Raw genomic sequence first — 114,034 nt, 5'->3', positions numbered from 1 at the left:
GGACGGACTGGTGGGGGGCATCACCGCGGTGAGCGATCTGCCGCTGTGGGAGAACGGCGGCTACTTCGTGCTCCGCCAGGAGATCTTCGACCACATACCGGAGAACGGTGACCTGGTGGCCGACGGATGCGGCCAACTCGCCAAGCGCGGGCGGCTGGTGGCGCACCAGCACCGCGGCTTCTGGAAGCCGACCGACACCGTGAAGGAGCGGGCCGCGCTCGACGACGCCTACACCCGGGGCGACCGCCCATGGGCTGTGTGGGAGCAGGACAGCGCCGGGGTGAGAGCGTGATCCGGCTCGGGGCCGGGCGCCTCGACCGGATCGTCGCGGTGGGCGCGCACTGCGACGACATCGCCATCGGCGCCGGCGGCACACTGCTGACGATGTGCCTCGCGCACCCCGGCACCCGCGTCGACGCGCTGGTGCTCTCCGGCGGCGGCGGCGAGCGGGAGCAGGAGGAGCAGGCCGCGCTCGCCGCCTTCTGCCCGGGCGCCGACCTGCGGCTGACCGTGCTCAAGCTGCCGGACGGCCGGATACCCGTGCACTGGGAAGAGGCCAAGGCAGCGGTCGAGGACCTGCGCGGGCGGACCGAGCCGGACCTGGTCCTCGCCCCGCGCACCGACGACGCCCACCAGGATCACCGCGGTCTGGCGCAGCTGGTACCCACCGCGTTCCGCGACCACCTCGTGCTCGGCTACGAGATCGTCAAGTGGGACGGCGATCTCGGCCGTATGGCGGCGTACCAGCCACTGTCGCCGGAGGTCGCCGAACAGAAGGTACGGCTGCTGCAGGAGCACTACCCCTCGCAGCGTCACCGGCCCTGGTACGACCGCGAGGCCTTCCTCGGCCTGGCCCGGATCCGCGGCATCGAATGCCACGAGCGATACGCCGAGGCGTTCGCCGCCACCAAACTCACGCTCAACCTGGGGGACTGAACCTTGCGCGTACTACTGACCGGACACCAGGGATACCTGGGCACCGTCATGGCCCCTGTACTCACCGCCGCCGGGCACGACGTCGTCGGCCTCGACGCCGGCCTGTTCGCCGACAGCGTGCTGGGCGAGCCGCCCGCGGACCCGCCGGGGCACCGCGTGGACCTGCGCGACGTCACAGCCGACCACGTGGCCGGAGTGGACGCCGTGATCCACCTGGCCGCGCTGTCCAACGACCCGCTCGGATCGCTCGCGCCCGAGCTCACCTACGACATCAACCACCACGCGTCCGTACGCCTGGCCCGGCTGGCCCGCGACGCCGGCGTGCGACGCTTCCTGTACGCGTCGACCTGCTCGGTGTACGGCGCCGCCGGCGGCGACGACCTGGTGGGAGAGGACGCCCCGCTGCGCCCGGTGACGCCGTACGCGGAGTCCAAGGTGCGGGTCGAGGACGACCTGCACGCGCTGGCCGACGGCGACTTCACCCCGGTGTTCATGCGCAACGCCACCGCCTTCGGCTACTCGCCCCGGCTGCGCGCCGACATCGTGCTGAACAACCTGGTGGGCCACGCGCTCCTGTCCGGCGAGGTCCTGGTGCTCTCCGACGGCACCCCGTGGCGCCCGCTCGTGCATGCCGCCGACATCGCCCGGGCCTTCACGGCCGCGCTGACCGCGCCGCGCGAAGCGGTGCACGACCGGGCGTTCAACATCGGCAGCGAGACCAACAACGTCACGGTCGCCGAGATCGCCGAGCAGGTCGCCGAGGCGGTGCCCGGCTCCAAGGTGAGGATCACCGGGGAGAACGGGGCCGACCCGCGCTCCTACCGGGTGGACTTCTCCCGGTTCCGCGCCGCCATCCCCGGCTTCGACATCGAGTGGTCGGTCAAGCGCGGCGCACTCGAACTCGCCGACGCCTACCAGAAGTTCGGGCTGACCAAGGAGGACTTCGACCAGCGCTTCACCCGGCTCGCCGTGCTGCGCGCGGCCTCCGACGCCGGCACCGTCGACGACACCCTGCGGTGGCGCCGATGACCACACCCGGCGAGGAGATGTACGCCCTGGTGGAGCGGCTGTACCCGCTGTGCCGGAGCATCACGGGGGACGGCGTGCGCGCCACCCTGGACATCGTCGGCGAGTACATCCCGCTGCAGGTGCACGAGGTGCCGACCGGGACGCAGGTGCTCGACTGGACGGTGCCGCAGGAGTGGAACATCCGGGACGCGTACATCGCCGACACCTCGGGCAACCGGGTCGTCGACTTCGCCGCGTCCAGCCTGCACGTGCTCGGCTACAGCGTGCCGGTGTCGGCGACCATGCCGCTGGCCGAACTGCGCGAACACCTGCACACCCTGCCGGACCACCCGGCCTGGGTGCCGTACCGCACCAGCTACTACAAGCCGGAGTGGGGGTTCTGCCTGGCCCAGGAGACCCTGGACGCGATGCCGGACGGCGAGTACGAGGTGCGCATCGACTCCACCCTCGCCGACGGCCACCTCACCTACGCCGAGCATGTCGTCCCCGGGCAGGTCGCCGACGAGGTGATCGTCTCCTGCCACGTCTGCCACCCGTCGCTGGCCAACGACAACCTGGCCGGCATCGCGGTGGCGACCTTCCTGGCCCGGGCGCTGGCGGAGCAGAACCCGTACTACACCTACCGGTTCATCTTCGCGCCCGGCACCATCGGGGCGATCACCTGGCTGGCGCGCAACGCGGAGCGGGTGGAGCGGGTCAAGCACGGCCTGGTGCTGGCCTGCGCCGGCGACCCGGGCCGGCTGACGTACAAGCAGAGCAGACGCGGCGACGCGGAGATCGACCGGGTGCTGCGGCATGTGCTGGCCGCCTCCGAACGCCCGCACCACATCACCGAGTTCACTCCGTACGGCTACGACGAGCGGCAGTTCTGCTCGCCCGGGTTCAACCTCGGGGTGGGCTCGCTCACCCGGACCCCGTACGCCGGCTACCCCGAGTACCACACCTCCGCGGACAACCTGGACTTCGTCTCCCCGGAGGCGATGGCGGACACCCTTGCCGTCTGCCGTGAGGCGTCCGCCGTCCTCGACCGCAACCGGCGGTACCTCAACCTCAGCCCATACGGCGAACCACAGCTGGGCCGGCGCGGTCTGTACGACGCGCTCGGTGGCCGCAGCGACACCAAGCAGGCGCAGATGGCCATGCTCTGGGTGCTCAACCTCTCCGACGGCGAGCACAGTCTGCTGGACGTCGCCGAGCGGTCCGGGCTGCCGTTCGACACCGTGGCCGCCGCTGCCGACGCCTTGCAGGGCGCCGGACTGATCAAGGCATGACACAGATGACCATTGAGGGGGAGAAGACGACGGCAGGAGCGGCCCGGCGCCGGCACGCCCGGCCGAACGGCAGGCGGGCCCTGGCCGGCCGACTGTCCTGGGGGCTGGCCGACCAGGCGGCCTCCAGCGCGTCCAACTTCCTGGTGGGCATGTACGTGGCACGTTCGCTGGGGCTGGAGGCCTTCGGCGTGTTCACCCTGGCCTGGGTGACCTACGGCGTGGTGCTCAACGTCTCTCGCGGGCTGTCCTCCGATCCGCTCGTGGTGCGCTTCAGCGGTGTGTCGGACGCATCCTGGCGCGCGGCGGCGGCCCGGGCGTCGGGTACCGCGCTCGGCGTGGGCGGTGTCATCGGTGTGGTCAGCCTGGTGGTCGGACTGGGTCTCGGTGGCCGGGTGGGACCCGCGTTCGTCGGCCTCGGCGTGGTTCTGCCAGGGCTGCTGCTGCAGGACGCCTGGCGGTTCGTGTTCTTCGCCGCGGGGGCCGGGCGGAAGGCGTTCTTCAACGACGTCGTGTGGGGCATCGCCCTCATTCCTGCCTTGGTGGTGGCGGCACGCGTGGGCAGCGTGGAAGGTTTTGTACTCGCCTGGGGCGGAACCGCCGCGGTGGCCGCGGGGTACGGCTGCTTCCAGTGCGGCATCCTGCCCCGGCCGACCCGGGCGCGCGCGTGGCTGCGCGAGCAGCGCGACCTCGGCTACCGGTATCTGGCCGAGAACGTCAGTCTCAGCGGGGCGAGCCAGCTGCGTGCGTACGGGCTCGGCGCGATCGCCGGGGTCAGCGCGGTGGGTGCGGTCCGCGGTGCCGAACTCCTGCTCGGCCCCTTCCTCGCCGTGCTGATGGGTCTTTCGCTGGTCACCGTCCCGGAGGCGGCACGGGTGCTGCGAGAGGCCCCGCACCGGCTGGGCACATTCTGTCTCCTGCTCGCGGGCGGGCTGGCCGGCTCCGCGCTGCTCTGGGGCGCCGCACTGCTCCTGGTGCCGGACTGGGCCGGCGAGCACGTGCTCGGCGAAGTCTGGCACTCCGCCTCCCAGCTCATCATGCCGGTCACGGTCGGCGTCGCGGGCGCCGGCGTCGGAGTCGGCGCGGCGGCCGGGCTGCGCGCGCTCGCGGCGGCTCGACGCAGCCTGCGCTGCCAGCTGTTCGCCTCCGTGGGTTACGCCGGCGGCGGGCTCGGCGGGGCGGCCTTGGCCGGCACCGTCGGCTCGGCCTGGGGCGTCGCCGCCGCAAATGTCGCCGCCTCGGCGTTGTGGTGGCTGCAGTTGCGGGCCGCCCTGCGCGAGCGCCACCAGAACACCATCAGTGAAGTGAGGATGTCATGACCGCCCATCCCCGATTGAGCATCGGCCTGCCCGTGTACAACGGCGAGCAGTACCTCGCCGAGTCGCTCGACGCCTTGCTCGGCCAGACCTACGAGGACTTCGAGCTGGTCATCTCCGACAACGCCTCGACCGACGGGACTCAGGCCATCTGCCATGAATACGCCGCGCGGGACGCACGCATCCGGTACATACGGCTTCCCCGGAACATCGGTGCATCGCCGAACCACAATTATGTATTCACCGAATGCCACGGCGAACTGTTCAAGTGGGCCTCGCACGACGACCTTTACGCCCGGGACCTGCTGCGGCGCTGTGTGGAGGCCCTGGACGAGCGGCCGGACGTGATCCTCGCGCACGCCGAGCAGGCGGTCATCGACGGCGACGGCCGGATAAAGGTTCCGTACGAGTACCAGCTCGCCACTGACTCGCCGCACCCGCCGGAGCGCTTCCGCAGTCTGCTGATGGAGCCGGGCGGCGACGACTTCTACGGGGTGATGCGCGCCGACATGCTGCGCCGGGTGAAGCCGCTCGACAGCTACCACCACGCGGACCGCACGTTCGTTGCCGAGATCACCCTGCACGGGCCCTTCCACCAGGTGCCGGAACTGCTGTACTTCCGCCGGGACCACCCCACCCGTGCCGAGCGGGCGAACCCGTCCAAGCGCTCCCGGTGCGTCAACCTGGATCCGCGCCGGGCGGGCCCGCTGCACCCGACGCCCCGGCTGCTCGCCGAGTATCTGTGGGGCTTCAACGCGGCGATCCGGCGGGCGCCCTTGTCCCCGGCCGACCGGCGTGCGTGCTATCGCCATCTGGCCGCGTGGATGGCCAGCCGGACCCGGCCGGGCGCCGGCGAGCGGGTCGAGGACCGGACCTCGGTCGACCCGGGCGGGCTCACGATCTCCGTCGACGCTCTCGTCGCCGGCCGCGAAGGAAGGCAGGCATGACCGCCACGCAAAAAACGCAGGTACGTGTCGGGCTGTTCGGCCTGTTCGGCGCCGGCAACTCCGGCAATGACGCGTCACTCGAGGCCATCCTCGGGTACCTGCGCACTCAGCACCCGGAGGCGGTCGTGGACGCGCTGTGCGGCGGGCCCGAGGTCATCACGGCCCGGTACGGGATCCCCGCCGCGCGGATGAACTGGAACCGTGGTGAGTACCGGACCGCCTCGAGCGTCGCCGCCGTCGCGACGAAGGGTCTGGGCAAGCTCGTCGACGCCGTCCGCACCGCCGCCTGGGTGCGCCGGCACGACGTGGTGATCGTGCCGGGCACGGGCGTTCTGGAGACCACGCTGCCCCTGAGGCCATGGGGCTTCCCGTACTCGCTGTTCCTGCTCTGCGCGAGCGGCCGACTGCTGCGCACGCGGGTCGCGCTGGTCAGCGTCGGCGCCTCCGAGATCGGCCACCGGGCGACCCGGACCCTGGTGCGCTGGTCGGCACGGCTGGCCGCGTACCGGTCGTTCCGGGGCGCCCACTCCCGCGACGCGATAGGGGCGATGGGCGTGGCCACCGCGCGCGACGAGGTCTATCCGGACCTCGCCTTTTCGCTGCCTGCGCCGCGGGCGAGCACGCCCTCGGGGCCGCCGGGCCCGGTCTGCGTCGGCGTCATGGCCTGGCACGGCAGCAACGACGAGCGCACCCAGGCCGAGGAGATCCACCGGCGCTACCTCGACGGGACGATCCGCTTCGTCCGCACCTTGGTCGAGGACGGCAGGACGGTCCGGCTGCTCACCGGGGACGAGCTCGACCGGCCGGTGGCCGCCGCGATCCTCGACGCGGTGGACTCGCCGCTGGTCACCGCCGCCGAGGCGGCCTCACTCGGCGACCTGATGAAGGAGGCGGCGGCTGCCGACACCGTGGTGGCGGCCCGCTACCACAACCTGGTCTGCGCGCTGAAGGTCGGCACGCCGACACTCGCCGTCTGCTATTCGGAGAAGAGCGACGATCTCATGGCTCTGATGGGACTGGGCGCGTACTGCCATTCCGCTCGCGAGGTCGACGCCGACCGGTTGCTCGAGCAGTTCCGGGAGCTGGAGCAGCGTGCGCCGGAGCTGCGACGGACCCTCCCCGAGCGGAACCGGGACGCCGCCCGGCGGGTCGAGGACCAGTTCACCGCCTTGACCGCGGCCCTCTTCCCGCCGACCGGTCGCACCCGCACCACGAGGGAGCCCTCATGAAGGTGACCGAAGTCCCGGAGATCGCCGGCGCGTACCTGTTCGAGCCGACGCCGTACGCCGACGAACGCGGCTTCTTCTGCCGCACCTTCGACACCGACGTGGTCCGCTCGGTGGGCCTCGATCCGCACGCATTCGTTCAGGACAGCCTGTCCCGCTCGGTCCGGGGCGTGCTGCGCGGCCTGCACCTGCGCTCCGGCGCCGGCGAGGCCAAGCTGGTGCGGTGCTCGTACGGGAGGATCTTCGACGTCGTCGTGGACCTGCGCCCGGACTCGCCGACGTACCGTAATTGGGCCTCCTTCGAGCTGTCCGGCGAGACGCAGGTGACCCTGTACATCCCGGCGGGCTGCGCGCACGGCTTCCAGGCGCTGACCGAAACCGCCGACACCTCGTACCGGATCGACCGCCCGCATGATCCAACCGAGGACGTGACGATCGCCTTCGACGACCCGGAGCTCGCCATTCCCTGGCCGCTGCCGGCCACCTCCATGTCCAAGCGGGACCGGGAGGCGCCGAGCCTCGCCGATGCCCTCCAGCAGAAAGAGAGTTGAGGTCGGGATGGCCACCGAAGACTGTGTAGAAACCGAAGGGTTACAACTGCCCCGGTCGCGGATGGCGAACGAGCGGATGCACGCCCTGATCCCCGGGGGCGCGCACACCTATGCCAAGGGCGACGACCAGTACCCCGAGAACCTGGCTCCGGTCATCAGCCACGGCCGCGGTGCCCACGTGTGGGACATCGACGACAACCGCTACATCGAGTACGGATCCGGCCTGCGGTCGGTCAGCCTCGGCCACGCCCACCCACGCGTGATCGAGGCGGTGCGGCGGGAACTCGACCGTGGCAGCAACTTCGTCCGGCCGTCCATCGTGGAGGTCGAGGCCGCGGAACGCTTCCTGGCCACGGTGCCGACCGCCGAGATGGTGAAGTTCGCGAAGAACGGCTCCGACGCCACCACCGCCGCGGTGCGCCTCGCCCGCGCCGTCACCGGTCGCCCGCGGGTGGCCATCTGCGGCGACCATCCGTTCTTCTCCGTCGACGACTGGTTCATCGGCACCACGCCGATGTCCGCCGGCATTCCGGCGGCGACCACCGAGCTCACCGTGGCGTTCCCCTACGGAGACCTGGCCGCCACGGAGGCGCTGCTGACCCGGTATCAGGACGAGGTCGCCTGCCTGATCCTGGAACCCGCCGGCCACAGTGAGCCGCCGCCCGGATACCTCGCCGGCCTGCGCGAGCTGGCTGACCGGCACGGCTGCGTACTGATCTTCGATGAGATGATCACCGGCTTCCGCTGGTCGGAGGCGGGCGCCCAGGGCCTGTACGGGGTGGTCCCCGACCTTTCCACCTTCGGCAAGGCGCTGGGCAACGGGTTCGCCGTCTCGGCGCTGGCCGGGCGGCGCGAAGTGATGGAACCGGGCGGACTGCGTCACTCGGGCGACCGGGTGTTCCTGCTGTCGACCACGCACGGCGCGGAGACACACTCCCTGGCAGCCGCGATGGCCGTGCAGGCCACCTATGTCGAGGAGGGCGTCACCGCGCGGTTGCACGCCCTCGGCGAGCGGTTGGCCGCCGGTGTCCGTGACGCGGCGGCCGGCATGGGCGTCGGCGATCACATCGTCGTCCGGGGCCGGGCCAGCAACCTGGTCTTCGCCACCCTCGACGAGAACCTGCAGCCTTCGCAGGAGTACCGCACGCTGTTCCTGCGCCGGCTCCTCGCGGGCGGGGTGCTGGCTCCGTCGTTCGTGGTGAGCAGCGCGCTCAGCGACGCCGACATCGACCGCACCGTCGAGGTGGTGGCACAGGCATGCGCGGTGTACCGGAAGGCGCTGGACGCCGCCGACCCCACGCCCTGGCTGGCCGGGCGACCGGTGAAGCCCGTGTTCCGCCGCCTGGCGTGAACGGACGTCAGCGGCGCGCCCGCTGACCGGCGTCGGCCAACCGGTCGGCGATCCGGTCGACCAGCCAGGCGGTCGCCGGTACCACCGCCAGCGCGGTGCACCAGCCGCCGAGAGCGTCGGTCGGGTAGTGCGCGCCCAGGGCGACCTCCGCCCATCCCATCGCGGCGCCGGCGACCAGCGCCGCGGCGAGCACGAGTGACGTTCCGGCCGTACGGCCGAGGCCGAGCCGGTCGGTCGCGAGCAGCGCGGCGACGACGGCGAGCGCGGTGAGAAAGGTTGTGTGTCCGCTCGGGTAGGACAGGTTGTCGGCGCCGTGGATGGTACGTCCCACCAGGTGCTTGAGCAGCGTCGCCGTGCCCACGGCGAGGCCGGCGCCGGCAACCATGAGAACGGCCGCGCGAGGACGCCGAAGCAGCAGGCAGCCCGTCACGGCGGCCGCGACCACCATGGCCGATCCCGCGGGTTCCCCCAGGAAGTCCAGGGTCAGGGCGACGCGACGCCATGGTGGCCGCACGCTGTCCTCCGTCGGCTTGATGAGCCACCTGTCCACCCTGCCGGGCTGGCCGTGGCCGGCGTAGAGGACCGCGAGCACGACGACCACCAGCGCGGCGAGGGCCGCGACCAGCGCGAGCCGCGCGCGCAGCGACGGGGGCAGTATCGCGGGCGCCGGCCGGCCGCTCACACGCCCACCCGACCGTGTCGGCGGAGCGAGTGACCGCGCGCTCGCTGCAGGCGCGGTTCCTGCCGGTCCTCGGCCGTGATCATGAGCGCCACGCTATCGGACGCCGCAGGCAGCCGTGGCCGGTCGGTTACATCGGCGGCACCGCCACCGCGGAGGCCGTCGTCAGGCGTCATGCGCGCTCGACGAGATGGCCGTCCTTCTCGTCGTACAGCGCACCGGACTCCGGGCACTGCCAGCCGCCCGGCTCGCCGTCCCGCCCGACCAGCCGGACGCCGGCCCGGCCGACCCAGCCGATCCGGCGCGCGGGAACGCCGGCCACCAACGCGAAGTCCGGTACGTCCTCGGTCACCACGGCGCCCGCCGCGACCAGCGCCCACCGGCCGACGCGGACCGGTGCCACACACACCGAACGGGCCCCCAGCGACGCTCCCTCAGCCACCTCCACCGCCACGGCCTGCCAGTCGCCGCCGCGCTTCAGCCGGCCCGTCGGGTCCACCGAACGGGGGAAGCAGTCGTTGGTGAGGACGGCCGCCGGGCCCACGAACACCCCGTCACCGAGGACCGCGGGTTCATAGACCAGCGCGTAGTTCTGGAGCTTCACGTTGTCGCCGATCCGCACCCCCGGGCCGACATAGGCCCCCCGGCCCACGATGCACCCGCTGCCCAGCCGGGCGTCCTCCCGGACCTGGGCCAGATCCCAGACCGTCGTCCCGTCACCGATGGTGGCCGTCTCGTCGACCTGGGAGGTCGGCTGCATCCTGAAGTTCACGGGCTGAACCCTTCTCGCGGTGTCAGAGATGGACAGATGGGATCCGCCCCCGTTGTCTGCCCGGAAAACGCTTGGACTCCGTGGGGGCCGTCGCGGGACACTCCCCTTCCCTGGCCTGCACGAACCCGCGACCCCAGGATCGGGATGGGATCAACCGAAGCACGCGTGGCCACGCCGCGCAGGGGCTCCGTGCTCCTCGCGCTTCGCTACTACGGAGGGGAGCTGGCCCGGCTCCGTCGTCTCACCGCGCCCGCAGTTCTGCTGCCGGCGCTGGGCAACATCGGTCTGAACTACATCGCGCCGCTGCTCGTCGCCAAGCTCGTCGGCCGTATCTCCGCCGACCCCGGCATCGGCGTCGGCACGACGCTGCCGTACGTCCTCGGCTTCGCCGGCGTCATGCTGCTGGCGGAGGGCGTCTGGCGTATCGGGCTGCACTGTCTCAACCGTGTCGACGCGCTCGGCATCGAGCACCTGTACGTGATCGGCATGGACGAACTGTTCGCCAAGGACGCCGCGTTCTTCCACGACAACTTCGCCGGAGCGCTGACCAAACGGGTGCTGAGCTTCGCCTCCCGCTTCGAGGAGTTCGCCGACACCCTCACCTTCAACATCGTGGGCAGCCTCGTACCGCTGCTGTTCGGTGCCGTGGTGCTGTGGCACTACGAACCGCTGCTCGTCGTCGGGCTGTTGGCGATGATCGCGCTCACGGCGCTGTGCGCCGCGCCGCTCATCCGGCGCCGCCAGGCGCTCGTCGACCGGCGGGAGGAGGCGATCGCACGGGTGTCCGGGCATGTCGCAGACAGCCTGATGAACATGGAAACGGTCCGGGCGTTCGCCGCCGAGCGGCGCGAGGCCGCCGAGCACCGCAGGCGCGTCGCCCACTCGCGCCGGCTCACGCTGAAGTCGTGGGACTACGGCAACCTGCGCATCGACACGCTGGTCGCGCCGATGTGGGCGCTGACCAACGTTTTGGGGTTGCTGCTCGCGGTAGCGCTCGGCGGGGGCAGGCACGGGGTGGAGGAGGTGGTGGTCGCCTTCACGTACTACACCAACGCGACGAAGATCATGTTCGAGTTCAACCAGATCTACCGTCGTCTGGAGAGCTCGATGACGGAGGCCGCCCAGTTCACCGAACTGCTGCTGGTTCCGCCGACCGTGCTCGACCCGGTGTCGCCCCAGCCGGTGCTGCCGGGGCCGGCCGACGTCCGTTTCGAGCAGGTGACCTTCACCCACGGGGGAGGGAAACCGCTTTTCGAGGGCCTTGACCTGGCCGTCTCCAGCGGGACGAAGATCGGTCTCGTCGGCCGGTCCGGCGGCGGCAAGACCACGCTGACGCGGCTGCTGCTGCGGATGATGGACATCGACGCGGGCCGGATCCTGGTCGGCGGTCAGGACATCAGCCGGATGCGCCAGGCCGACCTGCGCGGTCTGATCGCCTATGTGCCGCAGGACCCGGCGATGTTCCACCGCACCCTGCGGGAGAACATCGCCTTCGCCCGGCCGGACGCCACGGACGCCGAGATCCGCCGTGCGGCCCGGGCGGCGCACGTCACGGAGTTCGCCGACGCCCTGCCGGACGGCTTCGACACCATGGTCGGCGAACGCGGCGTCAAGCTCTCCGGCGGCCAGCGTCAACGCGTCGCGCTGGCCCGGGCGATCCTTCGTGACGCACCGATCCTGCTGCTCGACGAGGCGACCAGCGCGCTGGACTCCGAGAGCGAGATCCTCGTCCAGGAAGCCCTGTGGCGGCTGATGGAGGGACGCACCGCGCTCGTGGTCGCGCACCGGCTGAGCACGGTCGCCGGCATGGACCGGCTCGTCGTCCTGGACCGTGGCCGGATCGTGGAGCAGGGCACCCACCAGGAACTCCTCGCCTCGGACGGCGCCTACGCCAAGTTGTGGCAGCACCAGTCGGGAGGCTTCCTCACCGAAGACACCGAAGACACCGAAGACACCGAAGACACCGACGACCGCCCGGCCGGGGTCGAACTGCGCTGAAGCACGCTGCTCGGCCGCCGAATCGACATCTCCCGGCATCGAACGACCAAACAACGGCGACGTCCCGCCGCCGAACACGCGATATCCGTCGACTCCTCTCAAGACCCGAAGACCCGGGCAACCCGCCGATAGCTTCCTCGTGTTGTCACACCGGTGATCGTCACCGTGTGACGCCGGGGAAGCCGTGCGGAGGTGCGTGAATGGATCCGGGGACACTGGTGGCGCAGGCTCTGACCGCGGGGGTGGGCGCCGGTCTGAGCGGTGCCGCCTCGTCCGCGGTGTCCGACTGCTACGCCGCGCTGAAGCAGGCCCTCGTCCGGCGGCTCGCGGGCAGGCCCGGGGCCCTGGAGCGCATCGAACTGCTGGAACGCCGGCCGAGCGGGTCGGCCGAAGGGCTCGCCCACGATCTCGTCATGGCCGGCGCCGTCGACGCCGAGGTGGTGGAGCACGCCCAGCGTTTGTTGGCCCTGATCGACCCGAACGCGGGCCCGCTCGCGAGGTACCGGGTCGATCTGCGGGAGGCCCGAGGCGTGCAGGTCGGCGACGGCAACACCCAGCACAACACGTTCGGTTAGGCGCCCGACCGACACTCACGGGCCGCAGAAAGCACCACGATGATGAGGAACAGCCGGACCAACGGCGTCCAGGCCGGCGACGGCAACACGCAGCACAACACCTACCTGCCGCCGCAGAAGCCCACGCACCGCCGTTCACGTGACTACGCGCCCACGGCGACCGTGACCGCGGGCGACCACTCCACGGTGACGCAGAAGAACACCCATCTGAAGTTCTCGGTCCCCGTGATCGGACCGATGATCGGCATGGCCTCCGCGCATCCCGTGATCGCCGGCGTGGCGGCGGTGACGATCATCGGGGGAGGCGGTCTCGCGACCAACGCCGCGCTGTCCGGCCCGCAGCCCTCCGTCTCGACGACGCTGGTCCGCGGGTTCCGCATGACGGACACCGGGGAAACGCCGACCGGTTACGACTTCACCCGCACACCGCCCGTGCCGGCGGGCTCGACCACCGACGCCATCTACGTCTCGGGCGGCTACCTGGTCGCGAGCAACGGCAAGCTGGCCTCCTGGAGTTCGGACAAGCTCCCCACCGGGGCCGACTGCCGCCGGGCGGTGACCGAACATCCCGTGCGACAGACCGTGGTCGGAGCCCACTACCTCACCTGCTACGTCGACCGCAACGGCAACCCCGGCTACATCCTGGTGACCGCCACGGCCACCGGATACACGACCGTCGACACCGCTCATCTCCGCTGACTCACCGGAAAGGTCCATCGCGGCGTCCGCGATGCGGGACGGCCCTCTTGACGTGCTTCCCGGTCCGATCGACACTCACTGAGGGAATCCTAGTGAACAGGTAGGGAAACATGAGGCGCCTTGAACCGGTCACCGTCCGAGTGGTCCGTTCGCCTCTTCTGACCTCCCGGCGCCACATCGATCTGCTGCGTGTCTGCAGCGCGATCGGGCCCCAGGGCTGAGCCGCCACCCTTCCCGCGCCGACAGTGCCCCTCGTGCCGCGCCCCGTCCGGCGCGCACGGGTGAGCCCTGACCCCAGAGCCCTGCCGCCGCCCCATTCCGCCTGCTCGACGTCGCTTCCGCCGCGCGTACGTCCGCGCCCGCTCCCGGGGAGAGTCATGACCGTCACACCGCTGGCCGCCCACACGACCCACCGACCCGCACCCGCCTTCCGGGGCCGGATCGGCCAGGACGCACGCAGTGGGCACTACGCCGTGCCGCGCCGCTACCGGTTGCACCTGGCCGCCGCCTGCGCGGACGGTCTGCGCATCGCCGTCGTGCACAGCCTGCTCGGCCTCGACGACATCTGTCCCGTGATCCTCCTGGACCCGGTCCCCGACTGTCCCGACGGGGGGCATTCCGCGCTGCGTCCGCTGTACGAGGCCAGCGCGCACCGATACACCGGCGCGGCCGTCGCGCCGGTGCTCAGCGACGACTGGTCGGGGCGGATCGTCAGCACCCACGCCACCGACATCACCCGCGACCTGGCCCGGCACTTCGGCGGCGGACGTCCGGCACTGTACCCGTGCGGAGCGGAGTTGGAGACCGAGGCCGTCGAGCGGATGAGCAGGGGAATCGCGCAGTTCGCGCAGCAGGCCGGGTCGACGGGCGGTGACGACGAGGACCGTGACGCCGCCCTGGAGCAACTGCTGGACTCCCTGGGCTCGTTGGAGCGCTGGCTCGTCGACCGCGAATTCCTGATCCGAGATCACATCACCGCCGCCGATGTCGAGTTGTGGGTCTCGCTGGTGCAACTCGACACCGTGCACCGCCACCACCTCGACGCCGCCGCGGTGCAGCGCATCGCCGACCACCCCACGCTGTGGGCCTACGCCCGCCGCCTGACCGCCCACCCGGCCTTCGGCACCCACCTCGACCTCGACGGCATCGCCCGCCGGCACCACGCCCACTGCCAGGGCCTGGAGGCCGCCGGCGCCGCCGTACAGATTCTGGACTGGGCGTCGTACGCCGCCCGCACGTCCTGAGGGTTCCACCTGATGGACCAGGATTGACATTCGTTCGGGCAATTGTCTTAACTACGGCCCAGAACGGTCATGAGTGTCAGCGACAAGCCCTGGCTTGCTGACCGGCAACCCTCGCTCCGCGGTGGGGTGCCCCAGGTGACGACCGGACCGGATGACGTTTCGGTAAGCGCGAGGGGCCCCAGGGGCCGGAAGAGCACGGTGACGGACATGTACGCAGCCTCCAGGACGGCCACGCGCCGCTCCCCGAGCTGCGTACAGCCGTACACGAACGTGCTCGTGGCCGACCGGAGCGTCGATCTGCTCCGCGTGAGCAGCGCACTGTGTACCGCACCGGGCCGTGCCCGCTGTCGGGGCTGACTCTCCTTCCCAGCCCCCGCGTTCCTGACGAACGCCGCGTTCGCGGTGTGCCGTCGTCCGCCCAGCCCCCGGTGCCCGAGCGTCACGTACTGCCGCCGTAGTACGCCGTGTTCGCAGTGCCCCAGGGGAAACCCGACTCCGCCGGAGCCCCCTCATGAGTGAACCCCCAGGCGCCGCCGTGTCCGTCACCGAGGCACCGCCGCAGCCCGACGCCCCGTCAAAACCACTCGCAGCGCAGCGAGTTCTGCCGCTGAGGCGACCGGGCCGCTGGATCGCCACCGCCGTCGTCCTGGTTCTGACGGCCCAGTTCGTCCACGGCCTGGTGACCAATCCGTTCTACCAGTGGGACCGGTTCGGCTACTGGTTCCTGCGGCCGACCGTCCTCGACGGGCTTGTGATCACCCTGGAAGTCACCGCCTACAGCGCGGTGCTGGGACTCCTCGGCGGCATCCTGCTCGCCCTGGCCCGGCTCTCGAAGAGCCCGGTACTGCGGGCGGTGAGCTGGACCTATGTCTGGGCTCTGCGCTCCATTCCACTGATCGTCCTCCTGCTGTTCCTCTACAACTTCAGCGCCCTGTACAAGACGCTGAGCGTCGGCGTCCCCTTCGGGCCGGCCTTCTTCTCCTTCGACGAGTCCCGGCTCGCCACCGACATGGTCATCGCGGTGATCGGCCTCAGCCTCAACGAGGCCGCCTACGCCGCGGAGGTCGTCCGCGGCGGCATCCTCTCCGTCGACCAGGGCCAGCACGAGGCGGCCTCGGCACTCGGTCTGCCCAGGGGCTACCAGTTCCGGAAGATCGTCCTTCCGCAGGCGCTGCGCTCGATCACCCCGAACTACGTCAACCAGCTCATCGGCCTCATCAAGAGCACCTCGCTGGTCTTCTACGTCTCCCTGCTCGACCTGTTCGGCACCGTGCAGTCCATGGGCTCCACCTACCCCGGAGACATCGTGCCGCTGCTCCTGGTCGCCACCGTCTGGTACCTGATCCTCACCAGCGCCGTGTCCGTCGTTCAGTTCTATGTCGAGCGGTACTACGCCCGGGGCGCCACCCGCTCCCTGCCGCCGACCCCGCTCCAGAAACTGCGCGCCGGTCTCACCGACCTGCGGGCCCGCATACGCAGGGAGGCCGCCGTATGACCGCCGCGACAGCCGTCGAGGTGCACGGTGTGCACAAGTGGTACGGCGCCCACCGCGTCCTGGACGGGGTCGACCTGACCGTGCGCCCCGGCGAGGTCACCGTCATCCTCGGCCCCTCGGGGTCCGGGAAGTCCACGCTCCTCAGGGTCATCAACCACCTGGAGAAACCGGAGATCGGCCACGTCAGCGTCAACGGCGAACCGATCGGCGTCCGCCGACAGGGCGACCGGCTGAAGGAGCTGAGCGAGCGCGCCATCCTCACCCAGCGCAGCCGCATCGGGTTCGTCTTCCAGAACTTCAACCTCTTCCCGCACCTGACCGTCCTCGACAACGTGGCCGCCGCCCCGGTGGCGACCGGGAAGCTCACCAGGACGGAGGCCAAGGAGCTCGCCCGTGAACTCCTCGGCCGGGTCGGCCTGGCCGACAGGACCGGTGCCTATCCACGGCAGTTGTCGGGAGGCCAGCAGCAGCGCGTGGCCATCGCCCGCGCCCTCGCCCTGCGTCCGGGAGTCATCCTCTTCGACGAACCGACCTCCGCCCTCGACCCCGAACTCGTCGGTGAAGTCCTGGCCGTCATCAAGGATCTGGCGACCGGCGGCACCACTCTCGTGATCGTCACCCACGAGATCGGCTTCGCCCGCGAGATCGCCGACCGGGTCGTCTTCATCGACGGCGGCCGCATCGTCGAGCAGGGCCCGCCCTCCGAGGTCCTGGACCGGCCGCGGCACGAGCGGACCCGGGACTTCCTGAGCAAGGTCCTCTGAACCGCCTTTCCCCCACTCCTGACCCCCTTTCTCCCAACTCCTAAGGACAGCCATGCCCATTCACCCCTCCCGACGCAGCCTGATACGCGGCATCACCGCGGCGACCACCGTCGCCACCCTCGCCGGCGGGCTCGCGGCCTGCGGCGGTGACAGCGACGCCGCCACCAGGACGACCGACAGCGCCGGCACGGTGACCGTGGGCCGGTTGTCCAACGGCGCCGCCAAGGAGACCGCGCTCAAGGTCGCCGAGGTGAAGTCCATCAGCGCCGAACTGCCCGCCGCCGTGAAGAAGAGCGGCAAGCTGGTCATCGGTTCCGGCACCCTGCCCTCCGGATCCCCGCCCCTGGGCTTCGTGGGCAGCGACCAGAAGACCCTCACCGGCTCCGAGACCGACCTGGCCCGCCTGGTCGCCGCCGTCCTCGGCCTGGAACCCGAGGTCAAGCGGTTCACGTGGGAGAACCTCTTCGTCGGCATCGACAGCGGCAAGGTGAACGTCGGGTTCTCGAACATCACCGACACCGAGGAGCGCAAGCAGAAGTACGAGTTCGCCTCCTACCGCAAGGACGACCTCGCCTTCGAGACGCTCAAGACCTCGAAGTGGACCTTCGACGGCGACTACGAGGCCCTCGCGGGCAAGACGGTCTCGGTCGGCGCCGGCACCAACCAGGAGCGGATCCTGCTGGAGTGGCAGGCCAAGCTGAAGAAGGAGGGCAAGAAGCTCACCATCAAGTACTTCCAGGACAGCCCCAGCATCTACCTGGCCCTCGCCAGCGGCAAGATCGACGCCTACCTGGGCCCCAGCCCCAACTCCTCCTACCACGTCACCCAGACCGCGAGCACGCCCAACGCGACCCGCATCGCGGGCCAGTACTCCGGTGCCGGCGAGACGCTCCAGGGCCTGATCGCCGCGACCGCCAAGAAGGGCAGCGGCCTCGCCAAGCCCCTCGCCGACGCGATCAACCACCTGATCGACAACGGCCAGTACGCCAAGTGGCTGGCCGCGTGGAACCTCTCCCACGACGCCGTCTCCAAGGCGGAGGTCAACCCGCCCGGGCTGCCGCTCGACAACTCCTGACCCGTCCTCGGCGAACCCGGTAGGAAAGGACTCCGCCTCCGTGGCCCAGCAGACCGACATCCGCGCAGGCGGAGCCTCCCTGAGACCCAACGCGCACGACACCTCCGTCCTCGACAACGCCGTATGGGCCGCCCTCGACGGCCCGCACGCCCACCTCGCCGAACGCGTCGGCCGCGCCGCCCGCTACCCGGACGACGTGTACGCCTTCGCCGCCCTGGCCGATCCCCGCGCCCCGGCCGCCTGGGCCGACCTGCGTACGCTCGTCGGCCCCGGAACCACCGTACGGATCAAGCCCGTTGAGACGGTCCCCGAAGGCTGGGAGATCGTCGGCGGGGGTGGGGGTACCTCCCATGCCCTTAAGGCTATGGGGGAGGGCGTCCAACTCGTCGACACCGCGCTGCGCGCCGAACCGGCCCCCGAGGCGGTACGGCTGGGCCCCGACGACGTACCCGAGATCCTGGACCTGGTCGCCCGCACCAAGCCGGGACCCTTCCTCAAGCGGACCATCGAACTCGGTACCTACCTCGGCATCCGCGACCACGAGCGCCTGATCGCCCTGGCCGGCGAGCGGCTCCGGCCGCCCGGCTGGACCGAGATCAGCGCGGTCTGCACCGACCCCGCGTACCGGGGCCGGGGCCTCGCCACCCGCCTGGTCCGCGCGGTCGCCGCCGGCATCCGGGAGCGCGGCGACACTCCGTTCCTGCACGCGGCGGCGAACAACACCAAGGCGATCCGGCTCTACGAGTCGATCGGATTCACCCTGCGCCGCCGCTCGCCCATCCTCCTCGTCCGCAGTCCAGGAACATCCCACCAGGGCCCGGTGTTGTGACTCACGACGAGATCCGCCGGGCGCCGTCGCGCGCCCAGAAGGAGGAGGTGACGGGCGTGACCAGCACCCTCCGCTCCGCCCACCTCCACTCCCGGCCCCACATCGATCTCCAGCGCGTGTCCACCGCGCTCTGTTGTTCCTGACCCGTCAGACGCCCCAGCCGCCGTGCCCCGCGCATCCGCGGGCCGGCCCTCTCGTACGGACCTCCAGGAAGGCACCCGCCCGTGTCCCCCTCATCTTCCTCTTCTTCGGCTCTCTCCTCACTGCATCTCGCCGTCGCTCTGGACGGCACCGGCTGGCACCCCGCCTCCTGGCGCGAGCCAGAGGCCCGGCCCCGCGACCTGCTCACCGCCGGATACTGGGCCGACCTGGTCGCCGAGGCAGAGCGCGGCCTGCTCGACTTCGTCACCATCGAGGACGGCCTCGGCCCGCAGTCCTCCCATTTCCTCGACCCCGACGAGCGCACCGACCAGGTACGCGGCCGGCTCGACGCCGTCCTGATCGCCTCGCGCATCGCCCCGCTCACCCGACACATAGGCCTGGTCCCCACCGTGGTGGCCACCCACACAGAGCCCTTCCACATCTCCAAGGCCGTCGCGACCCTCGACTACGTCAGCACGGGCCGGGCAGGCCTCCGTGTCCAGATCACCGCGCGCCCCAACGAGGCCGCACACTTCGGCCGCCGTTCGATCCCCCCGATCGAGGGATACGACAGCCCCGTGGTCACCGACCTCTTCGACGAGGCCGCCGACTACGTGGAGGCCGTGCGCCGGCTCTGGGACAGCTGGGAGGACGACGCCGAGATCCGCGACGCCGCCACCGGCCGTTTCATCGACCGGGACAAGCTGCACTACATCGACTTCGAGGGGAAGCACTTCAGCGTCAAGGGCCCCTCCATCACGCCACGACCGCCGCAGGGCCAGCCGCTCGTCACCGCCCTCGGTCACCAGACCGTCCCCTATCGGCTCATCGCCCGCCAGGCCGACGTCGGCTACGTCACCCCGCACGACACCGACCAGGCCCGCGCGATCGTCGCCGAGATCCGCGCCGAGCAGGAGACCGCCGGGCGGAGCGACGAACTCCTCCATGTCTTCGGCGACTTGGTCGTCTTCCTCGACGACGACCCCGCCGAGGCCGCCGCCCGCCGGGACCGTCTCGATGCGCTCGCGGGCGAGCCGTACCAGAGCGACGCCCGCATCTTCACCGGCAGCCCTTCCCAACTCGCGGATCTGCTCCGTGAGTTCCAGGCAGCCGGCCTCACCGGCTTCCGGTTGCGGCCCGCCGTCCTCGGCCACGACCTCCCGGCGATCACCCGCGGCCTGGTCCCCGAACTCCAGCGCCGGGGCGCCTTCCGCACCGCCTACGAGGCCGACACCCTGCGGGGCCTGCTCGGCCTCGGCCGCCCCGCCAACCGCTACGCCGCCGCCTGAGCCTTTGAGCCGGAAGGACCGCACGTCATGAGCAAGCCGCTGAAGCAGATCCACCTGGCCGCGCATTTCCCGGGCGTCAACAACACCACCGTGTGGAGCGACCCCGAGGCCGGCAGCCACATCGAGTTCAGCTCCTTCGCGCACTTCGCGAAGACCGCCGAACGCGCCAAGTTCGACTTCCTGTTCCTCGCCGAGGGCCTGCGTCTGCGGGAACAGGGCGGGAAGATCTACGACCTGGACGTCGTCGGCCGCCCCGACACCTTCACGGTCCTCGCCGCGCTGGCCGCCGTCACCGAGCACCTCGGCCTGACCGGCACCATCAACTCCACGTTCAACGAGCCCTACGAGGTGGCCCGCCAGTTCGCCAGCCTCGACCACCTCTCCGGCGGCCGCTCCGCATGGAACGTCGTCACCTCCTGGGACGCCTTCACCGGCGAGAACTTCCGCCGCGGCGGCTTCCTGCCCCAGGAGGAGCGCTACTCCCGCGCCAAGGAGTTCCTCGCCACCACCCAGGAGCTCTTCGACTCCTGGCACGGCGACGAGATCCTCGCCGATCAGGAGTCAGGGGTGTTCCTGCGGGACGCGAAGGCCGGCTCCTTCGTGCACACCGGTCAGCACTTCGACATCCACGGCCGGTTCAACGTCCCGCGCTCCCCGCAGGGCCGCCCGGTCGTCTTCCAGGCCGGCGACTCCGAGGAGGGCCGGGAGTTCGCCGCGTCCGGTGCCGACGCGATCTTCAGCCGGTACGCCACCCTCAAGGAGGGCCAGGCCTTCTACACGGACGTCAAGAACCGCCTTGCCAAGTACGGCCGCCGCCACGACCAGTTGCTGATCCTGCCCGCCGCCTCCTTCGCCCTCGCGGACACCGACGCCGAGGCCGAGGAACTGGCGCGGATCGTCAGGCGCCAGCAGGTCAGCGGAGCCACCGCGCTGAAGCACCTGGAGTTCGTCTGGAACCGGGACCTGTCGTCGTACGACCCCGAAGGACCGCTTCCCGACATCGACCCGGATGTCAGCGACAACCACATCTCCAAGGGGCGTGCCCAGGTCCGCATGTACCGCGACCCGCTGGCCACCGCCCGCGAATGGCGCGAACTGGCCGCCGCCAACAACTGGTCCATCCGCGACCTGGTCATCCACACCGGCAACCGGCAGAACTTCATCGGCTCGCCGGAGACGATCGCCCGCACGATCAACGAGTATGTGCAGGCCGACGCGAGCGACGGCTTCATCCTCGTCCCGCACATCACCCCGACCGGCCTCGACGCCTTCGCCGACAAGGTCGTCCCGCTCCTCCAGGAACAGGGCGTCTTCCGCACCGAGTACGAGGGCCCGACCCTCCGCCACCACCTCGGCCTGGCCCACCCGGACGACGTCCAGGACGAGCAGCGGGTCGCGTCGTGAAGCGAGGTCACTCCTCCCAGTCGAGCTGATGCCCCGGCGTCCCCACCGACCGCCCGTACGCCACCGCTTCGGCGCGGCCCGCCTCGTCGCCGCGCCGATAGCGGAACACCTTCCCCGCGAAGACGACCACGCGCTCGTCCCCGGCGGTGAAATCGGCGTACCAGCCGAGCTCCGGCCCCAACGCCTCGGCGAGCGCCTCCGCCAGGGCACCGACGTCGTCGCCGTCGGTCTCCCACTCGACGAGCGTCCACACCGGTGGCTGCGCGTCGCTCGCCCCGCCGATCTCGACTCTGCCGACCTTCCGCAACCGCAGTCCGCGCGGCTCGAACACCGCGCCGGGCCGAAGGCTCTCGCCGATGACGTATCCGGTGATCATGTGCTGTCTCCCTGCTGATCGGGGGCTTCGCGGATGACGCTACGGCCGTATGGCTGACATCCTTTGTCAGCCATACGGCCGTCAGTCCTACGTCGATGAGGTGATCGCCCGATGCGCGCGGACCGGCTGCTGTCCCTCCTGCTCTGCCTTCAGTCCCGTGGACAGATGACGGCCCGTCACCTCGCGGCGGAGCTGGAGGTCTCGGTCCGTACCGTTTACCGGGACCTGGAGGCGCTGAGTGCGGCGGGCATACCGGTGGTGGCGAGCGGCGGCCCCGGCGGCGGCTGCCGTCTCATGGAGGGCTGGCGCAGTCCGCTGCTCGGTATCAGCGCGGAGGAGGCGACGGCCCTGCTGGCGGTCGCCTCCGGGGGCGGCCCGCTGGAACGGATCGCGCTGGGCGACGCGCTGGCCCAGGCGCGCCTGAAACTGCTGTCCGCCCTGCCGGCGGCGGGCCGCGATCAGGTGAGCCTGACGGCGAGCCGCTTCCACATCGACACCCAGGCCTGGTTCAAGCCACCGGAACCGGTCGCGCACCTCGCCGTGCTGGTCGACGCCGTACGCCGGGACAGGCGTCTGCGTCTGCGGCACGTGCAGCGTGACGCCCGGTCCGACGTGGACCCGCTGGGCCTGGTCGTGAAGGCGGGCGTCTGGTACCTGGTCGTGCGGTCCGACCGGGGCATCCGCGCGCACCGGGCGTCGAGAATCACGGAGGCGGAACTCCTGCCCGAGACCTTCGCCCGCCCCGCCGACTTCGACCTGCCGGCCCATTGGGCCCGCTGGACGGCCGAGTTCGAGGCGAGCCTCGACCAACTCCCGGTCACCGTAAGCCTGTCGACCGCAGGACTCGCCGCACTTCCGCAGGTACTCGGCGACACGGAGTCGGCGCCACGGGCGGTCCCCGATCCCGAGGAACCCGGCCGGTACCGCCTGGTCCTGCACTTCGACGACCGGCGCTCCGCCTGCCGCCGTCTGCTCGGCTTCGGCCCCGACGCCGAGGTCCTCGAACCGGCGGACGTCCGCAGGGAGTTGGCGGAGACCGCGCGCCGCACGGCCGCCCGTTACCGGGACGCGTCCGACGTCGTGCCATGATCGACGCCATGGCCGTCCGAATCGACCTCGCCGATGTCAGCGATCTCCACCAGGTCCTGGCGGACCACGCCCGCTACTGGGGTGAGCGCGACCTCCGCGCGCTCCATCTCACGGCGCTGGTGCAGGAGTTCGGCACCACCTGTCTGGTCGCCCGGGCAGAGGACGGCATCCGCGGCTACCTCTTCGGATTCGTCACCCCCGACCACACCGGCTACGTCCACATGATCGCCACCCGCGACGACACCCGCGGCACGGGCCTCGGCCGTACCCTCTACGAGGCGTTCACCGAGGCCGCCCGCGGGCAGGGAGCGGTCCGCCTCAAAGCGATCACCTCGGTCACCAACGAGGGCTCCATCGCCTTCCACCGCAGCCTCGGCTTCGACGTCCGCGTGGTGGAGGACTACGACGGCCCCGGCCGCCCCCGCGTCGTCTTCACCCGGGACCTGCGGTGAGGATCGCATCGAGCAGCGGGCCCAGCGCATCCCCGGGCTCCTGACCCGCGGTGTCGACCACGAGGCGGTCCCGATGCCACGGCTCGTACTCCCGATCGGCGATCTGCTGCCAGGTGGGCAGCGGCAGGTCCGGGATGTCCACCGAGCGCGAGTCCACGCGGCGCCGGTACTCGTCCGGATCGGAGCAGACGACCTCCACCTCGACCACGGGCACCCCGGCCCTCGTCGCGGCGGCGCACCAGGCATCGCGCGTGATCGCCAGCGGGTTGACGGACTCCGCGATCACCGTGAGCCCCTGCCGCAGCTGCTCCTCGGCGAGGGCGTACCCCACGACATAGCCCACCGGCCCCACGGGATGCCGGGCCAGTCCGGAGCGGACGACCGCCTGCTCGATGGTGTCGACCCGCAGATGGACCGCGCCCGTCCGGGAGGCCAGGAGCCGCGCGAGAGTGGTCTTGCCGGTGGCAGGCAGGCCGCCGATGACGATCAGCATGCCCCCACCCTGTCACCCGGCCCTTGCACCGTGAACGCCCACGCCGTGTGGCCGGCGCACGTCTCCCTCCCCCGAAGGTGACGTGCGCCGGCCATTCCCCCGGCGCCGGACAGCGGTCCAGCCTCGCCCGTGCGGCCCGTCTGTGCTGTCACCAGCACATGACCGCGGTTTCCCCCGAACCCCACGCGGAGTACAGGCGCACACGGACGAAGTAGCGGCGGCCCTTCACGAGACGGGCCCTGATCATGGCGTGGTGCGGAGTGCCTCCGTCGTCCCGGCCGGTGAGATAGCGGGGTTCCCCGTCCCGCTCCTCGAAGACCACGACGACGGTGTCGCTGTCGCCGAAGGTGCCCACGGTGTACTCGCGGGTCTCCGGCGGTTCCACGGTGAAGTCGGCCTGCTCGCCCGGTCCCAGCCCGAGCGGCGCGGACCGGAAGGGCACCAGCGCCGGCGGCCGGGTCGGCCCGGTCGGCGGGTACCGGCGCAGGACGTACTCCTTGTCGGCGGCCGACAGGGTGCCGGGCGGGTCGAGGCCCGCGCGGAACTGCTCCGGCTCCAGGATCAGCCCCGCCTCGAAGGCGTACTCCATGATCGACTGCGGGTCCCAGACGGTGCCGTTCACCTCGTCCGGGTCGAGCTTGCGCAGGATGTTGTAGAACGTCCGGTCCCGGCTCCAGAAGTTCGGCGGGCCCGCCAGATCGGCGTAGACGGCCTCGTCGTCCCAGTGGATCCCGGCGAACGGACTCTGGTGCTCGTGCAGCATGCCGAGCGCGTGCCCGATCTCGTGCAGGGCCGTCCCGCGCTCCCCGGGCGCGGTCAGGTCCCAGCCGAAGTTCATGGTGCGCTCGTTCAGACCGACCTGGAGCGCGTCCCTGCCCACCGTCGACCAGGAGCCGTCGCCGAGCTGGAACCCGATGCGCAGTTCGGCCTCCGAGCGGTCGGCGACCTCGGTGATCGTGACGCCGATCCCGAGGTCCTGCCACTCCTGGAAGCACTCGCGCACCACGTCCCGCTGCTCCTTGGCGCCGACCCACGACACCCGACGGGACTGCCCCGTCCCCGGAACCGGAATGACCGACCCGTCGGTGTCGCCGTCGAAGAAGCAGTAGTGCAAAACCGTGCTGTTGACCCACACTCGGCTGCCGCCGATGAGCGCACTCAGCCGCTCGGCGGCCAGCCCCGGTGCGAACGCCGGAGCCGACTGCTGCGCGAGTGAGCAGTAGCGTGCGGTCATGGGGTTCAGCGTGCCGTGAGGCGTCCCGGGGCGCCTGAGTCGGGGGCTACTCAAGTCCCCCTGTATCAGGACTGAGTAGCGATGCTCTTGCTTCCGTGATGACATTCGAACGGGACGCGAAGACCCTGGAGCTGCCCTGGCCGTTCACCGGGCGGGAGGACGAACTCGAGCTGGTCCGCAGGTCCGTCGCCGGGGGACGGCACGGCATCGTGGTCACCGGTCCGGCGGGCCGGGGCAAGACCCGGCTCGTCACGGAGGCCGTGCCCGGCACCGACTGCGCCAGGGTGGCGGGCACGCCCGAGACCCGCGGGCTCCCGTTCGCCGCCTTCGCGCACCTTGTTCCGGAGACCGCGTCCCTGCACCGCGCGGTGCAACGCCTGTCAGGCGTACGACTGTTGCTCGTCGACGACGCCCATCTGCTGGACGACGCCTCGGCGGCCCTGGTCCACCAGCTCGCCGTGCACGGCCGCACCCGTCTCCTGGTCGTCGCCACGGACGGGGCCCGCGCGCCGGGCGCGATCTCCCGCCTGTGGACCGGAGAGCTCCTGCCGCGCCTCGCCCTGGAGCCGTTGCCCCGCGAGGAGACCGCGCAGCTGCTCGCGGCCGGCGTCGGCGGCCTCGAAGCCCTCACCGTCAACCGGCTGTACCGCATGTGCCGGGGCGATCTGCGCCTGCTGCGCGAGTTGGTGGACGCGGTGCGCGAACAGGGGCTGGCCGCCCGGGCCCCGGACTCGGCCGAGTGGGTGTGGCGCGGCCCGGTGCCGGTCACCGCGACCGTGCGCGAGCGCACCGCGCACCTCCTCGACCGCACGGGCCCCGGCGAGCGCGAGACCCTGGACCGTCTGGCCTTCGGTGAGCCGCTCCCCGTGGCCGCCGGAACGCTCGACCTGGACGCCCTGGAACGCCTGGAGGCCGACGGTCTCGTCCACGTCGACGAGCACGGCACCGCCCGTCTCGCCCACCCGCTCCACGCCCCGGTGCTGCGAGCCGCCGCCGGACGCCTGAAGACTCTGCGCCTGGCCCGCACCCCGGCCGACTGCGCGGCGGCCCTGGAGACCGAGACGGCCGCACTGGCCCGGGCGATCGGCGAGAGGGACGTACGGGCCGTCTCCGCGCCGGTGGGGGAGTGGCTCCGTGACGAGGGCACCGGCGTCCCGGCCCGGCACGCCGCGGTACGGGCCCGCTTCGCGCGCCTGCGGGGGGAACTGCGGGAGGCCGCGGCCTGGGCGAGGGAGGGACTGCGGGCCGCTGCCGATGACCCGGCCTGCCGTCTCGAACTCGCCCTGGCCGCGGCACAGTCGGGGCACCCGGAACTCGCGGCACCGCCGGCCGGCCCGGACGCCGACCGATCCCCTGAGCCCTCGACCGGGTCCGACGACGACGGGCCCGCCGTCAACCCGACCGGGTCCACCGCACCGCAATCCGTCGAGTCCCGAGGCCGGTCCAGTGACAGTCGATCCGCCGGCCCCCTCCAGTCTTCGGCGGCCGTCGTCGGCTCCGACTCCCTCCAGCCTTCCGCGGCCGTCACCGATGCCGCCACCTTCCAGCCTCCCGCGGCCCTCGTCGAATCCCGCACCCCCCGACCCACCGCGACCCCAACCGGCTCAAGCGGCACAAGCGGCGCAGCCGACTCGCGGGAGGCCGCGGCCGGTTCGGCGGTCACCACCTGGTGGGCCGCCGCCCGCGGCGATCTCGACGCGGCGCTCGGCACGGTCGGCGAGGATCCGTACGACGCCGTCCGGCTCGGCGCGCCCGAGCGGGCCGTCGGCCGGCTGACCGGTGTCTTCGCCGCACACGCCGAGGCGCTCGCCCAGGACGACGGTCCCGCACTCGACCGGGCGGCGCAGGCGCTGGAGGAGCGCGGTTTCCTGCTCTTCGCCGCCGAGGCGTACGCCCAGGCCGCACGGTCGCACCGCGACCCGGGTGCCGCCCGCACCTCACGCACCCGGGCCGTCGCCCTGGCCCGGCGCTGCCAGGGCGCCCGCACCCCGGCCCTGTCCGGCCTCGTCCTCGGCGAACTCACCGCCCGCCAGCGGCAGATCGTCACCCTCGCGGCCGCCGGGCTGAGCAACCGCCAGATCGCGGAGAAGCTCACCCTGTCGATCCGTACGGTCGGCAACCACCTCTACAGCGCGTACGTCCGCCTCGGTGCGAGCGACCGCGACGCGCTGCCGTGCCTGGTCGAGCTGCCGGAGGCACAGCCGGCCTGAGCCGTACACCGGACCGGGGCGGTCTGACCCCCAGTATTCGGGGGAGGGGTCAGGCCGCCCCACACATCACGCACCCCTGGGGTATCACGCCGCCCCGAACGCCGAGAACGCCCACCCCGTCGCCTGGTGCACCGCGTCCCCCGGCAGCGAGGCCCGCGCGTCGCGCAACGCCTCCGCCATCGACGCCCCCGCACCGAGCCCCTTGTGCAGCGTGAGCATCAACGGCACCACCGCCTCGTCGTTGACCGGCGCGCTGCACGCCACCACTCCCGCCGTGCCCAGCGGCAGCAGCGCGGTGACCAGGCCGAGCAGCTCGTCCGCGCCCACCGAGGCGAACCGGGCGGTGTCGCAGCAGGACAGGATGATCCGGTACGGGCTGCGGTCCAGGCGCTCGAAGTCGTGGACGATGAGCGGTCCGTCGGCCATCCGCAACGCCGAGAACAACGGGCTGTCCGCACGGAACGTGCCGTGCGCGGCGATGTGCGCCAAAGCCGCCCCGTCCAGTTCCTTCAACACCCGCGGCACGCGCGCCTCGTCGTACTCCAGGACGGTCGCGGCGCCGTGGCGTCCGGCCAGTTCGGGCACCTCCGCGCCCCCGGTCGCGAGGCCCGGCCCGCGAACGAGCACCTGACGCCCGCCCGGGGGCGGCACGGTCTCCCTCGCCCGCAGCCAGCTGCTCGCCGACGGCGACACACTGAACACCCGTTCCCGCAGGGAGGGCAGCAGCGCCCACGGCACCCGGTGCAGCCGCCCCGGCGGCACCACCACGACCGGTCCGGAGCCGAGCCGCGCCGCGGCCGGCCCGAGCAGCAGCTCCTCCAGCCGCCGTCCCGCCGCCTCCACCACCGGAAGCCGCGCCTCCGCCCCCGGATGGGCAAGTCGCCTGAGCCCCGCCTGGACGTGTTCCGCCTCGCGCTCCGCGTCGGCCAGCAACCCGCCCTCGAACCGCCGCACCCGCCCCTGCGCGCACAGCAGCACCTGAACCCGCCCGTCCAGCACGGCCAGTTCGACCAGCCGTACGTCGTCACCGAGCCGTTCCAGCAGCCGCCGGGGATCGAACCGGTAGCCGTCACCGGGCGCGTCTCCCCGCATATGGAGGGTCCGGGAGCGGACCTCCCGCTCCAGGCGCCGCTGTTCACGCTCCAGCGTCGGCACCGGCCGGCCCTCCATCCGGGCCGCCTCCGCCCGGGCCGCGATCTCCCGGAACGCGGTCAGGCCACTGAGCAGTTCCGGATCGGCCGGCGGGCGGGTCGGCGGCGCGGACAACACCGTGGCCCGCCAGCGCTCACTCCACACCAGCAGCCGCCGCGGCCCGCCCGAGGTGAGCGAGGCCCGCGCGGCGAGCCCGGCCAGCTCGGCGCCCTGAGCGGTGGCCCGCGCCCGGAGTTCCGAGGCGCCGAGCGTCGTACGGTGGTCGTCGAGCACGTCCAGACCCCGGCGACAGGCCTCGAGCACCCGCCGGTCGGAGCCCACGGCCCGCGCCCACAGCGCCTGCGCCGCCCACCCCGTCATCCGCGCCAGCGGCGGCCCGCTGTGCCGGCTGCGCGCCGCCACCTCCAGATGCCGCTGAGCGTCCTCCCGCCACCCCAGGCCGAGCGCGATCCGGCCCGCGAGCAGCGAGGCCTCCGGGGCGGCGGGGGCGCCGAAGGAGGCCAGCCGGTCGGCGACCGCCGCCGCGTCCGCGACCAGCCGTCCCGAGCCGCGCCCGGCGGCGACCCGCGCCTCGATCAACACCAGCCGCGCATGCGTCTCCCACCAGGTGCGCCGCTGTCCCGCGAACAGCCGTACGGCCAGGTCGGCGCGCGCGATCGCGGTGTGGGCGTCCCCCGCGAGCCGGGCCGCCCGCGCCGCGGCGAGCAGCAGCTCCGCCTTGCGGGTGGACTGCCCGCCGATCCCGTCCAGCACCCCGATCGCCGCGTCCGCCTCCGCGAGCGCCTCCGGGGCGAGCCCCGCCGCCATCAGGACCTCGCAGCGCCTGATGTTGAGCATGAACATCGGCGTGCCGAGCTTGGCGTACCGCTCCTGGGCGTCGTCGAGCAGCCGCAGCGCGGCGGGTATGTTCCCCGACCGGTACGCGGCCAGCCCCCGGCTCTCCACCACGTCGGCCTTGTCGTGCTCCTGGCCCGTGGTGTCCCACAGCGCCTCCGCCGCCGTGAAGTCGGCGTCCGCCCGCTCCACCGCCCCGAGCGCCAGATGCACGGTGGCCCGCAGGGTCAGTGCCCGCGCCGTCCAGATCACGTCGTCGGCCTGCCGCAGCACCGGAACCGCCCGCCGTACGTCCTCCAGCGCCGCCCGGTGATGCCCGAGGACCCAGGACGCGTAGGCACGCCGGAACAGGACACGCGCGCGGGTGTGCCCGCTGCCGACCTCGACCCCCCGCTCCAGGGCCGCCAGACCCTGCCGGGTCCGCCCCGCGTGGACCAGCGCCACACCGAGCGCGGCCAACACGTCCGCCTCCCGGTCGGCCGACTCCGCGCGCGCCGCGAGATCGCGGGCCCGGCGCAGATGGTCCAGGGCGATCCGCATGTCGCCCCAGTCCCGCTGCCAGATGCCGATCACCTGATGGGCGACGGAGGCGTGCAGCGGTGAGGGATCCGAGCCGAGTACTTCCTCTGCCCTCGCCAGCGCCTGGTGGGGCGCGGCGAACACCATCGGCAGCAATTCGAGAACCGAGTCGCTTCCCGCTGTCACTCCATGGATGGTAGTGGCCCAGGTGGCAGGCCACACCGGTTTGGCGCTGTATCAATCACCGGCCCCGCGGCTCTGACTGACGACCGCCGCCCCAGTGGGAGGAAACGCCATGGCACCTCAGCGATTCCACGAGCAGTTCGACCAGATCCAGCGCTCCATGCCCGACGTCCCGCTGGCACTGGGACCCGACGACGCCTCGGAGTTCATCTACGAGAAGGGTGTCGTGCTCGCCCGCGACGGACGCGACGCGGCGCTCGTCGAGGAGACCGTCCGCACCCACTTCACCGAGGCGACCGGTCTGACCGGCGATTACGTGCGCCGGGACAGCCCCGAGACCAACCGCTCGGGCATCACCCGGATCAAGGTCGGCGACCCGGGCCACGGCGACCGGCGCGGCGACCGTGCCGTCACGCACGCGCTGCGCGCCATGAGCGAACGCGAGGGACGCGCCGGGCACCGGCTGATCAGCCGCAACCACGTGGTGTCGATCGCGGTCAACTCCTGCCCCGGCGACGAGCCCGTGCCCGCCGCACTCAGCCAGGGCACCAACCCGGCCCCCGCGGAAGCCGGTCACGACCCCGACACCGCCGTGGGCGTCCTCGTCGTCGACAACGGACTCACCCACGACCACGGCCTCGTCCCGCTGCTGGCCCATGTCGACGGCGACCTGCACGGCACCGAGACCGACGGGGCCGGCAACCTCCTCCAGTACGTCGGCCACGGCACGTTCATCGCCGGTGTTCTCGCCGCCGTAGCGCCCAATACCGACATCACCGTCCGCAACACCCTCAACGACGCGGGCGCCATCCTGGAGTCCGAGCTCGGCGAGAAACTCTTCGAGGCCGTCGCCGACGGCTGGCCCGACCTCATCAGCCTCTCCGCGGGCACCTCCAACGGCCGCAGCGACGGACTGCTCGGCATGGACGCCTTCATGCAGGAACTGCGCGCCCACGGCACCCTGTTGGTCGCCGCGGCCGGCAACAACGCCAGCGCCAGCCCCTTCTGGCCCGCCGCCTACGCCGACCTGCCCGAGTACCAGGACGTCGTCCTGTCGGTCGGCGCGCTGCGCGGCGACGGCGAGTTCGGCGCCTGCTTCAGCAACCACGGCCCCTGGGTGAAGGTGTACGCCCCGGGCGAGCGGCTCACCAGCGCCCTCACCGGCTTCGACGCGCCCGTGCCGTACCTCTACCAGCACTCCACGTACGAGGCCTGCAGGTTCGGCTTCACCTACGTGTGCACCTGCCAGTCCCCTTCCCACATCGGCGTGTTGAGCGAGGACGGCACCCCGGCCAAGCCGGACCAGGTGATGTTCGAGGGGTACGCGCACTGGAGCGGCACGTCCTTCGCGACCCCGGTCGTGGCAGGCCTGGTCGCCGCCCACATGACCGCGAACAAGGAGAAGGACCCGCGCGCCGCCCGGCAGCAGCTGCTCGCCACGAACACACAGTTCGCCGAAGTGCGCGGGGCGCACGTACCGGCGCTGAGGCCGGCCGGCTGGCGCCCGGTGCCGGTCGTGCAGCGCCCTGTGGGCGCATGACGGCCGGAGTGGTCCCTTCCACGGCGTACGATGACTTGCCGTACACGAGGGGTGGGACCGTGGACCGAGCAGATGTCGGTGCGCTGGTCCAGTCCGCCGTCGACGGTGACGCGGCGGCCTGGAAGGCGCTCGTGGAAGGGCTGAGCCCACTGGTGTGGTCCGTCGTGCGCGCGCACCGGCTCTCCGACGCGGACGCGCACGAGGTGTACCAGACCGTGTGGTTCCGCTTCGCCCAGCACCTCGGGCGGATCCGCGAACCCGACAAGGCCAAGTCCTGGCTGGCGAGCACCGCGCGCCACGAGTGCCTGAAGGTGCTCAAGAGCTTAAGGCGGCTGACCGTCACGGACGATCCCCAGCTCCTGGACCGGATCAGCGAGGACCGTACGCCCGAGCAGTCGTTCATCGACTCCGAGGAGGCCGCCGCCCAGAGCGAGCGCGTCCGGTACCTGTGGCAGGAGTTCGAGGAACTCGGTGAGCGCTGCCGGCAGTTGCTGCGCATCCTGATGGCCTCGCCGAAGCCGGGCTACCAGGAGGTGTCCGCCGCCCTGGGGATCGCGGTGGGCAGCATCGGACCACTGCGCCAGCGCTGCCTGCGGCGGCTGCGGGCGCGGCTCGAAGCCCGGGGGGCGGTATGAGCGACATGAACGACGATCAGAACGATCAGGACGCGGACTTCGACGAAGAGGCGTCGCCGGACGAGGAGTTCGCCCTCGAACTGCTGGAGGAGGAGCTCCGGCAGGCGACGGCCATCCTGGACCCCGTACCGCCCGCCCTGCGGCAGATCGCCGTCGAGGCGTTCGCGCTGCACGACCTGGACAGCCGGATCGCCGAACTCGCCTTCGACTCCGTGGTGGACGCGCTTCCGGTGAGGGGAGCGACGGAGGCGCCGCGGATGCTGACCTTCCATGCGGGCGAGGTGACGGTCGACGTCGAACTCACCCCGCAGGGCCTCATGGGGCAGGTGCTGCCGCCCCAGTCGGCCCGGATCGAAGTGCTCAGCGGTCCCCAGGCCGGCGCGCCGCTCACCACCGACGACATGGGGCGCTTCATCCACGAGGCGTCGCCCGCCGGTCCCTTCGCCCTGCGGCTGCGGACCGGCGAAGGAGTGATCGTCACCGACTGGCTCACCGTCTGAACCGCGCGTCGGGAGACTCCAGCGCGTCCACGAGAGTCGCGAGTGCCTGCGCGAGCCGGAGCAGCCCCGGCCCGGCGGGCCCGCCCGGTTCCGTCATGTACGTGTCCCGCCGAATCTCCACCATCAGGGCGCTCACCCGGGGCTCGCGGCCGTAGAACTCCAGCGGCACGTACGTCCCACCGAACGGACTGTCCAGCCCGACGTCCCCGAACGTCTCCCGGGCCGCGGTGAGCAGCTCGGGCGGCGTGTGGAAGGAATCGGTACCGAGGCAGACCGGCGGCCGTGGCCCCTCGCCGTGCAGCTCGTAGGGGAGCGGCGCGCTGGGATAGGAGTGCACGTCGATGACGACGGCCCGCCCGGTGACGGCCAGCCGCTGGGCCACGGCGTCGGTCATCGCCCGGGCGTACGGCCGGAAGTAGCGCGCCAGGAGAGGCTCGGGGTCGGTGTCCGCGGGCCGCAGGTCCTGCCCGTGCGTGGTCCGCGTGTACACGGCCCCCATCCCCACGGCGAGCATCTCCTCCCGCTCGTCCGGAAACCGTTCGGGATCGACGACCAGCCGCGAGAGCCGGTTCACGAACCGCCACGGCATCAGGCGGGCCTGATGAGCCGCCTCCTCGGCGAGCCGAGCCGTGTGCGCGTCGACGATGTGATCGAGCTCCCGCTCCAGCGCGACGTCGTCCAGCACGATCCCGGCCCGCACCTCGGCCGGTATCTCCCGCCCCGAGTGCGGCACATGGAGGATCACCGGCGACCGCTCGGCACCGGGCAACAGGTCGAACGACGGCATACGGCTGCTCCGGGGGCGTTGTCAGTGGCGTGGTGCACCATCTCAGCATGAACATCAGCAACCAGCGGGTGACCGCCCACCCGTTCCTCAAGGCTCTCTACCGGGACGGCTACTACCCCGACCGCGCGGTGGACCGGGGCAAGGAGATCCTGCTGCGGCTGTGCGAGCGGATCGAGGCGGACCGGCCCGCCGACCTGGCCGCTCTGTACGTGCTGACCCAAGCGGCCACCGATGAGTTCAACGACCTGCAGGACGACGACTTCGACATCGAGACCGTGGCCCGCGAGGAGATAGCCGAGAACTTCTGGTTCGTGGCCGACGCCTACGGCTTCGCGGGCGCCGACGTCGAGGAGCTCATCGCGACCCGGGACTGGTGAGCGCGAGAGATCCTCGCCGCAGACCCGCGGCCTCCCCACGGCGGAGACGGCCCCGCCCCGGCCGGGCAGCTGCCGGTCGGGGCGGGGGCACGCAGCGAGCCCGGGTCAGCTCAGGGACGCCAGCGTCTCGTTCCACGTCGTCGACGGGCGCATGACCTTCGCGGCCTTGGCCGGGTCGGGCTGGTAGTAGCCGCCGATGTCGGCCGGCTTGCCCTGGACGGCGTTCAGCTCTTCGACGATCTTCTGCTCGTTCGCGGCGAGCGTCTCGGCGAGCGGGGCGAAGGCCTTCGCCAGGTCCGCGTCGTCGGTCTGCGCGGCCAGCTCCTGGGCCCAGTACAGGGACAGGTAGAAGTGGCTGCCGCGGTTGTCGATGCCGCCGACGCGACGGGTCGGGGACTTGTCCTCGTTGAGGAAGGTCGCCGTGGCGCGGTCGAGGGTGTCGGCGAGGACCTTCGCGCGGGAGTTGCCCGTGAAGTCGGCGTACTGCTCCAGGGACGGGACCAGCGCGAAGAACTCACCGAGGGAGTCCCAGCGCAGGTAGTCCTCCTTGACCAGCTGCTGGACGTGCTTCGGCGCGGAGCCGCCGGCGCCCGTCTCGAACAGGCCGCCGCCCGCCATCAGCGGGACGACCGACAGCATCTTGGCGCTGGTGCCCAGCTCCAGGATCGGGAACAGGTCGGTGAGGTAGTCACGCAGCACGTTGCCGGTGACGGAGATGGTGTCCTCGCCGCGGCGGATGCGCTCCACCGACAGCTTGGTCGCCTCGACCGGGTTCAGGACGCGGATGTCCAGGCCCTCGGTGTCGTGCTCGGTCAGGTACTGCTCGACCTTGGCGATCAGGTTGGCATCGTGGGCGCGGGTCTCGTCCAGCCAGAACACCGCCGGGTTGCCGGTCGCGCGGGCGCGGGTGACGGCCAGCTTCACCCAGTCGCGGATCGGGGCGTCCTTGGTCTGGCAGGCGCGGAAGATGTCGCCGGCGGAGACCGTCTGCTCGATGACGGCGTTGCCGTTCTGGTCGACGAGGCGGACCGTACCGGTGGTCTGGATCTCGAAGGTCTTGTCGTGGGAGCCGTACTCCTCGGCCTTCTGCGCCATGAGACCGACGTTCGGGACGGAGCCCATGGTCGACGGGTCATAGGCGCCGTTGGCACGGCAGTCCTCGATCACGGCCTGGTAGACACCGGCGTACGACGAGTCCGGCAGGACAGCGAGGGTGTCGGCCTCCTGGCCGTCCGGGCCCCACATGTGGCCCGAGGTGCGGATCATGGCCGGCATCGAGGCGTCCACGATCACGTCGGACGGCACGTGCAGGTTGGTGATGCCCTTGTCGGAGTCGACCATCGCGAGAGCCGGGCCCTCGGCGAGCTCGGCGTCGAAGGACGCCTTGATCGCGGCGCCCTCGGGCAGGGACTCCAGGCCCTTGTAGATGCCGCCCAGACCGTCGTTCGGGGTCAGGCCGGCCGCGGCGAGCGTCTGGCCGTACTGCGCGAAGGTCTTCGGGAAGAACGCGCGCACCACGTGGCCGAAGATGATCGGGTCGGAGACCTTCATCATCGTGGCCTTCAGGTGCACGGAGAACAGCACGTCCTCGGCCTTGGCGCGGGCGATCTGCGCGGTGAGGAACTCCCGCAGGGGGGCCACGTGCAGCACCGAGGCGTCGACGACCTCGCCCTCGAGAACCGGTACGGACTCGCGCAGCACGGTGGTGGAGCCGTCGTCGCCGACCAGCTCGATCCGCAGCGAGCCGGCCTCGGAGATCACGACGGACTTCTCGGTGGAGCGGAAGTCGTCCACGCCCATCGTCGCCACGTTGGTCTTGGACTCCGACGACCAGGCGCCCATGCGGTGCGGGTGGTTCTTGGCGTAGTTCTTGACCGAGGCGGGGGCGCGGCGGTCGGAGTTGCCCTCACGCAGGACCGGGTTCACGGCGGAACCCTTGACCTTGTCGTAACGGGCCTGGATGTCCCGCTCCTCGTCGGTCTTCGGGTCGTCCGGGTAGTCCGGCAGCGCGTAGCCCTGGGCCTGAAGCTCGGCGACGGCGGTCTTGAGCTGCGGGATCGACGCCGAGATGTTCGGCAGCTTGATGATGTTGGCCTCGGGCGTCTTCGCCAGCTCGCCCAGCTCGTGCAGGGCGTCCGGGATCCGCTGGTCCTCGGTCAGGTACTCCGGGAACACGGCGATGATGCGCCCGGCCAGCGAGATGTCCCGCGTCTCCACGGAGACACCCGCCTGCGAGGCGTACGCCTGGACCACCGGCAGGAAGGAATACGTCGCCAGGGCCGGGGCCTCGTCAGTGTGCGTATAGATGATGGTCGAGTCAGTCACCGGGTGCTCCGCTCCACGTCTGCAACATTGCTCGACATCAAGATATCTCGTGATCCCGCCGGTCTCGACAGCGGTCCTCGCCTACTTCCGAAGATCCTGCACATCCCCCGAGGCAACCGAAGCGTCTGATCTTGTGGTCATGCACGTTGATCGCAGTCATCCGACGGCCGGACCCGACCACCCGGCCGCCCGAGGGAAAGCAGACCATGAGATATCGCACGAGAGTGACGGCCCCGGCAGCTCTGCTCGGCACCGTGGCGGCCCTGTCCGTGGCCGCCCCGGCGCACGCTGACCCGGAGACCGGCGCCCCTGGCCCGGAGACCCTCGGGGATCCCGTCTTCCCGAGCCTCGGCAATGACGGCTACCGCGTCCTGGCCTATCACCTCGACCTCGCGTACGACGCCACGACCCGGCTCGTCGACGCGACGGCGACCCTGACGCTCACCACCACCCAGGAGCTGAGCCGCCTCTCCCTGGACGCGCTGGGCCTCGACGTCCACGAGGTCCTGCTCGACGGCGTCCCGGCCGCCCGGGAGCAGGCCGGCGAGAAGCTGCGGATCACCCCGGCCGTCCCGCTGGCCGCGCGGACCACGGCGACCGTGACCGTGACGTACACGGCGGACCCGCGAGCCGCCCTGGCCCACACCGCCTGGGTGCCCACCCCGGACGGCTTCGCCATCTGCCCCCAGCCCAATACGGCGCACACCGTCTTCCCGTGCAACGACCACCCCTCGGACAAGGCGGACTTCACCTTCCGCATCACCGTTCCGGCCGGACTCAAGGGCGTCGCGAGCGGCCGGCTGGTGAGCACCGAGGACCTCGGCGACGGCCGGACCGCGTACTGCTACCGGTCCCGGGAGCCGATCGCCACCGAGATCGTGCAGATCACGGTCGGCGACTACGTGATCAAGGACCGGCAGGGGCCGCACGGACTCCCGCTCAGGGACGTCGTCCCGACCGCCCGGGCCACCGCCCTGGAGCCCGCGCTCGCCCTCACCCCGAACCTGGTGAGCTGGATCGAGCAGCGGCTCGGGGCCTTCCCGTTCGAGACGTACGGCCTGCTGCCGTGCAACAACGACGCCTCGAACGCCTTCGACTTCACGGGTCTGGAGACCCAGACGCTCACCCTGTACAAGCCGAACTTCCTGCTCCAGGCGGAGAAGAGCATCGGCTCGCACATGATGCACGAGCTGGTCCACTCCTACTTCGGCAACAGCGTGAGCCCGGCGGCCTGGTCCGACCTGTGGCTCAACGAGGGCCACGCCGACTTCTACGGGCTGCTCTACCGCTACGAGCGAGGCTGGGCCGACTCCCTCGGTCTCACCACGATGGAAGCCCGCATGAAGGACACCTACGCGCGCGGTGACCAGTGGCGCAAGTCCTCGGGCCCGGTCGCCGCCCCGAACGAGGCCAACCTCTTCGACAGCCAGCGCTACCTGGGCGGCGTCCTCGTCCTGTACGCACTGCGCCAGCAGGTCGGCGAGAGCGTCTTCGGCGCGATCGAGTCCACCTTCCTGGAGCGCTTCCGCAACGCCTCGGCGTCGACCGCCGACTACATCGCCGTCGCCTCCGAGGTCTCCGGCGCCGACCAGTCCGGCTTCCTGAGGGACTGGCTGTACGGCACCAAGACCCCGAGGATGCCCGGTCACCCGGACTGGACGGTGACGCCGGTCAGCTCCGCGCTGCGGCAGCCGCAGAACCGGACGGACGGCCACTGGCACGACAACTCGGCGACCCTCTAGCGGACTCAGTCGAGCCGGGCGGAGGACACCTCGCCCGGCTCGATCCCGATCTGGGCGCCGCGCTGCTGCGGAATCGACACCGACCCCTGCTGGAGGGCAACGGTCCGCGCGGGCGCCGGGATCCGGATGCCCTCCGCGCGGTAGCGCTTGTGCAGCTGCTTGATGAACTCGTGCTTGATGCGGAACTGGTCGCTGAACTCGCCGACGCCCAGGATGACCGTGAAGCCGATGCGGGAGTCGCCGAACGTGTGGAAGCGCACCAGTGGTTCGTGCTCCGGGACCGCGCCCTCGATCTCCGTCATGACCTGGGTGACGACCTCGCAGGTGACCCGCTCGACGTGGTCGAGATCGCTGTCGTAGGCCACCCCGACCTGCACCAGGATCGTCAACTGCTGCTCGGGACGCATGAAGTTGGTCATGTTCGTCTTGGCGAGCTCGCCGTTGGGCACCACGATCAGGTTGTTGGAGAGCGCGCGGACCGTCGTCTGACGCCAGTTGATGTCCTCGACGTAGCCCTCCTCGCCGCTGGCCAGCCGGATGTAGTCGCCGGGCTGGACGGTCTTCGAGGCCAGGATGTGGATGCCCGCGAAGAGGTTGGCGAGGGTGTCCTGGAGGGCGAGCGCGACCGCGAGGCCGCCGACGCCGAGGGCGGTGAGCATCGGCGCTATGGAGATGCCGAGCGTCTGCAGGACGACCAGGAAACCGATCGCCAGGACCAGCACCCTCGTGATGTTGACGAAGATCGTGGCCGAACCGGCCACCCCGGAGCGGGACGTGGTGACCGTCCGCACGAGCCCCGCGACCAGCCGGGCCGCCGCCACCGTGACGACGAAGATCAGCAGCACGGTCAGGACCTGGTTGACGGTGTGCTGGACCGCCTTGGTCAACGGCATCGCCGCCGCGGCGGCGGCGATGCCGCCCGCGATCGCCGCCGAGGGCACCACGGTCCGCAGCGCGGCCACGAGGACGTCGTCGCCGCCCCACTTGGTGCGGTCCGCGTGCTTGCCCAGCCACTTGAGCAGCATGCGCAGCAGGAAAGCCGCCACCAGGCCCGCCACCACGGCGATGCCGGCGCCGACCATGTCGTCCATGGTGAGATCCCGTTGAAATGCCGTCACGTTGCCACCTGTTCGAAATTGCGGGATGTGCGATCGCGTCGCCCGTGTGAAGCTTTCGTGCCCGACGCGACCGCTCATCCTGCCGTATCCGGCACGGGAGTTCGTACCTGGCCTCGTGCCCGACGGCGGGGTTTCGGACGATGCCCTCGGCGAGTTCGGCGTGCTCCCGCTCGGAGTACGCGGCGGTCGTGGGCTTTCCGTGCGACCGCCGGGCCACGAACCACCACACCGTGGCGAGAAGCAGGACGACGGCCAGGGTGACGGAGGCGCAGCTCATCGCGTCCACCGTCACGCAGGCCACCCACACCACAGCCGTCCCTCCGACGGGCTTGTCGCACCGCCCCAGGATCCATGGACCCGGCTGAAAACGGCTCCCCCGCGCGCAGCCGCCGCAGTACGGGGACGGCGTACGCGGGCGTGATGGCGATGACGTTGATCGCGGTCACCGCGCCGTAGGCGGTCGCCGAGTCAGTGGGGGCCGGGCGAGCACACCGGCGCTGTCCTTCCGCCAGAGCGCCGAACCCGGCGGGGCCTCGTCCCGGCTGAACGCGGACACCATCCGGCTGGCCGCGGCCACCTCGGCGTCGCCGCCGAACAGCTGCGCCACGATCACCACGACCGGGCGCGCGCTGCGTCCGTACCGAGGCCGTCGAGCAGGAGCGGGCCCGGCGGCACCCCGGTCTCGGCCCGCGTGGCGCCGTGGTCCCGGATCGCGAAGGTGAGCCCAGCGAGCAGCACGGGCCCGGCGATCCACGACACCCAGCCGGAACGCACGGTGCCCTTCGCCGCCGACATCGACGCGTTGGAGGTCTCCTGGCCGCACCGCGCACCGCGCACGCCTGCGTACGGCGGTCCCGAACCGGACCATCACGCTGACCGTCCGCTGGACTCACCAGGCCGACCCGGAGGCCGGCCCGGTGCGCGTGCGGCTCACCGGTCGGTGAACACCCTGGTGAGCGATGCCCGGGTCAGATCACCTTCAGCCGCACCAGCGCACCCAGCGTCAGCGCCCCTGGTACCAGCGGCACCCAGACCGTGATGATCCGGTAGGCGAGCACCACCGCCGTGGCTACGGCCACCGGGCCGCCGGCCGCCACCAGTGCCACCACCAGAGCCGCCTCCACCGAGCCGACCCCGCCCGGTGTGGGCACCAGCGCCACCGCGCAGGTCGCCGCCAGATACGCCACGGCCATGTGCGCCGGCGGCACCGACAGCCCCAGGGCCTGCCCCACCGAGGCCAGCCCGGCCGCCTGCAGCGCCGGGAAGGCGAGCGAACCGCCCCACAGCGCGAGCGCCCGCGACGGGCGGGTGTGCACCGAGCGGGCCTCGCCCAGCGCGGTCCGCAGGAAGGAACCCACGGCCGTCCGCACCCGGCGGACACCCGCGAGCACGCTCACGGCCACCACGAGCACCGCGCCCAGGCCCAGCAGCAGCGGACCCACCGCGGTGTCGGGCAGCAGCCCGTCGAGGCGCAGCGCGTCCGGGAAGGCGACGAACAGCACGGCCAGCAGGGTGAGCCGGCCGATCGACTCCGCCAGCAGATACAGGGCGAGCGCGGCCGAGGAGCGGGCGAGCGAGACACCGCACACGGTCATGAAGCGCAGATTGACCGCCCCCGCGCCGAGGCCCGTCGGCAACAGGTGGTTCGCCGCGCCCGCCGCGAACTGGGTCGCCAGCAGTCGCCGCCGGGGCAGCCGCTCCACCACCGCGCCCTGCCGGGTGAAGGAGGCGGCCACCCAGGTCAGAGAGGTGGTACCGGCCGCGGCGAGGAGCCACGGCCACTCGGCGTGCCGCAGATGGCCGAAGCCCTCGGCGAGCACGGACCGGTGCCGCACCGCCACAAGGGTGACCAGCAGGAGCGGGACCAGACACAGGATCTGGCGGATACGGCGGACGGGGAGGCGCTGGGGAGGGCGTCCCTGGGGGAGTTCTACCGCTGTCACACCGGGAGAGGTTTTCCTCGCCGCGCCAACGGCGGGTTGCGGAGGCGGGGCCAGGGTCTTACGTGCGGTCATCGAGTCCTTCGGTCGGGCGGTTGGTGTGCGGACGTTGACCTCAATAACGCTCGAGGTTCTAAGTTCTCTCCCATGAGCATGGAGACCACAGCCTGGACACAGCTGCACAGTGTCATGAACGCCGAGCAGGAGCGCCGCCCGTTCGCCCGAGTGACGCTGCGCCGCATCGGCTCGTTCGCCCGCCCGCACCGTACCCGTATCGCCCGTTTCGTCGTACTCGGGGTGGCGACCGCGCTGCTCGCCGTCGCCACGCCCGTACTGGCCGGACACATCGTCGACGCGATCGTGTCGGGCGACGACGAGGGCAAGGTCGTACGCCTGGCCCTGCTCATCGCCCTCATCGCGGTCGCGGAGGCCGCCCTCGGCGTCCTCGGCAGACGACTGTCGGCCGCGCTCGGGGAGGGACTCATCCTCGATCTGCGGACGGCTGTGTTCGATCATGTGCAGCGCATGCCGGTCGCGTTCTTCACACGCACTCGTACGGGAGCGCTGGTCTCCCGTCTCAACAACGACGTCATCGGCGCGCAGCGCGCCTTCAGCAACACCCTGTCGGGCGTGGTCAGCAACCTGGTCACGCTGCTGCTGACCCTTGTGGTGATGCTCACCCTGTCCTGGCAGATCACCCTGCTCGCGCTCGCGCTGCTCCCGGTGTTCGTGATCCCGGCCCGCCGGATGGGCAGCCGGATGGCCCGGATGCAGCGGGAGGCGGCCGCGCTGAACGCGGCCATGGGCACGAGGATGACCGAGCGGTTCTCGGCGCCCGGCGCCACTTTGGTCAAGCTCTTCGGCCGCCCGGAGCAGGAGTCCGAGGAGTTCGCGGCCCGGGCCCGCCGCGTGGCCGACATCGGCGTCCGCACCGCCACCGCCCAGTCGGTGTTCATCACCGCCCTGACCCTGGTCTCCGCACTGGCTCTCGCCCTGGTCTACGGCCTCGGCGGCTGGTTCGCGCTGCGCGGCACCCTGGAACCGGGCGCCGTGGTCTCCCTCGCGCTGCTCCTGACCCGCATGTACGCCCCGCTCACCGCCCTCGCCGGCGCCCGCGTCGAGGTCATGAGCGCGCTGGTCAGCTTCGAGCGGGTCTTCGAGGTACTCGACCTGAAGCCGCTGATCGAGGACAAACCGGACGCCCGTGAGGTCCCCGAAGGGCCGGTCGCCGTCGAGTTCTCGGACGTCCGCTTCGGCTACCCCTCCGCCGACAAGGTCTCCCTGGCCTCCCTGGAGGAGGTCGCCTCCCTCGACACCCGCGGCGGCGCCGAGGTCCTGCACGGGGTCTCCTTCCGCGCCGAACCCGGCCAGACCGTCGCCCTCGTCGGCTCCTCCGGCGCCGGCAAGTCGACCGTCGCGCAACTGCTGCCGCGGCTCTACGACGTGGACGAGGGCGCCGTACGCATCGGCGGCGTCGACGTCCGCGACCTGACCGCCGGGTCCCTGCGGGCCACCCTCGGCATGGTCACCCAGGACGGCCATCTCTTCCACGACACGGTCCGCGCGAACCTGCTGCTGGCCCGGCCGGAGGCGACCGAGGCCGAACTGTGGGACGCCCTGGGCCGCTCCCGCCTGGACGATCTCGTACGGTCCCTGCCGGACGGTCTCGACACCGTGGTCGGCGAGCGCGGCTACCGGCTCTCCGGCGGCGAGCGTCAGCGCATGACCATCGCGCGTCTCCTGCTGGCCCGCCAGCGGGTGGTCATCCTCGACGAGGCCACCGCCCATCTGGACAACACCTCGGAGGCCGCCGTCCAGGAGGCGCTCGCCGAGGCGCTGGAGGGCAGGACGGCGATCGTCATCGCCCACCGGCTGTCCACGGTCCGCGCGGCCGACCAGATCCTGGTGGTCGAGGACGGGCGGATCGCGGAACGGGGGACGCACGAGGAACTGCTCACGCTCGACGGCCGGTACGCGGAGCTGTACCGGACCCAGTTCGCCTCGCACGACGACGGGGTGACCGAGGCCGCCGTGGCGTAGCCCGTCAGGCGATCTCGGGAGTCAGGGGACGAGCCGGTGCTGGTGGCCGGCGCGCCATTCGGGTCAGCAGGACGGAGGCGTCGTCGTCCAGGCGGCCGCAGTGGTGGTCGAGGACGGCGTGCATCAGCCGGCGCAGGGTCTCGTGCAGGGGCTGGCGGCCGGAGTGGTGGCGGACGACGAAGTCGACGAACCGCTCACGGCCGAACCGCCGCCCCTCGGCGTCGCGGGCGTCGACGATCCCGTCGGTGTACAGCAGCAGCCGGTCGTCCGGCTCCAGCTGCTCACGGCTGACGACGACCGGCAGCCCCAGGCCCGCGCCCATCGGTCCGGCAGGCGGGCAGACCAGCTCGACGGTCCAGCGATTGTCGCGGACGACGAGCGGCAGCGGGTGACCGCGGTTGATCCAGGTCGGATGCCCCGTGTCGAGATCGAGGTCGGCGAGGACGCCGGTGACGTAGCGGCTGGTCCCGAAGTGGGCCACCAGCACTCCTCGACGGAGTGGCTCGTCTCGGTGAGCGAGGCCCCCTGGCGGCGGGCGTGGCGGCAGGCGGCCACCGCCACGCCCGCGGTGATCCCCGCGGTGGTGTCGTGACCCATCGCGTCGAACACCGACAGATGCAGGACGTTGCCGCTCAGGGCGTAGTCGAAGGCGTCACCGCCCCTCTCGTAGGCGGGCTCGCTCGCCGCGCCCAGGGTCACGTCACGGCCGGTGAAGGCGGCGGGCGGCATCAGCTTCCACTGCAGCTCCGCCGCCACGTTCGTCGGTTCCGTACGCACCAGCCGGTCCTGCCGGATGCCAATCCTGCCGGTTTTGGATGCTTTGGCGCACCGGTTCGGACGGGGGTGGTCAGGCCGTGTGTCCTCAGTCCGGCTTCAGAGCCACCGTGGTCGTGACCCGGGTCAGCGCGGGTCTGCTCGGCACGGACCCGAATCCGAAGCGCACCGGCGGAAGGACGGGTGCCATCGCACCGAGGTCGTCTCCCTCGTAGGCCGCCGACACCGCGTGGATCGGCCGCAGGTCCCGGGCGCCGTACCACTCCCGGCGGCCCGATCGCGCACTGCCGCGGGTGTGTACGCCGGGCAGCAGCACGCGCGCGGGAAACGACATGAGCGTGCACCAGCCCGGTCGTCCGGCGAGCACGCCGGGTACCGCGCGCAGCAGCAGCCCGAGGAGCCGTCTGCGACCCGTCACGAAACGCAGGTCGAGCGGCCCCGCGGTGACGCTCCAGGTCCTGTCCGCGACGCGCACGCGGACCGGGACGACGCGTACGGTGTCGAAGACGTAGGTGGCGGCGACGAATTCCGCCGTCTGCCGGGTGGGGGCGAGCAGCACCCGTTCTCCGTCGGGCCGCTCCAGCATCACGTCGCTGAACGGCCCGAACGGCGACCGTGGCCAGTGCCCCAGCACGATGCGGGTCCCGGAGGCAGTTCCCAGGCCGGCGATCCAGCCGTCGAAGCGCAGCCGTCCGCCGCGCACGGCCCCGCTGTGCGGCCCCCTCACGTGAAAAGGGGCCGGGAGGGCCCCAGCCGGACGTGCGGGGTCGGCAGGCCCGCCGCGGTGGTCGGTGTCTCCTCCAGGACGTCGACGGACGCGCAGGTCAGCGGCCAGGGTTCGCGTTCCACGGGCATCTCCCAGAGACGGCCCGGCCAACGGGTGTACGTACGCCGGCGCGAGGTCGGCCACACGTGCTGTGCCGACGGCTGGACGCCCGCGCGGCGCACGTCCGCCATCACGAACGGCGTGAGACCCACCCACGCCACCCCGTCGTCCGCTCCGTACGTCACCACGACCACCGGGTCCCCGCCCGGGAACCGCGGAAACGCCCAGGTCGTGGGGGCGGCGTAGGGCACCGACTCGTGGCCGTGCCATGGCAGGCAAAGGCCCGGCGAACCCGAGTGGGTTCGCCGGGCCTTGTCACACAGCGCGATCAGACGGGACGGATGTTCTCCGCCTGCGGGCCCTTCTGGCCCTGGGTCACGTCGAACTCGACCTTCTGGCCTTCCTGCAGCTCGCGGAATCCCTGGGCGGCGATGTTGGAGTAGTGGGCGAAGACGTCAGGGCCGCCACCCTCCTGCTCGATGAAGCCGAAGCCCTTCTCGCTGTTGAACCACTTGACAGTGCCCTTGGCCACGACAGTCTCCTTCGAGGGAAACCGGGCCCGCACCCTGCGTGCCCGGAGGTGATCGCCCTGGTCCGGAGAGGCGCTGGAACGCAAGAACGCCCGTGATGGCGATCACGGGCGAACGGGACTTCGGAACCACGACTGCTGGGTCACGACGCTACACCCGGGGAGCGGCGGCCGCCATCAGGACGGGGCCGGTGTCGGGTACTTCCTGGACCTGTTTTTTCGACCAGGCAGGTCGGCCACGCGGGGTGACGTTGCGGAGATGCGGGGAAGAAGATGCGACAGCCGATGGGAGGTTGCTGTGGAGGGTGGAGATCTGGAACTGGGCGAGTTGCTGGCCGCTGCGGAAGCGGCCCCGCCCAGCGAGTCCGTAGACGTGGTGGCCCGCGACCTGCAGAAGCGGTTCGGTGCGCAGCGGGTGTCCTTCCTGTTCGTCGACCTCATCGGTCAGCGGCTGGTACGGCTCGCCGCGGCCGACGACGAGGTCCCGGACCCGGCCGAACCTATCGACCTGCGGGGCAGTGTCTACGACAGCGTGCTGCGGAGCCAGCGCCAGCATGTGGAGCCGGCGGGCCAGGACGGACGGCGCGTCATCACGCCGGTCACCAACCGCGGCGACTGCATCGGCGTCCTGGAGGTGACCCTGCAGTCCGTGGACGACACCGTGCTGCGGCAGGTCCGCGACGCGGCACACACGCTGGCCTACATCATCGTCACGGACGGGCGCTTCACCGACCTCTACCACCTGGGCCGGCGCACCACCGAGACCAGCCTGGCCGCGGAGATCCAGCACCAGTTGCTTCCCTCGGCCCCCTGCTGCGAGGCGGCCCAGTTCACCCTCGCCGCCGGGCTGGTCCCCGCCGACGACATCGGTGGCGACACGTACGACTACAGCCTCGACCGCGACACCCTGCACCTGTCCATCACCGACGCGATGGGCCACGACACGAACTCCGCACTGCTGGCCACCTTGTTGGTCGGCGCGCTGCGGCGGGCACGCCGCAGCGGTTGTGACGCCCTCAAACAGGCCCACCACGCCCATCAGGCCCTGTTGAGCCACAGCCGCGGGCTGGCCACCGGACAGTTGCTGTGCGTCGACCTCGAAACCGGCCTGTGCGAACTGGTCAACGCCGGCCACCCCTGGCCGCTGCGGCTGCGTGACGGCATCGTCGAAGAGGTCAAGCTCGCCGTCAACCTGCCGTTCGGTGTGGCGGCACCCGCCTCCTACCGCGTCCAGGAACTGCAACTGCGTCCCCGGGACCGCCTGATCCTTCTCACCGACGGCATGCAGGAGCGCGGTGCCGCGGCGGCCGACCTGACGTCCGTCATTCACGACACCCGCGCGCTGCACCCGCGCGAAGTCGTCCGAGCCTTGACCGGCGCGGTCCTCGATGCCTGCCACGGCAGCCTCAAGGACGACGCCACGGTCCTGGTCCTGGACTGGCACGGCGATCGCCGCCGACCGGTCGGGACCGGCCCTGGGGAGAGACCGGAAAGACTTGGAGGCTTGTAGGGACGCTCCGCCGTCCTTCGGCACGCTGTCGTCGCCTACTCTCCACCGGAAGGAGATACTGGGGAGCAGGACGGCGGGCGACCAGGGGTGACTGCGTGGAGAGTTCCAGGGAGGCGGACGCGCCGACGGCATCGTCGGGCCCGCCCGGGAGCGTTCTGCGCATGCTCCCGCTGAGGGACCGGCCCGGCTGGAGAGCGGCAGGCGAGATCAGTCTGCTCACCCGCCCGGCCTGGGAACGGACGCTGGACCGCCTTGCCCGGAGCGACGAAGAGACGTGCCACTTGGAGCTTTCAGCGGTCACCTTCGTCGACGTCGCCGGTGTCTCCGCTTTGGCGATGACCGCCCAGGGCCTGCCGCAGGGGCGACGCATCGTACTCGAGGAGCCGCCCGCCACCCTGCGGCGCGTTCTGGACATGTTCTGGCCGGACTTGCTTTCTGTCGAGGTGATGGGGCGATGACGGCTCCCAGCGTCGAACCGTTCGTTCACCCCGCCTTGTTCTACCGAGGCGAGGAGGAGTATCTGCACGGCACGGTGCCCTTCATCCGGGACGGCCTGAAGGCCGGCGAGCCGGTGGCGGTGGCCGTGCCGGGGCCGAACCTCGCCATGCTCAAGGCGGCTCTGGACGAGGACGTCGCACACGTGAAGTTCCTCGACATGACCGAGGCGGGGCGCAATCCGGGTCGGATCATCCCCAGGGTGCTGCGTGCCTTCGCGGACGCCCATCGCGGGACGCGGGTACGGATCATCGGGGAGCCGATCTGGGCCGGCCGCAGCACCGTGGAGTACCCGGCGTGCGTCCAGCACGAGGCGCTGATCAACCCGGCGTTCCAAGGCCGGGAAGTCACCATCCTGTGCCCGTACGACGCCGACCGCCTCGACGAGCAGGTACTCACCGACGCGTACGCGACCCATCCCCTGGTCATCTCCGGCGGCACGGAACGGCCCAGCACCGCCTACGCCCCCGAGCAGGTGGTCGCACGCTACAACCAGCACCTGGAGCAGCCGGCGGAGGCCGACGAACTCGTCTTCCATGCCGATCAGTTGCCGAGCGCCCGGCACTTCGCGGTCGAACGGGCCGCGCGGTTCGGTCTTTCCGGCGTCCGTCTGGAGGACGTGGCCCTGATCGTGGCCGAGCTGACCACCAACAGCGTCGTGCACGGCGGGGGTTCCGGCATCCTGCGGGTGTGGGCCGACGGGGGCCAAGTGGTGTGCGAGGTGCGCGACCAGGGGGACCTGAACGATCCGCTCGCCGGCCGTCGCCCACCCGCACGGGACAAGCTCGGCGGCCGGGGCCTGCTGCTCGTGCACTCCCTCGCCGACCTCGTACGCATCCACACCGGCCCCGACGGAACGGCCGTTCGCTGCTACCTCGGTCAGCTCGCGTAGGTCGCCGCGCTGTCCTTGGCCCGTGCGATGAGTTCGAGGAGGCGCTGTAGATCTGGCTGGGCTGTAGATCTGGCTGAGCACCGGCGGCAGCCCCGACTCGGTGTCCCGCGTCGTGGGGTCGGGGCTGCCGACGTTCCTCGGCATTCTCGGCGGCGCAGTGCGGCACTCGTCGCAGCCGCGGAGGCGTTCAGGCCGCGGTGACACGGGAGTTGACCCGCCGCATCCAGTCCCGGTCGGTGTGCCACATGGGGTGGTGCGGGGCCGCGTTGGAGGTCAGGACGACGCCCTGGAAACCCGCGGCGAGGCAGCGGTCGACGACGAACTCGGCGATGTCCTTGCCGACGGCGTCCTCCTCGAAGCGCGTCAGCAGCGGGGTGTAGCCCACGACACCTTCGCCGAGGACGGCGGGGACGGCACGGCGACGGGCGAACTCCGCGACGGAGTCGACCCACCCGGCCAGCGTGTCCCGCATCGCCTGCCGGTGCGCCGGATAGTTCTCGTAGAGCCACAGGTCCCAGCGGTCGGGGTCGACCCAGTCGTGTGCGTAGAACAGTTCACGCGGGATCCCGGTCGCGGCCAGCCGCCAGGGCTCGTCGGGCTGGTAGTCGGCGAACGGCGGTGCGTCGGGGCGCAGCATGGCGGCCAGTTCGGGGGTGGGCCAGGTGGCCGTCTCGGGCGCCGCTTCGGTGCCGTGCCCGAGTCCGACAGCCTCGTACAGCGCGCCGAGCACGCCGTAGACGTAGAAGTGGAAGTGCGCGATCTGCGCCTGTTCCGGCAGGTCGTCGAGTTCGCCGGGCCAGGGCTCGCCCAGCGAGTAGGTGACGGGGACGGCGGGGTGGCGTGCCTGGAGCAGCTTCACCGCGCGTTCGAGGGGGCCGCGCAGCCGGGCGTAGTGACCGGGGGTGCCGTCCGCCGGTACCAGGTCGCAGTTGTCGACCTCGTTGTGCACTTCGACGTAGGCGACGTGGTCGGCCAGCCCGCGCTCGGTGAGGAAGTCGAGGAGTCCGGCGAGGGCTTCGGCCACCGCCTCGGCGCGATCCGGGCCGGGGACCGCGGCCAGGGCGCGGTGCCAGGCGTCGGTGTCGGCGAAGCTGGGGGACTGCTGGTACTCCCAGGAGGACACGATCACCTTGCAGTCGTGGCGGGCGGCGGCCTCGAACAGCTCGACGAGCCGTCGGCGGCCGTCCAGCGGGTAGCCGCCGCGCACGTCGTACCAGCGGGTGCGCTGTCCGAACTGCTCGCCCAGGCCGCGGACCTGGAGGGACTCCGGGTCCGCGACGCGTCCGGAGAACAGCAGGAAGGGCATGGCGCAGATGCGCACCGTGTTGAAGCCGCGGTCCACCGTCTCGGCGAACGCGCGGTCGAGGTCGGCGAAGGGCTCGCCGGGCCCTGCCTGTGTGTACCAGCTGAAGTCCCACAAGGTGATGGCGAGTCGGCCCGTGTTCTCGCTGGTGGTGGATTGCTGTCGTGCGGTGGTCATGAGGTCACCCGTCGTTCGTGTGCGGTGGGACGTCGTCGGTGGCTCGACGGCACCACGCTAGCTCAATTCATTATTTATGAATAATCCTTGACGAGGGTGACGGGGTTGTCCAGGCTGTGGGGCGGACGAACACGTATGTGCCTCGAGGAGCCGCCTGTCATGACCGAATCCATCCACTTGTCCCGGCGCACCGTCGTCACGGCACTAGGGGCGGCCACCGTCGTCGCCCTGCCGGCCTGGCCGCAGACGGCACGAGCGGCGGACGGCACGGCCACGGCCGCCGCGAACGGCCCGGTTCTCGACTCCCACCCCGCCACCGAGCCGTCCGGCACCCATGTGCGCGACGTCGGCGGCACCAACGTCGTCTTCCAGTACGGCACGGTGCTTCCGGCCTTCGACGGCTGGCGCACCCACGAGCCCACCCGCGACTACCTGTCCCTGGACAAGCGGTGGCGCTTCCGCTTCGACCCCGCCGACCAGGGACTCGGCGAGACCTGGCAGTCCCCGCACCACGACGACCGGGCCTGGGACCTCATCGACGTCCCGGCGGCCTGGGACCTGCTGAACACCCCCGGATTCGGCTCGCAGACCGCCCCCTTCGGTCAGGGCACGGCGTTCAGCGACGGCTACGCCTGGTACCGCACGATCGTCGACGTGCCCGCCTCTTGGCGTGCCCGGCACGTACGCATCGCCTTCCTCGCCGCCGGCTACAGCGCCGAGGTCTGGCTCGACGGCAAGCACCTCGGCAAGCACGAGGGCGCCAACTCGCCCTTCGCGCTTCCGGTGGCGGGGGCGCTGCGGCCGGGAACCCGCCAGACGATCGCCGTGCGCGTCTTTCGCCGGGCGAGCTACACCGACTACACGGCCTCGACTCCGCAGCCCGTCACCGACGACCACGAACTGCCCTACAAGCCCGTCGACCACTGGCCCTACGCGGGTCTGACCCGGTCGGCCTGGATCGAGGCGGTCCCGCAGGTCACCGTCGCCAAACTGCTCGTGGCCGCGTCGGACGGGCGCCTTACGGCACACGCGGTCGTCGAGAATCACGGCGACTCGGACTTCGACGGCCGGATCACCCTGGACCCCGGCCGGGGGAGCGGCGGCCGGCCCACGGTGGTCGCGGCCCGGATCGCCGCCCGGTCGGCGGGAGTCGTACGCGTCGTGGTCCGCATACCCGGCGCGCCCCGCTGGAGCCCGGCCGCGCCGCACACGCTCACCGCCCGGGCCACCCTGACCGCCGGAAGGTCCTCGGGCCCACGGGTGGACACGCTGACCACCGTGTACGGCGTACGCGAACTGAGCATCGACGACGCCCGGTTGCGCCTGAACGACAAGCCGCTGTTCCTCAAGGGCCTCAACTGGCACGAGGAGACGGCGGCACACGGCAGGGCGATGACGCCGACCGAGTACGACCGGGAACTGGGCCACCTCACGACACTGGGCGCCAACTTCATCCGCAACTGCGTCTACAACCGCCACCCCTACGTCTACGACTGGGCCGACGCGCACGGCGTGCTGGTGATGGACGACATCGACACCATGTGGCTCAACACCGCCCAGGAGAAGCTCCAGACCGAGCGCTACGGCCTCGCCCGCGCCCTGGCCCTGACCATGGCGTGGAACCAGCACAACCACCCCTCGGTGATCCTGTGGGGGCTGCAGAACGAGTCGGAGATCGACGCGGACGGCGCGCCCGTCTACCGGGCCTGGCTCGCTGACCTGAAGGCGGCCGTCAAGGCGGTCGACCTCACCGCCCGCCCGGTGACCTGGGCCTCCAACACGAGCAACGACCCCGCGTTCGACCTCGCCGACGTGATCGGGTTCAACGAGTACTTCGGCTACTTCTACGGCAAGGACACCGACCTCGGTCCCACGCTGGACGCCGTGCACGCGAAGTATCCCGACAAGCCGATCCTGATCACCGAGAACGGCACCTGGTCCGTGGCCGGCACCCACGGCCCCGACACCACGCAGGGTACGGAGGAGTGGCAGGCGGCGAGTTTCACCGCGCACTGGGCGCAGGTGACCGCGCGCGGCGCGTTCGTGGCCGGGTTCACCTACTGGGTGCTCAAGGACTACAAGGAGCGGGCCGGGTACAACCAGGACTACAACGGGATCTCCGTGATGGGCCTGCTGACGTTCGCGGAGGAGCGGCCCAAGCTGGTCTACGACGCCTTCCGGAAGGCGGCCGTGCCGGGCGGCGAGTGAGCGTCGAACAACTGAAGGGGGAGGGGCGGTCAGCCCCTCCCCCTTCCTGCCATCGAGCTCTCAGCCCTTTACGCTGCCCTCGGTCAGACCGCTGCGCCAGAAGCGCTGCAGGACGACCATGGCGATCATCAGAGGGACGACGGAGACGAAGGCACCTCCGACGGTCAGCTGGTAGAGCTGAGGCTGGCGGTCGGCGAAGGACTGCCACGACGTCAGACCCAGGGTGATCGGGTACAGCTTGGAGTCGGACAGCATGACCAGCGGCAGGAAGTAGTTGTTCCAGATGCCGACGAACTGGAAGAGGAAGATCGTCACCAGGGCGGGGGTCATGATGCGCAGCGCGACGACCGTGAAGATGCGGATCTCGCCCGCGCCGTCGATGCGCGCGGCCTCCAACAGCTCGTCCGGTATGGATGCCGCGGCGTAGATCCGGCACAGGTACACGCCGAAGGGGCTGACGAAGCTCGGCAGCAGGACGGCCCAGTAGGTGTTGGCCAGGCCTGCTTGGCTGAACAGCAGGTACATGGGCAGTGCCAGCGCCGTGGCGGGGATCAGGACGCCACCCAGCACGATGTTGAAGAGCGTGTCGCGGCCGGCGAAGGAGAACTTGGCCAGCGCGTAGCCGGACATCGCGGCCAAAAGCGTCGCCACGACCGCGCCGACGCCCGCGTACAGCAGGCTGTTGGCGGCCCAGCGCAGGTAGATCGCATGGTCGTAGGTGACCACCTGGCGCAGGTTGCTCAGGAACTGGGGATGGGAGAACCACAACCCGAAGCTGCCGAACAGGTTGCCGGTGGACTTGGTGGACGCCACGGCCAGCCAGTACACCGGGAGCAGGAAGTATCCGGCGGCCGCCACGAGCAGGCCGGTGACCAGGATACGACTGCGCGTGGTGACCTCGGTGATGCCGCTGCCCGGCTTCGTGCCGTCGTCGGAGGCCGGCGTCTCGCCCCGCGGCGGGACCTCGCGGGCCGGTGTCTGGAGACTCACGCGTCCCCGCCTCTCTTGTTGATCAGCCGCAGGAAACCGAAGGAGAGCACGAACGCGGCGAGGGCGAGCAGCACTGCCTCGGCAGCGGCGAGGTGGTAGTTGTCGTTGGTGAACGCCTCGTTGTAGGCGCTGAGGTTGGGGGTGTAGGCGCTGTCGATACTCGATGAGACGGGCTTGAGCACCAGCGGTTCTGCGAACAGTTGCAACGTGCCGATGATGGTGAAGACCGTGGTGAGGATCAGCGCCGGGCGCAGCAGCGGCAGTTTGACGTGCCGGACCGTCATCCACGCACTGGCGCCGTCGATGCGGGCGGCCTCGTACAGCTCCGCGGGGATGGTGCGCAACTGGGCGACGAGAACCAGAACGTTGTAGCCGGCGAACTCCCACGTGACGATGTTCGCGATGGACCACAGAACGTTGTTTCCGCCCAGCAGGTCGACCGACACCCCCAGGTGGCTCATGCCGTCCACGAGAGGGCTGACTCCCGGAACGTACAAGAAGCCCCACAGGATGGACGCGATGACCCCCGGAACGCCGTAGGGCAGGAAGAAGGCGGCGCGGAAGAACCGCACGCCTCTGGCCGAGGCGCTGTCCAGCAGCAGCGCGAGCCCGGCGGACAACGCGACCATCACCGGTACCTGGACGGCCGCGAACAGCAGTACGCGACCGATGCTGCGCACAAAGGCGTGATCGGACAACGCGTCGGAGTAGTTGCCGAGCCCTACGAAGACGGTATGGCTGCCGCCGAGCCCCAGGGCTCCGGTGTGCTCGACATCCATGACGCTCTGGTAGACGGCGTAGCCGATGGGGAGGGCGAAGGTCAGGAGGAACAGCAGGAGGAACGGCGCGACGAAGACGACGGGCGCCAGATTTCTGCGGCGACGGGGCGCTCGGGTGGGCATCAGGGTTCTTTCTGGAGTCCGGAGGGCAGAACGGCGGCGGCCGTGTCGCGCCCTCCGGAGGTGGTCACTGGCCGGTGGAAACCTTCAGACCCTTCCTCTTCAGGTCCTCGACGGTCTGCTTCTGCGCCTGCTGGACCGCGGAGACGAACGTGCCCTTGCCGGCCAGGGCGGCCTGGAAGCCGTCGTTGAGGTGCTGGTAGGTGGCGTCGATCGTGGGTATCCACTTCCACGAGTTGTCGATGCTCTTGTCCGCCTCCGCGAAGACCTCGTTGTACTTCTGGCCTCCGAAGAACGATGACGGCTTGTCCAGCGAGGAGCCCTTGTACCCGTCGGCCGCCGCGGGCCAGCCGTATCCGCCCTGCAGCAGCAGGTCGACGCTCGTGGGGTCGGTGTTGAGCCATTCGGCGAACTTCAGGGCCTCGGGGATGTGCCCCGCGCCCTTGAGGACAGCCGTGGAGGATCCGCCCCAGTTCGCGGACACGTTCGAGCCCCTTGTCCACTGCGGCATGGGTGCGACCGCCCATTTGCCGGCGGTCTGAGGAGCGTTGCCGCTGATGATGGCGTCGCCCCACTGGGCACTGACCCACGAGGTGATGGCACCGCTCTGCAGGTCCTTGTACCAGCCGTTGGCGAAGTCGGGTTCGGTCTTGATCACCTTCTTGCTGCGCAGGTCGTCCCAGAAGGCGGCGACCTTGAGGGTCTGCGGCGAGTTGATGTTCACCGTCCAGGTGTCGCCGTTCACGCCGAACCACTTGGCGCCGGCCTGCCATGCGAGGGCGGTGAACCAGGCGGAGTTGCCGGCCGGGAAGGTGCTGATGTAGGCCTTCGGGTCGGCATCGTGGATCTTCTGCGCGGCCTGGGCGAACTCTTCCCAGGTGGCGGGCGGCTTGATGCCCCACTTCTTGTACAGGTCGGAGCGGTAGAACAGGCCCATCGGACCGGATGCCTGGGGGATCGCGTAGACGGCCTTGTCGAAGACTCCCTGCTGCCACTGCCAGTCCACGAACTTCGACCGGTCCTTGTCCGCGCCGTACTGGGACAGGTTCACCAGGCCGTTCTCCAGGAGGAACGAGGGGATCTCCTGGTACTCCACCTGTGCCAGGTCGGGCGCGTTGCCGCTCTTGAGCGCGGCGCGCATCTTGGCGTAGCCGCCGCTGCTGCCCGCCGGGATCTTCTCCAGTTTGACGTGGATGTCCGGGTGGGTGGCGTTCCACTTGTCGACAGCCTTGTCGACACCGGGGACCCACGACCAGAAGCGCAGGTCGACCTTCTGGCCGGGCTTGACAGGTTTCTGGACCGCGGGGTCCTTCGAACCGGTCGAACCCCCGCAGGCGGAGATCAGCAGGGAGGCTGCGGCAAGGGTCACTGCGAGTGCGCCCCGGCTTCGGCGGCGGGGTGTGGTGCGGCTCATGGGGAGGAGGTCCTTCCTAGCTTCGTACTGAAGGTGCCTGTTGCATGCCGGTCAGTTTCGGAGCGGTATCGCCACCCCGTCAAGATATATTCATAATTAATTGAAACAGCTATGGTGGGCACGTAGGCAGGAGCGAGGGGAGAGCACGTGATGACGGAATGCCGCAGGATGACCGGGCGCGTGGCGGTGATCACCGGTGCCGCGCACGGCATTGGCGCGGCCACGGCACGCAGGCTCGCGGCCGAAGGAGCGGTGGTCGTGGTCACGGACGTGGACGACACAGCCGGCAAGGCGGTCGCGGCAGGCATCACCAACAGCGGTGGACGCGCGGAGTACGTGCGCTGCGACGTGACCTCGGCCGGCGACTGGGAGAACCTGGCCCGCCATGTCGCCGAGCATCACGGGCGGCTGGACGTGCTGCACAGCAACGCCTTCGCCCAGCTCAACAAGCCCGCCGACGAACTGAGCGAGGCCGAGTGGGACGGTCAGATGGCCGTGCTCCTCAAGCCCGCCTGGCGGGCGATGAAGACCTTCGCGGCCATGCTGCGGGAAGCCCGGGGCTCCGTCGTGCTGACCTCCTCGGTGCACGCCGTCATCGGGCTGCCGGGCCATGCCGCCTACGCCGCCGCGAAGGGCGCACTGTGCTCCCTGGGACGGCAGTTGGCCGTCGAGTACGGTCCTGACATCCGGGTCAACACCGTGTTGCCCGGACCCATCCTCACCGCCGCCTGGGACGGCATCCCCGAGCCGGACCGGGAACGCAGCGTGGCGGCCACCGCGGCCCGGAGGTTCGGGCAGCCGGAGGAGGTGGCGGCCGCCGTCGCCTTCCTGGCATCGGCGGACGCCTCCTATGTGACCGGAGCCGGCCTGGTGGTCGATGGAGGATGGAGCGTCATGAAGGAGTCCTCGTGAGCAGTGCGCACAGCACGTCAGGACCGATACGGAAACGGAGCACGTGGTGACCCATCCCCCGAAGGGGCTGCACGGCCAGGCCGTGGAGGAGCTGGGCCGACGCATCATCCGCGGCGACTACCCCCCGGGCTCCGTGGTGGACCCGACCGGGTTCGAGACGGAACTCGGCGTCAGCAAGACCGTGGTCCGCGAGGCCATGCGCGTACTGGCCTCCAAGGGCCTGCTCGAGTCGAAGCAGAAGCGCGGTACGACCATCCGCCCCCGCGCCGACTGGAACCTGCTCGACAGCGACCTGCTGCGCTGGCAGGGCAGCAGCGCTCCGACCGACGGCTTCCTGGAGGACCTCGCCGAGGTCCGCGCGATCGTCGAACCCGCCGGAGCCCGCCTCGCCGCGACCCGACGCACCTCCTCCGACCTGGACGCGATGCGGCAGGCGCTCGAGGCCATGGCCGCGGCCGGCGCGGACGCGGACGCGATGGTCGAGGCGGACCTGGCATTCCACCGTGCCCTGCTGGAGTCCGCGCACAACGAACTGCTCAGCCGGATGGAGGTCGTCATCGAGGCCGGCCTGCGCATCCGTGACCGGATCGTGCACGGCGCCCGGCACTTCTCCGACTCCATCCCCGTGCACCAGGAACTGCTGGACGCGGTCGAAGCAGGCGATCCGGACGCCGCCGTGGCCGCCGTCGAGTCCCTCCTGGCCCAGGCCTCCGACGACCTGGCGGCCGTACGGGCCCGCGACGATCACGACGACGTGGCGACGAATACGCTGCCGAAGGAACTTCCTTGAAGATAACCGGACTTGAGACGTTCCTGGTGGCTCCGCGCTGGCTGTTCCTGCGCGTCGCCACCGACGAGGGTGTCACCGGCTGGGGCGAACCCGTCATCGAGGGCCGCGCCGAGACCGTACGCGCCGCCGTGCACGAACTGGCCGACTACCTCGTCGGCCGGGACCCGCTGCGCATCGAGGACCACTGGCAGGTGCTCACCAAGGGCGGCTTCTACCGGGGCGGCCCCATCCTCTCCAGCGCCGTCGCCGGCATCGACCAGGCCCTGTGGGACATCGCCGGCAAGACCTACGGCGTCCCGGTGCACCGCCTGCTCGGCGGCCCCGTACGCGACCGCGTCCGGATGTACGCCTGGATCGGCGGAGACCGCCCCAGCGATGTCGCGGAACTCGCCGAGGAACAGATGAAGGCGGGCTTCACCGCCGTGAAGATGAACGCCTCCGCCGAACTCGCCCCGATCGACACCCCGGCCCGCACCGCCGAGGTCGTCGAGCGCGTCGCGGCCGTCCGCGAGGTGCTGGGCGACGAGCGGGACGTCGCCGTCGACTTCCACGGCCGGGCCTCCACCGCCATGTCACGCCGTCTGCTGCCCCTGCTCGAACCCCTGCACCCGCTGTTCGTCGAGGAGCCCGTCACACCGGAACACTCGGGCCATCTGCGCAGCCTGGTGGAGTCCACGAGCGTTCCGCTCGCCACCGGCGAACGCCTGTACTCCCGCTGGGACTTCCGTGAGGTCATGACCAGCGGCATCGCCGTGGCCCAACCCGACCTGTCGCACGCCGGCGGCATCTCCGAGGTCCGTCGCATCGCGGCCATGGCCGAGACGTACGACGTCGTCCTGGCCCCGCACTGCCCGCTCGGTCCGATCGCCCTGGCCGCAAGCCTCCAGATCGCCTTCTCCGTGCCGAACTTCCTCATCCAGGAACAGAGCATGGGCATCCACTACAACCAGCAGTGCGACCTGCTGGAGTACGTGATGGACCCCGAACCCTTCCGCTTCCAGGACGGATACGCCGTCGCCGGCTCCCGCCCCGGCCTCGGCGTCGACATCGACGAGAACGCGGTGCGCCGGGCCGCCGAGACCGGACACCGCTGGCGCAACCCCGTGTGGCGCGGAGCGGACGGGGCGTTCACCGAGTGGTGAGCACCCTCAGGCCCCCATACCCCGAACCCAAGGAGAGAGCGCTCCCATGAACCTGGTGGAATCCCTCCGAGCCCACCGCCTCTTGGCGATCGTACGGGGCAAGGATCCCGCCGCGGCCCTGCGGACCGTACGCACCCTCACCGAGGAGGGCATTCCGGCCATCGAGGTCTCCCTGACCACGGCCGACGCCCTGACCGTCATCGAGCAGGCCCGCGCCGAACTCGGCCCCGGCGCACTCCTCGGCGCCGGAACCGTGCGCTCGGCCGCGGACGCCGCCCGCGCCGTGGAGGCCGGCGCGTCCTACCTCGTCACCCCGGCACTGGTCGACGGGCTGGCGCAGTTCGGCGTACCCGTGCTCATGGGAGCCCTGACCCCGAGCGAGATCGAACAGGCCCTCGCACAGGGCGCCGACGCGATCAAACTCTTCCCCGGCTCGCTCGGCGGGCCCGGGTATCTGCGCGCTCTGCGGGATCCCTTCCCCGAGGTGCCCTTCGTGCCCGTCGGCGGAGTGGACGCGCAGGCCGCACGCGACTACCTGGACCGGGGTGCCCTCGCCGTGGGCGTCGGCTCACCCCTCGTGGGAGACGCGGCCGACGGTGGCGACCTCGCCGGACTCCGCACCCGGGCGGCCGAGTTCCGCGAGGTGGCCGCGGGGGAGACGCCATGACGACCCCGGCCGCAGCCGAGGTTGTGACCTTCGGCGAGACCATGGCGGCGCTCCGGGCCCAGGGCGCGCTGCGGCTCGGCGGCGGCCTCGGCCTGTCCGTCGCGGGGGCCGAGTCCAACGTCGCCATCGGCCTGGCCCGGCTCGGACACCGGGTGCGCTGGGCGGGCCGGGTCGGCGCGGACGAACTCGGCGCGCTGGTCCTGCGCACCCTGCGCGCCGAGGGCGTCGACGTCGACCACGCGGTCACCGACGACACCGACCGGCCCACCGGCCTGCTGCTGACCGAACCCCGCCTGGGCACCCTGACACGCGTCAGCTACTACCGTGCGGGTTCGGCCGGTTCGGCGGTCTCGCCGGCCGACGTACTGCCGGCCCTGACCCCCGGCGCCCGCATCCTGCATCTGACCGGCATCACACCGGCGCTCGGCCCGTCGGCCGCCGAAGCCGTCCTGGCCGCCGCCACCACCGCTCGCGAGGCCGGCATCACCGTGTGCCTCGACGTCAACTACCGCTCCCGGCTGTGGTCCACCGACCGTGCCCGCGCGGCCTTGTGGCCGCTGCTGGACCACACCGACCTGCTCATAGCGTCCGAGGACGAACTGCCGCTGGTACTGGAGCAACCCGGAGCGGACGAATCCGAGGCCGTGAAGGGCATCCTGGCCGCAGGCGTCACCGAGGTGGTCATCAAACGTGGCGCACATGGCGCGACCACCGTCACATCCGACGGGGCGAGGGACCGCGCCGCTCGACAGGTCGACGCGATCGACCTGGTCGGCGCGGGCGACGCCTTCGTGGCCGGATACCTGTCCGGACTCCTCGACGGTGCGGACATCACGGCCCGGCTGGGCCGAGCCGTCACCACCGCGGCCTTCGCCGTCGCCACCCGGGGCGACTGGGAGGGCCTCCCGACGCGGGACGAACTCGGGCTGTTCGACCAGCCCGACGGCACCACGATTCGCTGAACAGGAGACCGAACGTGACATCAACGGCAGCGCCCGCGACGGTCGTCGTCGACGGGGGGTACGAACTCGCCGAGGGCGGCCGCTGGTTCGACGGCCGGTACGTGTACGTCGACATCCTCACCGGTCGGCTCTTCGCACTGCGCGACGACAGCGAGGCGACTCAACTCGCCGTTCTCGACGTACCGTTGGGTGCCGTCGCGCCGGTGCACGGCCGACCGGACACCTGGATCGCCGCCGCGGGAACCGGCATCGCGCTGCTCACCCCCGACGGCGCCTTGGACTGGCTGGACCGCCCCGAGGACCGCACCCCGTCCCCCAGCCGCATGAACGACGGCGTCGCCGACCCCGCGGGTCGCTTCTGGGCCGGCAGCATGGCCTACGACGGTACCCCCGGGGCGGGTTCGTTGTACCGCACGGACCCCGACGGCACGGTGGTGCGCGTCCTCGACGGCCTGACCATCGCCAACGGCCCGGCGTTCACCGCGGACGGCACCACCATGTACCTCGCCGACACGGCGGTCGGCACCATCCTCCGCTGCCGGATCGACCCCCTCTCGGGCGATCTCCTGGGCAGCCCGGAAACCTTCGCCCGACTGCCTGACGACGAAGGCAGCCCCGACGGAATGACCGTCGACGCGGAGGGCTGTCTGTGGGTCGCGCTGTGGGGCGCCGGGGCGGTCCGCCGCTACCACCCCGACGGTCACCTCCTCCACACCCTGGCCGTCCCCGCCCCGCACCCCACGTCGGTGTGCCTGCCCCCCGACGACAACCGCCTGTTCGTCACCACGGCCCGGTACGGGGTGAAGAACCCGACGGCGACGTCCGGCGCGGTGCTCGGCTTCCCGGTAGCGGTCGGAGGAACGGCGGGGTGTTCCTGGCGGGGCCGCCTCTGAGATTGACGACCTAGGTTAACGCCGATAAGTTATCGCAGTTAACCTAGACGGGAGCAGCCTGTGCCCACACTTGAAGCGGAAGACGTCTACGCGCTGGCGCCGTATGCCAAGACGCTCGGAGTCGTGTTCGAGGAGATATCGGAAGCCGGTGTGCAGGCCAGGTTGGTGCACGACCTGTCCCTCTCCACCGTGGGTGGTGGCCTCCATGGAGGGGCGTTGATGGGGCTCGCCGACGTGTGTGCTGCCGTGTGCGCCGCCCTCAACGGTCCAGCCGGCGCCGCGCCGGCCACGGTCGAGTCGAGCACGCACTTTCTTCGGCCCGCACGCACGAGCGTCGTGGCGACAGCTCGTCCCTTGCGGGTGGGGCGCAACAGCGTGGTCGAGGTGGACATCCATGATGACGAAGGCGAACTGTGCGTCCGGGTGACCCAGGTGGTCACGACCGTCAAACCGAAGGCCCCTTGATGCTCGGTGACGGGCCGTCAGAGCATCGGGACTCCCGGGTGCGCGCCGCCAAGGGGCACGGCGGCCTGCTCCGGAACCAGCTTCTCGACATCGCCGATCACCTACTCGAAGACGGTGGCGCCGACGCGCTGACGGTGCGGGCGGTAGCGACACGTGCGGGGGTCAGCCCGCCGGCCGTCTACCTCCACTTCGCCTCGAAGCGGGAACTCGTCCATGCGGCGTGCCTGCGTGTGTGGAGCTCCCTGTTCATCGAGTTGGAAGCAGTGTCCCGGGACGTCGCGGACCCTGTGACGGCGCTCCATGAAACCTGCGTCGCCTATATCGCGTTCGGACTGCGCCATCCGTCCCAGTACCGACTGGTGATGGCCGGTGAGGCCACCGAAGCCAGCCGCCAGAACGAGGACGCGTGCTTCCGCTATTTCCGCGACAAGGTCGCAGCCTGTCTTGATGCCGGGGTACCTGTGGAGAGCAAGACCGAAACCGCCAGAGTGGTGTGTGCCGGCGTGCACGGGGCGGTTTCCCTTCTGATCCACCAAGAGCGCGATGCCTGGCCTTCGGACAGTGATCGCTACGTCAGACGGGCGGCGTCCTCAGCCGTCCACGGCGCCCTTCTCACCGCATCCCAGGCGTCCACACCCTCGATCGCCGATGTGCTGCGCTTGGGCTGAACCGCGGGTGCCGAGCACTGCGCAGGACCGCATCGGGAGAACGGAGCATCCAAGGTGGACGTCTTCATCATCGGCATCACCGGCGGCATCGGTGGTCTGCTTGCGCAGAAACTGCGCTCGCGCGGAGACACCGTCCACGGGCTCGTACGCCGGGACGACCAGCAGGCTGAACTGGCGACGCGAGGAGTGGTCGCACGAGTCGGCGATCTCTCGAGCATGACGGTGGAGCAACTGGCGGCAGCCTTCGGTGACGTCGACGTGATCGTCTTCAGTGCCGGGTCGAACGGTGGCAGCAAGGAGGTCACCACGGCCATCGACGGCGACGGCGTCGTCAAAGCGATCGAGGCGGCGGGCCGCGCCGGTGTGGAGCGCTTCGCGCTCGTGTCGGTGCTTCCGGAATCGTGGCGGGAACGCGACCTCGGCGAGGAGGTCGAGTACTACTTCGCCGTGAAGAAAGGTGCCGACGTCGCACTCGGCCGCAGTGACCTGAACTGGCTGATCCTGCGCCCCTCGCTGCTCCTCGACGGCCTGGGAACCGGCACCGTGTCCCTCGGGCCGGCGGAGTTCCACGGTGAGATCACTCGCGACGACGTCGCCGCCACCCTGGCCGAACTGCTCCACGAGCCCCGGATCGGGCGGCAGATCCTCGAACTCAACACAGGGTCGACACCCATCGCAGAGGCGGTCCGCGCGAACGTCCGCCCCTGACCGGCCCGGTGGGCGCCCCGACTCAGACGATCTTGACAGTGGTGCCGTTGCTTTCGAGTGCCGTGGTCTCGTCGGCGGATGCCGTGTGTCGGTGACAAGGGTGTCCACCAGGGTGGACGGCCCGACGTAGGCGTGGGTGGTGCGGCCGAGTTTGCTGCCGTCGGCGGCGGCCCTGGATCTGGGCGGCGCTGACCGGCTGGGCGCTGTTCGGCCTGGGCCTGTGCGGCTGCGTCCCCCAACTGTTCAGCGCTGCCGGACACACCGATCCCGCAGCCGCGGGCACCAACGTCTCCCGGGTCGCCGGACTCGGCTACATCGGCATGCTCGCCGGCCTGCCGTCATCGGCCGGCTGACCCACCTCATGGCCCTCAACCACACCTTGCTGCTGCTCACCCTGTTCTGCGCGATCACCACCGTCGCCGCCGGCATCCTGCGCCCCGCTCCGGACCGCCCACGTACCGTCGAGCTGACCTCATGACCGCCTCTGCTTGGCGCGCACCCACCTCGCGCCGCCGCAGGCTGTGGCGATCGTCACGAGAGTCTTCGAGGGGCCGTTGCGTACGCTGATTGCCGTCGTTCGTGAGAGGCAGCTTCGGGAACGTGAGGACGACCCCGGCGGCCCCGCCCGAACCTGATGCATCGAAAACAGCCCTTGACCTGGAAAAACAGGCAGGGAGCCTACTCGTGGGAGTGCCCGGATGCTGCGTACCATGTTCAAGTCCAAGATCCACCGAGCCACCGTCACCCAGGCCGACCTGCACTACGTGGGATCGGTGACCATCGACGCGGAGCTCCTCGACGCCGCCGATCTGCTGCCCGGTGAGCTCGTCCACATCGTCGACATCACCAACGGCGCACGGCTCGAGACGTACGTCATCGAGGGGGAGCGCGGCTCCGGCGTGATCGGCATCAACGGTGCCGCCGCCCATCTCGTCCACCCCGGAGATCTGGTGATCATCATCAGTTACGCTCAGGTGACCGACGCCGAGGCGCGGGCGCTCGTACCCCGGGTGGTGCACGTGGACCACGGCAACCGCATCGTGGCGCTGGGGGCCGATCCGTCCGAGCCGGTGCCCGGTTCGGACCAGGAGCGCAGCCCGCAGGCGGTGTCGGCCTGACCCCGATCGACGACCTTCGGACCAGGAGCGTGCCCATGAGCGACATAGAGATCCGCGACGACCGACAGGCCGGCCGGCTGGAGGCCCTCGCTTCCCAGGGAGGCGAGGTCGTGGGCCACATCCAGTACTTCGTCCTCGAATCCCCGGCACGCGCACTGGTCCCGGTCCACACCATCGTGGAACCGGCCCACGAGGGACAGGGCATCGCGGGCTCCCTGGCCCGCGAGCTCTACACCATCGCGGCTCGCGAGGGCGTCACCGTCGCCCCGCTCTGCCCGTACGTCGTCAAGTGGGCCGAGCGCCACCCCGACGAGGCCCCGGCAGCCGACCCGGAACTGCTCCGTGCGGCGCGGGAGTGGCTCGCGGCCAACCCCGAGGGCTTCTGAGCGGGCGGGCCCGAAAGAAAGCCGCGGTCAGGCCCGGCGTCGCGCACCGCATCGCACGTCGAGACACCGCACCGCACGTCGAGCACACCCACGCGGGCCACGCCCGTCACGCGGGTGGGTGACTGGCGGGAGGGCTCACGGGTACGCGGGGGAGTAGTCCAGAGCCGACGTCGACCGACTGGCTGGAGGACCCCATGACCAATCCGTACCCCGACCCCGTCCCACCGGGTCCCACTCCGGGCCCCGGCCCGGTCCCCACGCCGCCGGGCCCCACCCCGGAGCCCCCGTCACCCCCGGACCCGGACCCGACTCCGGGACCGGGCCCAGGACCGGGCCCCGTCCCCGACCCGTCGCCGTCCCCGGTCCCGCCGGGCCCCGAACCGGTACCGAACCCGGAGCCGGGTCCACCGCTCAGCTGACGGCGACCCACGTGAACACAGTGGAGGAGGGCCACCGAGCGGTGGCCCTCCTCCATGTCAGGGCGGCGCTCAGCCGGTCACCTCGGACCGGTCCCCGCCCCACAGCGTGTGGAAGGAACCGTCGCGGTCCGTGCGCCGGTACGTGTGCGCCCCGAAGAAGTCCCGCTGTCCCTGCGTGAGCGCCGCGGGCAGCCGCTCGGCGCGCAGTGCGTCGTAATAGGCCAGCGCGGCCGCGAAGCCGGGCGTCGGGACACCCTGGCGGGTGGCCGCGATGATGACCTCGCGCCAGTCGTCCTGGGCGTCGGCGATCTCCTGGGCGAAGGTGTCGTCGGAGAGCAGGCTGGGCAGGTCCGCGCGGGTGTCGTAGGCGGACCGGATGCGGTCGAGGAAGGCCGCGCGGATGATGCAGCCGCCGCGCCAGATCGCCGAGACGGCACCCAGGTCGATGTCCCAGTCGTACTCCTCACGGGCGGCCGCGATCTCGTGGAAGCCCTGCGTGTACGACACGATCTTCGAGGCGTACAGCGCCTGCTCGACACGGTCCGCGAAGGCCCCGGCCTCCGCCTCCGACAACGGCGACGCCTTGGGCCCGGCGAGACCGCGGGACGCCTCCCGCAGCTCCGCGTGACCGGACAGCGACCGCGCGAAGACCGCCTCCGCGATGCCCGACACCGGGACCCCCAGGTCCAGGGCGATCTGGACGGTCCAGCGGCCCGTGCCCTTCTGCTCCGCCTGGTCCACCACGACGTCCACGAACGGCTTGCCCGTCGCCGCGTCCACGTGGGAGAGCACCTCGGCCGTGATCTCGATCAGGTACGAGTCCAGACGGCCCGTGTTCCAGGTGCGGAAGATGTCGGCGATCTGGGCGGGGGAGTAACCGGCCACGTCCCGCAGCAACTGGTACGCCTCGCCGATGAGTTGCATGTCGGCGTACTCGATGCCGTTGTGGACCATCTTCACGAAGTGCCCGGCGCCGTCAGGACCGACGTGCGTCACACAGGGCGCCCCGTCCGCCGCCTTCGCGGAGATCTTCTCCAGCATCGGGCCGAGAGAGTCGTACGACTCCTTCGGGCCGCCGGGCATGATGCTCGGTCCGTGCAGCGCGCCCTCCTCGCCGCCGGAGACGCCCATGCCGACGAAATGGATGCCCTGCTCGCGCAGGTCGCGCTCCCGGCGCCGGGTGTCCGCGAAGTGCGCGTTGCCGCCGTCGATGATCATGTCGCCGGGCTCGAGCAGCGGTGCGAACTCCTGGATCACCGCGTCGGTCGGCTCACCGGCCTTCACCATGATGACCAGCCGCCGCGGCCGCTCCAGCGCCGCCACGAACTCCTTGGCGGTCTCGGCCGCGATGAAGTCGCCCTCGCTGCCGAACTCCTCGACCAGGGCGTGCGTGCGCGACGCGGTCCGGTTGTGCAGGGCGACCGTATAGCCGTTGCGGGCGAAGTTGCGGGCCAGGTTGCGGCCCATGACCGCGAGGCCCGTGACGCCGATCTGCGCTGTTGTGCTCATACCGCCTGCTCCCAAAAGATCCTGTGGATCGCGTAGGTCATCGATCGCTGCTGCCGGTCGTGCTTGTCAGTATCGTCCACCGGTCATCCTGGCCTGTCGGGGGACTGTCCGCACACCAGGGATACGGTTCGGGCGCCTCGTTGCGTTCAGCCGGGGACGCCGGTGCGGCGCGCGCCTGACGCGGCTGGTTGCCGTCTTGTCATGGCCTGTTCGTGGCGCTTACTTTTGCCCCTCCTGACGCATGTTGTAGGGGGAGGCCTCCATGGCCGTACGCGGCCGGCACCGCCGGTATCAGCCGAACAGGATCAACCGCGCCTCGCTCACCGTCACCGCGGGCGGCGTCGGCATCGCGGTCCCGCTCATCGGCACCGGCACCGCCCATGCGGCCGACGTGGACACCTGGAACAAGGTCGCCGCGTGCGAGTCCAGCAACAACTGGAGCATCAACACCGGCAACGGCTACTACGGCGGGCTCCAGTTCACCCAGTCCACCTGGGAGGCCTACGGCGGCACCCGGTACGCGCCACGGGCGGATCTGGCCACCAGGGACCAGCAGATCGCCGTGGCGGAGAAGGTGCTGGACGGTCAGGGACCGGGTGCCTGGCCGGCGTGCTCGGTGCGGGCCGGGCTCACCCGCGAGGGCTCCGCCCCGGACGTCCATCCCCTCACCGGGAAGACGGCTTCCGTACCGGACGTACAGCCGCAGACCACTCCGCAGTCGCGGGCCGGGTCCGCCGAGATGTACACCGTGGTCCGTGGCGACTCGCTCTCCCGGATCGCCGACGCCCGGAAGGTCCGGGGCGGCTGGCGGGGGCTGTACGCCGCCAACCAGAGGACCATCGGTGCCGACCCCGACCTGATCCTGCCCGGTCAGCGGCTCAAGCTGCGCGCCACCGGCGGAACGACCACCACCACCGAACGGACCTCGACGAAGAAGACCTCCTCCGACACCGCGGAGAAGACCGAGAAGACCGAGAAGACCGAGAAGACCGAGAAGACCGAGAAGGCCGCAGACACCGGCCTGGTCGCCCCCGTGAACGCCTCCCTCGGCACGCCCTACCGCAAGGCGGGCTCCGCCTGGTCGAAGGGCTACCACACCGGCGTCGACTTCGCGGTGCCCACAGGGACGTCCGTGAAGGCGGTCGCGGCCGGGAAGGTCGTCACCTCGGGGTGGGGAGGCTCCTTCGGCTACCAGGTAGTGATCCGGCACGCCGACGGTCGCTACACGCAGTACGCCCACCTGTCCGCGATCTCCGTGAAGTCCGGGCAGAGCGTGGGCGGCGGGCAGCGCATCGGCCGTTCGGGCTCCACGGGCAACAGCTCGGGCCCGCATCTGCACTTCGAGGTGCGGACGGGGCCCGGCTTCGGTTCCGACATGGACCCGGTGGCGTATCTCAGGGCCGGCGGGATCAGGATTTGACACGGCTGCGGTGCCGGTCCAGGACCGGCACCGGGATGTACGCGGCGCCGTAGAAGGGGCCGTAGTACGCCGGGGGCTCGTCGCCCAGCTTCTCCAGGAGCTCGTCGGAGGTGCCGTTCGGCAGTGCCGCCTCGGCGGCCGTCGGAGTGGCGGGGCCCGGGACGAACATCTCCTCGCGCAGGGCGGCGACCTCGTCGAGGAGTACGCCCTCGCGCAGGACGGCCGCCGCCGGCTCCTCGGCGGGCGCCTGGACGAACCCGTCCCCGCGCTCGCGGACGACGGGCGCCGCGGGTGCCGGCTCGGCGTGGGTGCGCTGGATCCGTTCCGTCGTCAGCAGGATCAGGCCGCCGGCCGCCACCACACCGCAGCTCAGGGCGAGCGCGGTGCCCGTGGTGCCGTAGCGGAAGGTTTCTCCGAACATCGTGATGCCGACCGCTGCCGCCACCACCGGGTTCACGACCGTCAGCGTCGCCAGCGGGGCCGCGAGACCGGCGCCACGGTAGGAGGCCTGCGACAGCATCAGCCCGGCCGTCGCCAGGACGCCGATCGCGGCCAGCGAGGGCAGGTCCGCCGCCGTCACGCCACCGCTCCAGTCGACGGCGACCGTCTTGGTGAACACCGAGGACATACCGAACGCTATGCCGGACGCGGTCGCGAGCAGCACGCTGCGCACCACCGGGTGCCGGTGCGCGGCCCGGCCCGCGATCATCAGCGCGACCACCGCGGCGGCCGTCACCAGACCGGCGAACACCCGCTGGGCCGTGCTCAGGGACTGCGCGTCGGACGCGCCGACCAGGGAGAGCAGACCGGCCAGACCCACCGTCGCCATGATCGCGCCCCGCCAGGCGGTGGCCCCGGCCCGGCGGCCGACGAACAGCGCGGCCATCGGCAGCGCGAACACGATCGTCAGGGCGCCCAGCGGCTGGACCAGGCTGAGGGGGCCGTAGGCGAGCGCCACCACGTGCAGCAGTCCACCGAGGCCGTTCAGCGCGACCGCCGCCCACCAGCTCGGCCGGCGCAGTGGCGCGAACTGCTCGTCCGGGTGCGACACCGCGACCTGCTCCTGCACGATCGCTCCGCCCGCGTAGGCGACGGCGGAGACGAGCGAGAGGAGCACGGACAACGCGAGGGCACTCATGAGCTGCTCCTCTGCGTGAGGCGGGGGCTGGCTGCCCGGCGCGACGAACGGTCGTCTTCCATGACCAACACGATGCCGGGAAAAGTTCTTCCCGTCGTCGTACCTGAGCAGGCAATGGGTCCTACTGCCGATGGAGTACAAAACGGTCCGTGTCCTACCCAAGGCGGGTGACACGGGGTGGAGGCCCCCTGGTGGGTACCCCTACGGGCCTTGGTACTACTGCTGGTCGTGGACCTCGACCCTGATCTCGCGGCGCTGCGACCGCTCGGCGCCTTCTTCGCACTACGGACGATCGGCGGCACTGCCGGGACAGCGCGCCCGGCGCTGCCGACCCTCGCCCAAGTCTACGAGCACCGGGCGTCGGAAGTTTATGGAAATACCCTGACTTTTCGTGTCCGGAAGGTCGCCGGCGCCCTGCGCGCCCCCGAACCCCGGATCGCGGCCTCCATCGCCCAGCAGGGCCTCGCGGCCCGGCTGTGGTCGGTGGCGCTCGGCTGCGCGGCCCTGTACGGCCGGATCCCCGACCTGTCGCCGCGCCAGCTGCACTGGGACCCCGACGCGAGCGCCCCCGACGACCTGTGGCTGGATGCCGTGGAGCCGATGGCGGGGGATGCCGGGACCATCGCCGACGTCGTCCTGCACGGCCACCTCGAACCGCTCACGGCAGCGCTGCACGCCGAGTACCGGCTCGCCACGGGGCTGCTGTGGGGCAACGCCGCCTCGGCCCTCGTGGGCGCCGCCCGTCAGCTGGGCCACCGTCCGGACCTCTCCGCCCGCGCCCGTGACCTGGCCGCGGAACTCCTCGCCCACCCCCTCCTCGCCGGAACCGGCACGCTCACCGGCACCGCCTTCCGCCGCCGCAGCTGCTGTCTGTACTACCGGTTGCCGGAAGGTGGCGTATGTGGTGACTGTTGCTTCACACGAGCCCCGCGCTCTTCCCCGCGCGGCGCATCTGGGTGACCATGAAAGCCAAGCCGTCGCTGAGACAGGGGGTTCCGGGTGCGTGTGGGCCTGCTGACCCGGGAGTACCCGCCGGACGTGTACGGCGGTGCCGGTGTCCATGTCGAGTTCCTCGCCCGGGAGTTGAGGTCCCTCGTCGACCTGGACGTGCACTGCTGGGGCGAGGTGTCCGTCAAGGAGAGAGCGGCGGGCGTGATCCGGCACCGGCCCTGGTCCGCGCTCGACTCCGCCAACGACGCGCTGCGCACCTTCTCCGTCGACCTCTCCATGGCCGCGGGCCTCGAAGGCCGCGAGCTGGTCCACTCGCACACCTGGTACGCCAACCTCGCCGGCCACCTCGGCAAGCTGCTGCACGGCATCCCGCACGTGATGACCGCCCACTCCCTGGAGCCCCTGCGCCCCTGGAAGGCCGAGCAGCTCGGCGGCGGCTACGCCCTCTCCAGCTGGGCCGAGCGCACCGCGATCGAGACCGCCGACGCGGTGATCGCCGTGTCGGGAGCCATGCGTGAGGACATCCTCGGCTGCTATCCGGCGCTGGATCCGGCCAAGGTCCACATCGTGCACAACGGCATCGACACCGCCCTGTACCGGCCCGACCACGGCACCGACGTACTGGACCGGATCGGGCTGGACCGTGATCGTCCGTTCGTGCTGTTCGTCGGCCGCATCACCCGCCAGAAGGGCGTGCCGCACCTGATGCGCGCGGTCCGGGACATCGATCCGGCCGCGCAGGTCGTGCTGTGCGCGGGCGCGCCGGACACCCCCGAGATCGACCGTGAGTTCCGTGAGCTCTTCGAGGAGCTGAGCCGGGTCCGCGAGGGCGTCCACTGGATCCCGCAGATGCTGCCGCGCCCCGAGGTGATCCAGCTCCTGACCCACGCTGCCGTCTTCGTCTGCCCCTCGGTGTACGAACCCCTCGGCATCGTCAACCTGGAGGCGATGGCCTGCGGCACTCCCGTGGTGGCCTCGCGGGTCGGCGGTATCCCCGAGGTGGTGGACGACGGCAGGACCGGGCTGCTCGTCACCGTGGACGACGCGTTCGAGACGTCCCTCGCGCGGGCACTCGACTCCGTGATCGGCGATCCGGCGACGGCACGTCGGATGGGCGAGGCGGGACGGGAGCGCGCGGTGGGCGAGTTCGGCTGGGACGCGGTCGCTCGGCGCACGGTCCGGCTGTACGAGGAGATCCTCAAACAGGCGTACTAGGCCCCTCGCAAGGGCAGTGATGGGTCAAACCAGGGTGAGGAGAGCGGCCATGCGTCGTGGCGGACCTTCGGTGCTCGGCATCGTACTCGCGGGCGGAGAAGGCAAACGCCTGATGCCCTTGACCACGGACCGCGCCAAACCGGCGGTCACCTTCGGAGGGACGTATCGGCTGGTCGACTTCGTCCTGTCCAACCTCGTCAACGGCGACATCCTGCGCATCTGTGTGCTCACGCAGTACAAGTCGCACTCGCTCGACCGGCACATCACGACCACCTGGCGGATGTCGAGCCTGCTCGGCAACTACATCACGCCGGTGCCGGCCCAGCAGCGCCTCGGACCGCGCTGGTATCTGGGCAGCGCGGACGCGATCCTGCAGTCCCTGAACCTGCTCTACGACGAACGCCCCGAGTACGTCGCGGTCTTCGGCGCCGACCACGTGTACCGCATGGACCCGCGCCAGATGCTCGCGCAGCACATCGAGTCCGGCGCGGGCGTCACGGTGGCCGGGATCCGTGTCCCGCGCTCCGAGTCCCCGTCGTTCGGGGTGATCTCCCCGGGCTCGGACGGCCTCACGGTGGAAGGCTTCCTGGAGAAGCCCGCCGACCCGCCGGGGCTGGCGGACGACCCGAAGAGCGTGTTCGCCTCGATGGGCAACTACATCTTCACCACCAAGGCCCTGATCGAGGCGCTCCAGCGGGACTCCGAGGACGAGCACTCCGTCCACGACATGGGCGGCTCGATCCTGCCGCAGCTCACCGAGCGCGGCGAGGCCCAGCTCTACGACTTCAGCGCCAACCACGTCCCCGGCGAGACCACCCGCGACCGCGGCTACTGGCGCGACGTGGGAACACTGGACGCCTACTACGACGCCCACATGGACCTGATCGCCGAGCGCCCCGCCTTCAACCTCTACAACCGGCAGTGGCCCATCTACACCCATTCCGGCCAGCTCTCCCCGGCCCGCTTCAACTCCGGAGGCATCGCCAGCGAGTCCATCATCAGCGCGGGCTGCCTGATCCGGGGCCAGGTCACCCGGTCCGTGCTCTCGCCCGGTGTCCTGGTCGACCCGGGGGCCGTGGTCCAGGGCTCGGTGCTGCACGACAACGTCAAGATCGGGCGGGGCGCGGTGGTCCGCGGCGCCGTCCTCGACAAGAACGTCGAGGTCCCGCCGGGCGCGACGATCGGCGTGAACCCGGAGCGGGACGCGGAGCTGTACACCGTGTCCAAGGGCGGGGTGATCGCGCTCGGGAAGGGCCAGCTGGTGTCCTGAGCGGCGGTCGGGTCAGGCCGGTGGCTCCTGAGCGGTGAAGTTCTTCATGATCACCTCACTGGTTCGGCGCAGTTCGTCCGAGGGGCTGATCTGGAGGTATTCGCTGCCCGGTTCGGTGTGGACCGGCACGTGCCCCGCGGGGGCGTAGAACGCGTCGCCCTCGTGGTACACCTCGTCGTGGTCCGCGTAGTGGAAGGTGAGTTCGCCCCTGAAGACGTAGCCCCAGTGCGGGCACTGGCAGCGGTCGTCGGGCAGCCCCTTGAACAGCGGCCGGTGGTCGACGTCCTCGCGGAACGTCAGGAAGTCGACGGTGTAGTCGCCGAACTCCTCGGAGCGGTCGACGACCGCTCCGTAGTCGCCGCCCTGGGTGGCCGTTTCGCGGGAGACCTTCGGCATCTCCATCGCCTTCTTCCGGCAGGGGAGGGTCCTTCTGCCATTGTCCGCGTGCGACGCCTCGTCGGCATGTGCGACGGACTTGTCATGTCCCTGGACGGAAGTCGGAATCCGTGTTGTCATGCCACTTCCTGCCCATGACAACGTTGTTATGGAGGCTCCCGTGCACAGCAGGCACCTCACCCGTCTCAGAGCCCGGCTGGCGTTACTGTTCGCCGCCCTCCTCGGCTTCGCCGGTCTGACCGCGGCTCCCGCCCTGGCCGACGATCCCGTCGAGGCCCGCGGTCTCAAGGGCGAGTACTACACGCAGTCCGCCCCCGGCGCCTTCGACTTCCACGAGCTCAGGGCGACCACCTTCGACCCGCACCTCGACTTCGACAACCTGGAGCCCCGGCTGGCCGCCGCGACCGGCCGTTCGGACGACGTCAGCGTCCGCTGGACCGGCAGGCTGGTGCCGACGGCCTCGGGACCGCACACCTTCTCGGTCATCGGCGACAACGGCTTCCGCCTCTGGATCGGCGGACAGCTGCTCATCGACCACTGGGTCGACGACTGGGACCGCGAACAGACCGCCCAGCCCGTCGAGTTGACCGCCGGAGAGTCCTACGACATCAAGGTCGAGTACTTCGAGCACTACGGCGGCTCCAACCTCCACCTGCGCTGGGTCCAGCCCGGCGGAACCAAGCAGGCCGTTCCGCAGTCGGCGTTCCGGCTGCCCGAGGGCTACGACTACGACGGCCCGGTCGCGACCACCGTCCTCGGCACCGGCCGCACCCTGAAGCTCGATTTCGCCCAGCCCCTCGCAGCCCCTCCGGCCGCACTCACCGACCACCTCCAGGCCGTGATCGGCGGCGCCAAGTGGCCCCTGGGCACGGCGAAACAGGACCCGGCAGACCCCCGTGTCCTGCTCGTCACCCTCGCCGAACCGGTCGTGGGCAACAGGACCGGCACCGCACGCGGCACCGCCGACCTCCGCTACGACGGCGAAGGCGGGCTCACCAGCGCTGACGGCAACGTTGTCGGCGCGTTCTGGAGCAGCGGGCCCAATCGCTCGACGTACGAACTGCGCACGAAGTGGGCCGACGAGGTGGGACCGGACAACGCCCATCCCGAGTACCCGCGGCCGCAGTTGACCCGCGACGCGTGGCGGAGCCTCAACGGCCACTGGCAGTTCGCCGCCGCCGAGGCGGGTGAACAGCCGCCCGTGGGCAGGAACCTGGCCGAGCGCATCCTCGTCCCGTACCCCGTGGAGTCACAGCTCTCCGGCCTGGAACGGCACGAGGACCGCATGTGGTACCGCCGCACCTTCACCGTGCCGGCCGACTGGCGCATCGGCTCCGGCAAGCGCCTCCAGCTCAACTTCGGGGCGGTCGACTGGCGGTCCGAGGTGTACGTCAACGGGACCAAGGTCGCCGAACACACCGGCGGCTACGACAAGTTCGGCGCCGACATCACCGACGCGCTGAAGCCCGGCCGCACCCAGGAACTGATCGTCGGCGTGTACGACCCCACCGACGCGACCGACGGCGAGAACCCTCCCCTCGGCAAGCAGCGTCTCGACCCGAGCGGCATCTGGTACACCCCGTCCTCCGGGATCTGGCAGACCGTCTGGATGGAACCGGTCGCCCGCGACCATGTCGGCTCCCTCAAACTGACCCCCGACGTCTCCGTCGACCGGCTGACGGTCGAGGCACAGGGTGTCCGGGACGGCGTACCGATCAGGGCGACGGCGTACGAAGGAAAGCGGAAGGTCGCGACGGCTCGCGGGCGCACCGGCGGACCGCTGACCCTGACCATCGAGAACCCGCGCCTGTGGTCGCCGGGCGATCCGTTCCTCTACGGCCTGAAGGTGACCGTCGGCGCCGACCGCGTCGGCAGCTACTTCGGGATGCGCTCCATCGCCGTCGAGAACGTCAACGGCACCCCGCGCACGGTCCTCAACGGCGAGCCGGTCTTCATGATGGCCACCCTCGACCAGGGCTTCTGGCCGGACGGCCTGCACACCGCGCCCACCGACGAAGCCCTGGCCTACGACCTGAAGGTGCACAAGAAGCTCGGCTTCAACGCCGTGCGCAAGCACATCAAGGTCGAGCCCGACCGCTGGTTCTACTGGGCCGACCGGCTGGGCCTGATGGTGTGGCAGGACATGCCCGCGATGACCGCGGGGGTGAATCCTGCTCCCGCCGCTCGCGCCGAGTACGAGCGCGAGATGAAGCAGATGATCGACGAGCACATCAGCAGTCCGTCGGTCGTCATGTGGGTCACCTTCAACGAGGGCTGGGGGCAGTACGACATCGGCCGTATCGCCGAGCAGGCCAAGGCCTGGGACCCGACCCGCCTGGTCAACAACCAGTCGGGCCTCAACCTCGGCGCCGACGGCAATGCCGGCGACATCATGGACGAGCACGGGTATCCCAGTCCCGCCCTGCCGCCTCACCCGGACGGCAGACGCGCCCTGGTCAGCGGTGAGTACGGCGGCCTGGGCCTCGCGGTTCCCGGGCACGCCTGGTCCGTCCAGCAGTCGTACGTCGACGTCGATCCGGCGACCTACACCGACGGCTATCTGGCCAAGCTCGACGAGGTGCGGGCCCTTGCCTGCCGGGGCGGCAACGGGGCCGTCTACACCCAGATCTCGGACGTCGAGGGTGAGCTGAACGGGCTGCTCACCTACGACCGCAAGATCCTCAAACCGGACGTCGAACGGGTCAGGGCCGCGCACCAAGCCCTGATCCGGGACGCGTCCCGGGCGATTCCGGCAGGGTGTGTGTCAACCGGCGGATGATTGCATTCGCCCCATGTGTCCCGCCCCTTTCGACTGGGGGCGGGACTTAATCTGTTGTTAACTGTGCGTAGCTTGATCGTACTTGACCGTAATCTCCGCAGGGCGATTGACTGCTGGCCCACCCGTTGTCGGACGCGAGGCAAGCCATTGACTTCTGACCTGCTCGCCCCTCTCGACCTGGCGTTCTGGAACATGGAATCCGCCGAGCACCCGATGCACCTGGGAGCGCTCGGCGTCTTCGCGGCACACTCGCCCACCGCCGGCGCCCACGCGGCCGATCTGCTCGCGGGCCGGGCCGCCGCCGTGCCCGGCCTCAGAATGCGGATCCGGGACGTGTGGCCCCTCGGCTTCCCGTACGCCTTCGGGGGCGCCGCCCGCGTTCCCGACCCGGACTTCGACCCGCTCCGCCACGTCCTGCTGCACGCCCCGACCGCGGACTTCCACACCGAGGCCGGACGGCTCATGCAGCGGCCGCTCGACCGCGAACGGCCGCCATGGGAAGCGCACGTGCTGCCCGGGGAGGACGGTGTGTCCTTCGCCGTGCTCTTCAAGTTCCACCACGCCCTGGCCGACGGACTGCGGGCCCTGACGCTCGCCGCCGCCGTCCTGGACCCGATGGACCTGCCCGTGCGCAGGCCGCGCCCGGCGGAGCCCGCGAAGCCCTTGCTCCCGGACGTGCGCAAGCTGCCCGGGCTCGTCCGGTCCGCCGTCTCCGACCTGGGCCGCGCCCTCGACATCGGCGCATCCGTCGCCCTGTCCTGCGTGGGCGTGAGCTCCTCGGCCGCCCTCGTCTCCGAGCCGAGCGGCACCCGCCGCACCGCCGGAGTCGTCGTCGACCTCGACGACGTGCACCACGTCCGCAAGGCCCGGGGCGGCACCGTCAACGACGTCCTGATCGCCGTCGTCGCGGGCGCGCTGCGCCGCTGGCTGGACGAGCGGGGCGACGGCAGTGCGGGCGTGGCGCCCCGCGCCCTGATCCCCGTCTCCAAGCGCCGTCCGCGCACCGCGCACCCGCAGGGCAACCGGCTCTCCGGGTACCTGATGCGGCTTCCGGTCGGCGACCCCGACCCGCTGGGCCGCCTGGACACGGTCCGCACGGCCATGGACCGCAACAAGGACGCCGGCTCCAACCGCGGCGCGGGCGCCGTCGCCCTGCTCGCCGACCACGTCCCGGCCCTCGGCCACCGCCTCGGCGGGCCGCTGGCCGGCCAGGGCGCCCGGCTCTGGTTCGACATCCTCGTCACCAGCGTCCCGCTGCCCGGCATCGGCCTGAAGCTCGGCGGCAACCTGGTCACCGAGGTCTACCCCTTCGCCCCGCTCGCCCGCGGCCAGTCCCTCGCGGTCGCGATCTCGACGTACCGGGGACAGGTCCACTACGGCCTCGTGGCGGACGCCGAAGCCGTGCCTGACCTGGACGTCCTCGCCCGGGCGCTGTCCGAGGAGGTGAAGGAACTGCTGGCCGCCTGCGGTTCTTGATCGTTCCGGATTGCGGGTCGGGCCCGGCGCTGAAGTAAAATTCCGCGTTCGACAAGCGGACGCGGCCCTCGCGCCGCTCGGGTGACCAGGGAAACGGCAGCGCGATGACGGTGACAGAGGACGGCTCGGCGACCATGGACGAGGTCGTGCGCGGGCCCGGTGACGAGGTCGTGCACGGCCCCGGCATCGACCCGGAGCGGCTGGCCGTCTGCCTCAGCGTGCTCGACGAGCTCGACAAGCTGGAGGTCGACCACCCCGACGCGATCGCCGTGCGCCGGGCCACCGCCGGGGTCTACCGCACCGTGAAGCAGCGCCGCCGGCAGGAGCGCCGGGCCGCCAAGACCGCCCACGACAAGGCGGTCACGGAGGCCACGGCGACCGGCTCCGCCCAGCGCATCGACGACGAGACCGAGGGCATCCTGCCGTCGTCGGTCACCGAGGAGGGCCGGATCGCGGGGATACTCCAGCGCCCGCGCTCCTGCTACACCTGCAAGACCCGGTACGTCGAGGTCGACTACTTCTACCACCAGCTCTGTCCGGACTGCGCCGCCCTGAACCGCGCCAAGCGCGACGTCCGCGCCGACCTCACCGGCAAGCGCGCCCTGCTCACCGGCGGCCGCGCCAAGATCGGCATGTACATCGCGCTGCGGCTGCTGCGCGACGGCGCGCACACCACCATCACCACGCGCTTCCCGAAGGACGCCATCCGGCGTTTCAAGGCCATGGACGACTCGGCGGACTGGATCCACCGCCTGGAGGTCGTCGGCATCGACCTGCGGGACCCGGCGCAGGCCGTGGCCCTCGCCGAGCAGGTCACCGAGGCGGGTCCGCTCGACATCCTCGTCAACAACGCGACGCAGACCGTACGACGGCTGCCCTCCGCCTACGCCGCCCTGGTCGACGGCGAGAGCGCCCCGCTGCCCGCCGGTGAGCTCCCCGCCCACCATGTCATCGGTGCCTTCGGCTCCGGCGCGGTCGACGGACTCGCCTCCCTGCCGGCCGGGATCTCCGGCCTCGACGCGCAGCAGATCGCCGACCTCGCCCTGGTCGCGGGCAATGCCAGCGTGGCCCGGCACCTCGACGGCACCGCCATCGACGCGGGTGGCCTCGTCCCCGACGTAGTCGACAGCAACACCTGGGTCCAGACGATCGAGCAGATCTCCCCGGTGGAGCTGCTCGAAACCCAGCTGTGCAACTACACGGCACCGTTCATCTTGATCAGCGCGCTGCGCCCGGCCATGGCCGACGCCGCGAAGAAGGCCGGGAGCGGACGCGCCTACGTGGTGAACGTCTCGGCGATGGAGGGCGTCTTCGGCCGCGGTTACAAGGGCGCGGGCCACCCCAACACCAACGCCGCCAAGGCCGCGATGAACATGGTCACGCGGACCAGCGCCCAGGAGATGTTCCAGACCGACGGCATCCTCATGACCTCGGTCGACACCGGCTGGATCACCGACGAGCGCCCCCACTACGACAAGCTCCGGCTCGCCGAGGAGGGCTTCCACGCCCCCCTCGACCTGGTCGACGGCGCGGCCCGCGTCTACGACCCGATCGTGCGCGGCGAGGACGGCGAGGACGTGTACGGGGTCTTCCTGAAGGACTACGCGCCCGGCAAGTGGTGAACCCGCGGCCGTGACGGTCGGCCGACGGCCCTGACGTGTGGGCCGTCGCCGACGGGGAACCCGGGGACCCGAGGGATTCCTGCGAGGAGTTGTCATGGCACGTCCACACAGCATCGATCCGCGCGCCTTCAACGATCCGCGCAACCACTACCCGACCGACGAGGAGTTCTACGCGAGCGACCGTCCGGTCCAGCACGAGCTCCCGGAGGACCGGCCCCGCGGCGGTGCCGCCGACCCGATCAAGCATCCCTGGAGCTGGGGCATGATCGCGTTCGTCGTCTTCGCGTGTCTGATCGTCCTCATGGGCATCGCGCTGTTCCCGTGACGTCGTTATGAGTGCGGCGGCGGGGCATACGACCGCAGCCGGTCATGGACGGCATACCCGCCCGGGTGCGCCGCCCGCACCCGTGTGCCCCCGTCCACCAGCAGATCCGCCCCGGTGATCCACTCGGCCGCGTCGGACGCGAGCCACACCACCGCCCGCGCGATGTCCTCGGGCTCACCGATCCGCCCCAACGGCAGGTCGACGGGACCCTTCTCCCACACGAACCGCGCCATCTCCGTCCGTACGAGACCGGGAGAGACGGAGTTGACCCGCACCCGGGGAGACAGCTCGCCCGCCAGCTGCCGGGTGAGATGGAGCAGCGCCGCCTTGCTGGTGCCGTACGCGCCGACGTTCGGCCCCACGTGTCCGGCGCCCTCCGTGCAGACGTTGACGACCGACCCGCCGTGCTCGCGCATCCACCCCCGCCACGCCGCCTGCACCAGCCGCAGCGGGGCCTCGACATTGACGGAGAAGGCCTCGCGCCACTCCTGGGGATCCACTTCCGTGAGGGGGCCGAACGGCTGATTCGTCGCCGCATTGTTGACGAGGATGTCGATCCGGCCGAACTCGCCGAGAGCGAGATCCACGGCCGCCCGAGCGTGCTCCGGGTCGGCGACACTCCCCGCAAGCCCGATGCCGCCGAGCTGCTCGGCGGTCCGCCGGACCTCGTCCGCGTCCCTGGCCGTCACACACACCCTCGCCCCGGCGTCGGCCAGCTGTCGGGCGACGGCCGCTCCGATGCCGCGCGTGGCCCCGGTGACCAGGGCGGCCCTGCCGTGCAGTCCAGGCGTCATCGCCGTACCGTCTCATGACGGACCGTCAGTCAACAGCCCCGAGGCGGGAGTTGCGCGCCGCGACCAGCTCCAGCAGGGTGCGCCAGTCCTCCAGCACGCCGGCGTCGAAGACGGCGGCCCGGCTCTCCTCGTCCGCCTCACGCAGGCGCGACAGGTCGTCGTCGGAGGTCGGGCCGTGGTGGCGGACGAGGCGGGCGACGCGCTCGCCGAGCAGGGGGCCTACCGCCGCTGCCGCGCGTTCGGCCCGGGCGCCGGCGTCGGCGGGGGACAGCAGCTGCCCGATGTCCCGTACCAGCCCCGCGACCTGGAGTTCCTTGTCGGCGGGGCGGCTGCGGCGCAGCAGTGCGGCGGTCCGCAACGCCTGCTGATGCCGACAGGCGTACAGCAGATCCATCAGCTCCTCGACACTGCGCAGCTCCATGCGTCAGTCCTCCCGAGTCCACCCGCGGGACAAGCCGTTGCCGCACGTCAGCAGATCATGGGTGGTTTGCGATTCGGCCAACAGGACCTGAACTGCGTGGCTCCGGACCGTCGAAGGCGTGCGCGGTCGTGTAGGCCGGTCGGGTGACTCCCAAACCGCGTATAAGGTGACAAACATACCCAGAACATGGCCGAAAGACCTTAGGCGACTCGTAATGGTTACGCCTTGTTTTCAGCCCCTATCGAGCGGACCTCCGCTCATCTGGTTAATCTGTAGCCGACGGACGGCAGTACGGGGTCCCACCCACACCCACAGTCCGTCCCGGGACAAGCCGGTCATCACGGCCTGCTCTCACCTGAGTTACCGGCGCCACCGCGTCCGAACCCGATCTCGACCCAGACCCGAGCGGACGTCCAGGCACCGACCGTAGGTTGCACAGGTACGTCCCGAGGGTGAGCCCGACACATAAGGAGTGCGCGGTGACACCGGAGAAGACAGATCGCGAACAGCGCCCCAAGGAACGCCCGGAGCGCGCGGGCCGACGGCCCGCAGACATCGGCAGTCTCGACGTGTGGGCGCGCTCCGCCCCCATCCGTCTCGCGGGCTACGAGGACGACCTCGCCGAGCCCCACATCCTGCCCAGCGTGGACTGACCGCAGGACCTTCGCGATCGCCGACGGCATGGGCGTGCGAGACTCACGCCCATGCTGATCAGAGAAGCCGCGGCCGACGACTGGCCGCGGATCTGGCCTTTCTGGCACCGGATCGTGGCCGCGGGCGAGACCTACGCCTGGGACCCCGCCACCCCCGAAGAAGCAGCGCGCGCCCTGTGGATGAACCCGGCCAAGCGCGTCCACGTCGTCGAGGACGAGAGCGGCGCCCTCGTCGCCTCGGCCTACGTCACCCCCAACTACGGCGGTCCCGCCGCCCGCATCGCCAACGCCGGCTTCATGGTCGACCCCGACCAGGGCGGCCGCGGCATCGGGCGTGCGCTCGCCGAGCACGTCCTGGCCGCCGCCGCGGCCGACGGCTACCGGGGGATGGTCTTCAACGCCGTCGTCGAGACCAACCCGGCCGTGCGGCTGTGGACCTCGCTCGGCTTCACGATCCTCGGCACCGTGCCGGACGCCTTCGAGCACCCCCGGCACGGACGGGTCGGACTGCACATCATGTACAAGGCCCTCTAGGGGCCGGTATTCAGTCGAGCGGCGCCGTCCGCCGCCACGGCTGCCGCCGCTCCAGTTCCTCCGCGACCTCCAGCAGCACCGTCTCCGACCCGGGCCGCGCCACCAGTTGTACGGCGGTGGGGGCGCCCGAGGGCAGCGTGCCGAGCGGGACCGACATCGCCGGCCAGCCGGTGAGGTTCCACGGCGGGGTGAGCGGCGAGTAGTTGGTGTTGACCAGGACGTTGCGCAGCCAGCCCCGCTCGTGCCAGGCCTCGGCTTTGGGGGAGCGGCGGGCCAGCGCCGGAAGCAGCAGGACATCGTGCTCGGCGAAGAACGGCTCCAGGCGCTCGCGCAGTTCCTGCCGGGCCCTGCCCTTCCGCACCGCCTTGACGAAGCGCCGGCCGATCGCCGCGTGCACCCGGGTGCGCCGGGCCAGCAGCCGCGGATCCAGCCCCGCCGCGTCCACCGAGGTGCCCGCCGTCCAGGTGGCGAGTGAGGTGAAACCCAACGAGAGCGGGTACGGCGGGTCGGCGCGCCGCACCTGGTGCCCCGCCTTGATCAGCAGCCCGGCCGCCTCCCGGACCGCGTTCGTATACGGCGCGCTGACCGTGACCCCGGCGAGCGGGCTGCGCAGGGACACGGCGACGTCGAGCGCGGCGGGCGTGTCCCGTCGTACGAACTCGGTGCCGGCGATGACCGAAAGCAGCAGGCGGGCGTCCTCGACCGTGGTCGCCAGCGGACCGTTTTCGGACATGCCGAACCAGTCGCCGTCGCTGATGCCGGCCGGGACCACCCCCGACCCCGGCTTCAGCGTGACGAGCCCGCAGTTGGCCGCCGGGATGCGCAGCGAGCCCATGCCGTCGTTGCCGAGGGCGATCGGGACCAGGCCCGCGGCGACCGCGGCCGCGCTGCCGCCGGACGAGCCACCGGCCGTACGCGTGGTGTCCCAGGGGTTGCGGGAGGTGCCGTGGACGCCCTCCGTGGTACCGAAGACGCACAGCTCCGGCACGTTCGTCAGCCCCACGACCACCGCGCCCGCTGCCCGCAGCCGGGCCACGACCTCGTGGTCGGCCTCGGCGGGGGTGTCGGGAGTCGCGGCGGTGCCGACGCGGTTGGTCTCGCCGCGCACGGAGAGGTTGTCCTTGACGGCCACCGGCACCCCGGCCAGGGGCAGTTCGCCGAGGTCGCCCCGGGAGCCCACCTCGTCGGCCTCCGCCAGTGCCGCTTCGGCGCGCACCGCCCGGAACGCCCCGATCCGCCCGTCGAGCTTCTCGATCCGGGCGAGGTGCTCGGCCACCACCTCCCGGGGCGTGGCCCGCTTCTCGCGGACGGCGGCGGCGATCTCGGCGGCGGTACGGCCGACCCAGCTGGTCACGTGCGCTCCTCGGGGCTACTCGCGAGTACGTAGGGAGAACTCTGCCCGGCGGCGGACGTCGCGTCGAGAGCACTCGCGCTTGGACATTCGGACCGGTCTTCTTGGACTTTTCGCGACGGAGGACGTTCGCAGCACGGCGCCGACCAGCAGGTCATCCGATCTCTGGCTCAACTTCGAGCTGATTCAGCCCCGTTGACAGCCCTTCGGTGGACCTCAATTATCAGCCATCCGATGAATAGGGAGTCGCTCATGAGGAAACGGCTGAGATTCGCCGCCGTCGTGGCGCTGCTGACATTGCTCCTCGCGCCCGCCCCGGCGCTCGCGCGCTCGGACCAGGGCCCGCCGGCCACGGTGCCTGCGCTGACCCAGTGGACTCCGGAGTCGGGCGCCTATGTCTACCGGCCCGGGGCCCGGCTCGTCGCCGACGACCCGGCCGAACGCCGGGTGGCCGACACGCTCGCCGGTGATCTGCGGGCGGCGGGCCACGGCTCGGTGCCCGTCGTACGCGGCGGAGCCCGGCCCGGTGACATCGTTGTCGACGTCAAGCCGTCCCGGAGCGCCCTCGGCGCCGAGGGCTACGAACTCCACGCCGGCACAAGCCTGTCGATCACCGGAGCCACCGAGACCGGCGCCTTCTACGGCACCCGGACCCTCCTCCAGCTCCTCGCACAGGGCGACCGGATCCCCGCCGGGCGCACGGTCGACGTGCCGCGCTACAAGGAGCGGGGCGTCGGCGTGTGCGCCTGCTACATCCACGTCTCGCTGCCCTGGCTGGAGAACCTCGTCCGCGAGATGGCCTACAACAAGCTCAACCAGCTGCTCGTGGAGCTGAAGGTCAAGAGCGACGCCCACCCCGAGGCCAACACCTGGGGCTACTACACCAAGGACGAGATACGGCAGCTCGTCGCGCTCGGCGACAAGTACCACGTCGAGATCATCCCCGAGATCAACTCGCCCGGGCACATCGACCCGTGGATCGAGAACCGCCCGGACCTGCAGCTGACCGACTCCGACGGCAACAAGCAGCCCTCCCGGCTCGACATCACCCAGCAGGCGGCCTTCGACTACTACACGAGCCTGATGGACGAGTACGCCCAGGTCTTCACGGCGAAGTCCTGGCACATGGGAGCCGACGAGTACATGCTCGGCTCCGACTTCGCGAAGTATCCGCAGATCCTCAAGTACGCCCAGGAGAAGTACGGTTCGGGCGCCACCCCGCAGGACGCCTTCGTCGACTTCGTCAACCGCGTCCACGACTACGCGGCGAGCAAGGGCGTGAAGCTGCGGATCTGGAACGACGGGCTGACCGGAGCCAACACCGTGCCGGTGAAGGCCGGCACCACGGTCGAGCACTGGCTGAACGTGGCGGTCAAGCCCAGTCAACTCATCGCACAGGGCTACTCGGTGATGAACGCCTCCTATTCGCTCTACCTCATCCGCGGCGGCTTCCACAGCGACACCGAGTCGCTCTACGACCAGAGCTGGGACCCGCGCAGCTTCGAGGGCGAGAAACTCACCTCCTCCCGGGGCGTCACCGGCGCGAAGATCAGCCTGTGGCCGGACAACGGACGCGGCGAGACCGAGAACGAGGTCGCCGTCCGGCTCTGGCCCGCGCTACGGCATGTCGCCCAGGCCACCTGGGGGGATCCGCATCCCGACGCCACCTACGCGGAGTTCGTGGCGCGCGGTACGGCGGTGGGGCACGCGCCGGGTTGGCGGGACCTGACCCGGGTGCCGGTGGCGGACGGCACCTACACCTTCGGGCGGTCGTTCACGGCCTCCGTGCAGCGCACGGCGGACGGATACGTGACCCTCCGGTCGGCGGCCGGCTGCCTCGCGATCAGCGGCGGCAAGCTCACGCTCAACGTGCCGCTGCAGCCCGGCGTCGAGGCGACCTGGGACACCTGCGACCCGTCCGGCACCTTGCAGCGCTGGGAGTTGGAGCCCGTGGCGGGGGGCTACCGGCTCGTCAACGCGATCACCCAGATGGCGATCACCGTCACGGACGACGGCCGGATCGAGCAGTACCCGGCCGATCAACGCACCCCCACCGTCTGGCACTTGAGCTGAGGAGCCCCCCCCATGACCGTCTCCAGACGCCTCTTCGTCACCGCCGCCACCGCACTCGCCGTGACCGGCATCCCCACGGTGGCCGCCGCGGCCTCCGACGACCGCTCCTACCGCATCCCCGTCTCCCCGGACGACACCGAGGCCGACCTCGTCCGCAAGGCGTCCCAGGTCAGGCCCACCGCACGGCAGGTCGCCTGGCAGAGCCTGGAGCGGACCGCGTTCCTGCACTTCGGCGTGAACACCTTCACCGGCCTGGAGTGGGGCACCGGCGACGAGGACCCGGACGTCTTCCAGCCGGCCGGCCTCGACACCGACCAGTGGGCGGCGGCCCTGAAGGACGGCGGCTTCAGGCTCGCCATCCTCACCGTCAAGCACCACGACGGCTTCGTCCTCTATCCCTCCCGCTACACCGACCACTCGGTGGCGTCGAGCAGTTGGCGCGACGGTCGGGGCGATGTGCTGCGTTCCTTCGCCGACTCCATGCGCCGCCACGGCCTCAAGGTCGGCGTCTACCTCTCACCCGCCGACGAGAACCAGTACCTGCACGGCGTGTACGCCAACGGCAGCGCCCGCACCCCGCGCACGATCCCGACGCTCGTCGCGGACGACGACCGCACACCGGACCGCTTCCACACCCTGGACGCCACCGACTACGGCGCCCACATGCTCAACACGCTGTACGAGGTGCTCACCGAGTACGGGCCGGTCGACGAGGTGTGGTTCGACGGCGCGCAGGGGCACATCCCGCCCGAGAAGGTGGAGAGCTACGACTGGGACAGCTGGTACGCCCTGGTGCGCACCCTCGCCCCGGACGCGGCGATCGCCGTCACCGGCCCCGACCTGCGCTGGGTCGGCAACGAGAGCGGCATCGCGCGCGAGGACGAGTGGAGCGTCATCCCGGTCAAGGAGAACCAGTACGGCCGCACCGACTGGGCCCTGTCCTACGACACCCCCGACGAGGGCAGCCGCGCCGCTCTGGTGAAGGCGCAGCCCGCGACGGACTACCTCCAGTGGTGGCCCGCCGAGTGCGACGTCTCCCTCCGCGACGGCTGGTTCTACCACGCCGACCAGCAGCCCAAGTCCGTGGACTACCTGACGGAGATCTTCTTCGGCTCGGTGGGGCGCAACGCGGTACTGCTGCTCAATGTCCCACCGGACACCGAGGGCCTGCTGCACGGCACGGACGTCGTGCGCCTGCGGGAGTTCAGAGAACGGATCGAACGGGAGCTGCCACGGGACCTGGCCGCGCGCGGCCGCACCACGTCGGCACCGGGCCGCGTCACCGTCGACCTCGGCACGGAGCACGAGGTCGACCGCATCCGCCTCGCCGAGGACATCCGGCACGGCCAGCAGGTGGAGGCCTTCGTCGTCGAGGCACTCCGCGACGGCACCTGGACGGAGGTCACGGCCGCCGGCACCATCGGCGCGAGCCGCATCCTGCTGCTGTCGGCTCCGGTACGGGCCCGGAGGTGGCGACTGCGGGTGACACAGGCTCGAAGTGCCGTACACATCAAGGAGTTCGGGCTGTATCGGTCCGAGGTCTGAGGGAGTGGGTGGCCACCGGGTTGTCGGCGCCCCGTTGGCCACTCTTCACGGCAGCCGCCAGTCGAAGGGCATCAAATCGAGTTCCCAGCCGGGCGTCCGGGCCAGTGCGTCGGCGGCTCGGGGAACACGCAGGAGACAGCGGTGGCGCAGCAGTTCGCGGCGCTCGTCCGGTGTCAGCAACCGCTCCTCCGGGCTGAGGTTCCCCGGGTGGTCCGGGTCGAGATCCGGGCGGCCGTCGATCGGGTCGTGCCCGGTGACGTTGAGCCGGTCACCGTGCGGCGTCCGGTAGTCGAGCCGGAAGTCCGTGCGCCACTGGGAGTTGTGACCCCAGCCGTGGGACAGATCGACGGTCGGGCGGTGGCGGCGTCGGAACGTCCAGTAGAGCGGTGAGCGGTCGGCGACGTCGCGTCCGGGGATCGTCGGCCTGCTCGACGTCGACGATCTCGTGGAGGAACGGGTCGAAGGTGCCGCCCCTGAACGGCGTCATGCCGAGTGGGGTGAATGGGCCGGGGTGCTCGTACTCCGACTCCAGCAGCAGATCGCAGACCCGGCTCAGGGCGTACGACTCCCAGAGGAGGCCCTGGCCTTCGGGGGCTGTCCACCACGGCTTGTACTCGGCGGCCGTGGCGAGCCGGTCCCGGTAACCGCCGTGGTCCCGACCGAGCCATGACGCGTTGGGCCTGTTCCCCTCGGTCAAGCTCTCGTACAGCTCGCGCGCACCCACACCGACGTCCATGCGGGCAGCCCAGGCGGGGACGTCAGCGCAGGTGCTTGTCGAAGAAGGCCATGGTGGTGTCCATCGAGCGCCCCCACTGCGAGTAAAAGGTGTGCCCCTCGCCCCGGTACGTGCGCAGCTCGACGTCCTTGCCCGCCTTCTCGAACGCGGTCACCGTCCGGTGGGACCAGCGGATGGGGCAGGTCGTGTCGGTGGTGCCGTGGTGGATCAGGAGGGGTTCGGTGACGCGGTCGACGTAGGTGAGGGGGGAGACCTCGCGCCAGAAGCGGGGGTTCGTCTCGGGGGTGCCGTGTTCGGACTCGATCTCGGCCACCAGCGGGTCGCCCTCGGGGCGTTGGAACTGGTCGATGTTCTCCTCGGGGCGGGCGCTGACCGGCGCATAGGCGACCGCGGCGTCGAACAGGCCCGGGGCCACCACCAGCGTGTTGTAGACGACACCGCCGCCCATCGAACGGCCGAGCAGGCCGAGGCGGTCGGTGTCGATCTCCGGGCGCCCGGAGGACCGTAGCGCCATCGCCGCGCCGATCACGTCCTCGGTGTAGCCGAGGCGGAGGCCCACGTCGTTGTCCGGGTCCTGGTCCGAGCGGGCGTGGTTGCGGTAGTCGGTGTGCAGGACGACGTAGCCGTTCCGGGCGAGGAGGTCCTGCTCGCGCGTGAGGCCGCGGCCGGTGGTGTAGATCTCCGGGTCGATGTAGCCGTGCGCCAGCACCAGGGCCGGGAAGGGGCCCTTGCCCGAGGGAATGTTCATCAGGCCCGAGATCGTCAGGCCGTCCGACTCGTACGTCACCTCGTAGCTCGTGTAGGCGGAGGTACGGGTCAGCACCCTGCCCAGCTCGAGACCGGACCCCGTGTGGTCGCGCTGGATCATGGCCGGGATCGAGACGGGGTTCACCGGCGCGTGCGTCGCCGTCGGGCTCGCGGTGCGGGGCGTCGAGGCGGTCGGGCTGCTCGGGCGGGCCCGCTCCTCGGTGTCGCCGGTCGTACAGCCCACCGCGGCTGACAGCGCGAGTGCGGCGGCGACACAGAACGTTCCCCTCGTCCGCATACGGACATTGTCCCCGCCGGGGCGCTCGCTGTCCCCTCGGTTCAGGTGCCCCGGGCCGCCCCCGTGCTGTCCCGCACGATCAGCCGGGGCACCGGCACCCGTACGGTCCGCGCCGGACCGCCGTCCAGTAGCGCGGTCAGTTCCGTGGCCGCCGTACGGCCGAACTCCACGCTGTCCCGGGACAGGGCCGACAGCCAGGGCTTGACCATGCGGCACAGTGCCGAGTCCTCCCAGGCCACCACCGACACGTCCCCGGGCACCGAGTGACCCAGTTCGGTCGCGGCGGCGACTCCGGCGAGGGCCATCACGTCGTTGTCGTAGATCAGCGCGGTCGGGGGAGCGGACCACTCAAGGACCCTGCGGGTCACGGCGGCGCCCGCGGCGTCCGAGTAGTCGGTGGTCACCGACTTGACCCCGGTCAGTCCGCGCCGCTCGGCCTCCGCCCGCAGGGTGCGGATACGGCGCTCGGTGTGCGCCAGCCCCGGCAGGCCCGCGATGTGCACGATCCGCCGGTGGCCCAGCGCGTACAGCTCGTCCACGACCGCGGCCATCGCGCCCGCGTCGTCCGCCCAGACGGTCGACAGCCCCGGATGGCGTTCGTCGGGGGCGCCGCCGATCACCACACCGGGCAGGCCCAGTTCGTCGAGGACACCGGTGCGCGGGTCGTCGGTGCGCGGGTCGACCACCAGGACCCCGTCCACCCGGTGTTCTGCCCACCAGCGCCGGTACACATCGCACTCGTCCTCGACGTCCTCCACCACCTGGAACAGCAGCCCGAGATGACGCTCCGCCAGCACTTCCTGTATCCCGGAGACGAGTTGGAGGAAGAAGGAGTCGACACCGAGCGTCTCGGCCGGGCGGGCCAGGACGAAGCCGACCGTGGCGGCGCCCTCGCCGGACAGCGCGCGGGCCGCGGTGCTCGGGCGCCAGCCGAGCTCCTCGGCGACCCTTCGCACCCGGTCGCGGGTGTCCTCGGAGACCCCGGGCCGGCCGTTCAGCGCGAAGGAGACCGCGCTCTGGGACACGCCGGCCTGCCGGGCGATGTCCTTCATCGTGGGCCTGCGGACCGGTGACCGCTTGCCTGACACGCTGTTTCCCCATTCCCCCGGCGGTTCGTCGGCTCAGTATGCACTAATGCGGTTCAGCTCCGTCAACCTAATACGCATTAGTCACTAAACAAATTAGCTCTGCGAGATGCATTGACGGGCCCGTGGAACGGCGTGCAAGGTCTCCGTCGTTGGTCAACTTCGCCCCAAAGGAGACCGGTTCGCCGTGCCCATTTCCCGCAGAACCTTCGCTGCCGCCGCTGTCTGTGCCCTTCTGCCGCTGAGCGGCTGCGGGTCCGGCGACGACGGCGGTTCGAGTGACGCCTCCGGCAGGATCGAGGGTGACATCACCTTCCAGACCTGGAACCTCAGGGCGAACTTCAAGGACTATTTCGAGGGCCTGATCGCCGGCTTCGAGAAGAAGTACCCCGGCACCGAGGTGAAGTGGATCGACCAGCCCGCCGAGGGCTACGCCGACAAGATCAGCGCCGATGCCGCGGGCGGCACACTGCCCGACGTCGTCAACGTGTCCCCGGACCTGGTCGCGCCCCTCGCCAAGGCCGGCCTGGCGCTCGACCTCGACAAGGCGGCCGGGCAGTACAAGAAGGAGTATCTGGAGGGCGCCTGGGCCAGCCACCAGATACCCGGCATGACCGGCACATACGCCTTCCCCTGGTACCTCAACACCGGGCCGCTCTTCTACAACAAGTCCCTCTTCGAGGAGGCCGGGATCGACCCCGACCAGCCGCCGAAGACGTACGACGACCTCTTCGCGGACGCCCTGGACCTGGCGGAGAAGAGCGACGGCAAGGTCGCCACCCTCGCCAACGTGCCCACCGTCGAGGACTTCGGCCGCTACGGCGTCCCGCTCATGAACTCCGAGGGCACCGCCTTCGCCTTCAACGACGCCAAGGGTGTCGAACTGCTCACCAAATACAAGGAGTTGTACGACGCCAAGGCGCTCGACCCGCAGGTGCTCACCGCCACGCCCGAGTCCTCCGGCAAGAAGTTCCTCACCGGGGCCGTCGCCATGAACCCCGGCAGCGCACTGGATCTCGGCAACTTCAAGAAGCAGGCGCCGAACCTGTACAAGAACATCGGCATCACCGACCAGATCACCAGCACCGGGCACGTCAACATGTACGTGATGGGCGTGATGGTGAACGCGCAGACCAAGAAGAAGGCCGCCTCCGTCGCCTTCGCGCACTACGTCACCGACGCCGAGCACCAGATGTCCTTCGCGAAGAAGGTGGCCATCTTCCCCAGCACCGCGGGATCGCTGGACGACCCGTACTTCACCAAGGAGGACGGGACCGACGAGACGCGGGTGCGGGTCGCCGCCGCCAAGTCCCTGAAGAACGCGGTCAATTACACACCCGTGCTGTTCAGCGAGCAGATGAAGACGGCCCTGCGCAACGAGGTCGCCAAGGCGTTGCAGGGCAAGGAGAGCCCCCAGGAAGCTCTCGACAACGCTGTCAAGGCCTGCGACACGCTGCTCGAGCAGCAGGGATAGCCATGGCGTCGTCCACCGTCTCCCGAGTGCGGCGCCAACTGCCGACGAGCCCCTGGCTGTTCGCCGCACCCGGTCTGCTGATCATCGGCGCGTTCATCCTCTACCCGTTCGTCTCCACCCTGGTCAACGCCTTCACCGACCGGCGCACCCTGATCCCCGGCGAGTTCGTGGGCCTGGCGAACTTCCGTGAGCTGCTGCACGACGACATGTTCTGGATCGGCCTGCGCAACAGCTCGCTGTACGTCCTCGGCGTCGTGCCCGCGCTGGTGATCCTGCCGCTGCTGCTCGCGCTGCTGGTGCAGAAGAACATCCCCGGCATCACCTTCTTCCGGTCCGCCTTCTACACCCCGGTCGTCGCGTCGATCGTCGTGGTCGGACTCATCTGGGTGTGGCTCCTGGACGAACGCGGCCTGATCAACTCGCTGTTGGAGGCGGTCGGGGTCGGCCGGATCGGTTTCCTGAGCGACCAGTGGCTGCTCCTGCTGAGTGCCATGGCCGTCACGGTGTGGAAGGGCCTCGGCTACTACATGATCATTTACCTGGCCGCACTGGCCAATGTGCCGCGGGAGCTGCACGAGGCCGCGGCGGTGGACGGGGCCGGGGCGATCCGGCGGTTCGTCACGGTGACGGTGCCCGCCGTCCGCTCGACCATGGCACTCGTCGGAGCACTGTCCTCGGTCGCCGCCTTCAAGGTGTTCTCCGAGGTCTATCTGATGGCCGGCCCCAGCGGGGGACCGGCCGGCGAGGACACCACGCTCGTGATGCTCGTCCAGCGCACCGGCACCGGCCTCACGGGCCGCGTCGGCTACGCGTCCGCGATCTCGGTCGTCGTCTTCGTCGTCACCGTCGCGCTGATGCTGCTCGTGCTGCGGGCCGACCGGAGGGCGGAGACGTGACCCGGGTACGCAAGGGGGAACTGGCGCTGCGGTACGTCCTGTTGCTCGCCGTCCTCGCGCTGACCGTCGGCCCCTTCCTCTGGCAGCTGTCGACCTCGCTCAAGGGCCCCACGGAGGACATCTACAGCTCGCCGCCGTCCTTCCTGCCCCGGCATCCGACCCTCCACAACTACGAGCGGGTCGCCGACACCATCCCCGTCTGGGACTACGCCCTCAACTCGCTGAAGGTCGCCACCGCCAACGTCGTGACCAACTGCGTCGGTTCGGCACTCGCCGGTTACGCCCTGGCCCGGCTGCGCTACCGCGGCCGCCGCGCGGCCACCCTCGCGTTCGTCCTGGCGATGCTCGTGCCCGTGGAGGGCATCATCATCGCCCAGTTCACCACCATGCGGGAGCTCGGCCTCAACAACACCCTGATCGGCGTGGTCCTGCCGGGCTGCATCGGTGCGATGAACGTCCTGCTGATGCGCAACGCCTTCCTGAACCTGCCGTACGAGATCGAGGAGGCGGCCTACGTCGACGGCGCCAACGTCTGGCAGCGGTTCCTGCGGATCGCGCTGCCGTCGGTGAAGGGGACCGTGGCCGTCGTCGCGATCTTCGCCTTCATGGGCGCCTGGGACGACTTCCTGTGGCCCCTGATCGTGCTGAGCGACCCGTCGAAATTCACCCTCACCATCGGCCTCAACTACCTGCACGGCACCTTCGCAGGCGACGAACGGCTCGTCGCCGCGGGCACGGTCATCGCCGTGGCCCCGCTGATCGCCCTCTTCGCCGGCCTCCAGCGGTACTTCTTCCGCGGGGTGGGCGAGGGAGCCGTCAAGGGCTGAACGAACCCTCAGAGTCAAGGATCCCCATGCCTCCTGCCGTGCGCTTCGGCGTCAACTACACCCCGAGCGTCGGGTGGTTCCACCACTGGCTCGACTTCGACCTCGACCCGGTCCGCGCCGACCTCGATTCGATCGCCGCCCTGGGCCTGGACCACATCCGGGTCTTCCCGCTGTGGCCCTACTTCCAGCCGAACCGCACCCTGATCCGGGAGCGGGCCGTCGCGGATCTCGTGCGGCTCGTCGACGCCGCCGCCGAACGCGGTCTCGACGTCAACGTCGACGGATTGCAAGGTCACTTGAGCAGCTTCGACTTCCTGCCGGCCTGGACCCGGACCTGGCACCGGCGCAATCTCTTCACCGACCCGGAGGCCGTCGAGGGCCAGGCCGCCTATCTGCGCACGCTGGCCGCGGCGCTCGCGGACCGGCCCAACTTCATCGGCATGACCCTCGGCAACGAGGTCAACCAGTTCTCCGCGGGCCCGCATCCCGACCCCGACCGGGCCACGTCCGAGCAGATCGACGCCTGGCTCACCCGCATGCTCGCCGCCTGCGAGGAAGGGGCCCCCGGCCGGCTGCACCTGCACGCCGAGTACGACGCCACCTGGTACCAGGACGACCAGCCCTTCACCCCCGCCCAGGCCGCCCGCCACGGCGCCGTCACCGCCGTGCACTCCTGGGTCTTCAACGGCACCGCCCAGCGCCATGGCCGCACCTCCGTCCCGGCCGAGCACCACGCCGCCTACCTCGTCGAGCTCAGCAAGGCCTGGGCCGAGGACCCGCACCGGCCGGTCTGGCTCCAGGAGGTCGGCGCCCCCGCCCCGCTGGTGCCGCCCGAGCACGCGGCCGCCTTCACCGAGGCGACCGTGGCGAACGCCCTGGACTGCCCCGACCTGTGGGGCATCACCTGGTGGTGCTCCCACGACGTGTCCCGGGAACTGGCCGACTTCCCGGAACTGGAGTACGGGCTCGGCCTGCTGACCAACGACCGGAAGCCGAAGGAGGCGGCCCGGGTGCTCGAGCGGGCGGCGCGTACGGGCTCGCAAGCGCCTGAACGTCGTACGACCGCGCTGGTCGTTCCCTCCGACCCCGCCTCCCGTTCGCTCTGCGCGCCCGGTGGCCCGGTCTTCGACGCCTACTTCCGGCTGGTCGCCGACGGCGCCCGCCCCACCACCGTCCTCGACACCCGTGCCGCCGACCAGGACCACCTGTCCGCGCGCGGCATCACCGAGGTCGTCACGTCCGATCAGGTACTCCCACCCCACGAGGACCACTAGGAGGCACCCGCTCGTGAACCCCACCAGACGCACGGTCCTGCTCGCCGCGACCGCGGCGGCGCTGCTGCCCACGTTGCCGGCGAAGGCAGCGGCGGCGACCACGCTCCAGCCGTACGCCACTTACTGGTACCCGGACTCCCTGCCCTCCGGCAGCCCCGGCACCGGCATCACCTGGCGCAGCCTCAAGGCCTGGCGGGCGGCCGACGACGCCGACCTCGCCCTCAACGCGGCCTCCGTACCCCTCGCCACCCGCTTCACCCCGACCCCCGCGAACACGACGGCACGCGCCGGTCAGGCCCGCATCCAGTCGTTGGTCTCCTTCGGGCCCACGGCGGGCAACCCGTCGCAGGGCTCGGCGACTTCGGACTACTACGCCTTCGGGCACTGGGCCTACGTCGACGAACTGGTCTTCTGGGGCGGCTCGTCCGGCGAGGGACTGATCCTCGCGCCGAACGCCCCGATCGTGGACGCCGCCCACCGCCACGGAGTGCCCGTACTCGGCAACATCTTCCTGCCGCCCGTCGCCTACGGCGGACAGTTGCAGTGGACCCGGGACCTGGTGCAGAAGGACGCGGCCGGGCGGTACCCCCTGGCGGCTCAACTCGTCGCGGTCGCCGCGGCCCACGGCTTCGACGGGTGGTTCGTCAACGCCGAGACCGGGGGAGGGGACGCGGCTCTCGGGGCGGACATGCTGGGATTCGTCCGGGAGCTGAAGTCGCTCGCCGCCGCTCGGGGGCAGCGGGTGACGTGGTACGACTCGATGACCGTGAACGGGACGGTGAGCTGGCAGGGCGCGCTGAACAGCCGCAACCAGGCGTTCTTCGAGGCCGCAGACGACATGTTCGTCGACTTCCGGTGGACGGCGGCCGGACTGGCGTCCTCGGGCACCCTGGCGCAGCGACTGGGCCGCAGCCGCTACGAGTTGTGGGCCGGGGTGGACGTGGAGGCGGGCGGCTGGAACACGTCCGAGAACTGGGACGCGATCGTGCCGGCCGACAAGGCGCACACCACGTCGATCGGGCTGTACCGGCCCGAGTGGACCCGCAACCACCTGCCCGCGGACCAGCGGTCACCGGAGGACTTCCACGCCGCCGACGACCGCTTCTGGACGGGCCGGTCGCTCGATCCGTCCCGCCCCGACGGGGCGGACGCCTGGCGCGCTCCGGCGGTGTCGGTCGTCGACCGGTCGACGGTCACCTCGGTGCCGTTCGCGAGCGTGTTCAACACCGGGCACGGGCTGCGGTGGTACGAGGAGGGTGTCGTCACCTCGGACACGGCCTGGAACCACCTCGGGTTGCAGGACCGGCTGCCGTCGCGGCAGTGGGTGGTGCGGACGGAGGGCTCCCGGCCGGCCGTCTCCTTCGACTTCGCGGACGCCTGGCGGGGCGGAAGCAGTGTGGTGGTGAGCGGCTCGTTGGATGAGCCGGTCACCGTGGATCTGTACGCCGCGCGACTGCCGATCGGCGACGGCACGGTGGTCGAGCTGACCCACCGGACCGACGCGGGTGCGGTGGGCGTCGAGCTCGCCGTGGCCACCGCCGAACCGGGCGCGCCGGGGGCGACACCGCCGTACGTCCGTCTTCCCGTGACCACCGGTGACGGCTGGCACACCTCGACCGTACGGCTCACCGGGCTCTCCGGGACCGTCCACGCGCTCGGTGCGCGGCTCACCGGCAGCGGCCCGCTGACGTGGCGGCTCGGCTCTCTCGCGGTGTACGACACCCCCGGCACCCCCGCCGCACCCTCCGGCCTGCGGGTCACCGCGGCCTCCGGCGGCGACCTGCGCCTCGCGTGGAACCCCGCTCCAGGCGCCGTACGCCACTACACCCTGCACCGGCTCCTGCCCGACGGCAGCCGGCGCTTTCTCGGCGGCACCTGTCAGCGGGCCTACTTCGTCGGCGGCCTCAGGCCCGAACAGGGCGAGCTGCAGGCGCGGTTGGAGCTGCGTGCCGTGGGGGAGCTGTACACGTCGTCGGACCCCGTGACCGTGACCCACCCCTGGTAACCCCCGGACCCTTGGAGAGCACCCCGCATGCATGACGACCGCAGCCTGGTCGAAGCCCGCCTCAGGCGCGTCCTCGACGAGCGACTCCGCCCCGCCGTGTACCCCGAGTCCGTGCCGCTGGAGGTGGCGGTGTGGCACGCCCCCGACGAGCCGGTGCCCGTCGCCGAGGGCCTGGCGGCCGAGCCGGAGCCCATCGCCGTGGGCGCCCGCTGGGGTGCTCCCTGGGGCACCAGCTGGTTCCGCGTCACCGGGACCGTCCCCGAGGCGTGGGCCGGGAAGACCGTCGAGGCACTCCTCGACCTCGGCTTCGACGAGAACATGCCCGGTTTCCAGTGCGAGGGCCTGGTCTACCGGCCCGACGGCACCCCGGTGAAGGGCCTCAACCCGCGCAACCAGTGGGTGCGGATCGGCGCGCCCGTCGAGGGCGGCGAGGAGGTGCGCCTGCACGTCGAGGCCGCCTCCAACCCCGTCATCCTCGACTACCACCCCTTCCTGCCCACGCAGTTGGGCGACAAGGAGACCGCGGGCGGCGAACCGCAGTACCGGCTGGCCCGCATGGACCTCGCCGTCCTCGACGAGACGGTGTGGCAGCTGGTGATCGACCTGGAGGTGCTCGGTGAGCTGATGGCCGAGCTGCCGGTGGAGTCGGCACGGCGCTGGGAGATCCTGCGGGCGGTGGAGAAGGCACTGGACGCGCTGGACCTCCAGGACGTGGGCGGCACGGCGGCCCAGGCCCGTTCGCGGCTGGACAGCGCCTTCGAGGCGCCCGCAGTCCCCTCCGCCCACCGCATCAGCGCCGTGGGACACGCCCACATCGACTCGGCGTGGCTGTGGCCCCTGCGCGAGACCGTGCGCAAGGTCGCCCGGACGACCTCCAACATGACCGCGCTTCTCGACGACGAGCCGGAGTTCGTGTTCGCCATGTCCCAGGCCCAGCAGTGGGCCTGGGTCCGCGACCACCGGCCCGAGGTGTGGGCGCGGGTGAAGAAAGCGGTGGCGGACGGGCGGTTCGTGCCGGCCGGAGGCATGTGGGTGGAGTCGGACACCAACATGCCGGGCTCGGAGGCGATGGCCCGTCAGTTCGTGCACGGCAAGCGGTTCTTCCTCGACGAGTTCGGGGTCGAGAACCAGGAGGCGTGGCTGCCCGACACGTTCGGCTTCGCGGCCGGACTGCCCCAGATCATCAAGGCGGCCGGCTCCAAGTGGCTGCTGACCCAGAAGATCTCGTGGTCCCAGACCAACAAGTTCCCCCACCACACCTTCCAGTGGGAGGGCATCGACGGCACCCGGATCTTCACGCACTTCCCGCCCGTCGACACCTACAACTGCTCCATGAAGGGCAGCGAGATCGCCCACGCGGCACGGAACTTCAAGGACAAGGGGGTCGCCCGGCACTCCCTCGCCCCCACCGGCTGGGGCGACGGAGGCGGCGGCACGACCCGCGAGATGGTCGCCAAGGCGGCCCGGCTGCGCGACCTCGAAGGCTCGGCGACCGTGGCCTGGGAGACCCCGAAGGAGTTCTTCACCAAGGCCGAGGCCGAATACCCCGAACCGCCCGTCTGGGTGGGCGAGCTCTACCTCGAACTCCACCGCGCGACCCTCACCAGTCAGGCGAAGACCAAGCAGGGCAACCGCCGCAGCGAACACCTCCTGCGCGAGGCCGAGCTGTGGGCGGCGACGGCGGCCGTACGGACCGGACTGCCTTACCCCTACGAGGAGTTGGACCGGATCTGGAAGACGGTGCTGCTCCACCAGTTCCACGACATCCTGCCGGGGTCGTCGATCGCCTGGGTGCACCGGGAGGCGCGGCGCACGTACGAGCGGCTCGCGGACGAGCTGAACGGCATCATCGACGCGGCCCAGCGCGCCCTGGCGGGGGAGGGGACACGGGAGCTGCTCTTCAACACCGCACCCCATGGCCGTAAAGGAATCGCCGCGGGCGGTGCCGGAACCGCGGTCGTCGAGGGGCGGACGACGGTGACCGAGCGGCCCGGCGGCGGGCACGTCCTGGACAACGGCATCCTGCGGGTCGAGGTCGACGCGCGCGGCCTGGCCGTCTCCGTGTACGACATCGAGGCCGACCGCGAGACGATCGCACCGGGCCGGGCCGGCAACCTCCTCCAACTCCACCCGGACTTCCCGAACATGTGGGACGCGTGGGACGTGGACGAGTTCTACCGCAACACGGTCACGGATCTCACCGATGTGGACGAGCTCGCCCCCCAGGGGCACGGTGTGCGGATCGTGCGGACCTTCGGCGGCTCCCGCGTCACCCAGGTGCTGTCGCTCGGGCCCGGTGAGCGGCGGCTTCTCGTGGACACGGAGGTCGACTGGCACGAGACGGAGAAGTTCCTGAAGCTCGCCTTCCCGTTCGACGTGCACGCCGAACGGTACGCGTCGGAGACGCAGTTCGGGCACCACCACCGGCCCACGCACACCAACACCTCATGGGAGGTGGCGAAGTTCGAGGCCTGCAACCACCGCTTCGTGCACCTGGAGGAACCGGGCTGGGGCGTGGCGATCGTCAACGACTCGACGTACGGGCACGATGTGACCCGTACCGTCCGCACCGACGGCGACCAGGGCACGACCACCACGGTCCGGGTGTCGCTGCTGCGGGCCCCGCGTTTCCCCGACCCCGAGACCGACCAGGGCGTCCACCGCTTCCGGCACGCGCTGGTGCCGGGGGCGGGCATCGGGGACGCGGTACGGGAGGGCTGGCGGATCAATCTGCCGGAGCGGGTCGTACAGGGTGCCGAGGAGGTCGCCCCGCTGGTGACCGTCGACCAGGACGCGGTCGTGGTCACCGCCGTCAAGCTGGCGGACGACGGCAGCGGGGATGTGGTCGTGCGCTTCCACGAGGCACACGGGGGCCGGGCACGGCCCACCCTCACGGCGGGGTTCGAGGTCGCCGGGGTCACGGCGACGGATCTGCTGGAGCGTCCGTCGGCAGATGCCCCCTCGCTGCGGCGTGAGGGGAACGAGGTGTCCTTGCGGCTGCGGCCGTTCGAGCTGGTCACACTGCGGTTCACCAGGGCCTGAGACAGGGGGGCGGGGAGACCCGCCCCCTTCACCTCATGAGCTGATCCTCGCCGCGGCTCACCCCCCGAGCTGCGCCCGCAGCCACTCCTCCACCTCGCCCACATGCGCGGCCGCCGCCGCCCGGGCCGCCTCCGGGTCGTGGGCGATCAGGGCCCGGTGGATGGCGGCATGCTCGCGCCGCGTCCGTTCGAACGCGCCCTCCTCCTGGTAGCCGCGCCACACCCGCGCCCGGAAGGTGCGCGAGGACAGGCCCTCCAGGATGGCCGCCATCGTGTCGTTGCCGGCCGCCACCGCGATCACGCGGTGGAAGGCCAGGTCGTGGGCGAGGATCTCCTCGGGGTCGTCGGTGGCGTTCATCGCCGTGAGGTGTTTCTCGACCTCGGCCAGCTGGTCGGGCGTGATGCGGGCGGCGGCCAGCGCGGTCGCCGTCGACTCGAGGACGCGGCGCACCTCGAGCAGCTCCACCAGGCGCGGGCCCCGGGACAGGTCGGCGACCACGCCGAAGGTCTCCAGCAGGTCACCCGCCTCCAGCTGGGTGACGTAGATGCCCGAGCCGTGCCGGGCCTCCAGCACGCCCATCACCGTCAGCGCCCGGATCGCCTCCCGCATCGAACTGCGGGAGATGCCCAGCTGGACGGCCAGATCACGCTCGGTCGGCAGCCGCTGGCCGGGCTCCAGCCGGCCCTCGCCGATCATCGCCTTGATCTGCTCGATGGCGCGCTGCGTCACGGTTCCCTTCTGCGGGGCTGTCTCGTCCACGCCGTTCCTCCACATCACCGGGTGCGCCGCAGTCTAACCGGCAAGGTGGTCGGACCACTATGGCCGAAAGACCGGAAAATCTGCCGCCGGAGGGTATTGCGAGGGGTGAGTGGTCTGATAAGTATGCGGTCATCTGCTCGAACACGCTCACGCTCGATCATGCTCGACACGCTCAATGAGGAGCCATCAGATGCCTGGCAGAACAGTGGTGGGGAAGCGGAACAGGTTTCGCATCATCGGCGCGGTGGCCGCGGCCGCGAGCGCCTCGCTCGTGCTCGCCGCGTGCGGCAGCACCAAGGACACCGGCAGCACCGGCGCCGAGGGAGGCGACGGGACCGGCAAGGTAGGAGTGATCCTGCCGCTGCTGACCTCGCCGTTCTGGCAGTCGTACAACGACTACGTGCCCAAGATGGCCAAGTCCGAGGGGGTGGACACGCTGAAGACGGTCAACTCCAACAGCGACCCCTCCCAGCAGATCACCGACATCAACAACGAGCTCAACCAGGGCGTGAAGGGATTGGTCGTCGCCCCCCTCGACAGCGCCGCCATCGAGGCCGGCCTCGACCAGGCCGAACGCAAGGGCGTCCCGGTCGTCGCGGTGGACGTGGCCCCCGACAAGGGCAAGGTCGCCATGGTCGTACGGGCGAACAACGTCGCGTACGGCGAGAAGGCCTGCCAGTACCTCGGGGAGCAGATCCCCTCCGGCAAGGTCGTGCAGATCATGGGCGACCTGGCCTCCGTCAACGGCCGCGACCGCTCCGAGGCCTTCCGGGCCTGCGTGAAGAAGAACTTCCCCAAGCTGAAGGTGCTGGAGATCCCCGCCAAGTGGGAGTCCGACGCGGCCGCCTCGCAGCTGGGCACCCTCCTGAACGCCAACCCCGACATCAAGGGCATCTACATGCAGGCCGGCGGCGTCTACCTCGCGCCGACCCTGCAGACCCTCAAGTCCAAGGGCCTGCTGAAGAAGGCCGGGCAGGCGGGCCACATCACCATCGTCTCCAACGACGGCATCCCGCAGGAGTTCGACGCCATCCGCAAGGGCGAGATCGACGCCACCGTCTCCCAGCCCGCCGACCTGTACGCCAAGTACGGCATGTACTACATCAAGGCCGCGATGCAGGGGAAGACCTTCAAGCCCGGCCCGACCGACCATGACTCCACGATCGTCAAGCTGTCCAGCGGCATCCTGGAGGACCAGCTCCCCGCGCCCCTGGTCACCAAGGACAACGTCGACGACCCCAAGCTGTGGGGCAACACGGTCAAATGAGCGCCCCACTCGTTGAAGCCCAGGGGGTCGTCAAACGGTACGGCCCCACGGCCGCCCTCGCGGACGGCCGCCTCACCGTCCTGCCCGGCGAGTCCCATGCCCTCGTCGGCCGCAACGGCGCGGGCAAGTCCACCCTCGTCACGATCCTCACCGGCCTGCAGGCTCCCGACGAGGGAACCGTCCGCTTCGACGGCGAGCCCGCGCCACCCCTCGCCGACCGGGACGCCTGGCGGAGCAAGGTCGCCTGCGTCTACCAGAAGCCCACCGTGGTACCCGAGTTGACGGTCGCCGAGAACCTCTTCATCAACCGGCAGCCCCTGCGGCGCGGGTTCATCAGCTGGCGTGGGCTGAGGACCCGGGCCGCCGAGCTCCTCGACACCTGGGACGTGCGCGTCGACCCGGAGGCGCGCACCGCCGACCTCAAGGTCGAGGACCGCCAAATGGTGGAGATCGCCAGGGCGTTGAGCTTCGGCGCCCGCTTCATCGTTCTCGACGAGCCGACCGCACAGCTCGACAAGCGGGAGATCGAGCGGCTCTTCGGCCGGATGCGCGCACTCCAGGACTCCGGCGTCACCTTCCTGTTCATCTCGCACCACCTCCAGGAGGTGTACGAGGTGTGCCAGACGGTGACGGTTCTCAGGGACGCCCGCTGGATCACCACGGCCCCGGTCGCCGACATGCCCCGGGCCGCCCTGATCGAGGCCATGGCCGGCGAGACCATCGCCGAACAGGCCATACAGCTCAGGGAGGTCGAGGACACCGCCCCGGTCCTCCTCGACGTCCGCGACCTCACCTCCGACGCCTACGAGAACGTCGACCTCACCGTGCGCCGCGGTGAGGTCGTCGGACTCGCCGGCATCAGCGGCAGCGGCAAGATCGAGCTGGCCGAGTCGTTCACGGGACTGCACACCCCGACGAACGGGACGGCCCGGCTCGACGGCAGGCCGCTGCCGTTCGGCGACGTACAGGCGAGCCTCAGGGCGGGAGTCGGCTTCGTCCCGCGTGACCGGCACGCGCAGGGCCTGGTCTTCGGCATGACCATCGGTGACAACGCCACGCTCAGTGTCCTGGACCGGCTCGGCCGCTACGGCTTCGTCGGCACCGACCGCAAGCGCGGCTTCGCCACCGAACTGATCGACCGGCTCGACATCCACACCGAGGGCCCCGACCAGCCCGTCTCCGACCTCTCCGGCGGCAACGCGCAGAAGGTCGTCATGGCCCGCGCCCTCGCCTCCGACCCCCGCCTGCTCGTCCTCATCAACCCCACCGCGGGCGTCGACGTGAAGTCCAAGGAATCCCTGCTCTCCCGCGTGGACACCGCTCGCGAGGACGGCACCGCGGTCCTCGTCGTCTCCGACGAACTCGACGACCTGCGCCGCTGCGACCGCGTCCTCGTCCTCTTCCACGGCCGCGTGGTCGCCGAGCACCCGGCCGGCTGGCGCGACCACGAGCTGATCGCCTCCATCGAAGGAGTGGACCACCATGGCTGACACGCAGGCTCCGCCGGTGAAGCCGGTGAGCGTTCCCAACGTGCGGTCAGCGAGGGCTGTGCTGCTGCGCCGAGCTCGCGAACTCGCTCTCGTTCCAGCGCTGTTGCTGTTGCTCGTACTCGGTGCACTGCTCAACGACGCCTTCTTCACCGAGGCCACCCTGATCTCCATCCTGGCCTCATCCGCGGCGCTGGCGATGGTGGTGCTCGCCGAGTCGCTGGTGCTCATCACCGGCAAGTTCGACCTGTCACTGGAATCGATGGTCGGCATCGCGCCGGCGGTGGCGGCACTTCTGGTACTGCCGGCGGCACAGTCCGGCTGGGGCACGGAGCTCCCCGCTCCCGTAGCCCTGCTGGCCATCCCCCTCGTGGGCGCGGCCATCGGCGCCTTCAACGGCATCCTTGTGGTGAAGGTGAAGCTCAACGCGTTCATCGTCACGCTTGCCATGCTGATCATCCTGCGTGGCCTCCTCGTAGGTGCCACGAAGGGCAAGACCTTGTTCGACATGCCGGATTCGTTCTTCTCGCTGGCCACCACCACCTTCCTGCACATCCCCATGTCGGTCTGGCTCGCCGCCGCCGCTTTCGCCGTTGCCGGCCTGGTGCTCAAGTACCACCGTGTCGGGCGGTCGTTGTACGCGATCGGCGGCAATCTCGAAGCGGCCCGTGCCGCAGGCATCCGCGTCGACCGTGTCCGACTGGGTGTCTACATCGTCGCCGGGGTTCTCGCCTCGATCGGTGGACTCATGTACACCGGCTACGTCGGCGCGATCGGCGCCAACCAGGGCGAGAACATGATCTTCACGGTGTTCGCTGCCGCTGTCATCGGAGGTATCAGCCTCGACGGCGGCCGCGGCACCATGTTCGGGGCGCTGACAGGCGTACTCCTGCTGGGCGTGGTCAAGACCATGCTCACGATGGCCCAGGTGCCGTCCTTCTGGATCGACGCCATCTACGGCGGAATCATCCTGCTCGCACTCATGATCGCCCGAGTGACGACGGGCCGGGCCCAGGACTGACCCCGCCCGCGTCCCCGTCACCTACCGAAAGGCACTCCGTGTCCCCGACGCCCGCCCGCATCACCGCGGTAGACACCTACGACATCCGCTTCCCCACCTCGCGCGAGCTGGACGGCTCCGACGCGATGAATCCGGACCCCGACTACTCGGCGGCCTACGTCGTGCTGCGCACGGACGCGGCCGACGGGCACGAGGGGCACGGGTTCACCTTCACCATCGGGCGGGGCAACGAGGTCCAGGTCGCCGCGATCGAGGCGCTGCGCGGGCATGTGGTCGGACGGTCCGTCGATGAGCTGTGCGCGGACCCGGGGACGTTGAACCGCGACCTGATCGGCGACAGCCAGTTGCGCTGGCTGGGACCCGAGAAGGGCGTGATGCACATGGCGATCGGCGCGGTCGTCAACGCCGTGTGGGACCTGGCCGCCAAACGCGCGGACAAGCCGCTGTGGCGGCTGCTGGCCGAGGGCGACCCCGAGTGGCTGGTCGGCCAGATCGACTTTCGCTACCTCACGGACGCGCTCACCCCGGAGGAGGCGCTGGAGATCCTGCGGCGGGGGCGGGAGGGAGCCGAGGAACGGATCACCGGGCTCCTCGCCACCGGCTACCCCGCGTACACCACGTCCGCGGGCTGGCTCGGCTACGACGACGAGAAGCTCACCCGGCTCGCGGCCGAGGCCGTCGCCGACGGCTTCCGGCAGATCAAGCTCAAGGTCGGCGCGGATCTGGAGGACGACGTACGGCGCTGCCGTGTCGCCCGCCAGGTCGTCGGCCCCGACATCCGCATGGCGATCGACGCCAACCAGCGCTGGGACGTCGACGAGGCGGTCCGCTGGACCAGGGCCCTGGCAGAGTTCGACCCGTACTGGATCGAGGAGCCCACCAGCCCCGACGACATCCTCGGCCACGCGGCGATCCGCAAGGCCGTCGCCCCGGTCAAGGTCGCCACCGGCGAGCATGTGCAGAACCGGGTCGTCTTCAAGCAGCTGCTCCAGGCCGGCGCCCTCGACGTCGTCCAGATCGACGCGGCCCGCGTCGGCGGCGTGAACGAGAACCTCGCCATCCTGCTGCTCGCCGCCAAGTTCGGTGTGCCGGTCTGCCCGCACGCGGGCGGCGTCGGCCTGTGCGAACTCGTCCAGCACCTGTCGATGTTCGACTACGTGGCCGTCACCGGCACCACCGAGGACCGGGTCATCGAGTACGTCGACCATCTGCACGACCACTTCCTCGATCCCGTGGTGATCCGGGAAGGCCACTACACGGCACCCGTCGCGCCGGGGTTCTCGGCCGCCATGCGCCCCGAGTCCATCGCGCGGTACACGTTCCCCGGCGGCGCCTTCTGGGCAGAAGACCTCGCCAACGACACACAGAAGAAGGGGCAGGCGGCATGAGTGACTTCGAGGGTCTCAAGGCCTTGGTGACCGGTGGCGCCTCCGGCATCGGCCGGGCCACCGCGGAACTCCTCGCCGCGCGAGGCGCCCAGGTCGCCGTCCTCGACCTGGACCCCTCCTCGGTCGAGAAGCCGCTGCTCGCCTACCGCGCCGACGTCACCGACGACGCCTCCGTCCGCGAGGCCGTGGCCGCCGCCGTGGCCGACCTCGGCGGACTCGACGTCGTGGTCAACAACGCGGGCATCGGCGCCCAGGGCACCGTGGCGGACAACGACGACGACGAATGGCACCGCGTCCTCGACGTCAACGTCGTCGGCATGGTCCGGGTCGCCCGCGCCGCCCTGCCCCACCTGCGCGCGTCCGCGCACGCGGCAATCGTGAACACGTCCTCCATCGCGGCCACCGCGGGCCTTCCGCAGCGGGCGCTGTACAGCGCGACCAAGGGGGCGGTGTACTCCCTGACCCTCGCCATGGCCGCCGACCACGTCCGCGAGGGCATCCGCGTGAACTGCGTCAACCCCGGCACGGCGGACACCCCGTGGATCGGGCGGCTGCTCGCCAAGGCCCCCGACCCGGCCGCCGAACGTGCCGCCCTGGAGGCCCGCCAGCCCACCGGCCGGCTCGTCTCGGCAGATGAGGTCGCGGGCGCCATCGCCTACTTGGCGAGCCCGCTCTCCGGCGCCACCACCGGCACCTCTCTCGCCGTCGACGGTGGTATGCAGGGGCTGCGCCTGCGGCCGGTGGGCCAGTGAACACCCTCGGTACGAGCGGTGTGCGGGTCAGCGGACTGGGCTTCGGCGCCGCCGTCATCGGCAACCTCTTCACCGAGGTCGGCGACGAACAGGCGCACGAGGCGGTCACCGTCGCCTGGCAGAGCGGCATCCGCTACTTCGACACCGCCCCGCACTACGGTCTCGGACTGTCGGAACGCCGGCTGGGGGAGGCACTGCGCGAGCATCCGCGCGCGGAGTACACGCTCTCCACGAAGGTGGGCCGCCGCCTGGAGCCGTCCGAGGACGGCGGCGACGACCTCGCCGACGGCTTCGCGGTCCCCGCCACCCACCGCCGGGTCTGGGACTTCAGCGCCGACGGCGTACGACGCACCCTCGAGTCGAGCCTCGAACGGCTCGGCCTCGACCACGTGGACGTCGTCTACCTCCACGACCCCGACGACCACGCCGAAGAGGCCTTCCGCGAGGGCTACCCGGCCCTGGAGAAGCTCCGCTCCGAGGGTGTCGTCGGGGCGATCGGCGCCGGCATGAACCAGGCCGAGATGCTGACCCGCTTCGTCCGCGAGACCGACGTCGACGTGGTGCTGTGCGCCGGCCGCTACACCCTGCTCGACCAGAGCGCGCTCACCGAGCTGCTTCCCGCCGCCGTGGCACGGGGCGTCTCCGTGGTGATCGGCGGCGCCTTCAACTCCGGGCTGCTGGCCGATCCGCGGCCGGGAGCGACGTACAACTACGCGCAGGCATCCGGGGACGTGCTGGACCGGGCCCTGCGCATGCGGGAGGCCGCCGAGCGGCACGGCATCAGCCTGCGGGCCGCCGCCCTCGCCTTCTGCGCCGCCCACCCGGCCGTCGCGAGCGTCCTGGTGGGCGCCCGTTCGGCGGCCGAAGTCCAGGATGCCGCCGACCAGTTCGCGATCCCGGTGCCCCCTGCCTTCTGGCAGGAACTGCGCGACACCGGTCTCCTGACCACCGAGGAGCCGTCATGAGAGTCGCCCTGCACACCAAGGTCCGCGCGGACCGCATCGACGAGTACGAGGCCGCGCACCGCGAGGTCCCCGTCGAACTCACCGACGCGATCCGCGCCGCCGGGGCCCGCACCTGGACGATCTGGCGCAGCGGCACCGACCTCTTCCACGTCCTGGAGTGCGAGGACTACGGCCGCCTCCTCGCCGAGCTGGAGAAGCTCCCGGTGAACGTCACCTGGCAGGCCCGCATGGCCGAACTCCTCGACGTGGCGCACGACTACTCCGACGAGGGCGCCGACGCCGGCCTGCCCGTCGTGTGGGAGCTGCCGTGACGGTGGTGGACGCGCACCACCACGTGTGGGACCTGTCGGTGCGGGACCAGGACTGGATCGCCCCGGACAGCCCGCTGCGACGGAACTTCACGATCGAGGACCTCGCCCCCGAGGCCCGCGCGGCGGGCGTCGAACGCACGGTCCTCGTCCAGACGATCACCGTGCCCGAGGAGACCCCGGAGTTCCTGGCCCTCGCGGCCGCGCACGACGTGATCGCGGGGGTCGTCGGCTGGACCGACCTGACCCGTCCCGACGTCGCCGACGAGTTGGCACGTCTGCGCGAACTCCCCGGCGGGACCTTCCTCAAGGGCATCCGCCACCAGGTCCAGGGCGAGCCGGATCCCGAGTGGCTGCTGCGGCCGGACGTACGCCGAGGCCTGACCGCGGTGGCCGCGGCGGGTCTGGTGTACGACCTGGTCGTCCTGCCCCACCAACTGGCCGCCTGCGCCAAGGCGGCCGAGTCGTTGCCACAACTCACCTTCGTCCTCGACCACTTGGGCAAGCCGTCCATCGTCTCCGGCGCCCTGGAACCCTGGGCCGCCGACGTCCGTGCCCTCGCCGCCCTGCCCAACACCGTCTGCAAACTCTCCGGCATGATCACCGAGGCGGACCTCGACTCCTGGACGATCGACGACCTGCGCCCGTACGCCGACACGGTCCTGGACGCCTTCGGCCCGGACCGTCTCATGTTCGGCTCGGACTGGCCGGTGTGCACACTGGGAGCCACCTACGGGGAAGCGCTCGACACCGCACGCCGCCTGACACCCGTGTCCGCCCACCACCAGATCTTCGGCGCCACGGCCACCCGCGTCTACGGACTCGGCGACCCGGGCTAGGGACTCACGACCTCCGCCAGCCGCGTGGGCGGCAGGAACTCCCGCACATACGTCCGCTCCCAGCACGCCCCCGTCTCCCTCAGCTCCCGCCACGTCGTGTACCGGTACCGGAAGAGGCGGGCGCGGACATGGCGGGGCGGATCGTCCGGCGGGAACGGTGAGCGGCGCAGCAGCCTCAGGGTGGCGGGGTCGTTCTCCAGGAGCCGTTCGACCATGGTGCCGAACCATGCCTGGGCGTACGCCGGGGACAGCGCGGCGAACCACATCATCCAGTCCAGGCGCAGATGGTAGGGCGCGAACTGGCGCGGCCAGCGCCGTGGATCGCCGGGCTTGCCCTTGAACTCGTACTCCTTCCACTCGGAGTCCCGGCGCGGTACGTCGTCCGCCGTACCCTCGACCACCACCTCGTAGCGGACCCGGCTGACGCTGCCGAACGCGCCGTAGGTGTTGACCAGATGGAGCGGGTCGAAGGAGCGGTTCATGATCTGGCTCCGGGAGATCATGTTGCGGACCGGGTGGTAGCTCAGGCCCAGGAGCAGCGCGGCGACGGCGAGGACCACCACCTCGTACCAGAGCGGAGTGGCGGGCAGGTCGGGTGCCTCGCCACCGAGGTCCAGCGCCGGCACCGCGAGCACGATCGTGATCCAGTTCAGCCAGGCGAAGTTGCCCGAGAGCACCAGCCACAGCTGGGTCGCGATCATCAGGGACGCGGCCGCCGTGGCGATCGGCTGAGGGGTGAACAGCAGGAAGGGCACCACGAGTTGCGTGACGTGGTTCGCGGCCACCTCCACCCGGTGCAGCGGCCGGGGCAGATGGTGGAAGAACCAGCTCAGCGGCCCCGGCATCGGCTGGGTCTCGTGATGGTGGTCGAGGCAGGTGAGCTTGCGCCAGCAGGCGTCGCCGCGCATCTTGATGAGCCCCGCGCCGAACTCGACCCGGAACAGGATCCAGCGCAGGAGGAACAGCACCAGGACCGGCGGGGCCACGTCGTCGTTGCCGAGGAACACCGCGAGGAAGCCGACCTCCAGCAGCAGGGACTCCCAGCCGAAGCCGTACCAGGTCTGGCCCACGTTGACGATCGACAGATACAGCAGCCACGGCACCAGCCACAGCAGCATCCCGCCCCACAGCGGCAGCCGGGAGTCGAGGCCCGCCGCCAGCGCGACCGCCACCGCGCAGCCCGTCCCCGCGCAGAGAGCGAAGAACCGGTCCGAGTAGTGGAGTTGAAAGAGACTCGGCGCCCTCCGGAAGGGCACGCGGGCGACGAAACGCGGGATCGGCAGCATCCCGCGCTCCCCGAGCAGCGCCCGGAACTGCAGGGCCGCCGCCAGGAACGCGACGAAGTACAGCCCGGCCAGAGCCCGCTGGAAGACCAGCCGGCTCAGCCAGTAGTCGGGTGCGGTGAACCAGTTCACGGCCGTCTTCTCCTGCCTCCATTGTCCCGCCGAACCCTGCGTGACTCTCCGTGTACCTTCTCTCCGCTTGCGTAACCCACGTGAGCGAAGCAGACAATAGTGGCGAACTGCCCGGTATGGACGGGAGAACGTGGTGCGGACACCGAACCGGACCCTCGTCACGGCCTGCACGCTCGCGGCGGCACTCCTCGTAGCCGGATGCGGCGGAGACGGCGACGAGGGCAACGCCGAGGCGAACGGCGAGCTCTTCCTCCAGCCGGCGGCGGCTCAGGGCCCGAGCCCCTTCACCCGCTCCTCGGTGACCTCGGTGACCGTACCCTCGCCCGTCACCCGACCGCCCCAGCGGGCCTCGACCGCCCCGCGGACCGTCTCCGGCGCGATGCCCGGCCTTTACGGCGGCACCGAGCGGGTGGCCGGCTGTGACGTGGTGCGGCAGATCGACGACCTGACCGCCGACCGGTCCAGGGAGCGGGCGTTCGCTCGAGTGGTGGGCGTCTCGCCGGCCGCGGTGCCCGACTTCCTGCGCGGGCTCGCCCCGGTGGTGCTGCGGGCCGACACCCTGGTCACCGACCACGGCTATCGCGCCGGCCGGGTGAGCGGCTTCCAGGCCGTCCTCCAGGCGGGCACCGCCGTCCTCGTCGACGACCGTGGCGTCCCACGCGTCCGATGCGCCTGCGGCAATCCTTTGACGCCGCCGGTGGTGATGCGGGGCGGCGCGGTCGTGGACGGGCGGCCCTGGCCCGGATACCGGCCCGCCCGGGTGGTCGTGGTGGCCCCCAGTGAGCGGTTCCTCACCAACGTCACGATCATCGACCTCGTCGACAACACCTGGATCGAACGGCTGATCGGCTACGACTGCCGGCACGACCATGTCGTACCTCCGCCGCGGCCGGAACCGCCGGCTCCCACGTCGGCTCCCGCGACGCCCCTCGGCCCGCGCCCGGACGAGACGGCGTCCCCGGAGATCTCACCCAGCGCCGCGAGCGACTGCGCCACCCCCACCGGCACACCCGGCGTCGGCGCGACCAAGGAGCCGTACGACGGGAACTGCCCCACGGCCACCCCGCCGCCCACGACCGGGCCCGGTATCCCCGCGATACCGCCGGACGGCGGCCGTACGACCGTCCCCGTGGAGCCCGATACCGGGATCGGCCCCGAGGCCGTCCCGGACACCCCCGATCTCCCCGACGGCGGCGGGCTGATCCCCGACGATCCGTCGGGGCCGGCCGGCACGGACACCGTCCTCGCCGGACCCGCCGACGCCTTCGGTGTCTGACGGCTTCGGAGCGCCCGTGCCTCCGGGTCGAAGAATCGGACAAATCCTGGCAAGGTGGCCCCATGGTTGATCGGGGAGCGAGCGCCCTGTCACTCCCGGACGACTGGCCCGCCCACCCGGATCCGATCCTGGCGCTCAACCGTATGGGCAGCTTCGACTGGGACCTGGACAGCGGTCTGTTCCATATGGACGCCCAGGCCCACGAGGTCTTCGACCTGCGCCCCGACGAGTTCGACGACGACCCCGTGAGCCTCGCCGGCCGGGTGCCGACGGCCGAGGCCCACCGGCTGGACGCCCTGGTCGCCCAGGCGATCAAGGACGGCAGCGAGAACTACGGCACCTACTTCCGCCTGCGGTGCCGCGACGGCAGCCTGCGCTGGACCCACACGCAGGGCTACATCCGTCGCGACGAGACGGGCCGCCCGCGGCGGATCATCGGCATCGTCCGCGACGCCACCCAGGAGATGGGCGAGCTGGAGGCCCGCCGGGAGCAGGCCGCACAGGACGAGGCCAGGCGCCGGCAGACCAACGTCGTCCAGCTCACCACGGCCGCTCTCGCCCACGCCCGGACCGTCCAGGACGTCATCGACGTCCTCAAGGACACCCACGGCCTCACCCACCTCGGCGCCACCAGCCTGGTCATGGGCCTGGTCGAGGCCGGCCGGATCCGGCTGATCGCCGAGGGCCCCGCGGGCAGCTTCGTGCCCGGCACCGACATCACCCGGATCGACGAGCCGTACCCGATGAGCGAGGCCGTGCGCACGCTCACCCCGCGCTTCATCGAGTCGCCGGAGGAGTTCGCCGATCGCTACCCGATCCTGTGGCCGCACATCACCGGCCTCAACATCACCTCCGCCGCCTACCTCCCGCTGATCGCCGAGGCCCGTCCGATCGGTGCGATGGGTCTGCTGTACAGCGACCGGTACGGCTTCACCCCCGAGGACCGCAACGTCCTGATCGCCCTCTGCAGCAGCATCGCCCAGAGCCTCCAGCGGGCCATGCTGTACGAACAGGAGAAGGACCTCGCCACCGGGCTCCAGCAGGCGATGCTGCCGCGCACCATCCCGAGCGTCCCCGGCGTCGATGTCGCCGTCCGCTACCGGGCGGCCAGCGCCGAGGGGTCGCTGGCCCGGGACATCGGCGGCGACTGGTACGACCTGATCCCGCTGCCCGGCGGCCGCGTCGGCGCCGTCATCGGAGACGTCCAGGGCCATGACACCCACGCCGCCGCCGTCATGGGCCAGCTGCGGATCGTCCTCCGGGCCTACGCGGCCGAGGGACACACCCCCGCCACCGTCATGGCCCGCGCCTCCGTGTTCCTCCACGAGCTCGACACCGACCGCTTCGCGACCTGCCTGTACGCGGAGGCCGACCTGTCCACCGGAGTCGTCCAGGTGGTCCGGGCGGGCCACATCGACCCGCTGGTCCGGCAGGCCGGGGGCAACTGCCGCCGGGTGAGCGTGGACGGAGGACTGCCGCTCGGGCTGTCCGCCGAGTTCGGGCAGCTCGACTATCCCGTGGCCACCCTGGAACTCGACCCCGGGGACACCCTGCTGCTGTGCACCGACGGGCTGGTCGAGGAGCCCGGCACCGACCTCGACGACGGCATGCGGACCCTCACGACCCTCATCACGGGTGGCCCCACCGACGTGTGGGAGCTGGCCGACCTGCTCATCGACGTGGCCGAGGAACGCGCCGGCGACGACGACGTGGCGCTGCTCCTGCTGCTCCGCCGCGGCCTGGACGCCCAGCAGCCCGGCGGCCGCCTCCAGCAGCACGTGGCGCCCGGCGACCCCGAGGCCCTCACCCAGGCCCGGCACATGATCCGGGCCGCGGTCGGCGCCTGGGGCGCGCGGGAGCGCTCCGACGAGATCGAACTGGTCGCCGACGAGCTGATCACCAACGCCCTGATGCACACCGAGGGCGCCGCGATCGTCACCCTCAGGGTCCTGACCGGTTCCGACCAGCGGATGCGCGTCGAGGTCGAGGACTCCTCCAGCGCCCTGCCACGCCGCCGGGAGGCGGGCGAGTCGGGGGTGTCGGGCCGAGGCCTGCTCCTGGTCGACCTGCTGAGCGATGTCTGGGGCGTGGAGGCGCGGGGCGGCGGGAAGTGCGTGTGGTGCGAGTTCGTCGTACGGGAGCGGACCTGACCTGACCACAGCGGCCCCCGGTGGCACTCTGGACGTATGCCCGAACTCCCCGAGGTGGAAGCGCTCAAGGACTTCCTGACCGAGAACCTGGTCGGCCACGAGATCGTGCGCGCACTGCCGGTGGCCATCAGCGTCCTGAAGACGTACGACCCTCCGCTCACCGCCGTCGAGGGCCGCGAGGTGGTCGCCGTGCACCGCCACGGCAAGTTCCTCGACCTCGAGACGGACGGCGGCCCGCACTTCGTCACCCACCTGGCCCGCGCGGGCTGGCTGCACTGGAAGGACCGCCTCCCCGACGGCCCGCCCCGCCCCGGCAAGGGCCCCCTCGCCCTGCGCGTGGCCCTGGAGACCGGCGCGGGCTTCGACCTCACGGAGGCGGGCACCCAGAAGCGCCTGGCGGTGTACGTGGTGGCCGACCCGCACGAGGTCCCCGGCATCGCCCGCCTGGGCCCGGACCCGTTGGCCGAGGAGTTCGACGGGGCGAGCTTCGCGGCCCTGCTGAACGGCGAACGCCGGCAGCTGAAGGGCGCCCTGCGCGACCAGACGCTCATCGCCGGCGTGGGCAACGCCTACAGCGACGAGATCCTGCACGCGGCGAGAATGTCCCCCTTCAAGCTGGCCGCCTCCCTGACCCCCGAGGAGACGGAGGCCCTCTACCGGGCCCTGCGCACGACTCTCACCGAAGCGGTGGAACGCTCAAGAGGGGTGGCGGCGGGCCGCCTGAAGTCGGAGAAGAAGTCCGGCCTCCGCGTCCACGGCCGCACCGGTCAGCCCTGCCCGGTCTGCGGCGACACCATCCGGGAGGTCTCCTTCAGCGACTCCTCCCTCCAGTACTGCCCCACCTGCCAGACGGGCGGCAAACCGCTGGCGGACCGGAGGTTGTCGAGACTGCTCAAGTGATCCGACGTGCTCAGCCGGGATCCAGCGTCACCAGATGCTCCCCGCCCGACGTCCTGACCTCGTAGTGGTCGATCTGGTCGGCGTGGAAGGTGGAGCTGCCCATCATGGTGTTGTCGTCGGTGGCGTGCCCGGTGGCGTTCCAGCCGGTGACGGTCTCCTCCTTGCCGTCGCGGCTGATCGCGACGAGGTGACAGGCGCGGGGGCCGGACTCGTCCTTGACCTTGAGCTCCACCTGGGTGCCCCAGTCCTCGTCCTCGGTGGTGACCTGGGCCCACACGCCGGACCGGACGTCGGTGGCCTCGACACTGGTGGTCCCGCCCGGGTCGCCGCCCGCCGTCAGCGCGAGGGTGGAACCGCCCACCGCCAGGACCACCGAGGCGGCGACGGCGTACAACAGCCGCCTGCGGCGCGCCCGGTGGCGCGTCGCGACCTCGCCGAGGAGGCGGTTGAGGAGCTGGGGGCCGGGCTGCGCCATCGGGTGCACGACGCGCGGAGTCGCCCGGCGGTAGAGCATCATCTGGCGGGTCACAGGACCGAACTCGGTCACGTGTGCCGCGCACTTGGGGCACTCCATGAGGTGGTCCTCGAAGCGGAAGGCCTCCGCCTCATCCAGCACGCCGAGCGCGTACGCGCCGACGTCGCGATGCCTCTCCAAGGACCTCATGCGGAAACCTCGTGCCGTTGAGTGTGGGTGGGGTTACTGGTTGCTCCCACCGGTACGCACCAGCCCGCCGAATCACTCAAGGCATACACAGAATCGTGACCAAGGGATTCGGAGCGGTCGGCCCCGCGGATTGGTCCGAATCGAAAGGAATCTAGAACAGGTGGATGGCGAGGTGACCGAGGGGCAGACCGAGCTGCCACGCCGGTGTCCACACCTTCGGACCCTCGTCCTCACCAACCCCCGCCCCGCCGCCCGGCACGGCGTTCAGATCGGGCGCGAGCAGCTCCGTCTCCTCCAGCCAGCGCCAGGCCGCCGCCGCGAGTTCGAGGTCCGGCGAGGGCTCGCCGGTGGCCACCGCCTCGGCGGTCAGCGCGGCCATCCGCTCGCACACCCAGTCCTGCCACGGCTGGTCGTACGCCGTCAGTGACAGCCAGTTCTCCAGCTGGGAGACGACCTGGATGCCGGAAAGCTCTCCCTCGGTGTCGGCGAGGAAGACGGTCAGCGCCAGCGCGTCCCGCCCGGCACGGAACTCGAAGGACGTCGGCGGCATCAGATCGCCGGAACGCAGTAGCTCGTCGGCGATGTACTCGGCGTACAACCAGGCCATGGGGACGAAGAGTTCGCCCCCGCCGGTGCCGTCCGTGCTCTCTTGACCTCTGTGCAGCATCCCTTCCTGCCTTCCTCCGGTGCGTGCGCGTCAGCCCGT

106 protein-coding genes, 2 pseudogenes and 1 riboswitch (1 of these 109 cut by a window edge) are annotated in these 114,034 nt (G+C 70.9%); of the genes and pseudogenes, 75 read left to right on the top strand and 33 right to left on the bottom strand.

The features are described from left to right. The 9 genes in view from AQJ46_RS41475 to AQJ46_RS41435 are tightly spaced (at most 7 nt apart) and all read left to right on the top strand, a layout consistent with a single transcriptional unit that may run on beyond the window. Positions 1-292: the end of a glycosyltransferase family protein gene (locus tag AQJ46_RS41475; RefSeq protein WP_059210502.1), read on the top strand. 503 nt of this gene lie to the left of the window's left edge; the window shows 292 of its 795 coding nt (coding positions 504-795); the start codon falls outside the window, past its left edge; it ends in the stop codon at positions 290-292. Continuing rightward, a complete protein-coding gene (locus AQJ46_RS41470) occupies positions 289-936 on the top strand; it encodes a PIG-L deacetylase family protein (RefSeq protein ID WP_059210501.1) in 648 nt (215 codons plus the stop codon). The genes AQJ46_RS41475 and AQJ46_RS41470 overlap by 4 nt, the downstream gene beginning before the upstream one ends. Positions 937-939: 3 nt before the next feature. Beyond that, positions 940-1,965: an NAD-dependent epimerase/dehydratase family protein gene (locus AQJ46_RS41465; protein ID WP_059210500.1), complete on the top strand. Its 1,026-nt coding sequence runs from the start codon at positions 940-942 to the stop codon at positions 1,963-1,965. Continuing rightward, positions 1,953-3,236 (top strand): DUF4910 domain-containing protein, encoded by a 1,284-nt coding sequence (locus AQJ46_RS41460; RefSeq protein ID WP_059210499.1) that lies wholly within the window; start codon positions 1,953-1,955, stop codon positions 3,234-3,236. The genes AQJ46_RS41465 and AQJ46_RS41460 overlap by 13 nt, the downstream gene beginning before the upstream one ends. Positions 3,237-3,241: 5 nt before the next feature. After that, a complete protein-coding gene (locus AQJ46_RS41455; protein ID WP_059210548.1) occupies positions 3,242-4,552 on the top strand; it encodes an MATE family efflux transporter in 1,311 nt (436 codons plus the stop codon). Then, a complete protein-coding gene (locus AQJ46_RS41450) occupies positions 4,549-5,496 on the top strand; it encodes a glycosyltransferase family 2 protein (protein ID WP_059210498.1) in 948 nt (315 codons plus the stop codon). The genes AQJ46_RS41455 and AQJ46_RS41450 overlap by 4 nt, the downstream gene beginning before the upstream one ends. Next, on the top strand, positions 5,493-6,725 hold the full coding sequence (locus tag AQJ46_RS41445) for a polysaccharide pyruvyl transferase family protein (protein WP_059210497.1): 1,233 nt from the start codon (positions 5,493-5,495) through the stop codon (positions 6,723-6,725). The genes AQJ46_RS41450 and AQJ46_RS41445 overlap by 4 nt, the downstream gene beginning before the upstream one ends. Continuing rightward, the gene (gene rfbC / locus AQJ46_RS41440; RefSeq protein WP_059210496.1) at positions 6,722-7,273 is read left to right on the top strand and encodes a dTDP-4-dehydrorhamnose 3,5-epimerase; all 552 of its coding nucleotides are present in this window, start codon (positions 6,722-6,724) and stop codon (positions 7,271-7,273) included. Before AQJ46_RS41445 ends, rfbC begins: the two co-directional genes overlap by 4 nt. Before the next feature lie 7 nt (positions 7,274-7,280). Further along, positions 7,281-8,624: a glutamate-1-semialdehyde 2,1-aminomutase gene (locus AQJ46_RS41435; protein WP_059210495.1), complete on the top strand. Its 1,344-nt coding sequence runs from the start codon at positions 7,281-7,283 to the stop codon at positions 8,622-8,624. 7 nt (positions 8,625-8,631) lie between these two features. Here the strand turns inward: AQJ46_RS41435 and AQJ46_RS41430 are convergent, their stop codons facing one another. Both AQJ46_RS41430 and AQJ46_RS41425 read right to left on the bottom strand, forming a co-directional pair. Further along, positions 8,632-9,306, bottom strand: a complete 675-nt coding sequence (locus tag AQJ46_RS41430) for a phosphatase PAP2 family protein (protein ID WP_059210494.1) — start codon at positions 9,304-9,306, stop codon at positions 8,632-8,634. A gap of 169 nt (positions 9,307-9,475) precedes the next feature. Beyond that, positions 9,476-10,075: an acyltransferase gene (locus tag AQJ46_RS41425; protein WP_059210493.1), complete on the bottom strand. Its 600-nt coding sequence runs from the start codon at positions 10,073-10,075 to the stop codon at positions 9,476-9,478. Between the two features lie 144 nt (positions 10,076-10,219). On the opposite strand from AQJ46_RS41425, the gene AQJ46_RS41420 reads away from it, so the two are divergent. From AQJ46_RS41420 to AQJ46_RS41375, 12 genes are all read left to right on the top strand, one after another. Continuing rightward, positions 10,220-12,073 carry an ABC transporter ATP-binding protein gene (locus AQJ46_RS41420; RefSeq protein ID WP_059210492.1) on the top strand — a complete coding sequence of 618 codons (1,854 nt, stop codon included), beginning with the start codon at positions 10,220-10,222 and terminating at the stop codon, positions 12,071-12,073. A 200-nt stretch (positions 12,074-12,273) separates the two neighbouring features. Beyond that, positions 12,274-12,648: a hypothetical protein gene (locus AQJ46_RS41415; protein WP_059210491.1), complete on the top strand. Its 375-nt coding sequence runs from the start codon at positions 12,274-12,276 to the stop codon at positions 12,646-12,648. A gap of 39 nt (positions 12,649-12,687) precedes the next feature. Then, complete coding sequence (locus AQJ46_RS41410; RefSeq protein ID WP_059210490.1) at positions 12,688-13,347, top strand: hypothetical protein; 660 nt, start codon at positions 12,688-12,690, stop codon at positions 13,345-13,347. A 110-nt stretch (positions 13,348-13,457) separates the two neighbouring features. Continuing rightward, positions 13,458-13,568 (top strand): putative leader peptide, encoded by a 111-nt coding sequence (locus tag AQJ46_RS58860; RefSeq protein ID WP_318656737.1) that lies wholly within the window; start codon positions 13,458-13,460, stop codon positions 13,566-13,568. A gap of 156 nt (positions 13,569-13,724) precedes the next feature. Further along, positions 13,725-14,591, top strand: coding sequence for a glutathione S-transferase C-terminal domain-containing protein (locus tag AQJ46_RS41405; RefSeq protein WP_059210489.1), 867 nt, complete (start codon positions 13,725-13,727; stop codon positions 14,589-14,591). Positions 14,592-14,656: 65 nt separating this feature from the next. After that, positions 14,657-14,766: riboswitch (SAM riboswitch) on the top strand. Between the two features lie 336 nt (positions 14,767-15,102). Continuing rightward, complete coding sequence (locus AQJ46_RS41400) at positions 15,103-16,086, top strand: amino acid ABC transporter permease (protein ID WP_059210488.1); 984 nt, start codon at positions 15,103-15,105, stop codon at positions 16,084-16,086. Next, positions 16,083-16,850, top strand: coding sequence for an amino acid ABC transporter ATP-binding protein (locus AQJ46_RS41395; RefSeq protein WP_059210487.1), 768 nt, complete (start codon positions 16,083-16,085; stop codon positions 16,848-16,850). Before AQJ46_RS41400 ends, AQJ46_RS41395 begins: the two co-directional genes overlap by 4 nt. A gap of 52 nt (positions 16,851-16,902) precedes the next feature. Further along, entirely contained in the window at positions 16,903-17,925 is a 1,023-nt protein-coding gene (locus AQJ46_RS41390) for a transporter substrate-binding domain-containing protein (protein ID WP_059210486.1), read from the top strand. Positions 17,926-17,965: 40 nt separating this feature from the next. Next, positions 17,966-18,754 carry a GNAT family N-acetyltransferase gene (locus tag AQJ46_RS41385; RefSeq protein WP_059210485.1) on the top strand — a complete coding sequence of 263 codons (789 nt, stop codon included), beginning with the start codon at positions 17,966-17,968 and terminating at the stop codon, positions 18,752-18,754. After that, positions 18,751-18,897 carry a putative leader peptide gene (locus tag AQJ46_RS58855; RefSeq protein ID WP_318656384.1) on the top strand — a complete coding sequence of 49 codons (147 nt, stop codon included), beginning with the start codon at positions 18,751-18,753 and terminating at the stop codon, positions 18,895-18,897. The genes AQJ46_RS41385 and AQJ46_RS58855 overlap by 4 nt, the downstream gene beginning before the upstream one ends. An 81-nt stretch (positions 18,898-18,978) precedes the next feature. Beyond that, positions 18,979-20,184 carry an LLM class flavin-dependent oxidoreductase gene (locus AQJ46_RS41380; RefSeq protein WP_059210484.1) on the top strand — a complete coding sequence of 402 codons (1,206 nt, stop codon included), beginning with the start codon at positions 18,979-18,981 and terminating at the stop codon, positions 20,182-20,184. Between the two features lie 27 nt (positions 20,185-20,211). Further along, positions 20,212-21,588: an NtaA/DmoA family FMN-dependent monooxygenase gene (locus AQJ46_RS41375; protein WP_059210483.1), complete on the top strand. Its 1,377-nt coding sequence runs from the start codon at positions 20,212-20,214 to the stop codon at positions 21,586-21,588. 7 nt (positions 21,589-21,595) lie between these two features. Here AQJ46_RS41375 and AQJ46_RS41370 read toward each other — a convergent pair whose 3' ends face one another. Continuing rightward, positions 21,596-21,964, bottom strand: a complete 369-nt coding sequence (locus AQJ46_RS41370) for a hypothetical protein (protein WP_059210482.1) — start codon at positions 21,962-21,964, stop codon at positions 21,596-21,598. 111 nt (positions 21,965-22,075) lie between these two features. Here AQJ46_RS41370 and AQJ46_RS41365 point away from each other — a divergent pair, with 111 nt between their 5' ends. Together AQJ46_RS41365 and AQJ46_RS41360 are read left to right on the top strand one after the other, a co-directional pair. After that, the gene (locus AQJ46_RS41365; RefSeq protein ID WP_059210481.1) at positions 22,076-23,053 is read left to right on the top strand and encodes a helix-turn-helix transcriptional regulator; all 978 of its coding nucleotides are present in this window, start codon (positions 22,076-22,078) and stop codon (positions 23,051-23,053) included. A gap of 8 nt (positions 23,054-23,061) precedes the next feature. Further along, on the top strand, positions 23,062-23,505 hold the full coding sequence (locus tag AQJ46_RS41360) for a GNAT family N-acetyltransferase (protein ID WP_107117423.1): 444 nt from the start codon (positions 23,062-23,064) through the stop codon (positions 23,503-23,505). On the opposite strand, the gene AQJ46_RS41355 is transcribed toward AQJ46_RS41360, so the two are convergent. Together AQJ46_RS41355 and absR1 are read right to left on the bottom strand one after the other, a co-directional pair. Further along, positions 23,486-23,998 (bottom strand): AAA family ATPase, encoded by a 513-nt coding sequence (locus AQJ46_RS41355; RefSeq protein ID WP_059210479.1) that lies wholly within the window; start codon positions 23,996-23,998, stop codon positions 23,486-23,488. The genes AQJ46_RS41360 and AQJ46_RS41355 overlap by 20 nt on opposite strands. Before the next feature lie 148 nt (positions 23,999-24,146). Then, complete coding sequence (absR1, locus tag AQJ46_RS41350) at positions 24,147-25,232, bottom strand: beta-glucuronidase AbsR1 (protein ID WP_059210478.1); 1,086 nt, start codon at positions 25,230-25,232, stop codon at positions 24,147-24,149. A 98-nt stretch (positions 25,233-25,330) separates the two neighbouring features. On the opposite strand from absR1, the gene AQJ46_RS41345 reads away from it, so the two are divergent. Next, on the top strand, positions 25,331-27,442 hold the full coding sequence (locus tag AQJ46_RS41345; RefSeq protein WP_225887528.1) for a LuxR C-terminal-related transcriptional regulator: 2,112 nt from the start codon (positions 25,331-25,333) through the stop codon (positions 27,440-27,442). Between the two features lie 84 nt (positions 27,443-27,526). Here the strand turns inward: AQJ46_RS41345 and AQJ46_RS41340 are convergent, their stop codons facing one another. Beyond that, positions 27,527-30,094, bottom strand: a complete 2,568-nt coding sequence (locus AQJ46_RS41340; protein WP_059210547.1) for a CHAT domain-containing protein — start codon at positions 30,092-30,094, stop codon at positions 27,527-27,529. Between the two features lie 148 nt (positions 30,095-30,242). Here AQJ46_RS41340 and AQJ46_RS41335 point away from each other — a divergent pair, with 148 nt between their 5' ends. From AQJ46_RS41335 to AQJ46_RS41325, 3 genes are read left to right on the top strand one after another with little or no spacing between them, the layout of a single operon-like run. Next, complete coding sequence (locus AQJ46_RS41335; protein WP_059210476.1) at positions 30,243-31,670, top strand: S8/S53 family peptidase; 1,428 nt, start codon at positions 30,243-30,245, stop codon at positions 31,668-31,670. Positions 31,671-31,729: 59 nt separating this feature from the next. Next, positions 31,730-32,305, top strand: a complete 576-nt coding sequence (locus AQJ46_RS41330; RefSeq protein ID WP_057617915.1) for an RNA polymerase sigma factor — start codon at positions 31,730-31,732, stop codon at positions 32,303-32,305. Between the two features lie 5 nt (positions 32,306-32,310). Next, entirely contained in the window at positions 32,311-32,805 is a 495-nt protein-coding gene (locus AQJ46_RS41325; protein ID WP_059210475.1) for a hypothetical protein, read from the top strand. Here AQJ46_RS41325 and AQJ46_RS41320 read toward each other — a convergent pair. Then, positions 32,795-33,592, bottom strand: coding sequence for an N-formylglutamate amidohydrolase (locus AQJ46_RS41320; protein WP_059210474.1), 798 nt, complete (start codon positions 33,590-33,592; stop codon positions 32,795-32,797). The two genes, AQJ46_RS41325 and AQJ46_RS41320, sit on opposite strands and share 11 nt — an antisense overlap. 47 nt (positions 33,593-33,639) lie before the next feature. On the opposite strand from AQJ46_RS41320, the gene AQJ46_RS41315 reads away from it, so the two are divergent. Then, on the top strand, positions 33,640-33,969 hold the full coding sequence (locus AQJ46_RS41315; protein WP_059210546.1) for a DUF5713 family protein: 330 nt from the start codon (positions 33,640-33,642) through the stop codon (positions 33,967-33,969). 105 nt (positions 33,970-34,074) lie between these two features. Here AQJ46_RS41315 and AQJ46_RS41310 read toward each other — a convergent pair whose 3' ends face one another. After that, positions 34,075-36,294: an NADP-dependent isocitrate dehydrogenase gene (locus AQJ46_RS41310; RefSeq protein ID WP_059210473.1), complete on the bottom strand. Its 2,220-nt coding sequence runs from the start codon at positions 36,292-36,294 to the stop codon at positions 34,075-34,077. A 206-nt stretch (positions 36,295-36,500) separates the two neighbouring features. On the opposite strand from AQJ46_RS41310, the gene AQJ46_RS41305 reads away from it, so the two are divergent. Next, the gene (locus AQJ46_RS41305) at positions 36,501-38,036 is read left to right on the top strand and encodes a M1 family metallopeptidase (RefSeq protein WP_059210472.1); all 1,536 of its coding nucleotides are present in this window, start codon (positions 36,501-36,503) and stop codon (positions 38,034-38,036) included. Between the two features lie 5 nt (positions 38,037-38,041). On the opposite strand, the gene AQJ46_RS41300 is transcribed toward AQJ46_RS41305, so the two are convergent. The 3 genes and pseudogenes from AQJ46_RS41300 to AQJ46_RS41290 all read right to left on the bottom strand — a co-directional run bounded on the left by AQJ46_RS41300 (position 38,042) and on the right by AQJ46_RS41290 (position 41,097). Continuing rightward, positions 38,042-39,127 carry a mechanosensitive ion channel family protein gene (locus AQJ46_RS41300; RefSeq protein WP_057617920.1) on the bottom strand — a complete coding sequence of 362 codons (1,086 nt, stop codon included), beginning with the start codon at positions 39,125-39,127 and terminating at the stop codon, positions 38,042-38,044. Between the two features lie 163 nt (positions 39,128-39,290). Next, positions 39,291-39,982, bottom strand: a pseudogene (locus tag AQJ46_RS41295) (amino acid permease); the annotation flags it as partial. A gap of 140 nt (positions 39,983-40,122) precedes the next feature. Beyond that, the gene (locus AQJ46_RS41290; RefSeq protein WP_225887527.1) at positions 40,123-41,097 is read right to left on the bottom strand and encodes a lysylphosphatidylglycerol synthase transmembrane domain-containing protein; all 975 of its coding nucleotides are present in this window, start codon (positions 41,095-41,097) and stop codon (positions 40,123-40,125) included. A gap of 150 nt (positions 41,098-41,247) precedes the next feature. Here AQJ46_RS41290 and AQJ46_RS41285 point away from each other — a divergent pair, with 150 nt between their 5' ends. Further along, complete coding sequence (locus AQJ46_RS41285; RefSeq protein ID WP_059210471.1) at positions 41,248-43,134, top strand: ABC transporter ATP-binding protein; 1,887 nt, start codon at positions 41,248-41,250, stop codon at positions 43,132-43,134. Positions 43,135-43,138: 4 nt separating this feature from the next. Here the strand turns inward: AQJ46_RS41285 and AQJ46_RS57715 are convergent, their stop codons facing one another. The 4 genes from AQJ46_RS57715 to AQJ46_RS41265 form a co-directional block, all read right to left on the bottom strand. Next, the gene (locus tag AQJ46_RS57715; protein ID WP_225887526.1) at positions 43,139-43,615 is read right to left on the bottom strand and encodes a PP2C family protein-serine/threonine phosphatase; all 477 of its coding nucleotides are present in this window, start codon (positions 43,613-43,615) and stop codon (positions 43,139-43,141) included. A gap of 381 nt (positions 43,616-43,996) precedes the next feature. Further along, positions 43,997-44,611: a hypothetical protein gene (locus AQJ46_RS41275; RefSeq protein WP_225887525.1), complete on the bottom strand. Its 615-nt coding sequence runs from the start codon at positions 44,609-44,611 to the stop codon at positions 43,997-43,999. A 20-nt stretch (positions 44,612-44,631) separates the two neighbouring features. Next, the gene (locus AQJ46_RS41270) at positions 44,632-44,985 is read right to left on the bottom strand and encodes a DUF2071 domain-containing protein (RefSeq protein WP_059210470.1); all 354 of its coding nucleotides are present in this window, start codon (positions 44,983-44,985) and stop codon (positions 44,632-44,634) included. 77 nt (positions 44,986-45,062) lie between these two features. Continuing rightward, the gene (locus tag AQJ46_RS41265) at positions 45,063-45,266 is read right to left on the bottom strand and encodes a cold-shock protein (protein WP_020120296.1); all 204 of its coding nucleotides are present in this window, start codon (positions 45,264-45,266) and stop codon (positions 45,063-45,065) included. Between the two features lie 295 nt (positions 45,267-45,561). Between AQJ46_RS41265 and AQJ46_RS41260 the strand changes: the two genes are divergently transcribed. From AQJ46_RS41260 to AQJ46_RS41250, 3 genes are all read left to right on the top strand, one after another. Further along, complete coding sequence (locus AQJ46_RS41260) at positions 45,562-46,773, top strand: PP2C family protein-serine/threonine phosphatase (protein WP_059210469.1); 1,212 nt, start codon at positions 45,562-45,564, stop codon at positions 46,771-46,773. A gap of 161 nt (positions 46,774-46,934) precedes the next feature. Next, positions 46,935-47,231: an STAS domain-containing protein gene (locus AQJ46_RS41255; protein ID WP_059210468.1), complete on the top strand. Its 297-nt coding sequence runs from the start codon at positions 46,935-46,937 to the stop codon at positions 47,229-47,231. Further along, positions 47,228-48,160: a sensor histidine kinase gene (locus AQJ46_RS41250; protein ID WP_059210467.1), complete on the top strand. Its 933-nt coding sequence runs from the start codon at positions 47,228-47,230 to the stop codon at positions 48,158-48,160. The genes AQJ46_RS41255 and AQJ46_RS41250 overlap by 4 nt, the downstream gene beginning before the upstream one ends. A gap of 187 nt (positions 48,161-48,347) precedes the next feature. Here AQJ46_RS41250 and AQJ46_RS41245 read toward each other — a convergent pair whose 3' ends face one another. Beyond that, positions 48,348-49,640, bottom strand: coding sequence for a cellulase-like family protein (locus AQJ46_RS41245; protein ID WP_059210466.1), 1,293 nt, complete (start codon positions 49,638-49,640; stop codon positions 48,348-48,350). A 159-nt stretch (positions 49,641-49,799) separates the two neighbouring features. On the opposite strand from AQJ46_RS41245, the gene AQJ46_RS41240 reads away from it, so the two are divergent. Further along, entirely contained in the window at positions 49,800-51,848 is a 2,049-nt protein-coding gene (locus tag AQJ46_RS41240; protein WP_059210465.1) for a glycoside hydrolase family 2 protein, read from the top strand. Between the two features lie 60 nt (positions 51,849-51,908). Here the strand turns inward: AQJ46_RS41240 and AQJ46_RS41235 are convergent, their stop codons facing one another. The 3 genes from AQJ46_RS41235 to AQJ46_RS41225 all read right to left on the bottom strand — a co-directional run bounded on the left by AQJ46_RS41235 (position 51,909) and on the right by AQJ46_RS41225 (position 55,151). Further along, positions 51,909-52,838: a carbohydrate ABC transporter permease gene (locus tag AQJ46_RS41235; RefSeq protein WP_059210464.1), complete on the bottom strand. Its 930-nt coding sequence runs from the start codon at positions 52,836-52,838 to the stop codon at positions 51,909-51,911. After that, on the bottom strand, positions 52,835-53,740 hold the full coding sequence (locus AQJ46_RS41230) for a carbohydrate ABC transporter permease (RefSeq protein WP_059210463.1): 906 nt from the start codon (positions 53,738-53,740) through the stop codon (positions 52,835-52,837). The genes AQJ46_RS41235 and AQJ46_RS41230 overlap by 4 nt, the downstream gene beginning before the upstream one ends. Before the next feature lie 64 nt (positions 53,741-53,804). Further along, complete coding sequence (locus AQJ46_RS41225; protein ID WP_059210462.1) at positions 53,805-55,151, bottom strand: ABC transporter substrate-binding protein; 1,347 nt, start codon at positions 55,149-55,151, stop codon at positions 53,805-53,807. A gap of 168 nt (positions 55,152-55,319) precedes the next feature. Between AQJ46_RS41225 and AQJ46_RS41220 the strand changes: the two genes are divergently transcribed. From AQJ46_RS41220 to AQJ46_RS41170, 12 genes and pseudogenes are all read left to right on the top strand, one after another. Then, positions 55,320-56,063: an SDR family NAD(P)-dependent oxidoreductase gene (locus AQJ46_RS41220; protein ID WP_107117422.1), complete on the top strand. Its 744-nt coding sequence runs from the start codon at positions 55,320-55,322 to the stop codon at positions 56,061-56,063. A 43-nt stretch (positions 56,064-56,106) separates the two neighbouring features. After that, on the top strand, positions 56,107-56,853 hold the full coding sequence (locus AQJ46_RS41215) for a FadR/GntR family transcriptional regulator (RefSeq protein WP_059210460.1): 747 nt from the start codon (positions 56,107-56,109) through the stop codon (positions 56,851-56,853). After that, a complete protein-coding gene (gene dgoD / locus AQJ46_RS41210) occupies positions 56,850-57,995 on the top strand; it encodes a galactonate dehydratase (protein WP_059210459.1) in 1,146 nt (381 codons plus the stop codon). Before AQJ46_RS41215 ends, dgoD begins: the two co-directional genes overlap by 4 nt. A 46-nt stretch (positions 57,996-58,041) precedes the next feature. Continuing rightward, positions 58,042-58,662: a bifunctional 4-hydroxy-2-oxoglutarate aldolase/2-dehydro-3-deoxy-phosphogluconate aldolase gene (locus AQJ46_RS41205; RefSeq protein ID WP_059210458.1), complete on the top strand. Its 621-nt coding sequence runs from the start codon at positions 58,042-58,044 to the stop codon at positions 58,660-58,662. Then, the gene (locus AQJ46_RS41200) at positions 58,659-59,624 is read left to right on the top strand and encodes a sugar kinase (RefSeq protein WP_059210457.1); all 966 of its coding nucleotides are present in this window, start codon (positions 58,659-58,661) and stop codon (positions 59,622-59,624) included. Before AQJ46_RS41205 ends, AQJ46_RS41200 begins: the two co-directional genes overlap by 4 nt. 14 nt (positions 59,625-59,638) lie before the next feature. Then, the gene (locus tag AQJ46_RS41195; RefSeq protein ID WP_059210456.1) at positions 59,639-60,517 is read left to right on the top strand and encodes an SMP-30/gluconolactonase/LRE family protein; all 879 of its coding nucleotides are present in this window, start codon (positions 59,639-59,641) and stop codon (positions 60,515-60,517) included. Between the two features lie 60 nt (positions 60,518-60,577). Next, positions 60,578-60,982, top strand: a complete 405-nt coding sequence (locus AQJ46_RS41190; protein ID WP_059210455.1) for a PaaI family thioesterase — start codon at positions 60,578-60,580, stop codon at positions 60,980-60,982. Between the two features lie 38 nt (positions 60,983-61,020). After that, on the top strand, positions 61,021-61,650 hold the full coding sequence (locus AQJ46_RS41185; RefSeq protein ID WP_225887524.1) for a TetR/AcrR family transcriptional regulator: 630 nt from the start codon (positions 61,021-61,023) through the stop codon (positions 61,648-61,650). Between the two features lie 54 nt (positions 61,651-61,704). After that, positions 61,705-62,358: an NAD(P)H-binding protein gene (locus AQJ46_RS41180; RefSeq protein ID WP_059210453.1), complete on the top strand. Its 654-nt coding sequence runs from the start codon at positions 61,705-61,707 to the stop codon at positions 62,356-62,358. Positions 62,359-62,528: 170 nt separating this feature from the next. Further along, positions 62,529-62,836 (top strand): annotated as a pseudogene (locus AQJ46_RS53055) (MFS transporter); the annotation flags it as partial. Positions 62,837-63,056: 220 nt separating this feature from the next. After that, positions 63,057-63,476: an aspartate 1-decarboxylase gene (gene panD, locus AQJ46_RS41175; protein WP_059210452.1), complete on the top strand. Its 420-nt coding sequence runs from the start codon at positions 63,057-63,059 to the stop codon at positions 63,474-63,476. Between the two features lie 35 nt (positions 63,477-63,511). Further along, on the top strand, positions 63,512-63,862 hold the full coding sequence (locus AQJ46_RS41170; protein ID WP_059210451.1) for a GNAT family N-acetyltransferase: 351 nt from the start codon (positions 63,512-63,514) through the stop codon (positions 63,860-63,862). A gap of 488 nt (positions 63,863-64,350) precedes the next feature. Here the strand turns inward: AQJ46_RS41170 and gndA are convergent, their stop codons facing one another. Further along, positions 64,351-65,790 carry an NADP-dependent phosphogluconate dehydrogenase gene (gndA, locus tag AQJ46_RS41165; protein WP_057617943.1) on the bottom strand — a complete coding sequence of 480 codons (1,440 nt, stop codon included), beginning with the start codon at positions 65,788-65,790 and terminating at the stop codon, positions 64,351-64,353. A gap of 262 nt (positions 65,791-66,052) precedes the next feature. On the opposite strand from gndA, the gene AQJ46_RS41160 reads away from it, so the two are divergent. Continuing rightward, a complete protein-coding gene (locus tag AQJ46_RS41160) occupies positions 66,053-67,210 on the top strand; it encodes a transglycosylase family protein (protein WP_059210450.1) in 1,158 nt (385 codons plus the stop codon). Here AQJ46_RS41160 and AQJ46_RS41155 read toward each other — a convergent pair. Further along, positions 67,200-68,348: a DMT family transporter gene (locus AQJ46_RS41155; RefSeq protein ID WP_059210449.1), complete on the bottom strand. Its 1,149-nt coding sequence runs from the start codon at positions 68,346-68,348 to the stop codon at positions 67,200-67,202. The genes AQJ46_RS41160 and AQJ46_RS41155 overlap by 11 nt on opposite strands. 228 nt (positions 68,349-68,576) lie before the next feature. Here AQJ46_RS41155 and AQJ46_RS41150 point away from each other — a divergent pair, with 228 nt between their 5' ends. Genes AQJ46_RS41150 through glgC form a run of 3 tightly spaced genes read left to right on the top strand, consistent with a single transcriptional unit; the run spans position 68,577 to position 71,784 of the window. Then, entirely contained in the window at positions 68,577-69,308 is a 732-nt protein-coding gene (locus tag AQJ46_RS41150; RefSeq protein WP_225887523.1) for a (2Fe-2S)-binding protein, read from the top strand. A gap of 39 nt (positions 69,309-69,347) precedes the next feature. Further along, the gene (gene glgA, locus AQJ46_RS41145; protein WP_059210447.1) at positions 69,348-70,514 is read left to right on the top strand and encodes a glycogen synthase; all 1,167 of its coding nucleotides are present in this window, start codon (positions 69,348-69,350) and stop codon (positions 70,512-70,514) included. Positions 70,515-70,563: 49 nt separating this feature from the next. Then, entirely contained in the window at positions 70,564-71,784 is a 1,221-nt protein-coding gene (glgC, locus tag AQJ46_RS41140) for a glucose-1-phosphate adenylyltransferase (protein ID WP_059210446.1), read from the top strand. A 12-nt stretch (positions 71,785-71,796) separates the two neighbouring features. Here the strand turns inward: glgC and AQJ46_RS41135 are convergent, their stop codons facing one another. After that, positions 71,797-72,300, bottom strand: coding sequence for a cupin domain-containing protein (locus tag AQJ46_RS41135; protein ID WP_225887522.1), 504 nt, complete (start codon positions 72,298-72,300; stop codon positions 71,797-71,799). A gap of 40 nt (positions 72,301-72,340) precedes the next feature. On the opposite strand from AQJ46_RS41135, the gene AQJ46_RS41130 reads away from it, so the two are divergent. From AQJ46_RS41130 to AQJ46_RS41115, 4 genes are all read left to right on the top strand, one after another. Then, positions 72,341-74,959: a PA14 domain-containing protein gene (locus tag AQJ46_RS41130; RefSeq protein WP_225887521.1), complete on the top strand. Its 2,619-nt coding sequence runs from the start codon at positions 72,341-72,343 to the stop codon at positions 74,957-74,959. 147 nt (positions 74,960-75,106) lie between these two features. Beyond that, a complete protein-coding gene (locus tag AQJ46_RS41125; protein ID WP_059210444.1) occupies positions 75,107-76,435 on the top strand; it encodes a wax ester/triacylglycerol synthase family O-acyltransferase in 1,329 nt (442 codons plus the stop codon). A gap of 104 nt (positions 76,436-76,539) precedes the next feature. Further along, positions 76,540-78,057, top strand: coding sequence for an SDR family NAD(P)-dependent oxidoreductase (locus AQJ46_RS41120; protein WP_059210443.1), 1,518 nt, complete (start codon positions 76,540-76,542; stop codon positions 78,055-78,057). Between the two features lie 94 nt (positions 78,058-78,151). Continuing rightward, the gene (locus tag AQJ46_RS41115; RefSeq protein ID WP_059210442.1) at positions 78,152-78,382 is read left to right on the top strand and encodes a hypothetical protein; all 231 of its coding nucleotides are present in this window, start codon (positions 78,152-78,154) and stop codon (positions 78,380-78,382) included. A gap of 5 nt (positions 78,383-78,387) precedes the next feature. On the opposite strand, the gene AQJ46_RS41110 is transcribed toward AQJ46_RS41115, so the two are convergent. Next, positions 78,388-79,176 carry an SDR family oxidoreductase gene (locus tag AQJ46_RS41110; RefSeq protein ID WP_059210441.1) on the bottom strand — a complete coding sequence of 263 codons (789 nt, stop codon included), beginning with the start codon at positions 79,174-79,176 and terminating at the stop codon, positions 78,388-78,390. A 25-nt stretch (positions 79,177-79,201) separates the two neighbouring features. Continuing rightward, positions 79,202-79,597 carry a hypothetical protein gene (locus AQJ46_RS41105; protein WP_059210440.1) on the bottom strand — a complete coding sequence of 132 codons (396 nt, stop codon included), beginning with the start codon at positions 79,595-79,597 and terminating at the stop codon, positions 79,202-79,204. A gap of 479 nt (positions 79,598-80,076) precedes the next feature. Between AQJ46_RS41105 and AQJ46_RS54685 the strand changes: the two genes are divergently transcribed. Continuing rightward, positions 80,077-80,250 carry a hypothetical protein gene (locus tag AQJ46_RS54685; protein WP_107105044.1) on the top strand — a complete coding sequence of 58 codons (174 nt, stop codon included), beginning with the start codon at positions 80,077-80,079 and terminating at the stop codon, positions 80,248-80,250. Between the two features lie 51 nt (positions 80,251-80,301). Further along, entirely contained in the window at positions 80,302-80,784 is a 483-nt protein-coding gene (locus AQJ46_RS41100) for a GNAT family N-acetyltransferase (RefSeq protein ID WP_059210439.1), read from the top strand. A 10-nt stretch (positions 80,785-80,794) separates the two neighbouring features. On the opposite strand, the gene AQJ46_RS41095 is transcribed toward AQJ46_RS41100, so the two are convergent. Then, positions 80,795-82,138: an amidase gene (locus AQJ46_RS41095; protein ID WP_059210438.1), complete on the bottom strand. Its 1,344-nt coding sequence runs from the start codon at positions 82,136-82,138 to the stop codon at positions 80,795-80,797. Positions 82,139-82,387: 249 nt separating this feature from the next. Here AQJ46_RS41095 and AQJ46_RS41090 point away from each other — a divergent pair, with 249 nt between their 5' ends. Together AQJ46_RS41090 and AQJ46_RS41085 are read left to right on the top strand one after the other, a co-directional pair. After that, a complete protein-coding gene (locus tag AQJ46_RS41090; protein ID WP_079072643.1) occupies positions 82,388-84,208 on the top strand; it encodes a family 20 glycosylhydrolase in 1,821 nt (606 codons plus the stop codon). A 12-nt stretch (positions 84,209-84,220) separates the two neighbouring features. Continuing rightward, positions 84,221-85,753 carry an alpha-L-fucosidase gene (locus AQJ46_RS41085; RefSeq protein WP_059210436.1) on the top strand — a complete coding sequence of 511 codons (1,533 nt, stop codon included), beginning with the start codon at positions 84,221-84,223 and terminating at the stop codon, positions 85,751-85,753. A gap of 45 nt (positions 85,754-85,798) precedes the next feature. Here AQJ46_RS41085 and AQJ46_RS58570 read toward each other — a convergent pair whose 3' ends face one another. The 4 genes from AQJ46_RS58570 to AQJ46_RS41070 form a co-directional block, all read right to left on the bottom strand. Continuing rightward, positions 85,799-85,933, bottom strand: coding sequence for a hypothetical protein (locus tag AQJ46_RS58570; protein WP_263972897.1), 135 nt, complete (start codon positions 85,931-85,933; stop codon positions 85,799-85,801). Between the two features lie 88 nt (positions 85,934-86,021). Then, positions 86,022-86,489, bottom strand: a complete 468-nt coding sequence (locus AQJ46_RS41080; RefSeq protein WP_059210435.1) for a hypothetical protein — start codon at positions 86,487-86,489, stop codon at positions 86,022-86,024. 22 nt (positions 86,490-86,511) lie between these two features. Further along, entirely contained in the window at positions 86,512-87,534 is a 1,023-nt protein-coding gene (locus AQJ46_RS41075) for an alpha/beta hydrolase family protein (protein ID WP_063803903.1), read from the bottom strand. A gap of 41 nt (positions 87,535-87,575) precedes the next feature. Next, positions 87,576-88,586, bottom strand: a complete 1,011-nt coding sequence (locus AQJ46_RS41070; protein ID WP_059210434.1) for a LacI family DNA-binding transcriptional regulator — start codon at positions 88,584-88,586, stop codon at positions 87,576-87,578. Between the two features lie 220 nt (positions 88,587-88,806). Between AQJ46_RS41070 and AQJ46_RS41065 the strand changes: the two genes are divergently transcribed. Genes AQJ46_RS41065 through AQJ46_RS41040 form a run of 6 tightly spaced genes read left to right on the top strand, consistent with a single transcriptional unit; the run spans position 88,807 to position 98,137 of the window. Then, the gene (locus AQJ46_RS41065) at positions 88,807-90,093 is read left to right on the top strand and encodes an ABC transporter substrate-binding protein (protein WP_059210433.1); all 1,287 of its coding nucleotides are present in this window, start codon (positions 88,807-88,809) and stop codon (positions 90,091-90,093) included. A gap of 2 nt (positions 90,094-90,095) precedes the next feature. Further along, on the top strand, positions 90,096-90,989 hold the full coding sequence (locus AQJ46_RS41060; RefSeq protein ID WP_057617962.1) for a carbohydrate ABC transporter permease: 894 nt from the start codon (positions 90,096-90,098) through the stop codon (positions 90,987-90,989). After that, the gene (locus tag AQJ46_RS41055) at positions 90,986-91,816 is read left to right on the top strand and encodes a carbohydrate ABC transporter permease (RefSeq protein ID WP_059210432.1); all 831 of its coding nucleotides are present in this window, start codon (positions 90,986-90,988) and stop codon (positions 91,814-91,816) included. Before AQJ46_RS41060 ends, AQJ46_RS41055 begins: the two co-directional genes overlap by 4 nt. A gap of 26 nt (positions 91,817-91,842) precedes the next feature. Continuing rightward, complete coding sequence (locus AQJ46_RS41050; RefSeq protein WP_059210431.1) at positions 91,843-93,090, top strand: glycoside hydrolase 5 family protein; 1,248 nt, start codon at positions 91,843-91,845, stop codon at positions 93,088-93,090. A gap of 13 nt (positions 93,091-93,103) precedes the next feature. Beyond that, entirely contained in the window at positions 93,104-95,095 is a 1,992-nt protein-coding gene (locus AQJ46_RS41045; RefSeq protein ID WP_059210430.1) for an endo-beta-N-acetylglucosaminidase, read from the top strand. Between the two features lie 27 nt (positions 95,096-95,122). After that, positions 95,123-98,137: an alpha-mannosidase gene (locus AQJ46_RS41040; RefSeq protein ID WP_059210429.1), complete on the top strand. Its 3,015-nt coding sequence runs from the start codon at positions 95,123-95,125 to the stop codon at positions 98,135-98,137. Between the two features lie 57 nt (positions 98,138-98,194). Here the strand turns inward: AQJ46_RS41040 and AQJ46_RS41035 are convergent, their stop codons facing one another. Next, positions 98,195-98,896, bottom strand: a complete 702-nt coding sequence (locus AQJ46_RS41035) for a FadR/GntR family transcriptional regulator (RefSeq protein ID WP_059210428.1) — start codon at positions 98,894-98,896, stop codon at positions 98,195-98,197. Between the two features lie 190 nt (positions 98,897-99,086). Between AQJ46_RS41035 and AQJ46_RS41030 the strand changes: the two genes are divergently transcribed. The 8 genes from AQJ46_RS41030 to AQJ46_RS40995 are packed head-to-tail and all read left to right on the top strand — an operon-like array spanning position 99,087 to position 106,923. Further along, positions 99,087-100,163, top strand: coding sequence for a sugar ABC transporter substrate-binding protein (locus tag AQJ46_RS41030; RefSeq protein WP_059210427.1), 1,077 nt, complete (start codon positions 99,087-99,089; stop codon positions 100,161-100,163). Then, the gene (locus AQJ46_RS41025; protein WP_059210426.1) at positions 100,160-101,653 is read left to right on the top strand and encodes a sugar ABC transporter ATP-binding protein; all 1,494 of its coding nucleotides are present in this window, start codon (positions 100,160-100,162) and stop codon (positions 101,651-101,653) included. Before AQJ46_RS41030 ends, AQJ46_RS41025 begins: the two co-directional genes overlap by 4 nt. Beyond that, complete coding sequence (locus AQJ46_RS41020; RefSeq protein WP_059210425.1) at positions 101,646-102,671, top strand: ABC transporter permease; 1,026 nt, start codon at positions 101,646-101,648, stop codon at positions 102,669-102,671. The genes AQJ46_RS41025 and AQJ46_RS41020 overlap by 8 nt, the downstream gene beginning before the upstream one ends. A 38-nt stretch (positions 102,672-102,709) precedes the next feature. After that, positions 102,710-104,059 (top strand): L-fuconate dehydratase, encoded by a 1,350-nt coding sequence (locus AQJ46_RS41015; RefSeq protein ID WP_059210424.1) that lies wholly within the window; start codon positions 102,710-102,712, stop codon positions 104,057-104,059. Continuing rightward, entirely contained in the window at positions 104,056-104,811 is a 756-nt protein-coding gene (locus AQJ46_RS41010; RefSeq protein ID WP_059210423.1) for an SDR family NAD(P)-dependent oxidoreductase, read from the top strand. Before AQJ46_RS41015 ends, AQJ46_RS41010 begins: the two co-directional genes overlap by 4 nt. Further along, the gene (locus AQJ46_RS41005; protein ID WP_059210422.1) at positions 104,808-105,776 is read left to right on the top strand and encodes an aldo/keto reductase; all 969 of its coding nucleotides are present in this window, start codon (positions 104,808-104,810) and stop codon (positions 105,774-105,776) included. Before AQJ46_RS41010 ends, AQJ46_RS41005 begins: the two co-directional genes overlap by 4 nt. Further along, complete coding sequence (locus AQJ46_RS41000) at positions 105,773-106,087, top strand: L-rhamnose mutarotase (protein WP_059210421.1); 315 nt, start codon at positions 105,773-105,775, stop codon at positions 106,085-106,087. The genes AQJ46_RS41005 and AQJ46_RS41000 overlap by 4 nt, the downstream gene beginning before the upstream one ends. Beyond that, positions 106,084-106,923: an amidohydrolase family protein gene (locus AQJ46_RS40995; RefSeq protein WP_059210420.1), complete on the top strand. Its 840-nt coding sequence runs from the start codon at positions 106,084-106,086 to the stop codon at positions 106,921-106,923. The genes AQJ46_RS41000 and AQJ46_RS40995 overlap by 4 nt, the downstream gene beginning before the upstream one ends. On the opposite strand, the gene AQJ46_RS40990 is transcribed toward AQJ46_RS40995, so the two are convergent. Then, on the bottom strand, positions 106,920-108,338 hold the full coding sequence (locus AQJ46_RS40990; RefSeq protein WP_059210419.1) for a lipase maturation factor family protein: 1,419 nt from the start codon (positions 108,336-108,338) through the stop codon (positions 106,920-106,922). The two genes, AQJ46_RS40995 and AQJ46_RS40990, sit on opposite strands and share 4 nt — an antisense overlap. Positions 108,339-108,471: 133 nt before the next feature. Between AQJ46_RS40990 and AQJ46_RS40985 the strand changes: the two genes are divergently transcribed. The 3 genes from AQJ46_RS40985 (at position 108,472) to AQJ46_RS40975 (ending at position 112,664) form a co-directional block, all read left to right on the top strand. Next, positions 108,472-109,614: a DUF6777 domain-containing protein gene (locus tag AQJ46_RS40985; RefSeq protein ID WP_059210541.1), complete on the top strand. Its 1,143-nt coding sequence runs from the start codon at positions 108,472-108,474 to the stop codon at positions 109,612-109,614. A 62-nt stretch (positions 109,615-109,676) separates the two neighbouring features. Continuing rightward, positions 109,677-111,764 carry a SpoIIE family protein phosphatase gene (locus AQJ46_RS40980; RefSeq protein ID WP_059210418.1) on the top strand — a complete coding sequence of 696 codons (2,088 nt, stop codon included), beginning with the start codon at positions 109,677-109,679 and terminating at the stop codon, positions 111,762-111,764. 36 nt (positions 111,765-111,800) lie between these two features. After that, entirely contained in the window at positions 111,801-112,664 is an 864-nt protein-coding gene (locus AQJ46_RS40975; RefSeq protein ID WP_059210417.1) for an Fpg/Nei family DNA glycosylase, read from the top strand. Between the two features lie 10 nt (positions 112,665-112,674). Here the strand turns inward: AQJ46_RS40975 and AQJ46_RS40970 are convergent, their stop codons facing one another. Then, positions 112,675-113,328 carry a zf-HC2 domain-containing protein gene (locus AQJ46_RS40970; RefSeq protein ID WP_059210416.1) on the bottom strand — a complete coding sequence of 218 codons (654 nt, stop codon included), beginning with the start codon at positions 113,326-113,328 and terminating at the stop codon, positions 112,675-112,677. A 151-nt stretch (positions 113,329-113,479) separates the two neighbouring features. Next, the gene (locus AQJ46_RS40965) at positions 113,480-113,995 is read right to left on the bottom strand and encodes a hypothetical protein (protein WP_057617981.1); all 516 of its coding nucleotides are present in this window, start codon (positions 113,993-113,995) and stop codon (positions 113,480-113,482) included. Between the last annotated feature and the right edge of the window lie 39 nt (positions 113,996-114,034).

The sequence above is a fragment of the Streptomyces canus genome (assembly GCF_001514145.1).
Classification (GTDB): domain Bacteria; phylum Actinomycetota; class Actinomycetes; order Streptomycetales; family Streptomycetaceae; genus Streptomyces; species Streptomyces canus.
Note: the sequence above shows the minus strand (reverse complement) of the source record. Positions and strands in the feature narration are given on the sequence as shown.

Coding starts and splice junctions, on each gene's coding strand:
- AQJ46_RS41455 (WP_059210548.1), top strand. CDS start 3,242: ATGACCATTGAGGGGGAGAAGACGACGGCAGGAGCGGCCCGGCGCCGG.
- AQJ46_RS41450 (WP_059210498.1), top strand. CDS start 4,549: ATGACCGCCCATCCCCGATTGAGCATCGGCCTGCCCGTGTACAACGGC.
- AQJ46_RS41445 (WP_059210497.1), top strand. CDS start 5,493: ATGACCGCCACGCAAAAAACGCAGGTACGTGTCGGGCTGTTCGGCCTG.
- rfbC (WP_059210496.1), top strand. CDS start 6,722: ATGAAGGTGACCGAAGTCCCGGAGATCGCCGGCGCGTACCTGTTCGAG.
- AQJ46_RS41435 (WP_059210495.1), top strand. CDS start 7,281: ATGGCCACCGAAGACTGTGTAGAAACCGAAGGGTTACAACTGCCCCGG.
- AQJ46_RS41420 (WP_059210492.1), top strand. CDS start 10,220: ATGGGATCAACCGAAGCACGCGTGGCCACGCCGCGCAGGGGCTCCGTG.
- AQJ46_RS41415 (WP_059210491.1), top strand. CDS start 12,274: ATGGATCCGGGGACACTGGTGGCGCAGGCTCTGACCGCGGGGGTGGGC.
- AQJ46_RS41410 (WP_059210490.1), top strand. CDS start 12,688: ATGATGAGGAACAGCCGGACCAACGGCGTCCAGGCCGGCGACGGCAAC.
- AQJ46_RS58860 (WP_318656737.1), top strand. CDS start 13,458: ATGAGGCGCCTTGAACCGGTCACCGTCCGAGTGGTCCGTTCGCCTCTT.
- AQJ46_RS41405 (WP_059210489.1), top strand. CDS start 13,725: ATGACCGTCACACCGCTGGCCGCCCACACGACCCACCGACCCGCACCC.
- AQJ46_RS41400 (WP_059210488.1), top strand. CDS start 15,103: ATGAGTGAACCCCCAGGCGCCGCCGTGTCCGTCACCGAGGCACCGCCG.
- AQJ46_RS41395 (WP_059210487.1), top strand. CDS start 16,083: ATGACCGCCGCGACAGCCGTCGAGGTGCACGGTGTGCACAAGTGGTAC.
- AQJ46_RS41390 (WP_059210486.1), top strand. CDS start 16,903: ATGCCCATTCACCCCTCCCGACGCAGCCTGATACGCGGCATCACCGCG.
- AQJ46_RS41375 (WP_059210483.1), top strand. CDS start 20,212: ATGAGCAAGCCGCTGAAGCAGATCCACCTGGCCGCGCATTTCCCGGGC.
- AQJ46_RS41370 (WP_059210482.1), bottom strand. CDS start 21,964: ATGATCACCGGATACGTCATCGGCGAGAGCCTTCGGCCCGGCGCGGTG.
- AQJ46_RS41365 (WP_059210481.1), top strand. CDS start 22,076: ATGCGCGCGGACCGGCTGCTGTCCCTCCTGCTCTGCCTTCAGTCCCGT.
- AQJ46_RS41360 (WP_107117423.1), top strand. CDS start 23,062: ATGGCCGTCCGAATCGACCTCGCCGATGTCAGCGATCTCCACCAGGTC.
- AQJ46_RS41355 (WP_059210479.1), bottom strand. CDS start 23,998: ATGCTGATCGTCATCGGCGGCCTGCCTGCCACCGGCAAGACCACTCTC.
- absR1 (WP_059210478.1), bottom strand. CDS start 25,232: ATGACCGCACGCTACTGCTCACTCGCGCAGCAGTCGGCTCCGGCGTTC.
- AQJ46_RS41345 (WP_225887528.1), top strand. CDS start 25,331: ATGACATTCGAACGGGACGCGAAGACCCTGGAGCTGCCCTGGCCGTTC.
- AQJ46_RS41340 (WP_059210547.1), bottom strand. CDS start 30,094: ATGGTGTTCGCCGCGCCCCACCAGGCGCTGGCGAGGGCAGAGGAAGTA.
- AQJ46_RS41335 (WP_059210476.1), top strand. CDS start 30,243: ATGGCACCTCAGCGATTCCACGAGCAGTTCGACCAGATCCAGCGCTCC.
- AQJ46_RS41325 (WP_059210475.1), top strand. CDS start 32,311: ATGAACGACGATCAGAACGATCAGGACGCGGACTTCGACGAAGAGGCG.
- AQJ46_RS41320 (WP_059210474.1), bottom strand. CDS start 33,592: ATGCCGTCGTTCGACCTGTTGCCCGGTGCCGAGCGGTCGCCGGTGATC.
- AQJ46_RS41315 (WP_059210546.1), top strand. CDS start 33,640: ATGAACATCAGCAACCAGCGGGTGACCGCCCACCCGTTCCTCAAGGCT.
- AQJ46_RS41305 (WP_059210472.1), top strand. CDS start 36,501: ATGAGATATCGCACGAGAGTGACGGCCCCGGCAGCTCTGCTCGGCACC.
- AQJ46_RS41300 (WP_057617920.1), bottom strand. CDS start 39,127: ATGGACGACATGGTCGGCGCCGGCATCGCCGTGGTGGCGGGCCTGGTG.
- AQJ46_RS41285 (WP_059210471.1), top strand. CDS start 41,248: ATGGAGACCACAGCCTGGACACAGCTGCACAGTGTCATGAACGCCGAG.
- AQJ46_RS41255 (WP_059210468.1), top strand. CDS start 46,935: ATGCTCCCGCTGAGGGACCGGCCCGGCTGGAGAGCGGCAGGCGAGATC.
- AQJ46_RS41250 (WP_059210467.1), top strand. CDS start 47,228: ATGACGGCTCCCAGCGTCGAACCGTTCGTTCACCCCGCCTTGTTCTAC.
- AQJ46_RS41245 (WP_059210466.1), bottom strand. CDS start 49,640: ATGACCACCGCACGACAGCAATCCACCACCAGCGAGAACACGGGCCGA.
- AQJ46_RS41240 (WP_059210465.1), top strand. CDS start 49,800: ATGACCGAATCCATCCACTTGTCCCGGCGCACCGTCGTCACGGCACTA.
- AQJ46_RS41230 (WP_059210463.1), bottom strand. CDS start 53,740: ATGCCCACCCGAGCGCCCCGTCGCCGCAGAAATCTGGCGCCCGTCGTC.
- AQJ46_RS41225 (WP_059210462.1), bottom strand. CDS start 55,151: ATGAGCCGCACCACACCCCGCCGCCGAAGCCGGGGCGCACTCGCAGTG.
- AQJ46_RS41220 (WP_107117422.1), top strand. CDS start 55,320: ATGACCGGGCGCGTGGCGGTGATCACCGGTGCCGCGCACGGCATTGGC.
- AQJ46_RS41205 (WP_059210458.1), top strand. CDS start 58,042: ATGAACCTGGTGGAATCCCTCCGAGCCCACCGCCTCTTGGCGATCGTA.
- AQJ46_RS41200 (WP_059210457.1), top strand. CDS start 58,659: ATGACGACCCCGGCCGCAGCCGAGGTTGTGACCTTCGGCGAGACCATG.
- panD (WP_059210452.1), top strand. CDS start 63,057: ATGCTGCGTACCATGTTCAAGTCCAAGATCCACCGAGCCACCGTCACC.
- AQJ46_RS41170 (WP_059210451.1), top strand. CDS start 63,512: ATGAGCGACATAGAGATCCGCGACGACCGACAGGCCGGCCGGCTGGAG.
- gndA (WP_057617943.1), bottom strand. CDS start 65,790: ATGAGCACAACAGCGCAGATCGGCGTCACGGGCCTCGCGGTCATGGGC.
- AQJ46_RS41160 (WP_059210450.1), top strand. CDS start 66,053: ATGGCCGTACGCGGCCGGCACCGCCGGTATCAGCCGAACAGGATCAAC.
- AQJ46_RS41155 (WP_059210449.1), bottom strand. CDS start 68,348: ATGAGTGCCCTCGCGTTGTCCGTGCTCCTCTCGCTCGTCTCCGCCGTC.
- glgC (WP_059210446.1), top strand. CDS start 70,564: ATGCGTCGTGGCGGACCTTCGGTGCTCGGCATCGTACTCGCGGGCGGA.
- AQJ46_RS41135 (WP_225887522.1), bottom strand. CDS start 72,300: ATGACAACACGGATTCCGACTTCCGTCCAGGGACATGACAAGTCCGTC.
- AQJ46_RS41120 (WP_059210443.1), top strand. CDS start 76,540: ATGACGGTGACAGAGGACGGCTCGGCGACCATGGACGAGGTCGTGCGC.
- AQJ46_RS41115 (WP_059210442.1), top strand. CDS start 78,152: ATGGCACGTCCACACAGCATCGATCCGCGCGCCTTCAACGATCCGCGC.
- AQJ46_RS41110 (WP_059210441.1), bottom strand. CDS start 79,176: ATGACGCCTGGACTGCACGGCAGGGCCGCCCTGGTCACCGGGGCCACG.
- AQJ46_RS41105 (WP_059210440.1), bottom strand. CDS start 79,597: ATGGAGCTGCGCAGTGTCGAGGAGCTGATGGATCTGCTGTACGCCTGT.
- AQJ46_RS41100 (WP_059210439.1), top strand. CDS start 80,302: ATGCTGATCAGAGAAGCCGCGGCCGACGACTGGCCGCGGATCTGGCCT.
- AQJ46_RS41090 (WP_079072643.1), top strand. CDS start 82,388: ATGAGGAAACGGCTGAGATTCGCCGCCGTCGTGGCGCTGCTGACATTG.
- AQJ46_RS41085 (WP_059210436.1), top strand. CDS start 84,221: ATGACCGTCTCCAGACGCCTCTTCGTCACCGCCGCCACCGCACTCGCC.
- AQJ46_RS41080 (WP_059210435.1), bottom strand. CDS start 86,489: ATGGACGTCGGTGTGGGTGCGCGCGAGCTGTACGAGAGCTTGACCGAG.
- AQJ46_RS41075 (WP_063803903.1), bottom strand. CDS start 87,534: ATGCGGACGAGGGGAACGTTCTGTGTCGCCGCCGCACTCGCGCTGTCA.
- AQJ46_RS41070 (WP_059210434.1), bottom strand. CDS start 88,586: ATGAAGGACATCGCCCGGCAGGCCGGCGTGTCCCAGAGCGCGGTCTCC.
- AQJ46_RS41060 (WP_057617962.1), top strand. CDS start 90,096: ATGGCGTCGTCCACCGTCTCCCGAGTGCGGCGCCAACTGCCGACGAGC.
- AQJ46_RS41050 (WP_059210431.1), top strand. CDS start 91,843: ATGCCTCCTGCCGTGCGCTTCGGCGTCAACTACACCCCGAGCGTCGGG.
- AQJ46_RS41040 (WP_059210429.1), top strand. CDS start 95,123: ATGCATGACGACCGCAGCCTGGTCGAAGCCCGCCTCAGGCGCGTCCTC.
- AQJ46_RS41030 (WP_059210427.1), top strand. CDS start 99,087: ATGCCTGGCAGAACAGTGGTGGGGAAGCGGAACAGGTTTCGCATCATC.
- AQJ46_RS41025 (WP_059210426.1), top strand. CDS start 100,160: ATGAGCGCCCCACTCGTTGAAGCCCAGGGGGTCGTCAAACGGTACGGC.
- AQJ46_RS41020 (WP_059210425.1), top strand. CDS start 101,646: ATGGCTGACACGCAGGCTCCGCCGGTGAAGCCGGTGAGCGTTCCCAAC.
- AQJ46_RS41010 (WP_059210423.1), top strand. CDS start 104,056: ATGAGTGACTTCGAGGGTCTCAAGGCCTTGGTGACCGGTGGCGCCTCC.
- AQJ46_RS41000 (WP_059210421.1), top strand. CDS start 105,773: ATGAGAGTCGCCCTGCACACCAAGGTCCGCGCGGACCGCATCGACGAG.
- AQJ46_RS40980 (WP_059210418.1), top strand. CDS start 109,677: ATGGTTGATCGGGGAGCGAGCGCCCTGTCACTCCCGGACGACTGGCCC.
- AQJ46_RS40975 (WP_059210417.1), top strand. CDS start 111,801: ATGCCCGAACTCCCCGAGGTGGAAGCGCTCAAGGACTTCCTGACCGAG.
- AQJ46_RS40970 (WP_059210416.1), bottom strand. CDS start 113,328: ATGAGGTCCTTGGAGAGGCATCGCGACGTCGGCGCGTACGCGCTCGGC.
- AQJ46_RS40965 (WP_057617981.1), bottom strand. CDS start 113,995: ATGCTGCACAGAGGTCAAGAGAGCACGGACGGCACCGGCGGGGGCGAA.